The following is a 110,782-nucleotide window of genomic DNA, read 5'->3' as shown; positions in this document are numbered from 1 at the left end:
GATGGGCGTGATCATCGGCGGCCGCCTGGGGTATGTGCTGTTTTACGACCTGAGTGCCTACCTCGCCAACCCGACCTTGATTTTCGAGGTGTGGAAGGGCGGCATGTCGTTCCACGGTGGTTTCATCGGCGTGATGCTGGCGGCCTTGTGGTTCGGCAAAAAGAACGGCAAGTCGTTCTTCCAGCTAATGGACTTCGTCGCCCCGATGGTGCCAATCGGCCTGGGTGCCGGGCGGATCGGCAACTTCATCAACGCCGAGTTGTGGGGCAAGCCGACCGACGTGCCGTGGGCCATGGTCTTCCCGTCGTTCAGCGACCCGGCCCAGCTGGCGCGCCACCCGTCGCAGCTGTACCAGTTCGCCCTCGAAGGCGTGGCGTTGTTCGCCATCCTCTGGCTGTTCTCGCGCAAGCCGCGGCCGACCATGGCGGTCTCCGGGATGTTCGCGCTGTTCTACGGTATCTTCCGCTTTATCGTCGAGTTCTACCGCGTGCCGGACGCCCAGTTGGGCTACCTGGCGTGGAACTGGCTGACCATGGGCCAAGTATTGTGCATCCCGATGATCGTTGGCGGACTGTTCCTGATCTGGCTGGCCTATCACCGCGCACCCAAGGCACCGGCTGTCCCGGCCGCCTGACGCTTTATATTCGAAGCGCAGGGCCGCGAGCCCTGCCTTCAAGGACACAGGTAATACATGAAGCAATATCTCGATCTGGTCGCCCACGTCATCAAGAACGGCACCAAGCAAGCCAACCGCACCGGCGTCAACACCATCAGCTTCCCCGGTGCGATGCTGCGCTATGACCTGAAAGAAGGTTTTCCGGCGATCACCACCCGCAAGATGGCCTTCAAGTCGGCCATCGGCGAGATGTGCGGTTTTCTGCGCGGGGTCAACAACGCCGCCGAGTTCCGCGCCCTGGGCTGTAAGGTCTGGGACCAGAATGCCAACGAAAACGCGCAGTGGCTGGCCAACCCGTTCCGCCAGGGCGCAGACGACCTGGGCGAGATCTACGGTGTGCAATGGCGCAAGTGGCCGGCGTACAAGCAGATCCCCCTGAGCAACCCGGCCGCCATCGAGCAGACCCTGGCCCAGGGTTACCGGCAGATTGCCGAAGGCGAAGAAGACGGCCAGGCCTACGTGGTGCTGTACAAGGCCATCGACCAGGTTCGCCAGTGCGTCGATACCATCATCAAGGACCCGGGCAGCCGGCGTATCCTGTTCCACGGCTGGAACGTCGCCCAGCTCGATGAAATGGCCCTGCCGCCGTGCCACTTGCTGTACCAGTTCCACCCGAATGTCGAGACCAAAGAGATCTCTTTGACCCTCTACATCCGCTCCAACGACCTGGGCCTGGGCACGCCGTTCAACCTAACCGAAGGCGCCGCGTTGCTGAGCCTGATCGGTCGCCTGACCGGTTACACACCGCGCTGGTTCACCTATTTCATCGGCGATGCCCACGTCTACGAAAACCACCTGGACATGCTCAACGAACAGCTCAAGCGCGAGCCGTTCCCGATGCCGCACCTGAAAATCGCCGATCGTGTGCCGGAGTTCGCCAAGACAGGGGTGTACCAGCCGGAGTGGCTGGAACTGATCGAGCCGGGTGATTTCTCGCTGGAAGGTTACGAACACCACGCGCCGATGACCGCGCCAATGGCGGTCTGACAAGCAATACGCAACACCCCTGTGGGAGCGGGCTTGCCCGCGATGGGGCCGGCACAGCCAACATTTTTGGCCCCTGACCCACCGCCATCCCGGGCAAGCACGGTTCCACAGTGTTTTGTGGTGTTCCTAGTGGCCGTGGCTGCGGCCTACGTGGGAATGTTCGACTTCCGTTGCAACCACTCCACCACTCACTTCCAGGCGCTGCAAGATCCCGCACTGTTCGATATCCGGCCCTTCGCTGCAGCGTTGGCGCAGGTCGATGAGTTGCGCCTGCAGGGCGAGCAGGCCATCGATCCGAGCCTTGACGTGGTGGATGTGTTCGTCGATCAGCGCATTCACGCTTTCGCACTGATCCTGCGGACTGTCGCGCAGGCCCAGCAGGCTGCGGATTTCTTCGAGGGTCATGTCCAGGGTGCGGCAGTTGCGGATGAAGGTCAGGCGCTCGGCATGGGCCTGGGTGTAGACGCGGTAGTTGCCGTCGCTGCGGGCCGGTTCTGGCAGCAGGCCTTCACGCTCGTAGTAGCGGATGGTTTCGACGGCGCAATCGGTCAGTTTCGCCAGTTCTCCGATCTTCATCGCGACAATCTCCAAATGGGTGCTTGACCCTATAGTGGCTACAGGGTCTTTACTTGGCAACAGGCACCTACATGGACGCGACCTGATGAGCGATTCCCAGCACACCCACAAACCCGGTACTGCGCATGAGCACAATCATGGGGCAACACTTCAGCCGGTAAAAAAACACGACCACGCCAGCCACGCCGGCTCCTGCTGCTCCAGCGCCGCAGCGCCGGCACTGGTGCGGATCAGCGAGGCGCCCACCGACGGTGCGCGCCTGAGCCGTTTCCGCATCGAGGCCATGGACTGCCCGACGGAACAGACGCTGATCCAGAACAAGCTCGGTAAGCTGGCCGGCGTGCAGCAACTGGAGTTCAACCTGATCAACCGGGTGCTGGGCGTGACCCACGACCTGCCAAGCACGGCGCCAATCATCGAGGCGATCAAATCCATCGGCATGTTGGCCGAGCCGATCGAAGACGGCGCGCAGGCGGATGACAGTCGCGCGGCGCCGGTGAAAAAGCCCTGGTGGCCGCTGGCGCTCTCCGGCGTCACGGCACTGGCCGCCGAAGTGATCCACTTCACCAGCGCTGCGCCGACCTGGGTGGTGGCGCTGGTCGCGCTGGTGTCGATCCTCAGCGGCGGTCTGGGCACCTACAAAAAGGGCTGGATTGCCCTGAAGAACCTCAACCTGAACATCAACGCCCTGATGAGCATCGCAGTGACTGGCGCCGTGCTGATCGGCCAGTGGCCGGAAGCGGCGATGGTGATGTTCCTGTTTACCGTGGCCGAGTTGATCGAAGCCAAATCCCTCGACCGCGCGCGCAACGCCATCAGCGGCCTGATGCAGATGACCCCGGAACAGGTCACCGTGCAGCAGCCTGATGGTTCGTGGGTCGAACGAGAGGCTAAAAGTGTCGAACTGGGTGCGTTGGTGCGGGTCCGCCCGGGTGAGCGCATTGGTCTGGACGGCGAAGTAGTTGCCGGCAACTCGACCATTGACCAGGCGCCGATTACCGGGGAAAGCCTGCCAGTCGAGAAGACGCTGGGCGATAAGGTGTTTGCCGGCACCATCAACCAGGCCGGCGCGCTGGAGTACCGGGTGACCGCGGCCGCCAACAACTCGACCCTGGCGCGAATCATCCACGCCGTGGAAGAAGCCCAGGGCGCGCGTGCGCCGACCCAGCGTTTTGTCGACAGCTTCTCGAAAATCTATACCCCGGTGGTATTCGTCTTTGCCCTGGGCGTGGCGCTGATTCCACCGTTGTTCATGGGCGCGGCCTGGTTCGACTGGATTTACCGCGCGCTGGTGCTGCTGGTGGTGGCGTGCCCTTGTGCGCTGGTGATCTCCACGCCGGTAACCATCGTCAGCGGCCTGGCGGCGGCTGCGCGCAAAGGCATCCTGATCAAGGGTGGCGTGTACCTGGAGGGCGGCTACAAGCTCGACTTCCTGGCCCTGGACAAGACCGGCACCATCACCCATGGCAAGCCGGTGCAAACCGACTACCTGGCACTGGACCCCGCGGTCGAGAGCCGTGCTCAGGTGCTTGCCGCCAGCCTCGCCGGACGCTCCGACCACCCGGTATCGCTGGCCATCGCCAAGGCAGCTGTGGATAAACACTTGAGCCTGCTCGCTGTGGATAACTTCGCAGCCCTGGCCGGTCGCGGGGTGCGCGGCGAGATCGACGGCCAGGTCTACCACCTGGGTAATCATCGCCTGGTGGAAGAGCTGGGCTTGTGCTCGCCAGCGCTGGAAGAGCGACTCTTTGCCCTGGAAGAACAAGGCAAGACCGTGGTCCTGTTGCTGGATGCCTCGGGCCCGCTCGCCCTGTTTGCCGTCGCGGACACGGTCAAGGAGTCCAGCCGCGAGGCCATTGAGCAGTTGCACGCACTGGGGGTGAAAACCCTGATGCTGACCGGCGACAACCCGCATACGGCACGGGCGATTGCCGCCCAAGTGGGCATCGACCAGGCCCAGGGTGACTTGCTGCCGACCGACAAGCTCAAGGCGATCGAGGCCTTGTATGCCCAGGGGCACCGAGTCGGCATGGTCGGCGACGGGATCAACGACGCGCCCGCGCTGGCCCGGGCGGAGATCGGTTTTGCCATGGCGGCGGCCGGTACCGATACCGCCATCGAGACCGCTGATGTCGCCTTGATGGACGACGATCTGCGCAAGATTCCTGCGTTTATCCGCCTGTCTCGCCAGACTTCCCATATCCTCACGCAAAATATCGCCCTGGCCCTGGTCATCAAGGCGATCTTTCTTGGGGTAACCTTCTTCGGGCTGGCCACCATGTGGATGGCAGTGTTTGCCGACATGGGCGTGGCCCTGCTGGTGGTGTTCAACGGTCTGCGCCTGCTGCGCAAATAAATCAAGAGAGGCGGATGTGCTGAGTGCCGAGCTGAAGGCTTTTTACATGGTCGCGCGTTTGGGCAGTATTACCCTGGCGGCGAAAAAGCTCGGCCTGAGCCAACCTACGGTGACCACCCAGATTCGCCACCTGGAGAGCCAGTATTCGGTCGAGCTGTTCTACCGCGGCGGGCGCCGCCTGACCGTCAGCGAGGAGGGCGCGCGCCTGTTGCCCATGGTCAAGACGCTGCTGCAGCAGGAAGCCGACATCGAGTTTTTCCTGCGCAACAGTGGTCAGGTCCAGGGTGCATTGCGCATCGCGGCGACTGCGCCGTACTACATCCTCGACTTGGTGAAAACCTTCCGCGAGCGGCTGCCCCAGGTGGACGTTTCGGTGGAAATCGGCAACTCCCAGCAGGTTCTCGAAGCGTTGGAGGAGTACCGGGTGGACCTGGCCGCGTCCTCGCAACTGGTGGAAGACGCCCGCCTGATCCGCCGGGTGTTGGGCACCGACCCATTGGTGCTGGCCGTGCACCGCAACCATCCGCTGGCGGTGCACGATCACGTGCCGCTGAGCGCCTTGGCCGGGCATACCTTGTTAATGCGCGAGAGCGGCTCGACCACCCGCCGCCTGACCGAAGAATTGCTCGCCAGTGCCGGGGTGAGTTTTGGCCCCCTGCTGGAAATCGGCAGCCGCGAATCGATTCGTGAGGCGGTGCTGCGTAATATCGGCATCAGCATCATCGCCCGCCAGGAAGTGCCCCATGACCCGCAACTACGGGTGTTGAGCATCGAGAACGCGCCGCAGATCGCGGAATACCTGTATTGCCTCAAGGAGCGCAAGAACGCGCGGTTGCCGGCGGCGTTTCTTGGCTTGGCGCAGGAGATGGCCCCGGCCTGAGTTCTCCTGTGCCAGGGCTGCCTCATCGCGAGCGAGCGCTCCGACTTGGTTTGGTTTTGTGGGTGTATCCGTTGCTGCGGTAACGGCGGCTATTGGTTCCGCCCTTACGGCGGGTCACTTGGAAAAGCCCCAAGTAACCAAGGGCTCTTGCCCCTGACGTACGGCCCCTCGCTAAGGCTCGGGGTACCTTCGCTACGGTGCCCATCAGGGGGCATCGCCTCCGGTTTGCTTCGCTGCACCTCCTCTCGATGTATGCGGCTTCGCCGCACGGCGCTACGCGCCTCCCCCCAGATGGACACCTTCGCTCAGCCTGCCGATGGGGCGGGTGGATGAAGAGCAAAAGCACGGCGACCTGCCGGTCGGCCTGAGTGGTAAGGGCGGGCGAGGCGGCCTACCGGCCGGCCTGCTTTTTTCTGGTGTTCACTACCCTGTGGGAGCGAGCTTGCTCGCGATGGCGATTTGCGCCACACCACAAATCTCGGCGTGTACAACTCTCCTCTGTGGGAGCGAGCCGGGCGGCGCTCCGTTTGATCGCGATGGCTGCCTCACTTGAACCAAAATCCCCCAATACCACTATCAGTGGTTTTTGCCTCACTGCCACACGAACTACGCATTCGCTCCCTAGGATGGCCGACATCTGCTTGATGAGGTCCGTCCATGAACCACTCGAATGCAACTGCCCAGGTATTTCCCGGCACCCCGATGAAGGTGCGCGGTATCGAGAAGCGCTTCGGCGCATTCACCGCGCTGGATAATGTGTCGCTGGACGTGCAGGCCGGTGAGCTGGTGTGCCTGCTCGGCCCCTCGGGCTGCGGCAAGACCACCTTGTTGCGCTGCATTGCCGGCCTGGAGCGCCAGGATCGCGGCGAGTTGTACCTGGGTGATCGTGACGTATCCCTACTGGCCCCACAGGCGCGGGACTACGGGATTCTGTTTCAGTCCTACGCGCTGTTCCCCAACCTCAGCGTCGAAGCCAACATTGCCTACGGCCTGGCCGGCAGTGGCCGCGAGCAAGTGCGTCAGCGGGTGGCGCAGATGCTTGAGCTGGTGGGCCTGACCGGCAGCGAAAAGAAATACCCCGGCCAGTTGTCTGGCGGCCAGCAACAGCGCGTGGCGCTGGCTCGGGCCCTGGCGCCGGCACCTTCACTGTTGCTGCTGGACGAGCCGATGTCGGCCCTCGATGCCCGGGTTCGCGAGCATCTGTGCACTGAGTTGCGCCAGCTGCAGCGCAGCCTGGGCATCACCACCCTGATGGTGACCCACAACCAGGACGAGGCCATGCTGATGGCCGACCGCATTGCCGTGATGAACAACGGCAAGGTCGAGCAGTACGCCACCCCGCAGGAAATCTATAACCGCCCGGCTACCCCATTCGTTGCCGAGTTCGTCGGCCAGGGCAACTGGTTGCCGTTCCAGCGCAGCAGTGACAGCCACGCCCAGGTCGGCGGGATGCCCGTGCGCCTGGCCGATAACAGCGGCAAGGCCGCGTCCGGCCTGCTGTTCTGTCGCCCGGAAGCCGTCAGCGTCAACCCGCTGGTGCATGAGGAAAACCTGTTCCCGGCCAAGGTGCGCGAGATCACCTTCCTGGGCAATCGCTGCCGCATGAGCTTTGAGCTCAACCACCTGCCGGGCCATGCGTTGCTCGCCGAACTGGCGCCCGAAGCCATGCCGCGCCTCGGTGCCCAGGACATCATGGTCGCCTTGCCTCCGCGCAGCCTGCAGGTGTTTGCCTGATGAGCACGCAGATGGCCCTGCCGATTCCGCACAAGCAGGTTCGGCAGACTTCCCGAGCCCAGATCGGCGATCGGATTTTTGTGCTCGGCGGCAAGGTCCTGCTCCTGTGCCTGCTCAGCGTCGCGGTGTTGATGCCGTTGCTGGCGATCTTCTGGCGCGGCTTCAGCAACGATGCCGGGCAGGGCGGTGGCCTGGTCGCCGCCCGCGAGCTGCTGACCAGCGCCAACTTTCACTGGTTGCTCGGCAACAGCTTGAAAGTGTCCCTCAGCGTCGCGGCCATCGTGGTCCCGCTGGCCTACCTGTTTGCCTACGCCCTGCAACGCACGTTGATTCCCGGCAAGCCTATCTGGCGCGGCCTGTCGCTGCTGCCGCTGATGGCGCCGTCGATGCTGCCGGGTATTGCGCTGGTCTACCTGTTCGGTAACCAGGGCCTGTTGCGTGGGCTGCTGTCGGACAATATCTACGGTTTTTGGGGCATCGTGCTGGGCGAGGTGATCTACACCTTTCCCCATGCCTTGATGATCCTGCTGTCGGCGCTGTCCCTGGCGGATGCGCGGCTGTTCGACGCTGCTTCGAGCATGGGTGCCAGTCCGTCCAGGGCCTTTCGCAGCATCACCTGGCCGGCGACCCGCCAGGCCGTGTTCGCCGCGTTCTGCCTGGTGTTCACCCTGACCATCACCGACTTCGGCGTACCGGTGGTGGTCGGTGGCGACTATCAGGTGTTGGCGCTGGAAGCCTACAAGGCGGTGGTCGGTCAGCAGCAATTCGGTCGCGGTGCGCTGATCGGTATGGTCCTGTTGGTGCCGGCACTGCTCAGCTTTGCGGTCGATGCCTGGTTGCGTCGCCGCCATGGCGACTCCATGAGCGGCCGGGCGCAAGTCTTCCAACCGGCGCCTTCGCGGCTGCGTGATGGCTGTTACCTGGGCATCGTGCTGGTGATCTGCGCTGTGCTGTTGCTGGTGTTCGGCATGGCGGTGTACTCCTCGCTGGTGAAATTCTGGCCGTACAACCTGTCGTTGTCGCTCAAGCACTATCAGTTTGGCGACACCGCCGGTGGTGGCTGGCTGGCCTACGGCAATAGCGTGAAGATGGCCCTGTGCACGGCGTTGATCGGCAGCGGGCTGATTTTCACCGGCGCCTACCTGATGGAAAAAACCCGTGGCCAGCGTGGCCTGAACCTGGCGCTGCGCATGCTCAGCTTCGTGCCGATGGCGGTGCCGGGGCTGGTCCTGGGCCTGGGCTACGTATTCTTCTTCAACCTCAACGGCAACCCGCTGCATGTGTTCTACGGCACCATGACCTTGCTGGTGGTGTGCACCATTGCGCACTACCTGACGACCGCCCAAATGACCGCCACCACCGCGCTGCGCCAGCTCGACGCGGAGTTCGAAGCCGCCGCGCTGTCGCTCAAGGCGCCGCTGTACCGCCACTACCTGCGCGTCACCGTGCCGATCTGCCTGCCGGCGTTGCTGGACATCGTGCGCTACCTGTTCGTCTCGGCCATGACCACCGTCTCGGCGGCAATCTTCCTTTACAGCCCCGACACCATCCTTGCGGCGGTGGCGGTACTGAACATGGATGACGCCGGCAACGTCGGCGGCGCGGCCGCCATGTCGACCCTGATCCTGTTCACCTCGGCGGGCGTGTCCTTGCTCCTGGCCTGGGCTTCGCGCGGTTTGCTGCGGCGCTCCCAGGCCTGGCGCCAGACCGCGCCCGGCAACTGAATCGACCCAACCCACAACCCTCTGATCCGCACCTGAAAGGAACCGCACCATGTTCAAGCCCTTGGCTCTAGCCGCTGCTGTCCTCACTGCTTTCAGCATGAACGCCTTCGCGGCGAAAACCGAACTGACTGTCTACACCGCACTGGAAGCCGAACAGCTGAAAACCTACAAGCAGGCGTTCGAAGCGGCCAACCCGGATGTCGAGATCAAGTGGGTACGTGACTCCACCGGCATCATCACCGCCAAGCTGCTGGCGGAAAAAGCCCGTCCGCAGGCGGATGCAGTCTGGGGCCTGGCGGCGTCGAGCCTGGCGATCCTCGATCAGCAAGGCATGCTGCAAAGCTACGCGCCGAAGGAGCTGGGCAAGATCGGCGGCAACTACCGCGATGCCGCCAACCCGCCAGCCTGGGTGGGCATGGACGTGTGGGCCGCGACCATCTGCTTCAACACCGTGGAAGCCGAGAAGCAGGGCCTGAGCAAGCCGGTGAGCTGGCAGGACCTGACCAAGCCTGAATACAAAGGCAAGATCGTCATGCCCAACCCGGCGTCCTCGGGTACCGGTTTCCTTGACGTCAGCGCCTGGCTGCAGACCTTTGGCGAGAAGCAGGGCTGGCAGTACATGGACGACCTGCACCAGAACATCGGCCAGTACGTTCACTCCGGTTCCAAGCCCTGCAAGCTGGCGGCGGCCGGGGAATTCCCGATCGGCATTTCCTTCGAATACCCGGCCGTGCAGTTGAAGCGCCAGGGCGCACCGCTGGACATCGTCCTGCCGAAAGAGGGCCTGGGCTGGGAAATCGAAGCCACCGCGGTCATCAAGGGCACGCCCCATGGAGAGGCTGCGAAGAAACTCGCCGACTTCTCTGCAAGCACCGCGGCAATGGAGCTGTACAAGGAAAACTTCGCCGTGCTCGCCCAGCCTGGCATCGCCAAGCCGCAGACCGAACTGCCGGCCGACTACGAGCAGCGCCTGATCAAGAACGACTTCGCCTGGGCCTCGAAAAACCGCGATGAGATCCTGACCGAGTGGCGCAAGCGGTATGACGGCAAGTCCGAGAAAGTGGCAGCCAAGTAAGCTCTCTATTGGCTGAGGGGCCCTATCGCAGGCAAGCGGAGCGCCGCCCGGCCCGCTCCCACATTGGAAGGCGTCCTCTGTAGGAGCGGGCCGGGCGGCGCTCCGCTTGCCTGCGAAGGCGGCTTTGAATTCAGGACATCTTTTAATGACACAACACAACGACCTGCTGATCGTCGGCGCCGGCATTCTCGGTTTGTCTCACGCCTATGCTGCCGCCAAACGTGGCCTCAAGGTCAGGGTCTTCGAGCGCAGCGCCACGCCTTTGGGCGCCTCGGTGCGCAACTTTGGCCAGGCGTTGGTCACCGGCCAGCCGCCCGGCCAAATGCTCGAGCTGGCCAAGGCCAGTCGCGAGATCTGGGGCCAATGGGCGCAGCTTGCCGGTTTGCAGCTCAAGCGCAACGGCTCCTATTTGTTTGCCCGCACCGAAGCTGAAGAGCAGCTGTTATCAGCCTTCTGCGAAGGCCGCGCGATCGAGCACGGTTACCGCGTCGAACTGCTGCGCGGCGCGGCATTGCGTGACCTGTATGGCGGCCAGTTCAGCCATCACCGCGCGGCGTTGCATGGCCTGGACGATCAGCAACTGTATTCCCGCGAGGCCATCCCGGCCTTGATCGACTACCTGCGTCGGGAGTTGGCGGTCGAGTTCCACTTCTCGACCCTGGTGCGCGACGTCGAACCCGGGCGGGTGCACAGCACTGCAGGCAGCTTCAGTGGCGAGCAGATCATTGTCTGCTCCGGTCACGACTATCAAACCCTGCTGGCCGAGTCCATTGCCGCGCTCAAGCCACAGGTCTGTCGCTTGCAAATGCTCCGCGCCCGGCCGCTGATCGACCTCAACCTGCAACACGCCTTGCTCACCGGATTGAGCTGCGTGCACTACGGCGCTTTCGCCGACTTGCCGCAAGCGCAGGCCGTGCAGGCGCAGATCCTGAGTGAGACCCCGCACCTGCATGAACAGGGCATTCACCTGTTGATCAGCCCGACACCCCATGGCGAACTGATCATCGGCGACTCCCACCATTACGGCAGCGATCCGTCGCCGTTCAATGCCGAGCAGGTGGATGACTGGATGCTCGAACTGGCCGAGCAGACCCTGGGTTGCAAGGTGCAGGTGGTCGAGCGCTGGCAGGGCGTCTATGGTGCTCAAGGGCCTACGCCCTTTTCGTTTCTGCAGGCCGCACCCGGCGTGCATGCGGCGTTGATGCACACCGGTGTGGGCATGAGTGTCGGGCCGGCGATGGCCGAACGTAATCTCAAGGCGATATTGGGGGAGCACTGATGGATCGCAATGAGCAGGTGATTGCCGAGGTGTTCGGCTTGTACGAGCGCTTCGGTGCCAGTGACTACATCGGCGAGCCGGTGTCGCAGATCGAGCACATGTCCCAGGCTGCCGAACTGGCCATGGCCGAGGGCTTCGACGATGAAGTAGTGTTGGCGGCGTTCTTCCACGATATCGGGCACATCTGCACCGAAAATGCCGAGAACATGGGCGGCTTCGGGGTGGTCAGCCACGAACGCCTCGGCGCCGACTACCTGCGTCGCCTGGGTTTTGGTGAGCGCATGGCGCGGTTGGTGGAGTATCACGTGCAAGCCAAGCGTTACCTGACGCTGACCGAGCCTGGGTACTACGAGCGCCTGAGCGAAGCCAGCCGTCGCACGCTGGAATATCAGGGCGGGGTGATGACACCCGCCGAAGCCGAAGCGTTCAAGCAGGACCCATTGTGCGCTGTCAGTTTGCGCATGCGCCAGTGGGATGAGCAGGCGAAGGAGATGCGGGTGCCGGTAGTCGACCTGGACGTTTTAAAGGGGAAGGCGTTGCAGTTACTGGCAGCTGCTACAGGTTTTGGCCAATGCGCAGAGGTTATTCCCCGATCACCTTCTGCGCCAAAAGCTCCACCTGCTCCTGGCGCTCGGCCTGGCTCAACTTGCCATGGGGATTGAGCGACGACCATTGTGGATGCGCCCGGGCTTTGTTCAAGGCTTCGGGCAGCTTACCTTCGCGCCAGCCTTTATCCTGCGGCGTATCCACCTTGATGCTGTCCATCGCGGCATGCCCGCGCTGGTCGAGGGCCAGCACCAGTTGGCGCTGGCGCAGTGCCAATAGGCGCAACACGCTGTCATCGACTGTCAATTCGCGTTGTCCCTTGATCTTGCCCAGCAAACGACTGCCATAACTGCGTGCGGTTTGCAGGGCGCCGCCGGCAATCGCGCCAGCCAATGCTGCTGCGCCGAGGGTCAGGCCGCCCACCAGCAGGTCGACGCCTGCCCCGGCCGCCGCTCCTGCGGCGATCCCGCTACCGACTCGCACTCCCAGTTGCTTGAGGGTTTCGGGGTTGAACAAATCATCGCCCCAGCGTCCGTCCAGCAGCGGCAAATCGCTGGCCGCCGCGTCCTGCGGGCGGAAGGCGTAGAGCTTGAGCAGCGCTTCGACGCAGCGCTGTTCGCGCTGGCGTACGGCTTTGCGCAGGTCACTGATGGCCTGCTGTTCCTGCCCGGCGTCACTGGCCACGCTGCGGCGGCAGGCGGCGCAGTCGATCAGCAGTTCAGCGATCAAGCGGGCGGCACTTTGCTGGCGCGCCAGGCGTTGCGCCTGCTGGTCGGCGATCAGGCGCTCCAGTTGCCCGCGCGAGTTCTCCAGCATCAGCGCCAGGCTTTCATACAGCCGGCGTTCGCCGTCTTCCGGCGGCGCGACACTGTCAAAGCGCACCAGCGCATGCAGCCCCAGGCGCGCCAGGGCTTCACGCCAATCCGGTTCGCGATGGTCGGCGCTGCTGACGAAATTCAGCACCGGCAGCAGCGGCTTGCCGCAGCTGGCCAGCACCTGCAGTTCGTCGCGGTACTTGGCCAGTACCGGTTCGCGGGCATCGATCACATACAGCCCGGCGTCGGATGCCAGCAGTTGGCGCAGCACCTTGGCTTCCTGCTCAAAGCGCTGGCGCGCCTCGCTGCCGTCGAGGAAACGCGCCAGGCGCTCAGGGCCGTCGAGGCGTTCGCCGGGGCGCTCCAGGTGTTCGAGGTAGTCGAGCAGGGCGATCGCGTCTTCCAGGCCGGGCGTGTCGTAGAGCTCCAGCAGGGCCTGGCCATCGACCGACAAACGCGCGCCTTCGACATGCCGGGTGGTGCTGGGGCGATGGGACACTTCGCCAAAGCCGACATCCCGGGTCAGGGTGCGCAACAAGGAGGTTTTGCCGACGTTGGTGTGGCCGACTACGGCGAGCTTCAGCGGTTTTGGTTGAGCATCAGTCATGACCCGACTCCAGCCAGTTCATCGGTGCGCAATCGGCGAAGGGCAAGCCCAATTGCTGCAGGGCGGCATGCCAGTCCCCCAGGCGGTCGGCGTCCAACGCCTGGCCGGGCGGTGCCTGCAGCAGCCAGACACGGGTGGCGCTGGCGCTCTGGGCCAGTTCGGCGATCAGCGCCAGGCTGCCGCGATCCGGAGAGCGCCGGGGGTCGCACGCGATCAGCAGGCGGGCTGGCGGGAAGCGGGTCAGTTGTTCGAGAAGCTTTTGCCGCGACTCGCGGCTGTCGAGGATCCCGGCATCCTTGACGTTCTTCGCCAGGGCCGGCGGCCACGGGCGCTGGTCGTCCAGCTCGATGGCCACCAGCAGCGCGCCGTCACTGTGCAGGGCGCTGCTCGCGCTTTCGACCTGATGCAGGCGCTCTGGCGCGGCATCGCTGACACCAAGGCGCTCGCTGCTGGGCATCAGGCGTTCACGCAATTGGGCGTAGCCGGGCAATTTCAGGTCCAGTTGCAAGCCCGCGCGGCCACGGTTCCAGCGCCACAGGCACAGCAGGGTCAGCAGCAGGCGCGGTAATGCACCGTACACCAGCACCACGCCGACCAGCCAGCCGGCCCAGGCTTGGCGGGCGCTTTCAAGGTTCAGGGCGGCGTCACCGCTGGCGCGGATCATTTCTTCGGTAGGCACGCTGAACCCCAGCAGCGCAGGCAGAGCACCGAGGGCCTGGGTCAGGGCGACGAAGGTTTCACCGCTGAGGATGGTGGTCTCCCAGACAAACCCATAGCGCCGGGTCGCCATCAGCGTCAGGACCATGACCAGCGCACTGAGCATCACCACCAGCCACAGGCCATTGACCAGCAGGCCCAGCAACCAGCGATTGAGTTTGTGCCGTTGTAGCAACAGCAGCAGGGCCGGCGCCAGGTGGGCGGCCTTGGCATCGCGGGCGAGTTTTTCACTGAGCCACAGCCACAGGCGCCCGAGGGTGGCGCCGTAGTCGGCGGCGAGGATCAGCCCCGAGGCCCAACTGAGCAGCAGAATCAGGTTCAGCCCGAGCAGGCTGCCCAGGGCCCAGAACACATTGACCGGAGCCTGGCCATCGCCCAGGGCGGCAAATGCCAGGCCGGCGCCACTGAGGATCGCCAGCACGGCCAGGACCAGCAGTGCCAGGCGCGCGCCTTGTAGCCAATGGCGCAGGGCCGCGGTCAGGCCATCGCGTTCGGCCAGCCAGTGTGCACGGGCCTGGATGCGGCTGGGCAGGTCGCCACCGGCATTGCGGGCCAGGCGGTTGGCTTGCGAATCCTCCAGGGCGCCGGCGTGTTCCTCGCGCAGACGGATGGTTTCGGTCAGCCAGAGTGTGTGCAGATCAGTCACGCGTCATCCCGTCGCTTAAGTGAGTGCTGAGCATAACCGCTGTGGCGCTTATCGGGGAAAGCGAGGCTCTGGTATCCTCCTCGCCATGAAAAAAACACTCCCCCTCAGCCTGATCGCAGCCCTCGGTGAAAACCGCGTGATCGGCGTCGACAACAGCATGCCCTGGCACTTGCCGGGGGATTTCAAATACTTCAAGGCCACTACCCTGGGCAAGCCGATCATCATGGGTCGCAAGACCTGGGATTCTCTCGGTCGCCCGCTGCCGGGGCGGTTGAACATCGTGGTCAGTCGCCAGGCCGACTTGCAGCTGGAGGGCGCCGAGGTCTATCCGTCGCTGGAGGCCGCCGTCGAGCGAGCGCAGGAGTGGGCGCTGGAACAAGGTGTCGATGAGCTGATGCTGATTGGCGGTGCGCAACTGTATGCGCAAGGATTGGCCCAGGCCGATCGGCTGTACCTGACCCGCGTGGCGCTGAGCCCCGAGGGTGATGCGTGGTTTCCGCAGTTTGAGTTGAACCAGTGGAAGCTGGTGTCGAATGTGCCGAATCCGGCCGAAGGCGACAAGCCGGCGTACAGCTTCGAAATCTGGGAAAAAGCCTAAAAGCATCGCGGGCAAGCCCGCTCCCACATGGGTCTTGGTCGAACACAAATATGTGTTCACCGCAGATCCCTGTGGGAGCGGGCTTGCCCGCGATGAGGCCCGCTCAGCCGCTCAAAGACTCAAGCGTGCGCCAACTCCTCATGCTCATCAGCCAGCAGCACGTCTTTATCCGTCTGCTGCATGATCTGGCTGGTAATCGCCCCGGCTGTCATCGAACCACTGACGTTCAACGCCGTGCGGCCCATGTCGATCAGCGGCTCGACGGAAATCAGCAACGCCACCAAAGACACCGGCAAACCCATGGCCGGCAACACGATCAGCGCGGCGAAGGTTGCGCCACCGCCGACCCCGGCCACCCCGGCCGAACTCAAGGTCACAATCGCCACCAACGTCGCGATCCACAGCGGGTCGAGCGGGTTGATGCCCACGGTCGGGGCGACCATCACCGCCAACATCGCCGGATAGAGACCAGCGCAGCCGTTCTGGCCAATGGTGGCGCCAAACGAAGCGGCGAAGCTGGCGATCGACTGCGGAATCCCCAGGCGGCGGGTTTGCGCTTCGATGCTCAGCGGGATGCTCGCGGCGCTGGAGCGGCTGGTGAAGGCGAAGGTCAGTACCGGCCAGACCTTGCGGAAAAAGCGCAGCGGGTTGATCCCGGCCAGCGCCACCAGCAGGCCGTGGACTACAAACATCAGGCCCAGGCCCAGGTACGACACCACCACAAAACTGCCGAGCTTGATGATGTCCTGCAGGTTGGAACCGGCGACCACTTTGGTCATCAGCGCCAGCACACCGTAGGGGGTCAACTTCATCACCAGGCGTACCAGGCGCATCACCCAGGCTTGCAGGGTGTCGATGGCGTTGATCACTTTCTGACCTTTTTCCACGTCATCCTTGAGCAGTTGCAGGGCTGCAATACCGAGGAAGGCGGCAAAAATCACCACGCTGATGATCGACGTCGGCTTGGCCCGGGCCAGGTCGGCGAACGGGTTCTGCGGGATGAACGACAGCAGCAACTGCGGCACATTCAGGTCGGCAACCTTGCCCGCGTAGTCGCTCTGGATCGTTTGCAGGCGCGCCATTTCCTGGGTGCCGGCCACCAGGCCTTCGGCGGTCAGGCCGAACAGGTTGGTCAGGCCGATGCCGATCAGCGCCGCGATAGCGGTGGTGAACAGCAGGGTGCCGATCGTCAGGAAGCTGATCTTGCCCAGGGAGGACGCGTTGTGCAGCCTGGCAACAGCACTGAGGATCGAAGCAAATACCAGGGGGATCACGATCATTTGCAGCAATTGCACGTAACCGTTACCCACCAGGTCGAACCAGCTGATGGAGGCTTTGAGCACTGGATTGCCTGCACCGTAAATCGTGTGCAAGGCCACGCCAAACGCCACGCCCATGGCCAGTGCCAGCAGCACTTTCTTGGCCAGGCTCCAGGTGGTGTGGCGGGTTTGTGCCAGGCCAAACAGCAAGGCCAGGAACACCAGCAGATTGAGGATCAGCGGCAGATTCATCGAGACTCCAAAAAAGACTTGTGCCAATCGCCTCGCGGGGCAATTGCGAACCGGCAAGCCTAACAGCTTGAAATCTATTGAATTAATATCAAAAACGCATGGTGACTGTCGTTTTTGGAATAAGGAGCTGACGCTGTCGGTTATGCCGGTGACGGAATCAGCACGCAAGCGGTCGTGCTCAGACGAGGGCGGCGATGCAGATTTGTTAGCGTCGATGGCTTTCATTCAGGGAGAAATGCACATGAAAGTCGCTACGCAAGTGTTAGCCGTCGCCATGTGCCTGGGCCTTGCCGGCCAGGTGTTCGCCACCGATCTCAAACATTGGCCCCAGGCACAGGCCAAGCAGCTGGACGCGATGATCGCGGCCAACGCCAACAAGGGTAACTACGCGGTGTTCGACATGGACAACACCAGCTACCGCTACGACCTGGAAGAGTCGCTGTTGCCGTTCATGGAAAACAAAGGCCTGATCACCCGCGAGAAGCTGGACCCCTCCCTGAAACTGATTCCGTTCAAGGACACCGCCGAGCACCAGGAAAGCCTGTTCAGTTACTACTACCGGCTGTGCGAGCTCGATGACATGGTCTGCTACCCATGGGTCGCCCAGGTCTTTTCCGGTTTCACCCTCAAGGAACTCAAGGGCTACGTCGACGAGTTGATGGCCTCCGGCAAGCCGGTGCCTAGCACCTATTACGAAGGCGACGTGGTCAAGACCATCGAGGTCAACCCGCCGAAGATCTTCACCGGGCAAGCCGAGCTGTACAACAAGCTGATGGAAAACGGCATCGAGGTCTACGTGATGACCGCCGCCTCGGAAGAGCTGGTGCGCATGGTCGCCTCCGATCCCAAGTATGGCTACAACGTCAAACCGCAAAACGTTATCGGCGTGACGATGCTGCTCAAGGACCGCAAAAGCGGCGAACTGACCACCGCGCGCAAGCAGATCACCGCCGGCAAGTATGACGAGAAGGCCAACCTGGGCCTGGAGCTGACCCCATACCTGTGGACCCCAGCGACCTGGATGGCTGGCAAGCAGGCCGCCATCCTGACCTACATCGACGAGTGGAAAAAACCAGTGCTGGTGGGCGGCGACACTCCGACCAGCGACGGCTACATGCTGTTTCACAGTGTCGACGTGGCCAAGGGCGGCATCCACCTCTGGGTCAACCGCAAGGACAAATACATGGCCCAGATCAACGGCATGATGGCCAAGCACGCTGCGGCCCAGGCCAAAGAAGGGCTGCCGGTGACGGCGGACAAGAACTGGGTGATCGTCAAGCCGGAGGAGATTCAGTAACACGCAGGCGCCTGGCTCGTTGCATCGCAGCGAGCTGGGCACCTCTGGGCAAAAACATATCAATTGCGAATCACTCGCATCTTCTGCTAGCGTGCGCGCTCCTGAACGACCCTTTCGATCAAGGTAGTGCTGTGTCCTCCTGGAATACGCAGATCGCGCGCCTGTTCGCTGAACAGAAGAAAGCCCTGGAAGCGTTCGTCACCCGGCGCACCGGTAGTGCGCAGGTGGCGGCCGACTTGACCCAGGAATCTTTCCTGCGCCTGGCGCGGCTCGAGTCCGGTGAGAAGATCGACAATCTCCCGGCCTTTCTCTTCACCATTGCCAGCAACCTGGTGCGCGATCATCAGCGCCAGGCGATTCGTCGTGAGCGGGTGGAAGCGGGTGAGCCTAGCGACGAACTGCCTTGCAGCACGCCATCGGCGGTGGACCAGCTATCGGCGCTGCAGGAGCAAAGGCTGATGCATGATGCAATTGCGGCGCTCCCCGAAGCGACTCGAAACATCTTCCTGCTTTATCATGTCGACGAATGCTCCTACCGCGAGATTGGCGAGCGTCTGGCAATCAGTCCGCGCAGTGTCGAGTACCAATTGCGGCGTGCGCTGATCGATTGCCGGGCCTTTATCCAGGCGCGACTGGCCAACGACAAGCGAGGCGCGCGCCCATGACTGACGCGCCTGTGGCTGTGGAAACCCTGATGACCGAACCCGCTGCACCGGACCGCGATGACCTGTTCGCCGAGGCGTCTGGCTGGTATTTCCGCCTCCAGGCCGAAGACGTGACCACGGCCGAGCGCGACCGCTTTGCCTGCTGGCTGGCTCAGGGCGCTGCGCAGTACGAGGCCTGGCAGGAGGTGCAGTTGCTGCTGGGCAGTCTGCGCGAGCCCGCCCGGCAGATGCGCGAGGCCGAGCAGGCGCGCTGGAAAAAACCTGCTGGCCAGCGTTGGCTGCCCAAGGCCTGCGCGGCGGCGGTGGTGCTGATGACGATCGGTCTGCTGGCGGCGCAGACCCCCTGGCTGGATCGCTGGCGCGCGGACTATGCCACCGGTACCGGGGAAACTCGGCGGATCGAACTGGCCGATGGCTCGCGGCTGCAACTCAATACCGACAGTGCCGTGCAGATCCACCTGAGTGCCGGTCAGCGCCAGGTTCGCCTGTTGCGCGGCGAAGCCTGGTTCGAGGTCACCAAGGACCCGGCCCGGCCTTTTGTCGTCGAGTCCGGCACGGGAACGGTGACGGTTGTCGGCACCCAGTTCAGCGTTGCCCAGCGCAACGCTCGCACTCAGGTGCAGGTGGCCCAGGGCAAGGTTGCAGTCAGCGCTGGCGATGGGGCGCCGGTGTACCTGGAGCCGGGCAGGGCGGTCGAGTATCAGGATCGCCGGTTGAGCGAGGTCCACGGCTTCGACCCGGCCGCCGGGTTTGCCTGGCGGCAGCGGCAACTGGTGTTTCGCCAGCAGTCGCTGGCCGACGTGGTGGCGGAGTTGAACCGCTACTGGCCCGGTCGCACCCTGGTGCTCGGTGATGAGCTGCGCGAGCGGCGGGTATCGGGGGTATTCGATATCGATAAACCAGACGCCGTGCTCAAGGCATTGGTCCACACCCTCAACCTGCAGGCCGAGCATTACACGCCGTATCTGTTGGTGCTGCGCGCGGGTTGAAAGCGATTCGCTGTCTTTTGTAAATAATTCTCAAAAACTTTCAGGGTTTCTCCGGGCGTGGTCGTCCTTGATCAGAGACGCGCAAATAATAAGCACTCTCAAGTAGTGCGGCGCTGAATCACCGACTTCGATCTTTGGGGAAACACTCATGGGACATCTGACCGCCACGCGTCGCCTGCCTGGCCTGCCGACTTTGCTGACGCTGGCTATCGGCCTGGCCTCGGGCGCAGCGCCGTTGTACCTGCAGGCGGCGACCGCCGAGCAGACGCAGGTCTATCGCTTCGAGATTGCCGGGCAGTCGCTGGATGGCGCATTGACGGCGTTTTCCTCGGTGACGCGCCTGCAAGTGCTGGTGTCCGCCGACGTCACCCAAGGCGTGTTGTCCCCTGGGGTCAAGGGCAGTTTCTCCGGTGCCGAGGCGCTCTCGCACTTGCTCGCCGGCACCGGCCTGGTGGCTAGCTTCATAGACGATGACAGCGTCACCCTGCACCAGCCGCAGAGCAGCGGTTCGGCCCTGGAACTGGGGGCGACCAAGATTGGTGCCCAGCGTCTGGGGACGACCACCGAAGGCAGTGGTTCCTACACCACCGGTGCCGTGACCATCGGCAAGGGTACCCAGAAGCTCAAGGACATCCCGCAGTCGGTCAGCGTCCTGACCCGCAAGGCCATGGATGACCAGAACATCACCACCCTGACCCAGGCCATCGAAGCGGTGCCGGGGTTGGCGTCGGTCAAGTCCCCGGGGCCGGGGATGTTCATGTTCTCCCGCGGTTTCGACATCGAGGCGCTGCAATATGACGGCGTCCCGGTGCCCCGCAACGTCTATGCGCTGGGCAGCTACATCACCGAGAACATGGTGATCTACGACCGCATGGAAGTGCTGCGCGGCTCTGCCGCTCTGTTGCAAGGCGCCAACAGCCCGGGCGGCGCGATCAATCTGGTGCGCAAGCGCCCACAGGCGGCACCGACCGTGACCCTGAGCGCCAAGGCCGGCAGTTGGGACCGCTATGCCTCGCAGGCGGATGTCGGCGGACCGTTGAATGAAGCCGGCACCGTGCGCGGCCGCGCAGTGGTCAACTACGAGAAGGGCCACTCGTTTTCCGACTATACGTGGAGCTGGGAACAGACTGTGTATGGCGCGCTGGATTTCGACCTGAGTGAAGACACCGTGCTCGGCGTCGGTTTCAGCAACAAGAAAAGTCATGGCCGACCGTACTACATCGCCTTGCCGCGCTACACCGATGGCAGCGCGGTCGACCTGTCGCGCTCCACCTACACCGGCGCCACCTGGAACCGCTCGGAGAACGACCAGACGGCGGTGTATATGGATCTTGAGCACCACTTCAACGACAGCTGGAAGCTCAAGGCGTCGGCGACGGCGATGAACGAGTCCAATGAGGCGACCTATCAATTCACCACTGGCGCGATCACCCCTGGCACTTCGAGCGGTTCGCGGTTCGCTGACTATTCCACCGACTTCTATGGCAAGAACCGTGGCCTGGACATCTACATCAATGGCGATTTCGAGGCGCTGTCGTTCAAGCAGAGCGTGGTGCTGGGCGGCAACTACTCCAAGTACACCACTGATGACAGCTACGCTCGCGCATTTGCCCCGGGCGTCGATATCTTCAACATTGACCACCATCGGCCCTTCCAGAGCTTCGACAGTATCGCCGACAAGGCCAACCTGGCCGTCAGCACCTACGATGTCCGGCAGAAAGGCCTCTATGGTTCGTGGAATATCCACCTGACCGATCCGCTGACCCTGGTGCTGGGCGCGCGCAGCAGTTGGTACGACTTCGATTTTGCCCAGGACAACTATTTCGCCCGCGAGCAATTGGAAGGCGGCGAGAAGAATTCGGTCAAGGCCAGCGGCAAGGTCACGCCTTACGCGGGCCTGATCTATGCGCTCAACGATCAATGGTCGGTCTATGGCAGTTACGCCGAGGTGTTCATCCCTCAGGTCCAGATAACCCAGCAGAAAACCGGCCTGCCACCGGTCGAGGGCAAGAACTATGAAGTGGGCATCAAGGGCGAGCTGATGGACGGCCAGCTCAACGCCTCGCTGGCAATGTTCCGCTATATCCACGAAAACCGCGCAGTGACTGACTTCACTACCGACATTGAAGGCCCCAATGCGTGCGGCGGCTGGTACTGCTCGACGGCGTCGGGCAAGGTGCGCAGCCAGGGCATCGAGGCCGAGTTGAGCGGCGAAGTGCTGCCGAACCTGCAACTGACCAGCAGCTACACCTACAACACCACCAAATTCCTCAAGGACACGGAGCTCGAAGGCAAGATCTTCAGCACCGCGACCCCGATGCACATGCTGCGGGTGTGGAGTGATTACCGCTTGCCGGGTGAGTTGGACCGGGTTCGTGTCGGTGCGGGGGTCAATGCCCAGAGCAGCACCTTGAGTTTCGAGCGCGCTTTCGAACAGGCCGGCTTTGCCATCTGGAACTCACGCGTGGCCTATGACGCCAGCGACGAAGTGACCCTGGCGGTGAACCTGAACAACATGTTCGACAAGAAATACTTCATCCCCTCGTACGCGCAACTCGCCGGCAACAACTACTACGGCGACCCGCGCAACATGATGTTCAGTGTGACCTACAAGCCGCAGTTCTGAATGCCCTGAGACTTGCGCTCTCAAACCAGCGCCTACAAGGGCTGCACAAATGCGCAGTACTTTGTAGGAGCGAGCTTGCTCGCGATGGACCCCAACGATGACGCGTATTACCTGAATAAACGCGTTGTTTTTGAGTTCTTCGCGAGCAAGCCGCAAGCGGGCGCTCGCTCCTACAGTGGATCGGCACAAACAAAAATGCCCCGCACTTGGCGGGGCATTTTCAGTTCAACGGCTAACGATCACAGCCCGTCGAGCATCGCCTTGTTGCGCACGGCACCCTTGTCGGCGCTGGTGGCCAGCAGGGCGTAGGCTTTCAGTGCGGTGGTCACTTTACGTGGGCGCACTTCAACCGGCTTCCAGCCTTTTTTGTCCTGCTCGATGCGGCGTGCCGCCAGTTCTTCATCGCTGACCAACAGGTTGATCGAGCGGTTGGGAATGTCGATCAACACTTTGTCGCCATCCTGCACCAGGCCAATCGCACCGCCGGCAGCGGCTTCTGGCGAAGCGTGGCCGATGGACAGGCCCGAGGTGCCGCCGGAGAAGCGACCGTCGGTGAGCAGGGCGCAGGCTTTGCCCAGGCCCTTGGACTTGAGGTAGGAGGTCGGATAGAGCATTTCCTGCATGCCCGGGCCGCCTTTCGGGCCTTCGTAACGGATGATCACGATGTCGCCTTCTTTGACTTCGTCGGCGAGGATGCCGCGCACCGAGCTGTCCTGGCTTTCGTAGATTTTGGCGCGACCTTCGAACACGTGGATCGACTCGTCGACACCGGCGGTTTTCACCACGCAGCCGTCCAGGGCGATGTTGCCGTACAGCACGGCCAGGCCGCCTTCTTGCGAGTAGGCATGCTCGACACTGCGAATACAGCCGTTTTCACGGTCGTCGTCCAGGGTTTCCCAACGGGTCGACTGGCTGAATGCGGTCTGGGTCGGGATGCCCGCCGGGCCGGCCTTGAAGAAGTGGTGCACGGCTTCGTCGGTGGTCTGGGTGATGTCCCACTTGGCGATGCCTTCGGCCATGGTCTTGCTGTGCACGGTCGGCAGCTCGGTGTGCAGCAGGCCGCCACGGGCCAGCGAGCCTAAGATCGAGAAGATCCCGCCGGCGCGGTGCACGTCTTCCATGTGGTACTTCTGGATGTTCGGCGCGACCTTGCACAGTTGCGGTACGTGGCGCGACAGGCGGTCGATGTCCTTCAGGTCGAAGTCGATCTCGGCTTCCTGGGCTGCGGCCAGCAAGTGCAGGATGGTGTTGGTGGAACCGCCCATGGCGATGTCCAGCGTCATGGCGTTTTCGAACGCCTTGAAGTTGGCGATATTGCGCGGCAGTACCGAGTCGTCGTTGTCACCGTAGTAGCGTTTGCACAGTTCGACGATGGTGCGCCCGGCTTGCAGGAACAGCTGTTCGCGGTCGCTGTGGGTGGCCAGGGTCGAGCCGTTGCCCGGCAGCGCGAGGCCGAGGGCTTCAACCAGGCAGTTCATCGAGTTGGCGGTGAACATGCCGGAGCACGAGCCGCACGTCGGGCAGGCGCTGCGCTCGTACTCAGCGACTTTCTCGTCAGAAGCGCTGGAGTCGGCGGCGATCACCATGGCGTCAACCAGGTCCAGGCCGTGGGAGGCGAGCTTGGTCTTGCCGGCTTCCATCGGACCGCCGGAAACGAAGATCACCGGGATGTTCAGGCGCAAGGCGGCCATCAGCATGCCGGGGGTGATCTTGTCGCAGTTGGAGATGCAGACGATCGCGTCGGCGCAGTGGGCGTTGACCATGTACTCGACGGAGTCGGCGATGATCTCGCGGCTCGGCAGCGAATAGAGCATGCCGTCGTGACCCATGGCGATGCCGTCATCGACTGCAATGGTGTTGAATTCCTTGGCCACACCGCCAGCGCGTTCGATCTCGCGGGCAACCAGTTGACCCAGGTCCTTGAGGTGCACGTGGCCCGGGACGAATTGGGTAAAGGAGTTGGCAATGGCGATGATCGGCTTTTTGAAGTCGTCATCTTTCATCCCCGTGGCGCGCCACAGAGCGCGAGCACCGGCCATGTTGCGACCGTGGGTGGATGTTTTCGAGCGGTAATCTGGCATGAAGCACTCCGGGCGGCTAATCAGGTATCAAAAGGGAAGTGAGCTTCTATTGACGTCTGGAACACTCAGAAATAGCCGGGTGTCCGGAAGTTGCCGAGAACTTTGCGGGATCGCCGCGCGCTTCAGCTTGAGCTCATAAACCCGCCGGGGGATGACTGGCGATGAATAGGGCCGATTCTACACCGCTGGCGTCAGGAGGGAATGGCTGCAAGCATTCACAATACGTTCGGCGACCACCCCCGTAGGAGCGAGCTCGCTCGCGATGAACCCGAGAACGCCGCGGGGTGTCAGGTTCCCCGCGTTATCGTTGACCACCATCGCGAGCGAGCTCGCTCCTACAGTATTAAATCCACATGGCATCCCACAGCGGATAGTCTCCAACTCGAGTCACAAGCCCGGCGCGCAAAGGGTTGGCGATGATGTATCGGGCGATGGCTTTCAGATCTTCCTCGCGACGCAAGGCCCGATCGAAGTAACCCTTTTGCCATAGCGTTTCGTGGCGACCTCTTTGCTGGTTGATGGCGCGAGCACTTCTGGATTTGGCCGCCTGCATCAGTCTCGGCAAATCACCGTTGTGCAATTCAACCAGCCAATGAAAGTGATCCGGCATGACGACCCAGGCTATTGAGGTGGCATTGCCGGCTTCATGAGCTCTTCTGAATTCACTCACTACCAAGCGTCCAACGTACAAATCATTGAAGATCGGTTGTCGTTCATGGGTGACAGCGGTCAGGTGATAGATACGACCGGATTGCGAGTGCCGACCTGTGCGTAATCGATGGGCTTTTGGCGTGTTGGACATTCCGTTGTCCTCTTCGGTGATGGGAAGAGAAAACGGTAGGCGTGGGGTGGGAGGTTGTCGCTTCGGCAGTGGATCAGAATGTGTCCTGCACCTGGAGCGAGCCCGCTCGCGATGAGTTCAATGACACCGCGGAGTATCAGGTTCCCCGCGTTATCGTTAACCTCCATCGCGAGCAAGCCGCAAGCGAGCAAGCCGCAAGCGGGCGCCGCAAGCGGGCGCTCGCTCCTACATAGGTTTTGCGTTATCAGCTGTTGGGCAACAGCCGGCAGGTGATGCTCTTGATGTAGCGGGTTTCAGCAATGGCCGGGTGTACCGGGTGGTCCGGGCCCTGGCCGCCGCGTTCCAGCAGCTGGATGTTGCGGTCCAGGTGGCGGGCGCTGGTCAGCAGAATGTTCTGCAGGTCATCTTCGGGCAGGTGCATCGAGCACGAGGCGCTGACCAGGATGCCGTCCTTGTTGAGCAGGCGCATGGCTTGCTCGTTCAGGCGACGGTAGGCGCCTTCGCCGTTCTTCATGTCTTTCTTGCGTTTGATGAACGCCGGCGGGTCGGCCACGATCACGTCGAAACGTTCTTCGCTGGCTTTCAACTCTTTCAGGGCTTCGAATACGTCGCCCTCGATGCAGGTCATTTTGTCGGCAAAGCCGTTCAGCGCAGCGTTGCGCTCAACGCCGTCGAGGGCGAAGGCCGAGGCGTCGACGCAGAACACTTCGCTGGCGCCGAATGCGGCAGCCTGCACGCCCCAGCCACCGATGTAGCTGTACAGGTCCAGTACACGCTTGCCTTTGGCGTACGGGGCCAGGCGGGCGCGGTTCATGCGGTGGTCGTAGAACCAGCCGGTTTTCTGGCCCTGAATGACCGGCGCTTCGAATTTCACCCCGTTCTCTTCCAGGGCGACCCACTCCGGCACCAGGCCGAACACGGTGTCGACGTAGCGCTCGAGGCCTTCGGCGTCGCGCGCGGCGGAGTCATTCTTGAACAGAATGCCGCTCGGCTTGAGCACTTGGGTCAACGCGGCGATCACGTCGTCTTTATGGGTTTCCATGGTCGCCGAGGCGATCTGCACCACCAGGATGTCGCCGAAACGGTCGACTACCAAGCCCGGCAGCAGGTCGGAATCGCCGTAGACCAGACGGTAGAACGGCTTGTCGAACAGACGCTCGCGCAGCGACAGGGCGACGTTCAGGCGGTGCACCAGCAGCGACTTGTCCAGTGGCAGCTTGATGTCGCGCGACAGCAGGCGGGCGCAGATCAGGTTGTTCGGGCTCATGGCGACGATGCCCAGCGGCTTGCCACCGGCGGCTTCCAGGATCGCCTGGTCGCCGGCCTTGAAGCCGTGCAGCGGGGTGGCGGCTACGTCGATTTCGTTACTGTAGACCCACAGGTGACCGGCGCGCAGGCGACGGTCGGCATTGGCTTTGAGGCGCAAGCTTGGCAGGGACATGACGTCGCTCCAGAAAAAAGAGCGGGAGTATACCCTGTTGCGCAGCCGTTGGCGGGCTCACCGGATGGACTGCGGGAGCGGTTTGAGGTGTCGGCAACCTGCGCTTAAGGGGTAGAATCGCCGCCTGCCCAGAGTGAGTACTTATGTCCCAAGAGCTATCTTCCGAACAGATTCAGCAGGCCCTGCAAGGCATCAGCGTTCCGCCTCAACCGCAAATCATGGTGGATTTGCAGATGGAACAGTACATGCCGGACCCGGACCTTGAAGTGATCGCGAAGCTGATCTCCCAGGACCCGGGTCTCTCCGGCGCGTTGTTGAAAATCGTCAACTCGCCGTATTTCGGCCTGAGCAACAAGATTGCCTCGATCCAGCGGGCGGTGAACCTGTTGGGCAGCCGCTCGGTGATCAACATGATCAACGCGCAGTCGATCAAGGGTGAGATGAATGACGACACCATCGTCACCCTCAACCGTTTCTGGGACACCGCGCAGGACGTGGCGATGACCAGCCTCAGCCTGGCCAAGCGCATCGGCTCGCAAGCGGTGGACGAAGCCTATGCCCTGGGGCTGTTCCACGACTGTGGCGTGCCGCTGATGCTCAAGCGCTTCCCCAACTATATGGCAGTGCTGGAACAGGCCTATGCCAACGCCGGCGTCGATTGCCGGGTGGTGGACACGGAAAACCATGCGTTCAACACCAACCATGCGGTGGTCGGCTACTACACGGCAAAGTCCTGGCGCCTGCCGGAACATGTCAGCCACGCTATCGCCAATCATCACAATGCCCTGGCGATCTTCAGCGATGAGTCCTCGCGCAACAGTCAGTTGAAGAACCTGCTGGCGATCCTCAAGATGGCGGAACACATCTGTGCCTCGTACCGGGTCCTGGGCAACCAGACCGAAGACCACGAGTGGGACAGCATCGGTCACCTGGTGCTCGACTATGTCGGCCTCTCGGACTACGACTTCGAGAACCTCAAACAGACGATCCGTGAACTCGGCGCGCACCATTGAGCGCCGGACCTTTCCTGAGCCGAGTACGCCATGCCTGAATTGCCGGAAGTCGAAACCACCCGCCGCGGGATTGCGCCCTACCTGGAAGGCCAGCGCGTCAGCCGGGTGGTGGTGCGTGAGCGGCGCCTGCGCTGGCCGATCCCCGAGGACCTCGATGTGCGCCTTTCCGGGCAGCGCATTGTGCTGGTGGAGCGGCGTGCCAAGTATTTGCTGATCAACGCCGAGGTCGGCACCTTGATCAGTCACCTGGGCATGTCGGGGAATCTACGCCTGGTGGAAATCGGCCTGCCGGCGGCCAAGCATGAGCATGTGGACATCGAGCTGGAGTCCGGCCTGGCCCTGCGCTACACCGACCCGCGCCGTTTCGGGGCGATGCTCTGGAGCCTTGACCCGCTCAACCACGAACTGCTGCTGCGCCTGGGGCCGGAGCCGCTGACGGACCTGTTCGACGGCGATCGCCTGTTTCAACTGTCACGTGGGCGTTCGATGGCGGTCAAGCCGTTCATCATGGACAACGCGGTGGTGGTGGGGGTCGGCAATATTTACGCGACCGAAGCGCTGTTCGCCGCCGGGATCGACCCGCGCCGCGAGGCCAAGGGCATCTCCCGGGCGCGTTACCTGAAGCTGGCGATCGAGATCAAGCGCATCCTGGCCGCCGCCATCGAGCGCGGCGGCACCACTTTGCGCGACTTTGTCGGCGGCGACGGTCAGCCGGGCTATTTCCAGCAGGAACTGTTCGTCTATGGCCGCGGCGGCGAGGGCTGCAAGGTCTGCGGGACAGAACTTCGCGAGGTGAAGCTGGGGCAGCGGGCGAGTGTGTTTTGCCCCAGGTGCCAGCGCTGATCCAGATGTGGCGGTGAGGTTGCTTATGGCCTCATCGCGAGCAGGCTCGCGATGGGGTCCTTACGCCTTGCCGGTAATGATCCGGTACTTTTCCATCAACTGCTCTTCAGTTTCCGGATGGGCTTCGTCCAGCGGAATGCAATCGACCGGGCAGACCTGCTGGCATTGCGGCTCGTCATAGTGGCCGACGCACTGGGTGCACAGGTTCGGGTCGATCACGTAGATCTCTTCGCCCTGGGAGATGGCGGCGTTCGGGCACTCGGGTTCGCAGACGTCGCAGTTAATGCAATCGTCGGTGATGATCAGGGACATTGGGGACTCCAGCCAGGGTCGTCGGCCCGGGCATCTGAAAACTAATGCGCACAATTGTGCCGCATTGACGCTGTAGGAGCGAGCTTGCTCGCGAAAAACGTCAGGGCGCTGTGTACTTTCTGATAGCACTGCGTAATCGTTGACGTTTTTCGCTGGCAAGCCAGCTCCTACAGTCGGGGTCTATTTCTTGAACCGGAGTGTAAGAGCATCGGCCACGGCCGGGTGGACGAATTTAGTGATATCGCCGCCCAGGGCTGCAATTTCACGGACCAACGTCGAAGAAATAAACGAATAGCGCTCGGACGGCGTCAGGAACAGGCTTTCCACGTCCGGGGCCAACTGGCGGTTCATGTTGGCCAGCTGGAATTCGTACTCGAAATCCGACACCGCACGCAAACCACGCAGGAATACATTGGCATTCTGCTCTTTGGCGAAGTGCGCCAACAGCGTCGAAAAGCCGACGACTTCGACGTTCGGCAGATGTTTGGTGACCTCGCGGGCCAGCTCCACACGCTGTTCCAGTGGGAATAGCGGGTTTTTCTTGGGGCTGGCGGCGACAGCAATGATCACATGATCGAACAGGCGCGCGGCGCGTTCGACCAGATCGCCATGGCCCTTGGTAATAGGGTCGAAGGTACCTGGGTACAACACTCGGTTCATCGCGTCGTCCTGGCGGGAATCCGTTGGGGAGTCGGATGGTATCGCAGCCTTCCCGGTCGGCCAAGTCGCCATTGGGCTAAGAACGCACTATAGACCAGGCGAATATGCAGTTTTTTCATGGATTTCGCAGGCGTTCGGCCAGTGCGCTGGCCAATTGCGCGGTCAGCCCGTAGACCGATAGTTGCGGGTTGGCGCCAATGCTGGTGGGGAACAGCGAGCCGTCATGCACCGACAGATTGCGCAGTTGATGATGCCGTCCGAGGCTGTCGGTCACGGCGTGGGTCGGGTCTTCGCCCATGGCGCAACCGCCCATGACGTGGGCGCTGCCCAGGCGGGTGCGATACAGCTCCAGGCTCAGGCCGTCGATCAACGTGCGGGCTTCGGTGAGACTGTTCACGTAGCGCGCATCGGCGTGCATCGGCATGACGGCCTTGGCGCCACCGGCGAACTGGATCTCGGCCATGCTGTGAAAGGCCCGGCGTAGGCCGTCCCAGGCGTAGTCGGAAACCTGATAGTCGAGCACCGGCGTGCCGTCGCCGCGCAACTCGACGCTGCCGCCGCTGCTGTCCGGGTGGAAACCGTCACGCAGCAGGGCGAGCATGGCGTGGGTATGGGGCAGTTGCTGCATGTGCGCCGCGTTCTCGGCGCCGAAGCCGCCGAGCAGGGTCGCCGCCAGCGCCGGGTGCAGCGGCGGCACTTCGAGCTTGTAGGACATTTTGCCGGTGGCGCCGTCCTGCCATTGAAAGTGGTCGGAGTAAATCGACTGCGGCGCGCCGTAGAACGGGTTGATGACTTCATCGAACAGCCCGGCAGACATGTTCACCAGGTGCAGGAAGGTGCGTTTGCCGAGGCGCTCGTGAGGGTCGGGTGCCTTGGAACGCAGCAACAGCGCCGGGCTGTTGATCCCGCCACCGGCCAGCACGTAGTGCCGTGCCTTGACGGTAATGGTGCGACCAGTGGGCGCCACGCAGCGTTCATCCATGGCCACGCACAGCAGGCCGGTGACCTGGTCGTCCTTGATCAACAGCTGTTCGGCGCGAGCCAGGTACAGCAGCTCGCCGCCTTTTTCCAGGGTCGCGGGAATGGTGGTGACCATCATCGACTGTTTGGCGTTGGTCGGGCAGCCCATGCCGCAATAACCGAGGTTCCAGCACCCGCGCACGTTGCGCGGAATCACGTGCCAGCTGTAGCCGAGTTGCTCGCAGCCTTTCTTGATCACTTCGTTGTTGGCATTGGGTGGCACCAGCCAGGGTGCGACGCCGAGGCGTTGTTCCATTTTTTCGAACCAGGGCGCCATGTCCGCCGGGCTATGGCCCTTGACGGCATGCTCCCTGGCCCAGTGTTCGAGGGTCGGCTCGGGGGTGCGAAAGCTCGAGGTCCAGTTGATCAGCGTCGTGCCGCCCACCGCGCGGCCCTGCAGGATGGTGATCGCACCGTCCTTGCTCATGCGGCCGATGCCCTCCTGGTAGAGGTTGGCGTAGGCCTGGTCTTCGAGCATCTTGAAGTCGCTGCTGGTCTTGAGCTGGCCTTCTTCGATCAGCAGCACCTTGTAGCCGGCCGCACTGAGGATCTCGGCCGTGGTGCCACCGCCCGCGCCGCTGCCAATGATGGCGATGTCGGCTTCCAGGGTCAGGTCATTGGCCAGTTGTGAGCCGTTGTAGGTTTTCCAGCCGCGGGCCATGCCTTCGCGGAACGGATCGGGTACGGGCATCAGGGGCTCTCTTATATTTATCAGGTGGTGAAGGTGCCTGGATCTCAGACTTTCGGTGGCCCGGGATAGCCGCAATGGGCCCACGATTCGGCGCGGCTGTACCAGGCCATCATCACCAGTTGCAGGATCGAACTGTGGCCCATGCGCAGCAGGCTTAACGAGCTGTTCTGCCAGCGTTGCAGGAAGTGGCGGATGGCTTCGCTGCTGGCATTTTCCCAACTGCCCCAGATTCCGGTCAGTGGCCCGCGGGTGACCGCCATGCCCAGCACGTCGAACAGTTGCTGGGTCAGCTTGAGCATTTCTGGCGACAAGTGATCGAGGCCGTGGTCCAGGCTGCGCAGGGTTTGTTCGGTGGCGGCGGGGAGTTTTTCGGCCGCCACGGCGCCCTCGAGCATCACCGGCAACAGCGCCCGCAAAAAACCCAGGTCAGTGTCGCGGATAATCGCAAACCCGTTGGCCGGGCTGCTGGCCGAGCAACCGCTGAGGCTGGCGCCCAGGCCTGCGGTGGCGAGGAAGGCGCTGGCGCCGAGACTGAATTTGAGCAGGCCGCGCCGTGACAGCGCGGGGGCATCGCAAAAGCGTGGGTTCATTATTGTTTTTACCCGGCAGTGAAGGGTCAGCGGATGAACAGTTTCTGGATCAGCTTCTGGATCGACTTGCCATAGGGTGGGTAGATCAACTTGGCCGCGTTGAAGCGCTGCTTGATCAGCACGCCCTTGGCTTTGCTGAATGTCAGGAAACCTTCCCTGCCGTGGTAATGGCCCATGCCGGAAGCGCCGATACCGCCAAACGGCATGTCGTCCTGGGCAACGTGCAGCAGGGTGTCGTTGAGGCAGACCCCGCCGGAATGGGTTTCCTGGAGTACGCGATTCTGTTCGGCCTTGTTGTAGCCGAAGTAGTAAAGCGCCAGTGGACGTGGTCGTTGATTGATGTAGGCAAATGCCTGGTCCAGGGTCGTGTAGGGCACCACCGGCAGCAGCGGGCCGAAGATTTCGTCCTGCATCACGATCATCTCGTCGCTGACATTCAGCAACACGCTGTGGCCCATGCGCCGGTCCTGGTCTTGCTCGAACAGCGGGATCAACTGTGCGCCCTTGGCGCTCGCGTCACTCAGGTAGCTGTGCAGTCGCACCAGTTGGCGTGGGTTGATGATGGCGGTGTAGTCGGGGTTGTCCGCCAAGGTCGGGTAGAAGCCACGCACCGCCTGGCGATAGGCCTCGACGAAGGATTCGACCCGGTCCTGCGGCACCAGCACATAGTCCGGAGCGACACAGGTTTGCCCGGCGTTCAGGGTTTTGCCGAAGGCGATGCGTTCGGCGGCATCCTTGAGCGGCACGTCGTGGGAGACGATGGCCGGGGATTTTCCACCCAGTTCCAGGGTTACCGGTGTCAGGTTCTCGGCCGCCGCGCGCATCACGTGCTTGCCGATGCTGGTGGCGCCAGTGAACAGCAGGTGGTCGAACGGTAGTTGGGAAAACGCCACGCCCACATCGGCCTCGCCCAGCACCACGGTCACCAGGTCCTGGGGGAAGATCTTGGCCAGCAGGAATTTAAGCAGCTCGCCGGTGGCCGGCGTGGATTCGCTGAGCTTGAGCATCACTCGGTTGCCCGCAGACAGGGCGCCGACCAGCGGGCCGATGGCCAGGTAGAGCGGGTAGTTCCACGGCACGATGACCCCGACGACCCCCAGCGGTTGGTAGACCACCTTGGCCTTGGCCGGCTGGAACGCCACGCCTACTTTGCGTGGCGAGGCTTTCATCCAGCCCTTGAGGTGTTTGCTGGCGTAATGAATGCAGTGCAGGCTCGGCATCAGTTCGGCGAGCAGGGTTTCATCGGCGCTGCGGTTGCTGAAGTCTGCGCTGATCGCTTCGATCAAGGCCTGGCGCTGGTCACTCAGGACGTCGCTCAAGACCTTGAGCCACTGCTGGCGCTGGGCCGCAGGCGGCATAGGGTTGGCCGCATACGCCTGGCGCTGGGCGGTAAACAGGTCGTGAAGCTCACTCAATGGCTGCTGGGAGTCTTGCAGGTAGGCAATTTCGGCGGGCATGGTAGCTCCAGGTTTTTTTATAATGGAGAAGTTTTTAGAGTCTATGCTCTAAAAAGTCAAATGACTTCCTCGGGATGTGATGATTTATCCGCCGACGGATAGGTCGTAAGATGCCCGCAACGCACAGCAGAATTAAAGCTCAAGCCATGGCCCCACGAATAAAAACCAGCGAGCGCATCGTGCAGAACAGCCTGGAGCTGTTCAACCAGCAGGGTGAACGCAGCATCAGCACCAACCATATCGCCGCGCACATGGAGATATCCCCGGGCAACCTGTACTACCACTTCCCCAACAAGCAGGCGATCATCGCCGTGTTGTTCAGTGAGTACGAGGCCCTGGTGGAAAGCTTCCTGCGCCCGCCGCAAGGGCGTGCTGCCACGGTTGAAGACAAGCGTTACTACCTGCAGGAACTGCTGGACGCGATGTGGCGCTACCGGTTTTTGCATCGCGACCTGGAGCACCTGCTGGACAATGATCCGGAGCTGGCGGCCCGTTATCGACGGTTTTCCCAGCGCTGCCTGATCCAGGGCACGGCGATCTACGCCGGTTTTGTCGCCGCCGGCATCCTCGCCATGGACAAGGTGCAGATTGAATCCCTGACGCTCAACGCCTGGATCATCCTGACCTCCTGGGTGCGCTTTTTGTGCACCACCCGAGAAAACTCCAGCCACCTCAGTGAGCAGGCCATTAAACGCGGCGTGTACCAGGTGCTGGTGCTGGAAGCCGGGTTTGTCACCGAACAATCGCGCGAGGAAATCGACGCCTTGTTCGAGGAGTATTACGTGCCGCTGGGCCAGGCCCTCGAAGAAGTGCAGTAGGATCGCGCCAAGACTTACCTCACAGGAGCCCGCTATGCCCATCGCGCAACTGATCAGCCCCCTAGCCCTGGACCAGAAAAAGGAGCAGGCCGCCCTGGTGATCCTGGATTGTCGCTTTGCCCTCGAAGATCCGGATTATGGCCAGCGCAGCTATGCCGAAGGGCATATTGCCGGCGCCTCGTTTGCCGATCTGGAGCGTGACCTCAGCGGGCCGGTGATCAAGGGTGTCACCGGCCGGCACCCACTGCCGGACCCGCAGGCCCTGATCGAGCGCCTGCAAGCCTGGGGCATCGATAATGACAGCCAGGTGGTGCTGTATGACGACGGTCCAGGGGCGTATGCAGCCCGGGCCTGGTGGTTGCTGGCGTGGCTGGGCAAGCGTGACGGGGTGTTTATCCTCGACGGTGGCCTCAAGGCCTGGCACGCCGCCGGCCTGCCGCTGAGCCTGGATGCGCCGGGCAATACCCGTGGCACGTTCAGCGGTACCTCGGACGCGGCCATGGTCTTGAGCGCCGACCAATTGCAGCAACGCCTCGCCCGGCCGGAGCTGACCCTGCTCGATGCCCGTGGGCTGCCGCGGTTTCGCGGCGAGGTCGAACCGATCGATCCGGTGGCCGGGCATATCCCCGGCGCGTCATGTGCGGCCTTCACCGATAACCTGGGGTCGGACGGACGCTTTCTGCCGGCTGCGCAACTCCAGCAGCGGTTTGCCGAGAAGCTGGCGCAGCGCTCGCCGAGTGAACTGGTGGCGTACTGCGGTTCGGGCGTGACAGCCTGCCACAACCTGTTTGCCCTGTGCCTCGCTGGCTACCCGTTGGGGGCGCTGTACGCCGGCTCGTGGAGCGAATGGATCACCGATCCGCAGCGGGCGATTGCCACCGGCGACTGAGCCTTAAAGCGCTAGCTGCCCTAGCAGCCAGCGCAAGCCAAAAAACACCAGCATACCGCCACCGATGGTCGCCAACAGGTGGCGGGTGGTGGCTGCGATGGCGATGGCTGCCAACCCAGCCAGCAGGTAGGCATTGTTCATGGTCAGCGCCCAGTGCTGGCCATCGGGCAACAACATGCCTGGCACCACGATGGCTGTCAGTACCGCCGTCGGTACGTAGTGCAGCCCCTGGCGTACCAGTGGCGGGAACTTCAGGTTGGGCCAGGCGAACAGGCTGTAGCGCAGGGCAAACGTGATCGCCATCATTCCCAGAATCAGCCAGCCGTAACTCATGAGCGCAGCTCCCTGGCGTGGTGTTGCTGCAGTTGGCGGCGCTCCAGCAGCACGCCCACGGCGATCCCGCTGAACGCCGCGGCCATCAGGCCCAGTTTGTAGGGCCAGTGCAGGGTGGCCAGGGCTACTGCGCCGGCGGCCAGGGCCGCGGCAATTTGCGGCTGGCTGCGCAGCAGCGGCACGACAATCCCGATAAAGGTCGCCAGCATCGCGAACTCCAGGCCCCAGCTCGCCAGGTCCGGCACTGCCTGGCCAAACAGCACGCCGGCCAGCGAACTGCCCACCCAGCAGGCATACAGCGAGCTGGCGACGCCCAGCCAGTACCACTGCGCCAGGGGCTTGTCGCCGTGCAGCAGGTAAAACCGCTGGACCACGGCAAAGGTTTCATCGGTCAGCCAGAAGGCCAGGAGTAGCCGCCAGTGCTGCGGCAGACGGCCGACATGGGGCTGCAGGGTGGCGCTGTAGAGCACATGACGCAGGTTGACGATGAAGGTGGTCAACAGGATCACCAGCACACTGGCGCCGGTGCCCAACAGGCTGAGGGCGATCAGTTGTGCGGAGCCGGCATACACCAGCAGTGACATGCCGACCGCCTGCCACAGCGTCAGGCCCGCCGCGCCGGCCAGGGTGCCGAAGATCAGGCCGAACGGCAGGATGCCCACCGCCATGGCGAAACTGTCGCGGATACCACGGGAAAAAAGTTGCTGACGGGTCATGGAGACTCTCCTTGTGCCGGCATCTTGCGCGACGGGGCAAAGAGTTGTCTTGAACGATCTTGCAGATTTCCTACGGGGTCATTCTGGCGGTGCGGTAGGCGCCGGGGCCGACGCCGTAGACCTTCTTGAATTGCCGGCTTAAATGGCTCTGGTCGGCAAACCCCAGTTGTGTGGCAACCGCCAGCGGCAGACAGCCTTCGCGCAGTAACGCCCGGGCCTGGGCGATGCGCTGTTGCATCAGCCAGGTGTGCGGTGGCATGCCGGTGGCATGGCGAAACACTCGGGCGAAGTGGAAGGGCGACAGGTTGACCGCCGCCGCAAGCGCTTCCAGGGACGGCGGTGCGGCCAGTTGCGCATGCAGCAATTCCTTGGCCCTGGCGATCGCGCGGTGCTCTCGGCCCGGCTGCCCAGGCGTGGCCACGGCGGCATGGCGTTGCAGCAGCGAGAGCATCGTTTCCCGCCACAGGGTTTGTTGTTGCAGGGCGCTGGCCGGGCTTTCCAGCAAACGGTGCAACTGACAGAAACCACTGACCAGGTCCGGGTCGCGATACAGCGTGGCGCCGAAAGCCGGCAAGCTGCGGGAGGGCAATTCGAGTTCGGCCAGCAGCCCGAGGATCTGCCCGTTGTCCGGGTAGAACGCGCGGTACAGCCAGCCATCCTCGGTGCCCTTGTGCCCGGTGTGCAGTTCGTCCGGATTGATCACCACCAGGGTGCCGCTGCCGGCCAGGTGCTCGGCACCGCGATAACGGTAGCGCTGGGCGCCCGCCATGATCATGCCGATCACAAAGCCGTCGTGCACATGGGGCACGAAGCGTTGCTCGATGTAGCGCGCCGACAGCAGTTCGACCCCGGCCAAGGGGTCGGTGTGCCAGAAACGGATCGACTCGCCCGATTGACTGTCCATGGTCCTAGTCGCGACCCGGTTGGGCCAGCCACTGGGGGATGCGCCGTTCCAGGTAATAACCCGGGGTGCGCAAGGTGCCGTCGACAAAACCGACGTGCCCACCCTTGGCCTGCAGCTCGAAGCGGGTGCAGGTCGACAGCTCGCCGGCTTCAGGCAGGCTGTGGGGGTAGACGAAGGGGTCGTCGGCGGCCTGGATGATCAGGGTCGGGGTGCGGATTTTACCGAGGAAGTAGCGGCTGGAAGCGCGTCGGTAGTAGTCCTGGGCATCGGCGTAGCCATGCAGCGGCGCGGTGACCCGACCGTCGAAGTCCCAGAAGGTACGCATCTTGTCCAGCGAGCCGAGGCTGGCCAGGGTCGCCAGGCCTTCGTGGCGTCCGTCCTGGAGAAACTGGCGCTGCTTGTTCTTGATGTACGCGAGCATTTCGCGCATGAAGTGCGCCTGGTAGACCTTGGAAAAGCCCTGGCCGATGCGGTCGGCGCACTGATCCAGGCGAAAGGGCACCGAAACCGCCACCGCGCCTTGTAGCTGGCTGGCGCTGCCGGTTTCGCCCAGGTGTTTGAGCAGGATGTTGCCCCCCAGGGAATAACCGACCGCATACAGCGGGGCCAGGGGGCGCGTTGCCCGCAGGTGGTTGATCGCCGCGGCGAGGTCCTCGCTGGCGCCGGAGTGGTAACTGCGTGGCAGCAGATTTGGTTCGCCCGAGCAGCCGCGCCAGTTCAACGCGGCGCTGGCCCAGCCTTGTGCGGCGAGGGCACGTTGCAGGCCAGCGACATAGGGCGAATTGGAGGAGCCGGTCAGCCCGTGCAGCACCAGGACCAGAGGCGCGTCGACGCTGTGCGGGCCGTGCCAGTCGAGATCGAGGAAGTCGCCGTCGTCGAGCCACAGGCGTTCGCGCTGCCGCTCCAGGTGGGTGGTCTTGCGCCACAGCGGCCCCCACAGGGTTTGCAGGTGCGGGTTGCCGAGGCCAAATGCCGGGGTGAAGGGGCTTGCCGGTGCTGGGGAGGGTTGGGGCACGACGATCTCGTTGCTGCGGATGGACAAGGTGGCAGAACGAAGTGCTCGTTCTGCCGGTGCAACTGGAAAACTAACTTGCCACAATCTGCTCCTCAGCGCGACACATGCCCAGGCCGGCTCGATCGACGGGTTCTGGCAGGGCTTGCTGGGTCGTGGTCGGCCCCAGCGTGACCACGCTCCAGTGATCAGCGTTGTAGTGCCGGTTGAGTGCCGCCTTGATTTGCTCGACCGTCAACGATTGGGCTTGATGCTCGGAAAAATCCAGGTCGAAGGGCAAATCATGACGGCTGATCTCCGACAGTCCGGAGAGTATCTGTGCATTGCTGGCGCTGGCCAGTGCGGTACTGCCGAGGATCAGGCGCTTGGCGTCGTCCAGTTCCCGCGGGGTCGGCCCGGTGTGCAGGTAATCGCGGAACAGGCTTTTGATCAGGGTTAGCGTGCCTTCGCTGAATTGCGGTTGGGTTTGCACATGGATCCCCGTGGGATTGGCCCATTGCTTGTCGGCAGTTTCCATGGACACGCTGTAAGTCAGGCCGCGTTTCTCGCGCAGTTCTTGCATCAGCCGCGATCCGGAGCTGCCACCGGCGAATATCAGGTTGGCCACCTTCAGTGCCACATAGTCGGGGTGCTTACGGCTGACACCGAGTTGCGCCAGTATCAGGTGGGTCTGGTTCTGGGCTTGCTCAATATGCCGCGAGGCTACGGGGGGCGGCGTGACCGGGAGATCCGGCACGGTCGACGTAGTAGGTTTGACGGGCAAACTGTTACTGATTTGCAGACTAAGGTCCTGCGCTTGTTTCAGGGTCAGGTCCCCGACCAGAGTGATCTGGGTGTTGCCTGTGTGGTAATTGGCTTTGTGGAAGGCCTGGACCTGTTCACGGCTGAGAGTTGCCAGGTCCTGCGCTGTTCCGTAGATCGACTGGGCATAGGGGTGGCCGTTGAACAATAGTCCGCCCATGCCCCGGAACACCTTGGTCAGCGGGTCTTGCTGCTGGCTCTCAATAATCTGCAGCAGCTCGCTCTTGACTCGCAGCAAAGCGTCATCGGCCAGCAGCGGCTGGCCAAGCATCTGCGCGAACAATTGCAGGGCCGGTTCACGCTTTTGCGGCGCACTGAGGCTGCGCAACGAGAACCAGGTGCGGTCATGGTTGATGCCCATGCCCCAGCGGGCCCCAAGACCGTCGAAGATTTCATTGGTCTGCGCCAGGCTCTTGCCCTGGATGCCTTCGTTCAACAGGCTGAACGTGGCGGCGGCCAGGGCCGGATGTTGTGGATCTCGTGCACTGCCTGCGGCGAAGCTGACGAGCACGTCGAACATCGGCAGTTCCGACGTCTGGATAAACAGCACCTTGGTTCCTGTCACGGTTTTCCAGGCCTGGATCTTCAGCGCGCGTGGGACGGATGGCGTCGCCGGCGACTGGGCCAGTGATTGCAGTTTCGACCCGGCGGGGGGCAATGGGGAGGGTGGCTGGGCCTGGGCTGACAGGCAGCAGCAAAAAATCAGGCTGATCAGCGGTTGCACATAACGTGAAGGTGCGGACTTATTCATGGCTGTTCTCCGGCATTAGGTGCGCCACGCTCATGCGTTGTCGAGTCAGATAGGTTACGGCCGCCTGCTGGATATCCTTGGCACTCACCTGGTTCAGTGTCTCGATGTCTTCTTCCATGAGGCGCCATGACAGGCCAATGCTTTCCAGCGTGCCCATTCGCGTGGCTTGCTCAGTGATCGAGTCTTGCTGGTACACCTGGCTGGCAATCAGCAAGGTGCGCGCGCGCTCCAGTTCTTCGGGGTCGGGGGGCGTGGTTTTCAGTTGTTCTATCACCTGCCAGATACGCGCCTGAGCCTGGTCCAGGCTGATCCGCTGATGGCTGTTGAGTTGAGCGCTGAGTAACAGCAGGCTGTCGCCACGGTTGAACGGGTCGTACCCGGAAGATATCTGGGAGAACAGGTCCTCATTAAATTGCAGGTGCTTTTTCAAGCGAGCACTGTTGGACCCGGCTAGCAGTATGTCTAGCAACCGCAAGGCCTGCACCGTACGCCGGTCGGGCGCAGTGGTCAGGCTGGGCAGGTTGAAACTCATGAGCAATTGCGGCGCATGAATGGCTTGGCTCAAGGCGATTTTGCGCTCGCCGGGCTCGGCCAGTTCCAGAGGTGCGTACACCTGGGGCAGGGTCTTGCGGGGAATGTCGCCGAAATAGCGTTCGACCAAGGGTTTTATCTGGCCCAGGCTGACATCACCGACGATGACCAGGGTCGCGTTGTTGGGGGCGTACCAGCGTTGGTACCACTCGCGTAGCTGGGTCGCGCTCATCCTTTGCAGGTCGTGCATCCAGCCGATGGTCGGTGTGGCATGGGCGCTGGAGGGGAAGGCAATGGCCTGCAGCCGCTCCATGGCCAGGCCTTGGGGCGCGTCATCGGTGCGTTCGCGGCGCTCTTGCTTGATCACTTCGATTTCAGTGGCAAACGATTCGGTGCGCAGGTGCGCGGTGGTCATCAGGTCGGCCATCAGTTCAAACGCCACGCCCAGGTGATCGGGTGCCAGGGTTTGGTAGTAGGCAGTGTAGTCGTTGCTGGTGACGGCGTTTTCCTCGGCGCCGAGCCGCTCCAGGATGGCCGAGGCTTCACCGGCGCAGGTTTTGCTGCTGCCCTGGTAAAGCATGTGTTCGAGTGCATGGGACAGCCCGGACTGGCCCGGCGGTTCCTGGCTGGAACCGACTTTGATCCACAACTGGGAGGTGGCCACGGGCGCGCGGTGGTCCTCGCGAACTACGACTTTCAGGCCGTTGTCCAGGCTGAACTCATGGGTGGTTGACGCGCTGGCCGTGAACGCCATCATGGGCATCAGCCCACTCAGGAGCAGCAGGGCGCTGCAGTAGATGTTCATTGGATGTGCATCCTCATTGATTGATGTGAAAAACGCTCAATCAATGTCGGCGATGCGTAGAGGGGGCTGGTATTAACTATGTATCTTGAGTGAAGCCAGTGCCTGGGCAGTCAGGTTTGGCTGCCCAGGCATGGTATCAAGCGGATTGTTCCACGAGGCGATGCCACAGCGCGTAGTACACCCGACCGGATTTCTGCTCCCGGTGCAGGCGCCAGGCGCCCGGCAGGCCGAGGGTCGATGGTGCGTTCTCGCTTTCGGTGTAGATCCAGGCGTCGTCGGCCAGCCACTGGCGTTCTTCCAGTAGCGAGCACACCGCAGGCAGCAGGTTCTGGTTGAACGGCGGGTCAAGGAAGACCAGGTCGTAGGCGCTCGCTGGCTGGGTTTCCAGGTAGCGCAGGGCATCGGCGGTCTGCACCTGGCCGACGGTGCAGCGCAGGGTGCCCAGGTGTTCCTTCAGGCTCGACACCGCGAGGCTGCTGGCATCCAGCGCCTGGCCCATGGCGGCGCCACGGGACAGCGCCTCGAGGAACAGCGCGCCGCTGCCGGCGAACGGGTCGAGTACCTTGGCCCCGGCGACATAGGGCGCGAGCCAGTTGAACAGGGTCTCACGCACGCGGTCCGGCGTCGGGCGCAAGCCCGGGGCGTCGGGGAAGCTCAGGCGACGGCTGCGCCATTCACCACCGATGATGCGTAGTTGGTTCACACCGTTGTGGACGTTGTGCACGGGTTTTTTAGGGCGAGTGGCCATTAATGCTCCGGAACCCCGAGCGGCTGCTCGGAAGGTTTGTCAGTAGGGGCCGGTAACGGCTTTTGCGGCACGGTAGGACCGACGGTAACGATCACCATTTTATCCATGCTCAAGTGTTTGTTCATGGCCGCGGTAACTTGCTCGACAGTCAGGTTCTGCGACTGCTGCATGAAGTCTTCGAGGTAGCTCAGCGGCAAGTTGTAGAAACCCATGGCGCCCAGTTGGCCGACGATGTCGGCATTGCTCGCCGTCGACAACGGGAAGCTGCCCGCCAGTTCGCGCTTGGCGTCGTCGAGTTCTTTCTGGGTCGGCCCGGTTTTAAGGTAGTCGGCCATGACGTCCTGCACCAGCTTGAGCGTGCCTTCGCTCATTTCGGCACGGGTTTGCAGGTTGATCAGGAACGGGCCGCGGGCCTGCATCGGCGAAAAGCCCGAGTACACACCATAGGTCAGGCCACGTTTCTCCCGCACTTCGCTCATCAACCGGGTACCGAAACCGCCGCCACCAAGAATCTGGTTGCCCATGGAGACGGCGGCGTAGTCCGGATCGTCACGGTCGATGCCCAATTGCGCGAGCATCAGGTTGGTCTGCTTGGCCGGGAACTCGACGCGGCTGGTGCCAGGCTTGGGTTCCTCAGGCTGGGCGATTTTCGCCAGCGCCGGGCCCTTGGGCAGGGCGGCGGACACCTGGGCAGCAATCGCCTCGGCGTCACTGCGCGACAGGTCGCCGACCAGTGCGATCACCACATTGCCCGCTGTGTAGGCCTTGGCGTGGAAGGCCTTGAGTTGCGCCAGGGTGATGTCCGGGATGCTCAGCGCGTTACCGTCGCTGGCGTGGGCGTAGGGGTGTTGGCCATACAGGCGACGCATCAGCTCCAGGCTGGCCACCTTGGCCGAGTTCTGCTTCTGGTATTCAAAGCCGGCGAGCATCTGGTTCTTGATCCGGGCCAGGGAATCGGCCGGGAAGGTCGGTTTGCCCACCACTTCGGCGAACAGCTTGAGGGCCGGCTCGCGTTTGTCCACGGCACTCAGGCTGCGCAGCGAGGCAATGGCCATGTCCTTGTAGGCGCCATTGCCGAAGTCGGCCCCCAATCCTTCGAAGCCCTGGGCGATCTGGCTGACGTCCTGGCCGGCCACGCCTTCGTTGAGCATGGCGTTGGTCAGCATCGCCAGGCCCGGTCTGGCGCCATCCTGGCTGCTGCCGGCGGCGAAAATCAGGCGCAGGTCGAACATCGGCAACTCAGGCGCGGCGACGAACAGCACCTTGGCCCCTTCGGCGGTGTTCCAGGTCTGCACGTCGAGGGTGCGTCGGCTCGGCGCCTTGCCGTCGAGCTCGGCCAGCGATTGCAGCTTCTGGCTCGATTTGGCCTTGTCGAGGGCTTCGCTGGCGTTGATCTCGCCTGGGCGGATCACGTAGAACACCGCCGAAGCGGCAAGCGCGACGACGGCCAGGGCGACCAGGGCCACCCGTGACTTGTTGATCTCACTCATGCGCGTTCTCCTGGGGCAGTGGCAGTACATGCGCAACGCTCAGACGTTCGCGGGTGAAATAGGTGCGGGCAGCGTTCTGGATGTCTTGCGGGGTCACGCTTTCCAGCTCGGCCAGTTCGGTGTCCATCAGTTTCCAGGACAGGCCGACGGTTTCCAGCTGGCCGATGGCGGTGGCCTGGCTGGTGATCGAGTCACGCTCGTAGACCAGGCCGGCAATCACTTGTGCTCGCACACGTTCCAGTTCTTCGGCGGAAGGTGCGGTGGTTTTAAGCTGTTCAAGCAGTTTCCACAGGCCGGCTTGCGCCTGGGCCATGGTTTTCTGCTTCTGGGTGTTGGGGGTTGCCGACAGGGTGAACAGGCTGTCGCCACGGGTGTAGGCGTCGTAACTCGACGAACCGCCGGAGACCAGCTCTTCACCGCGCTCCAACTGGGTCGGGATGCGCCCACTGTAGCCGCCATCGAGCAAGGCGGAAATCAGGCGCAAGGCGTTGACCGAGCGTTTGTCCTGGGTGGTGGCAATGCTCGGAACGTTAAAGGCCAGCATCAGGGCCGGCAGTTGGGTCTGCACGTGCAGGGTGATCTGCCGCTCGCCGGGCTCGGACAGCTCCAGGGGGATTTTCGTCGGTGGCACGGCGCGCTTGGCGATTGGACCGAAGTAGCGTTGGGCCAGGGTTTTGACTTCTTCCGGGGTCACGTCGCCGACCACTACCAGGGTCGCGTTGTTCGGTGCGTACCAGGATTCGTACCAGTGGCGCAGTTCCTCGACCTTCATGCGATCGAGATCGGCCATCCAGCCGATGGTCGGCGTGTGGTAGCCGCTGGCCGGGTAGGCCATGGCCTTGAAGCGCTCATAGGCCTTGGACATTGGTTTGTCGTCGGTGCGCAGGCGGCGCTCTTCCTTGATTACCTCGATCTCGCGGCTGAACTCGTCGGCCGGCAGGCGCAGGGTGGCCATGCGGTCGGCTTCAAGTTCGAAGGCCACGGCCAGGCGATCACGGGCCAGCACCTGGTAGTAGGCGGTGAAGTCGTCGCTGGTGAAAGCGTTCTCCTCGGCGCCAAGGTCGCGCAGGATCAGCGACGCTTCGCCAGGGCCGACTTTCTCGCTGCCCTTGAACATCATGTGCTCCAGGGCGTGGGACAAACCGGTCTGGCCTGGGGTTTCGTAGCTGGAGCCAACCTTGTACCAGACCTGGGAAACCACTACGGGCGCACGGTGATCTTCACGCACGATGACCTTCAGGCCATTGTCGAGGGTGAATTCGTGGGTCGGTTGAGGGTCGGCAGCCAGGGCTGCGAGGGGCAGACAAACTGTGCTGAGCAGCAGGCCAGCAGCGCGGCGGGCTAGAGCATTCATTCGTTTTTTAACCTGTTGGGCTGCCCGCTTGGTCTTAGCGTCGGCGGGCGAGGAGGTGCTAGGATACTGATCCGTTTTACTGGCGGCCACGCCTATGAGGCCATTGATCGGTCAGTAGGCTGTATAGGTTTGCGCAAGAAGCTTTGGGTTTATCAGCTAAACTCTGCGTTTTCGCCGAAGATACCGTTTTAGTCCTTGGTGTTAGTCGAGCTTTGAGGTGCCATTGAGCACCTCGACAAAATGTTGCGCGTGAACAAGCTGAGTGAAACACAGTCTGTTCTGCATCGAATATTCAATTGCCGAGGCGCCATTGGCGCGTCGCTACCGTGAGATAGCCGTCCTCCATGTTTGGTTCCAACGACGACAAGAAGAACCCAGCTGCGGCTGGCGAGAAAAAAAGCCTGTTCGGGTGGCTGCGCAAAAAACCGCAGGAACCCGTCGTCGAACAGCCACAGCCACTGCCTGAGGTGGCGCCAGAGCCGGTAATAGAAGCCGCTCCGGTGGTCGAAACCGTAGCCCCTGTCGTATTGCCATTGGCCGAGCCGGTGTTGCAGCCGGTGGTCGAGCTCGCGTCTGCGCCAGCCCCTACACCAGAACCTGTTCCTGAGCCGGTGCACACGCCGTGGCTGACCCTGCCGGTCCCTGAAGAGCCGGTGGCCTTGGTTGCAGACGAACAGGCGCCGCACATTACCCCGCCGATTCCCGCGCCTACCGTGGTTCAGCAAGCAGTCGAACTGTTGGTGGTCGACACCAAGCCGTTGGTCGAGCCGCTGGTCATTGACGAGCCGGACCTGCCGCAACCGGTCATCGCCGCGTTCGTCGCACCTGAGCCAGTGCTGCAGCCGACTCTAGAGCCGGTCCCGGTCCCGGCACCGGTGGCCGCTCCCGTTGTGGTCGCGCCCGCTCCCGTTGCCCCGGTTGTTCCAGAGCCGGTGGCCGCAGAGCCTGCGCGCAGCGAAGAAACCAAGACCGGCTTTTTCGCCCGCCTCAAGCAAGGCCTGTCGAAAACCAGCGCCAGCATCGGCGAGGGCATGGCCAGCCTGTTCCTGGGCAAGAAGATCATTGATGACGAACTGCTCGAAGACATCGAAACCCGCCTGCTGACTGCCGATGTTGGCGTCGAGGCCACGTCGGTAATCATCCAGCGCCTGACCCAGAAGGTGGCGCGCAAGGAATTGGCTGACGCCGATGCCCTGTACAAATCCCTGCAGGCGGAACTGGCGGCGATGCTCAAGCCTGTCGAGCAACCGCTGAAAATCACCTCGCAGAACAAGCCATTCGTGATCCTGGTGGTGGGCGTCAACGGCGCCGGCAAGACCACCACCATCGGCAAGCTGGCCAAGAAGCTGCAACTCGAAGGCAAGAAAGTCATGCTGGCGGCGGGTGACACCTTCCGCGCGGCCGCAGTCGAGCAGTTGCAGGTCTGGGGTGAGCGCAACAACATTGCGGTGATCGCCCAGCACACCGGTGCCGACTCTGCGTCGGTGATCTTCGATGCGGTGCAGGCAGCCAAGGCGCGCAATATCGATGTGTTGATTGCCGATACCGCTGGTCGCCTGCACACCAAAGACAACCTGATGGAAGAGTTGAAGAAGGTTCGCCGGGTCATCGGCAAGCTCGACGCCGAGGCTCCGCACGAGGTGCTGCTGGTGCTCGACGCCGGCACCGGGCAGAACGCCATCAACCAGGCCAAGCAATTCAACCAGACGGTCGCCCTGACCGGCCTGGCCCTGACCAAGCTCGATGGTACGGCCAAGGGCGGGGTGATCTTCGCCCTGGCCAAGCAGTTTGGTTTGCCAATTCGCTACATCGGTGTCGGTGAAGGCATCGATGACTTGCGTACCTTTGAAGCAGAACCCTTTGTCCAGGCACTGTTTGCCGAGCGGGAGCGTTCATGATTCGTTTCGAACAGGTCGGTAAGCGCTATCCGAACGGTCACGTCGGCTTGCATGAGCTGAGCTTTCGAGTCCGTCGGGGCGAGTTCTTGTTTGTCACCGGGCACTCGGGTGCCGGTAAAAGTACCCTGCTGCGCTTATTGCTGGCGATGGAGCGTCCCACCACCGGCAAGTTGCTGCTGGCCGGTCAGGACCTGGCGACCATCAGCAATGCACAGATCCCGTTCCTGCGCCGACAGATCGGCGTGGTGTTCCAGAACCACCAGTTGCTGTTCGATCGCACGGTGTTCAACAACGTCGCGCTGCCACTGCAGATTCTTGGCCTGTCCAAGGCCGAGATCGTCAAGCGCGTGGATTCGGCCCTGGAACGCGTGGCGCTCTCGGACAAGACCGACCTGTACCCGGGCGACCTGTCTACCGGCCAGCAACAGCGCGTCGGCATTGCCCGCGCCATCGTCCATCGCCCGGCCTTGCTGCTGGCGGACGAACCGACCGGTAACCTCGACCCGCGCCTGGCGGCCGAAATCATGGGCGTGTTCGAAGACATCAACCGCCTGGGCACCAGCGTGCTGATCGCCAGTCACGACCTGGCGCTGATCGCCCGCATGCGTCATCGCATGCTGACCCTGCAACGTGGCCGATTGATCGGCGACGGGGAGGCCGGGGTATGAGTGCGACGCGCAGCCCTAAGGTTTCCGAGCGCGTGGCCCCCAAGGCCGCCGATCCGCAACCGCAGAAGAAAAAACGCGATGAAGACGATGGCCCGGATTTCCGCACCCTGTTGCGCGCCTGGATCGAAAGCCATCGCGCCAGCCTGCTCGACAGCCTGCGTCGCCTGGGCAAGCAGCCGATCGGCAGCTTCTTTACCTGCCTGGTAATGGCCGTTGCCCTGAGTTTGCCGATGGGGCTGTCACTTTTGCTGAGTAACGTCGAGCGCCTGGGCGGCTCCTGGCAGCGTGCGGCGCAGATTTCCCTGTATCTGCAACTGGATGCGAGTGCCAGCGAAGGCGAGCAGCTGCGTGAGCAGATCAAGGCCATGCCGGGCGTCGCCGAGGCCGAGTACATCAGCCGTGAGCAGGCGCTGCAGGAGTTCCAGCAGCAGTCCGGCCTGGGCGAAGCGCTCAAGGAGTTGCCGGAAAACCCGCTGCCGGGCGTAGTGCTGGTGACCCCCAAGGAAGTCGACAAGGCGACCCTGGAAGGTTTGCGTCAGCGCCTGGCCGAGTTGCCGAAGGTGCAGCAGGCGCAACTTGACCTGGTCTGGGTCGAGCGCCTGGCAGCCATTCTCAAGCTGGGCGAGCGGTTTGTCTTCGGTCTGACGGTGTTGCTGGTTTCTGCATTACTTTTGGTGATAGGCAATACCATTCGTCTTCATATTGAAAACCGCCGCACCGAGATAGAAGTGATTAAACTGGTCGGCGGCACTGATAGCTATGTGCGTAGACCTTTTCTCTATATGGGTGCGCTTTATGGCTTTGGCGCCGGGGTTCTTTCCTGGGGTGTCCTGGCGTTTGGCCTGAACTGGCTGAATGATGCGGTCACCGGGCTAGCCGGTCTGTATGGCAGTAATTTTGCCTTGGCAGGTGTGCCAGTAGCCGATGGTCTGTCGCTCTTGCTTGGTGCGGTGTTGTTGGGTTATATCGGTGCGTGGATTGCGGTAGCACGCCATTTGAGAGAGCTTGCACCGAAATAGTGTCTTTTTGCTTGTATATCCTTTCAGCGTGTAGGGGAACTTGTCCTTCGGTTTCCGGTCAATTTTCGCAGTGCTGAACTGCACGAGTTATGTGAGTCGGAGGTTTTTTCGTATGACCACTTCTTTGCAACCTGCTTATGCTCTAGTCCCAGGCGCAAACCTGGAGGCCTATGTGCACACGGTCAACAGCATTCCATTGCTGACGCCAGAGCAGGAGCGTGAACTGGCCGAGAGTCTCTACTATGAGCAGGATTTGGGGGCGGCTCGGCAGATGGTGCTCGCCCACCTGCGTTTTGTTGTACATATCGCCCGTAGCTATAGCGGCTACGGCCTGGCCCAGGCTGACCTGATCCAGGAAGGCAACGTTGGCCTGATGAAAGCGGTCAAGCGCTTCAACCCGGAAATGGGTGTACGCCTGGTGTCCTTTGCCGTGCACTGGATCAAGGCGGAAATCCACGAGTTCATCCTGCGCAACTGGCGCATCGTCAAAGTGGCGACCACCAAGGCCCAGCGCAAGCTGTTCTTCAACCTGCGCAGCCAGAAAAAACGCCTGGCGTGGCTGAACAATGAAGAAGTCCATCGTGTGGCTGAAAGCCTCGGTGTAGAGCCGCGCGAAGTGCGCGAGATGGAAAGCCGCCTGACCGGCCATGACATGGCTTTCGACCCGGCCGCTGAAGCGGACGACGACAGCGCCTTCCAGTCGCCAGCCAACTACCTGGAAGACCACCGGTACGACCCGGCCCGTCAACTGGAGGATGCGGACTGGAGCGACAACTCCACCAACAACCTGCACGAGGCGTTGGATGTACTGGACGACCGCAGCCGTGACATTCTCTACCAGCGCTGGCTGGCAGAAGAAAAAGCCACGCTGCACGACCTGGCACAGAAGTACAACGTGTCGGCCGAGCGGATCCGTCAGCTCGAGAAGAGCGCGATGAACAAGCTCAAGTTGTCGATCGCCGCCTAACCTGCGGCACAAACAAAAACGCCCCGATCATTGATCGGGGCGTTTTTGTTTGTGCCCATTTTCCTGATTCATCTTGGCCCTTGTGGGGGCAGTGTCTGGAAGAATGTGTTCGGCTACTGCGCCCAAGGCGCCCGGCGTGAATCGTTGAGGCCGATCAGGTAGCTGTCGCCGCCCAACTGGCTCATCTGCTGGCGAATCCAGCCTGCACGCCGGGCCACGTAGGCGCTCGGATGGCTGGCGCTATACACCCGCGGATTCGGCAGCACGGCCGCCAGCAGGCTGGCCTGCTGACGGCTCAATGAGCGGGCGCTGACGCCGAAGTGATGGCGCGCTGCAGCCTCGGCGCCAAACACACCGGCATCCCATTCCACGCTATTGAGGTACACCTCGAGAATCCGCTGCTTGGGCCAGAACACCTCGATCAGCGCGGTAAACCAGGCTTCCAGGCCTTTGCGCAGCCAGCTGCGGCCGGACCAGAGAAACAGGTTTTTCGCCACCTGCTGGCTCAGGGTGCTGGCGCCACGGATCGAGCCGCCGCGTTCGTTGTGGGCCAGCGCGGCCTGAATCGCGCCGAAGTCAAAACCCCAGTGCTCGGGGAATTTCTGGTCTTCACCGGCCATCACCGCGACTTTCAGGTCGTCGCTGATGTTGTCCCAGGACTGCCAGTCACGCTGCAGGTCGATGGGTTCGCCATCGAACCAGGATTCGATCTTGCGCTCGACCATCAGCGCGGTCCCCGGTGGCGGAATAAAACGCAACAGCAGGACCAGCACTACGCTGCCACCGGCAAACCAGAGCAGGGCTTTTATGAAGCGGCGCACAAATATTGGCAGCATAGAGATGGCTTGGCCGAACCCGTCGAGCGGGCCATTATACAGACCCTGCCCAATGATTCTGACTGGAGTTCCCCATGCTGCGTGGCTTTTTGATGCTGGCCGCTTTTTTCGGTTTTACCGGTGTCGCCCTGGGTGCATTTGCCGCCCATGGCCTCAAGGGCCGCTTGAGCAGCGAATACCTGGCGATTTTTCATACCGGCGTCACTTATCAACTGGTGCATACCCTGGCGTTGCTGGGTGTCGCGCTGCTGGCCACGCAGGTTCCTGGGCGCCTGGTGACCTGGGCAGGGGTTAGTTTTGCCGTGGGCATCCTGCTGTTTTCCGGCAGCCTGTACCTGCTGACGCTGACGGGCATCAGCAAGCTGGGGATCGTCACCCCGTTTGGCGGCCTGGCATTCCTCGTGGGCTGGCTGCTGCTGGGGATTACCGCCTGGCGCTTGCAGATAACCGCCTGACACTTGTAGCTGACCTTTAGGTCATGATCGGGCTAGAATGCTGGCCCCTAAAAATGATGGCGGCATCCGGCATGCGCATTCAGTTGAACGGCGAATCCCTTGAACTGCCCGACGGTGAAACCGTTGCGGCCCTGCTGACCCGTCTGGACCTGACCGGTCGCCGGGTGGCGGTCGAGCTCAACCTGGATATCGTCCCGCGCAGCCAGCACGCTGACACCACCCTCACCGAGGGCGACTCGGTGGAAGTGGTGCACGCCATCGGTGGCGGCTAGTCGCCCGCAGCGACAACCGCGCCCACCCGCATTGTGCAAGACCCTCACCCCACCAGAGGATTTCCGATGAGCAACGTTCGCAGCGATAAGCCTTTCGTCCTGGCCGGTCGTACTTACCAGTCGCGTTTGCTGGTAGGTACCGGCAAGTACCGTGACATGGAAGAAACCCGCTTGGCCATCGAGGCCTCGGGCGCTGAGATCGTCACCTTCGCCGTACGCCGCACCAACCTGGGCCAGAACGAGGGCGAGCCGAACCTGCTCGATGTGCTGTCGCCAGAGCGCTATACCTTCCTGCCGAATACTGCCGGGTGCTACGACGCGATCGAGGCTGTGCGCACCTGTCGCCTGGCCCGTGAGCTGCTCGGTGGGCACAACCTGGTGAAGCTGGAAGTCCTGGCCGACCAGAAAACCCTGTTTCCCAATGTGATCGAAACCCTCAAGGCCGCCGAAACGCTGGTCAAGGAAGGTTTCGACGTGATGGTCTACACCAGTGATGACCCGATCATCGCCCGGCAACTGGCGGAGATCGGCTGCATCGCGATCATGCCGCTGGCTGGCTTGATCGGTTCGGGCCTGGGGATCTGCAACCCGTACAACCTGCAGATCATCCTCGAAGAAACCAAAGTGCCCGTGCTGGTGGATGCCGGTGTCGGTACCGCGTCCGACGCCACCATCGCCATGGAGCTGGGCTGCGAGGCGGTGCTGATGAACTCGGCCATTGCCCATGCCCAGCAACCGATCCTGATGGCCGAAGCCATGAAACACGCGATTGTCGCAGGTCGCCTGGCGTACCTCGCTGGCCGCATGCCGAAAAAACTCTATGCCAGCGCCTCCTCGCCGCTGGATGGTCTGATCAAGTAAGAGCCATTGATGACTGAATCGAACGACACGCCTATCCAGACGGAAGAAGGCGAAGAGCGCCAACACCGCCGCATCAAGAGTTTTGTGATGCGCGCCGGGCGCATGACCGAAGGCCAGCAAAAGGGCCTGGAGCAGGGCACGCCGCTGTTCGTCCTGCCATTGGCCGACGCGCCGGTGGACTTCGACCAGGTGTTCGGTCGCTCGGCCCCGCGCTCGCTGGAAATCGGCTTCGGCATGGGCCACTCGCTGCTGGAAATGGCCGCGGCGGCGCCGGACCAGGATTTCATCGGGGTTGAAGTGCACCGTCCAGGTGTGGGCGCGCTGCTCAATGGCGTGCTGACCCAGGGCCTGACTAACCTGCGGGTCTACGATTGTGATGCGATCGAAGTGCTCAACCGCTGCGTGGCGGACAACAGCCTGGATCGCCTGATGCTGTTTTTCCCGGACCCGTGGCACAAGAGCCGTCACCACAAGCGCCGGATCGTCCAGGCGTCCTTCGCTGAGCTGGTACGCAGCAAGTTGAAGGTCGGCGGTGTGTTGCACATGGCTACCGACTGGGAACCGTACGCCGAATACATGCTGGAAGTGATGAACGTCGCGCCGGGTTACCGCAACCTGGCCGAAGACGGCAAGTGCGTACCGCGCCCGGCCGAGCGCCCGATCACCAAGTTCGAACGCCGCGGCGAACGTCTTGGGCATGGTGTGTGGGACTTGAAGTTCGAGAAGCAGGCGTAAAACCTGTAGGAGCCGAGCTTGCTCGCGATGAGGCCCTAACATTCAACATCCAAGTTGACTGTCAGGCCGCCATCGCGAGCAAGCTCGCTCCTACAGTGGATTTGTATAGGGCGCAGGGCTAGCGGCGATCAGCCACGACCCCAATCAACACCAGCACCACCAGCAACACCGGCGCCAGGCTGTAGTTGTTGAACTGGCTCAGGCCCTTGACGATCCAGGGTGTGGCGTAGATCAGCGACGCACCGCTGCCGATCACGCACAGCAGGGCCATCATCGGCACGCGCAAGGCTCCGGCGATGTTGCCCAGGCGTTGCTCGACCCAGCCTTTGAAGTCCGCGCCAAACAACACCAGCAAGCAGCCCACTAATGCCAGGGCGATTTCCGAGAGGTTACTGCGGCTCCAGCGAGAGACGGTGGCGAGCAGGTCGAGTACCAAATCCATTCGTTTTCCCTTAGTTCTGAAAATCAGCTCAGAAAATTCTGCAGCAAGTCATTGAGAAACAGCTGTCCACGCAGCGTCGCCGCAAGGCGTGACGGTTCGACCTGCAACAAACCACTTTGTTCGGCCTCGCGTCGGCCTTCGGCAAGACTTTCCAGGGGCAGCCCGGTACGTTGCGGGTACAACCGCGCCTCGACACCCTCGGTCAGGCGCAAGGCATTCATCAGGAACTCGAACGGCAGCTCGTCATTGCTCAGGGCTTTCTCGCCCGCCTTGAAGCTTTTTGCCGGGTTGAGGTAGTCCTTGGGCAGGCGGGTCTTCCAGGTGCGCACGATGCGCCCGTCCGGATGGCTTAGCTTGCCGTGGGCTCCGGCGCCAATGCCGATGAAGTCGCCAAAGCTCCAGTAGTTGAGGTTATGCCGCGCCGCACGGCCGTCCTGGGCGTAAGCCGAGACTTCGTACTGGGCGTAGCCGTGCTCGGCCAACAATGCCTGGCCGGCCTCCTGGATGTCCCACAGGGTGTCGTCTTCCGGCAGTGTTGGCGGCTGGTTCCAGAACACCGTATTGGGTTCCAGCGTCAGCTGATACCAGGACAGGTGGGTGGGCTTGAGGGCGATGGCCTGGCGCAGGTCGTCCAGGGCGTCGTCCAGGGACTGATCGGGCAAGCCGTGCATCAGGTCCAGGTTGAAGTTGTCGAACCCGGCCTGGCGCGCCATGCCAGCGGCACGAATCGCTTCGTCACCGTTGTGGATGCGGCCCAGGGCCTGGAGTTTTTCCTGCTGGAAGCTCTGGATACCGATCGATAGGCGATTGATGCCCAACGCCCGGTAGGCGACGAACTTCTCCTGCTCGAAGGTGCCCGGGTTGGCCTCCAGGGTGATTTCGATGTCACTGGCGAACGGGATGCGTTGCTCCACACCCTTGAGCAAGCGGCCCAGGGCCACGGCACTGAACAGGCTCGGGGTGCCGCCGCCAAAGAAGATCGAACTCAGCTCTCGGCCGTAGACTGCGTGCAGGTCCTGATCGAGGTCCGCCAGCAGGGCGTCGACGTACTCTTCTTCCGGCAACACCGGGCTGGCGGTGTGCGAGTTGAAATCGCAATAGGGGCATTTGCGTACACACCACGGGATGTGGATGTACAGCGCCAGGGGCGGCAGCGTAGGCAGGGCGGCCCGTGGCGATGGCGCGGCGCCGCCGAAAATCAGCGGCGACGCAGAGGGCTCGTGGGTCATTTCAGGCCCAGACGCTGGCGCAGCAGATCCATTGCGCGGGCGCGGTGGCTGATGAGGTTCTTGTCGGCCGGGCTCAGTTCGGCGCTCGAGCAGTCACGCTCCGGCACCCAGAACAGCGGGTCGTAGCCAAAGCCGTGTTCGCCGCTGGCCTGGGTCAGGATGCGCCCGTGCCACAGCCCTTCGCAGAGAATCGGCAGCGGGTCATCGGCGTGGCGCACCAGGGCCAGGACGCAGACGAACTGGGCGCCACGCTCGGCGGCCGGGACGTCCTTGAGCACGTCGAGCAGCTTGGCGTTGTTCGCCGCATCACCCTGGCCGTTGGCGTAGCGCGCCGAGTAAATGCCCGGCGCACCGCCGAGAAAGTCCACCGCCAGCCCCGAGTCGTCGGCCAGCGCCGGCAAGCCGGAGATGCGGGCGGCATTACGGGCCTTCAGAATGGCGTTTTCGACGAATGACAGACCGGTTTCTTCAGGCTCCACGCTGCTGAACTCGCCAATCGAGCGCAGTTGCACCGATTCGCCGAGCATGGCCTGGAGTTCCTTGAGTTTGCCGGCGTTATGGCTGGCCAGTACGAGTTGGGTGAAAGTGATCATTCGCCGGGGAAGAGCTCTTGGTTGAAGTTGATGGTGTTGATCTTGTCGCCGGCCTGGACCTTGATCTCAAAAGTGCGGACTTCTTGCTGGTCCACCGGGTATTGGGCGAGGTAGTAGATCGCCCCTTGTTCGGTGATTTGCTTGAAGTTCAGCGGCACGGTCTTGCTGGTCAGGTCTTTCACGCTGCCGGTGACGCTGGCAACCATGGGCTGGCCGGCCTTGATCACCGAGACGTTGATCACGCCCTGGTTCTTGCTGCGGATCAGTTCGGCGGCCTTGGCGATGTCCGGCTGAATGAAGGTCGAGTTGAAGGTGTTGTAGTGCACCGTCACATCGCCGAAGGTTTCCTGGCGCTCGCCCTTGATGACGTCGGCCGCCATGGCGCTGACGCACAGGCAGGCGGTTAAGGCAAACAGAGCTAGACGACTCATGATCGTACTCCTTTGAAAAACGGGTTAGACCGCTACCTGGTGATCCTGCAGGCCAGGACTGCTGACACGGTAGATGCCAATCTCACCTAATAGATTAGGCCATAGCTTACTGGCCCACCCATGCCGATGCTGTTGATCCACGGCAAGCCGATCAATGACCTTGGCTTCACGTGCACTGCACAAGGCTTCGAAGTCTTCGAAGGTGCAGAAGTGAATGTTCGGCGTGTTGTACCAGGTGTACGGCAAGAACTCCGAAACCGGCATCCGGCCCTTGCTCGCCAAGTACCAGCGGCAGCGCCAGTGCCCGAAGTTGGGGAAGGTGATGATGCACTGGCGACCGACCCGCAGCATTTCGTCGAGGATCTTGTCGGGGTAATGCACGGCCTGCAGGGCCTGGGTCATGACCACGATGTCGAAGCTGTTGCTGGCAAAGTTGCCCAGGCCCTTGTCCAGGTCCTGCTCGATGACGTTGATGCCCTTGGCCACGCACTCGGCAATATTGTCCGGGTCGTTTTCCAGGCCATAGCCGGTGACTTGCTTGTTGTCGCGGAGCCAGGTCAGCAGCTCGCCATCACCGCAGCCCAGGTCGAGCACGCGGCTGCCGGCGGGGATCCATTCCTGGATGATTTCCAGATCAGCTCTCATGGCTTGTTCACACCGTAATTCGCTTCATGTAATTGCTGAACGCCTGCAGGTAGCGCGGGATCGGAATCAGGAAGGCGTCGTGGCCTTGCGGAGCGTCGATCTCCAGGTAGCAAACGTCTTTCTTGGCGGCCATCAGGGCATCTACCAGCTCGCGGGAGCGGGCCGGGGAGAAGCGCCAGTCGGTGGTGAACGACATCACGCAGAACTTGGCCTTGGCGCCGGCGAAGGTTTTCGCCAGGTTATCGTCGAAGTTCGCCGCCGGATCGAAGTAGTCCAGCGCCTTGGTCATCAGTAGGTAGGTGTTGGCGTCGAACCGTCCGGAGAACTCTTCACCCTGATAACGCAGGTAGCTCTCGACCTGGAACTCGACGCTGTGGAAGTCGTAGTTGAGCTTTTCGCTCTTGAGGCCGCGGCCGAATTTCTCACCCATCGAGTCGTCCGACAGGTAAGTGATGTGCCCGACCATGCGCGCCAGCATCAGACCGCGCTTGGGGATCACCCCGGCTTCCTGGAACGAACCGCCATGAAACTCCGGATCGGTGAGGATCGCCTGGCGCGCGACTTCGTTGAAGGCAATGTTCTGTGCCGAGAGTTTGGGCGCCGAGGCAATGGCCAGGCAGTGGCGGATGCGGTCGGGGTAGGTGATGCTCCATTGCATCGCCTGCATGCCACCCAGGCTGCCACCGATCACGGCAGCCCACTGCGTGATGCCGATGCGGTCGGCCAGGCGCGCTTGGCTATGGACCCAGTCTTCGACGGTCAGCACCGGGAACTCGGCGCCGAATGGCTTGCCGGTCTCAGGGTTGGTGCTGCTGGGGCCGGTGGAGCCGTTGCAACCGCCGAGGTTGTTCAGGCTGACGACGAAAAACTTGTCGGTGTCGATCGGCTTGCCGGGGCCGATGCAGCTGTCCCACCAACCGGGCTTGCGGTCGTCGGGGCTGTGGAAGCCGGCCGCGTGATGGTGCCCGGACAAGGCATGGCAGATCAGCACGGCGTTGCTCGCCGTGGCGTTCAGCGTGCCGTAGGTTTCGTAGATCAGGTCATAGGCTGACAAGGAGCGGCCGCAGGCAAGGGCCAGGGGCTCGTTGAAGTGCGCCACTTGGGGCGTCACCAGACCAACAGAATCGGCGGGAAAGGCAGTTGGCATCGACCCTGCTCTCGTTGAAATGAGGCGTAAGTCTAAAGACCGCTGTGGTCAGCGGCAAGCAAAGGGCGGGGATGATTTTTCCTGTCAGACCGAGGCGCGGCCATCGCGGGCAAGCCACGCTCCCACAAGGGGGCGCATTCCCATGTGGGAGCGTGGCTTGCCCGCGATGAACGATGACGCGGTCACCCCGGCTGTCGCACCAGATCCGGCAAGTCCGGGAGCTTCTGTGGTGAGCAGATCCGTACCCGCTTCTGCCTGCTCAGCTCGCCGCTGAGCAGGCTCACCTGGCTCTTGGAGACGCCAAAGGCCTTGGCCAGGAAGGCCATCAGGTAGGCATTGGCCTTGCCTTCGACGGGCGGGGCGGTCAGGCGGATCTTCAGGCGATCACCGTGCAGGCCCGCGAAATCATCGCTGCGGGCCGCCGGTTGCAGGTGACATTCGAGGATCAGGTCCGCGCCGTCCCAGCGGTAATAGCTCATCAGATCAGCAGGCGCAGGATTTCCGGCATCTGCGTCATGGCGGCGAGGTTGTTGATCACCAGCATGTCGATCAGCTTGAGCGCCATGAACGCCAGGATCGGCGAAATATCCAGGCCGCCCAGGTTCGGCAGGATCTTGCGGAATGGCGCCAGGGCCGGCTCGCAGATCTGATTGACCAGTTCGGCACCCGGGTTATGGCTGCCAGGCGCGACCCACGAGAGGATCACGCTGATGATCAGGGCATAGAAGAAGATGTTGAGGAACAGCGCGGTGACCCCGATGAGCGACCAGATCAGCAGTTGCAGCGGGTTGCCGGTGGTGCCGTAAGTCAGCAGCAGGGTCAGGGCCATCAGCGCCAGTTGCACCAAGATCGCCAGGACCAGCGACGACATGTCGAGGCCGAACACGCTCGGAATGATCCGGCGCAGTGGCTTGAGCAGGGGTTGAGTGGCCTTCACGGCGAACTGGCACAGTGGGTTGTAGAAGTTGGCGCGTACCAATTGCAGTACAAAACGCAGGAGTACGATCAGCAGGTACAGGCTGCCGAGGGTTTGCAGCACGTACACCGCTGCAGTGTTCAATCCAATCATGTATGGCTCCTTATTGACCCAGTTGCTCAGCCATCTCGGCTGAACGGTGTGCTGCGGCACCCAGTGCGTGTTCCACCAGGGCTTCGAATCCGCCGGCCTGGAAGGCCTTGATCGCAGCTTCGGTGGTGCCGGCAGGTGAAGTGACGCGGCGGCGCAGTTCGGCGGCGTCGACGTCACTGGCAACTGCCATGTGCGCGGCGCCAAGGGCGGTTTGCAGGGTCAGTTGGGCGGCGGTTTCCCGTGGCAGGCCGAGCTTCTCGCCAGCGGCGGTCATGGCTTCGATCAGCAGGAAGAAATATGCCGGGCCACTGCCAGACACGGCGGTGACCGCATCCAGTTGCTGTTCTTCGTCCAGCCACAGGGCGATGCCCACGGCCGACAACAGGTCTTGCGCTTGCTGGCGTTGCTCGGCTGTGACCTGGGTGGTCGCGAACAGGCCGCTCACGCCCTGGCGCAGCAGGGCTGGGGTGTTGGGCATGCAGCGCACGATCGGCTGGGCACCTAGCCAGTTGTTCATGCTGGCGCAGGTGATGCCAGCGGCAATCGAGACCACCAGTTGCTGCGGTTGCAGGCTCGGGCGCAGTGCTTCGCAGACTACTTTCATTGCCTGCGGCTTGACTGCCAGAACCACCACATCGGCGCCGGCGATGGCGTCTGCGTTGTCGGCGAATACTTCGATGCCGTGCTCTGCGGCCACCCGCGCACGGGTCTCGGCGCCCGGATCGCTGGCGCGGATCTGCGCGGCGTCCAGGCCCTTGGCACGCAGGCCGCCGATCAGGCTGGCGGCCATGTTTCCGGCACCGATAAAGGCAATACGCGTCTTGCTCATGTCAGGTCCTTTTAAAGTGGGGTGCCAGCCAGGGTTCATGGCTGGTGATGTTTTTACTGATAGTCGCGCGCACCAAACAGGGCTGTACCGATGCGGACCCAGGTGGCGCCTTGGGCAATGGCCGACTCGAGGTCGTGGCTCATGCCCATGGACAGTGTGTCGAGCGGCAGGTTGAGGCTGTCTTGCAGGCTGGTGTTCAGCTCGCGTACGGCGGCAAAGGCAGCGTCCTGCTCGGCGCGATTGTCGGTGGGCTCGGGAATCGCCATCAATCCGCGCAAGGTCAGGCGCGGCAGGGCCTTGATCGCCGCGGCCAAGGCCGGCAGGTCGGCTGGAGTGCAGCCGGACTTGCTGGCTTCACCGCTGACGTTGACCTGGATGCAGATGTTCAGGGCTGGCAATTCAGCGGGGCGCTGTTCGGACAGGCGTTGTGCGATTTTCAAGCGATCCACGGAGTGCACCCAAGCGAAGTTTTGCGCGATATCTCGCGTCTTGTTCGATTGAATGGGGCCGATGAAGTGCCAACACAAGGGCAGGTCGGTCAATTCCCGTTGTTTGCCCAACGCTTCCTGCAGGTAGTTTTCACCAAAGTCGCGGACCCCGGCAGCGTACGCTTCGCGGACTGCGGCGGCGGGTTTGGTCTTGCTCACGGCCAGCAGCTGGACGCTGTTTGCGGCACGTTGCGCGGCCTGTTCAGCACTGCGGATGCGTGCCGCTACCTGGGAGATGTTGTCTGCTATCGTGGACATTCAAGGGACGCCGGCAGCTGAGGTTCGCGGCATTCTACTGGAATTGAGGAGTGCTATGGATATCACTGAGCTGCTGGCCTTCAGCGTCAAACAGGGCGCCTGCGACTTGCACTTGTCCACCGGCCTGCCACCGATGATCCGGGTGGATGGCGATGTGCGGCGGATCAACCTGCCGCCACAGGATGCCCGCCAGGTGACGGCGCTGATCCATGGGCTCATGAGCGAACCACAGCAGGTCGAGTTCGCGCAGGCACTGGAGCTCGACTTCTGCTACTCGGCGCCGGGTGTGGCGCGTTTTCGGGTCAATGTCTTCCATCAGCACCGGGGGCCGGGCGCGGTATTACGGATCATCCCGTCGAAGGTGCCGAGCCTGGACGAGCTGGGACTGGGGGATGTGTTTCGTCGTATTGCCGAGCTTCCCCGGGGCCTGGTGCTGGTCACCGGGCCCACGGGCTCCGGCAAGTCGACCACCCTGGCGGCAATGATCGATCACCTCAACAGCCACCGGCATCAACACATCCTGACCATTGAAGACCCGATCGAGTTTGTCCACGAGCCGCGCAAGTGCCTGATCAACCAGCGTGAAGTGCACCGCGATAGCCACAGCTTCGCGGCTGCGCTGCGTTCGGCCCTGCGCGAGGACCCGGACGTGATCCTGGTAGGGGAGATGCGGGACCTGGAAACCATTCGCCTGGCCCTCACCGCCGCCGAGACCGGGCACTTGGTGTTCGGCACGTTGCACACCAGTTCGGCGGCGAAAACCGTCGACCGGGTGGTGGACGTGTTTCCCGGTGAAGAGAAAGCCATGGTCCGCTCGATGCTCTCGGAGTCCCTGCAGGCGGTGGTGTCCCAGGCGCTGTTGAAAAAGGTCGGAGGCGGTCGGGTGGCGGCCCACGAGATCATGCTGGGTACCCCGGCAATCCGTAACCTGATCCGTGAGAACAAGGTGGCGCAGATGTATTCGGCGATCCAGACGGGTGGCGCGCTGGGCATGCAGACCCTGGACATGAGCCTGAGGTCGCTGCTGGGCAGGGGGTTGATCAGCCGTGAGCATGCGCGAGAGCGGGCGCGCTCGGCCGAAGGCCTGTAAATACAAAAAATCGCAGCCGGCGGGAATGCCACCGGCTGCGATCTGTTGATCTTGCTTTGACTCAGCTCAACTCAGCGCTGAACAATCCGCATGGTGTTCGGCTCTTTCGGCAGGACCCGCTTGGCAACCACGTAGTGGTTATCCCAGTACGGCTTCTTCAGGGTGTCGATGGAGACCGACTTGCCACGGCGTGGTGCGTGGATGAAGCGGTCGTTGCCCAGGTAGATGGCAACATGATTGACCCTGCGGCTCTTGAGCTTGAAGAAAATCAGGTCGCCGGGTTTCAGGTCCTTGCGATCGACTTTCAGCCCGTGGCCGGAGGCCATGGCATTGGAGGTGCGCGGCAGGTCTACGGCGGCTACGTCATTGAAGGCGTATTTCACCAGGCCGCTGCAATCAAAGCCTTTACTTGGGCTGCTGCCACCCCAACGATAGGGAGTGCCGAGCACATTGACTGCGCGACTCAAGACATCGCTGCTCTGCTTGGTGGCCATTGGCGGCACCAGCGAGCTGTTGGCCTTGCTCAGTTGTGGCGCTTTTACACTGTGTTTGTTTTTGCTGGTAGCAGCAGAAACATGGGATTTAGGGGTGTAACCATTAACGTTTGGAAGACGTTGCTCACGATTGGTGGCGTGGGCGGCCAGTGGCAATAATAGGCAAATGGTTAGCCATGTCTTGAAAAATGGACGCATTAGGCAAGGCTCTATATAAGGAACGCGCAACTTTATAACAGCTTTTTTGTCCTTTTCGGGGCCGTTGGTCGATTCAAACCGGGGCTCAAAACCGTCGAAGCCGCGGCAAATTGGCTCGATTGTCGGACACAAGTCAGGTGGTACAAGGCTTTGCGCGAAGTGCTTGGCTGGCAAACCACTTGTCGGCACGACATAAAAAAGTCACACAAGTCACAAAATTATTTTTCTATCGCGGCATATGAGGGACTACATGAACACCTATCGTCAGGATGTTTCACCCCAGGACACCCACAGCAAGGTGATCGGTTATCTGTTGTGGATTCTCGGCTTTACCGGGGCGCACCGCTTTTATTACGGCAAGCCGGTGACTGGCACGATCTGGTTTTTCACCTTCGGTTTGCTGGGCATCGGCTGGTTGATCGACCTGTTCCTGATCCCGGCCATGGACCGTGAGGCGGATCTGCGTTTTACCGCAGGGCCGATCGAATACAACGTGGCCTGGATTCTGCTGACGTTCCTCGGCGTGTTCGGTGTACACCGCATGTATCAGGGGAAGTGGATCAGCGGTTTGCTGTACCTGGTGACGGGCGGGTTGTTCTTTCTGGGGGTGTTGTATGACTTCTGGACCCTGAACGACCAGGTTTCGGTGCGCAACGCGCAGAATCGCGGCGCCTTCCAGTAAAAGCATCGCGGGCGGCGCTCCGCCTGCCCGCGATTGGAGCGACACGGTTCAGGCCTGGTGGCTGATCCGTCCATCCACCAGGGTGTAGCGCACCACGCCCGGTAGGCTGTGGCCGAGGAACGGGCAGTTTTCGCCCTTCGACAGCCAGGTCTCGCCGGCGACGGTCGAGGCGGCCGGGTCGAACACCACCAGGTCAGCCGCAGCGCCCACCGCCAGCTTGCCCGCCGGCAGGCGCAGGGCCTCGGCCGGACCGGCGCTGAGGCGTGCCAGCAGGGTCGGCAGATCGAGCAGGCCGTCTTCGACCAGGGTCATGGCCAACGGCAGCAGCAGTTCAACGCTGCTGATCCCGGGTTCGGTGGCGCCGAACGGCGCCAGCTTGGCGTCGCGCTCGTGGGGCTGGTGATGGCTGGAGATGGCTTGCACCACCCCGGACTTCACTGCCTCGCGCAGGCCATCGCGGTCGGCGCGGGTGCGCAGCGGCGGTTGCACGTGGTACAGGCTGTTGAAGTCGATCAACGCCTCATCGGTGAGGATCAACTGATACAGCGCCACGTCGGCCGTGACCTTCAAGCCCCGGGCCTGGGCCTGGGCGATCAAGGCTACGCCGCGGGCACTGGTGAGCTGGCTGAAGTGCGCACGCACCCCGGTTTGCTCCACCAGCAGCAGGTCACGGGCCAGGGCCACGGTTTCCGCTGTCTCGGGAATCCCCGGCAGGCCGAGGAAGCTGGCGGTCGGGCCTTCGTGGGCCAGGCCACCTTCGGCCAGGTCATGGTCCTGGGAGTGAAAGATCACCGTCAGGTCGAAGGTCGCCGCGTATTCCAGGGCCCGGCACAGGGTGCGGGTGTTGCGAAAGCTGTCCAGGCCGTTGCCGAAGGCCACGCAACCGGTGTCGCGCAGGGCAATCAGTTCGGCCAGTTGCTCGCCTTCCAGACCCTTGCTCAGGGCACCGATCGGGAACACCTTGGCATTGCCGGCTTCACGGGCGCGGTCGAGGATCAGTTCGGCGACGGCCGAGGTGTCCAGCACCGGCTTGGTGCGGGGCGGGCAGCACAGGCTGGTGACACCACCGGCCGCGGCGGCGCGGGTTTCGCTGGCAATCGTGCCTTTGCGGCTGTAACCCGGTTCGCGCAGCGCGACGTTGAGGTCGACCAGCCCGGGCGCGACCACCAGGCCCTGGGCCTCGATGGTTTGCACGGCGACGAAGCCGGCGGGTGCGGCGCCCAGGGCGACGATCTTGCAGGCTTCGATGTGGATATCGGTGACTTGATCCAGGCCACTGCTCGGATCGATGACGCGGGCGCCGAGAATGCTGAGCTTCACTGGGCGTTCTCCTGCTCGAATTGGCGCTGGGCAGTCTGCCCGCTCATGGCCATGGACAACACGGCCATACGAATGGCGATCCCGTAGGTCACCTGATTGAGGATCACCGAGTGCGGACCGTCGGCCACCGCCGACTCGATCTCCACCCCACGGTTGATCGGCCCCGGGTGCATGACGATGCAGTCCGGCTTGGCGCCGGCCAGGCGTGCGGTGGTCAGGCCGAACAGGCGGTAGAACTCGCCTTCGCTCGGCAGCAGGCCGCCGGTCATGCGTTCACGCTGCAGGCGCAGCATGATCACCACGTCGACGTCCTTAAGGCCTTCGGTCATGTCGGTGTAGACCTTCACCCCGTATTGCTCGATGCCGATCGGCAGCAGGGTCTTGGGGGCGATCACGCGGATATCCGGGCAGCCGAGGGTTTTCAGCGCCAGCATGTTCGAGCGTGCGACCCGCGAGTGCAGGATGTCGCCGACGATGGCCACAGAGAGGTTCTCGAAGCTGCCCTTGTGCCGACGAATGGTGAGCATGTCGAGCATGCCCTGGGTCGGGTGGGCGTGCCGGCCGTCACCGCCATTGATGATCGCCACTTGTGGGCAGACGTGTTCGGCAATGAAGTGCGCGGCGCCGGAGTCACCATGGCGCACGACGAACATGTCGGCCGCCATGGCCTCGAGGTTGCGCAGGGTGTCGAGCAGGGTTTCGCCCTTGCTCGCCGACGACGTCGACACGTTGAGGGTGATCACGTCCGCCGACAACCGCTGGGCGGCCAGTTCGAAGGTGGTGCGGGTGCGGGTGGAGTTCTCGAAGAACACGTTGCACACGGTCTTGCCGCGCAGCAACGGGACTTTTTTCACCGCCCGGGCGCCGACTTCGAGGAACGAGTCGGCGGTGTCGAGGATTTCCGTCAACAGCTCGCGGCGCAGGCCGTCGAGGGAGAGGAAGTGGCGCAGCTGGCCCTGATCATTGAGCTGCAGCGGGCGCTTGGTATCTAGAGGCGTCATCGCGAGGGGGACTCTCAATAGGGCGGATTAAAGGGCGAGGTCTTGCAGTTCGAGCGCAAGTTCCGGACCGGACAGCTTGACCCGTTCGTGGGCGGCCAGGGACAGGGTCGCGCCGACCACGTTCGGGCGGATCGGCAGCTCGCCGGCGTCCAGGTCCAGCAGGCAGACCAGGGTCACGCTGGCTGGGCGGCCATAGTCGAAGAGTTCGTTCATGGCGGCGCGGATGGTCCGCCCGCTCATCAGCACGTCGTCGATCAGCACCAGGTGCTGGCCTTCGATCTCGAAGGGCAGGGCCGATGGGCGCACTTGCGGGTGCAGGCCATTCTGGCTGAAGTCGTCGCGGTAGAAGGAAACGTCCAGGGTACCCAGTGGCGCGTCGCTGCCCAGTGCTTCGAGCAGGGCCTGAGCGACCCACACGCCGCCGGTGCGAATGCCGATGTAGCGCGGCTCGCTGATTCCGCGTTTGGCCAGGTAGGCGTCAAGCTGGGTCGCCATCTGGCTGATCAGTTCGACGGGATTGGGCAGGCTCATGGTTGCTCCTTCTTGGGCCCGAGCCGGGACTTGCAGGGAGAGGCTCGGGTTGTAGCTAAGAGAGTCGCTTGCTGCGGCTCTTCAGGATTCGAACAGTGCGCTGTTTTCGTCGAGCCAGCCTTGCAGCAGCAGGGCGGCAGCGATGGCGTCGACCGGGTTGTCGCGGTAGCTGCCTTTCTGCCCGCCACGGACCAGGCGTTCGCCTTTGGCCTCGAAAGTGGTCAGGCGTTCATCGTGGGTATAAAAGGGCAGGTTGTAGCGGCCATTGAGGCGCCGGGCGAATTTTTCCGCGCGCAGGCACATGTCGCTGGGCGTGCCGTCCATGTTCAGCGGCAAGCCGACCACCACCGCGTCAGGCTTCCACTCCTTGATCAGGGCTTCGACCTGGTTCCAGTCGGGAATGCCGTTTTGCGCCTTGAGGGTGCACAGCTCGCGGGCCTGGCCGGTAATTACCTGGCCAACGGCCACGCCGATCTGTTTGGTGCCGTAGTCAAAACCGAGGATCAGACGCAGGGCCATCAGGCGTGCCCCGCCTGGCTGGTGAGCAGGCTGAGGTTGACGCCCAGGTGCTTGGCCGCCGCGTCCAGGCGCAGTTCGCTGCTGGTGTTGAACAGGATGTCGGTGTCGAACGGGCAGGTCAGCCAGGCGTTGTCGGCCAGTTCGGCCTCCAGTTGCCCGGCTTCCCAGCCGGCATAGCCGAGGGCGATCAGGCTCTTGGCCGGACCGACGCCGTCGGCAATCGCAAACAGCACGTCCTGGGAGGTGGACAAGGACAGCTCGCCCTCCAGATCAACGGTCGCCTGGAACGTCATGCCCGAGGGGTGCAGCACAAAACCACGGTCGGTCTGCACCGGGCCACCGATGAAAATCGGTACATGCTGGCACAACACCGGTGGTTCGACGTCAGGGCGCAACTGCTCAAGGATATCCGCCAGGCTCAGGTCCTGCGGGCGGTTGATCACCAGCCCCATGGCACCATTGGCCGTGTGCTCGACGATGTAGGTCAAGGTGTGCGCAAAGTTCGGGTCGGCCATGTGGGGCATGGCGATCAGGAAGTGATGCTTGAGGTAGCTGGGAATGACGTTTTTCATGTGCGCTAGTGTGGCGTTGGAGGGGCAAACTGACAAGCTGGGGATGTGCAGGAAATGCCCAGAATATCCGCGAATAACTCAGGCCCCTGTGGGAGCGGGCTTGCCCGCGATGACGGCGGCACATTGATAATTGCCGTGTCAGACCCACCGCTATCGCGGGCAAGCCCGCTCCCACAGGGTTTCCTGCTGTTCAATTGCTGGAAAGCCTGTCCCCGCGGGCAAACCTCCAGGTGCGGATGATCTCCAATCGGTCAATGTCCGACAGGTCGCCGGTAAACGGCGCAAAGGGTGCTGCCAGACGCACGATACGCTGGGCCGCCTGGTCCAGCAGTGGCTGGCCGGAAGACTCCAGGACCAGCACTTCATACAGCGAGCCGTCGCGGTTGATCGAGACCATCAGGCGCAAATTGCCGTAGATCTGTTTGCGCCGCGCTTCGTCGGGATAGTTCAGGTTGCCGATGCGCTCGACCTTCTTGCGCCATTCATCCTTGTACCAGGCACCCTTGTCGCGCATGGTCGAGGCCGCACTCAGGCGGTGGATGCGCGGGCGCTTGGCATACAGCTGTTGTTCGTTGGCCAGTTCCGCCTCGAGGCTGGCGATGTCGCTGGACAGTTGGGCGCTGTCGAAGGTCGGCGTCACCGGCTTGGGCGTCGGTGCCGACTTCACTTCTTCCTTCTTGGTCGCGGCTTTTTTCGGGGCTGGCGCCACTGTGGTCACGGCGGCCTTGGGAGCGGCGACCGGTACTTGGGGTTTGACCGCGGGCGGTGGCGTGACCTTTTGCACCTTGTTGTCCTGGAACGGCGCGATCTCGGTGGTCTTGGGGATCGCCTTTTTATCCAGGGTGCCGCTGCCTTGCTGATTTTCCTGGGCCAGGAAGTCGGCTTTTTTCGGCTTGGTTTCGCTTTTGAAGGTGGCGAGGGTGATTTCCAGGGTTTTACTGATCTGCTTGGGTTCGGCAAAGGTAAACCCCAGGCCGAGGATCAGTGCCAGGTGGATCAGCGCCGCCAGGAACAGGGTAAATCCGAGGCGATCGGCCGGGCGCACGCCGCGGTGGGCGAGTTCAGGGGGCAGATCGGACGGCAGGGTCATGACAAGGAAACCAACATCGCGTTTTGCACAGGCCGCGCATGATAACGCAATGTTGGTCTGCCCTTGGGGGTTCTATATCAACGAGCCTTGAGCTTCTGATCGATGGCTGCCATCAGCATTTCGCCGATGTTCGTGCCAAATGCATTGTCGATCTCGCGAATACAGGTCGGGCTGGTGACGTTGATTTCGGTCAGGTGCTCACCAATCACGTCGAGGCCGACAAACAGCAGGCCTTTTTCCCGCAGGGTCGGGCCGACCTGGGCAGCGATCCAGCGGTCCTTGTCGGTCAATGGACGGGCTTCGCCACGGCCGCCGGCGGCCAGGTTGCCACGGGTTTCGCCCTGGGCCGGGATGCGCGCCAGGCAGTAGTCCACCGGTTCGCCGTCGATCATCAGGATGCGCTTGTCACCGTCCTTGATTGCCGGCAGGTAAGCCTGGCCCATGATCTGCTGGGTGCCCAGGGCGGTCAGGGTTTCAAGAATCACCGACAGGTTCGGATCGCCCGCGCGGTGACGGAAGATCGAGGTGCCGCCCATGCCGTCCAGTGGCTTGAGGATTACATCGCCGTGTTTGGCGGCGAACTCACGCAGCACGTCGGCGCGGCGGCTGACCACGGTCGGCGGGGTGCACTGGGGGAACAGGGTGGCGAACAGCTTTTCATTGCAGTCGCGCAGGCTTTGCGGCTTGTTGACCACCAGGACACCGGCGCGTTCGGCTTGCTCGAGCAGGTAGGTGGAGTAGACGAACTCCATGTCGAAGGGCGGATCCTTGCGCATCAGGATCACATCCAGGTCGCTCAGCAGCGCGTCGGTCTCGGCTTCGAGCTCGAACCATTTCTGCGGGTCGGCGAAGACTTTCAACGGTCGCATGCGGGCCCGCGCCTCGCCTTCGCCCTGGTACAGGTCGCTCTGTTCCATATAGAACAGTTCCCAACCGCGTGCCTGGGCGGCCAGCAGCATGGCCAGCGAGCTATCCTTTTTATAGGAAATGCTGGCGATAGGGTCCATGACAATCCCGACGCGAACGCTCATGGGTGTTTCCTCGAGTTTGAAGGGCTGGGTGTGTCTTGTGCAGGAGCGAGCTCGCTCCTGCAAAAAAACCAGCCGAAGGCCAGAAAAAGTGGCGTCAGAGTGGCGCCCGGTGGGTTCCCGGTCAAGGAAAAACCGCCTCGCGGGTCGGCCGATAGATTGGACATGGAGACTGTGCTAAAAAGGCTGGCATGTCGCGCTGGCCCTTGATCATCAAGGGTTTCGAGCCAACGGGCAGCCGCAAACGGACAAACTGATTCGCCCAGGCGATGGTAGAGCAGATATGGAACAGCATTCCAACGCCTTGAAGGTCATGGTGATCGACGATTCGAAGACCATTCGCCGTACCGCTGAAACCTTGTTACGCAATGCGGGCTGCGAGGTGATCACCGCCATCGATGGTTTTGATGCGCTGGCCAAGATCACCGACAACCATCCGGGGATCATTTTTGTCGACATCATGATGCCGCGTCTGGATGGTTATCAGACCTGCGCTTTAATCAAGAACAACAGTGCGTTCAAGGCCACGCCAGTGATCATGCTGTCGTCCAAGGACGGCTTGTTCGACAAGGCCAAGGGGCGGATTGTCGGTTCCGATCAGTTTTTGACCAAGCCATTCAGCAAGGAAGAACTGTTGAACGCGATTCGCGCTCATGTACCGGGCTTCGCAGCCGATGCGCCGCTGTAAGACACGCACAGTGATGCCCGGCCAACCGGCCTGGCGTCTACAAGAATGGGGAAGACCATGGCACGTATTCTGATCGTCGATGACTCGCCGACCGAAATGTACAAACTCACCGGCATGCTGGAAAAGCACGGCCATGAAGTGTTGAAGGCACAAAACGGTGCCGATGGCGTGGCGCTGGCCCGTCAGGAAAAGCCCGACGCGGTCTTGATGGACATCGTCATGCCCGGCCTCAACGGCTTCCAGGCGACCCGTCAACTGACCAAGGACCCGGAGACCGGCCATATTCCGGTAATCATCATCACCACCAAGGACCAGGATACCGACAAGGTCTGGGGCACTCGCCAGGGCGCCAAGGACTACCTGACCAAGCCGGTGGACGAAGACACCCTGATCAAGACCCTGAACGCTGTGCTGGCAGGCTGACGGCCGCGCCATGGCCGAGTCGCTGAGCGCCTTTGAACTGTTGCTGCAGATCGACCAGCGTTGCCGCTTGCTGGCGGCTGACTTGCCGTCCCAGCCAACCCGCAATCACGGCTGGAGCGGCATTGGCTTTCGCCTGGGCGAACACTGGTACGTGGCGCCCATGGGCGAGGTCAGCGAAGTCCTGCATGAGCCGCGCCTGACCCAGTTGCCCGGGGTCAAGCCGTGGGTTCGGGGGGTGGCCAACCTGCGTGGCCGCTTGCTGCCGGTGATGGACCTGTGCGGCTTCCTGGGCGCCGAGTTGTCGGCTCAGCGCAAGCAGCGCCGGGTCCTGGTGGTCGAGTACAAGGAAACGTTCGTCGGCCTGATGGTCGATGAGGTGCTGGGCATGCAGCACTTCGATCAGGCCCGGTTCGAGCCGGGAGCGGCAGGCAGCCAGGACGACCCGGCGGCGGCTTTCATCAAGGGTCGGTTCGAGCGTGAGCAACGCTGGCAGGTGTTCAGTCCGTTTGCCGTGGCGCAGTCGCCACGCTTCATGGATGTGGCGGTGTAGGCGGGTACCTGTAGCCGCTGCCGAAGGCTGCGTTCGAGTGCGCAGCACGCGCAAGGACGCCGGACAGGTTTCACAATGTGGGTCAACAGGCGAAGATCGATGATTAAAGTCAACACGGGCACCTCAAGCGATGGATCGCGCAGTCGTTCGCAGATCATTGCGCTGTTCATCGCGCTGATCGTGTTCATCGTGCTGTTGTTCGCCAACTTTGCCTACCTCAATACTCAAGCTTCCTACGACAAGCAGTACATCGGCCATGCTGGTGAGTTGCGCGTGCTGTCCCAGCGTATTGCCAAGAACGCCACCGAAGCGGCTGCCGGCAAAGCCGCGGCGTTCAAGTTGCTCAGCGACGCGCGCAATGACTTTGCACAGCGTTGGGGCTACCTGAAGAAAGGCGACCCGGCCACGGGCCTGCCGCCAGCACCGGCGGTGGTGCGTCCGCAAATGCGCGCCGTGCAGTTGGATTGGGAGCGGTTGCTGAAAAACACCGACGCGATCCTCTCCAGCGAGCAGACCGTGCTGTCGCTGCACCAAGTGGCCGCGACGTTGGCCGAGACCGTGCCGCAGTTGCAGGTCGAGTACGAAAAAGTCGTCGAAATCCTGCTGCAGCGCGGCGCGCCAGCTACCCAGGTAGCCATGGCCCAGCGCCAGTCGCTGCTTGCCGAGCGCATCCTTGGCGCCGTCAACACGGTGCTGGCCGGCGATGAAAACGCCCAGCAGGCCGCCGATGTGTTTGGCCGGGACGCGGCGCGCTTCGGCCAGGTGCTCAACGGCATGCTGCAGGGCAATCCCGCGCTCAAGGTCAGCCAGGTCGAGGACCGCGATGCCCGTGCTCGTCTGACCGAAATCGCCGAGCTGTTCCAGTTTGTCTCCGGTTCGGTGGATGAAATCCTCGAGACCTCGCCCCAGCTGTTCAAGGTCCGTGAGTCGGCGGGCAATATCTTCAACCTCTCGCAGACCCTGCTGGAGGAAGCCTCGCACCTGGCCAACGGCTTCGAGAACCTGGTGGGCGGACGCTCCACCGACACCATAGGCGGTTACGTGCTGGGCCTGCTGGCGCTGACCTCGATCATCCTGATTGGCCTGGTGATGGTGCGTGAAACCAACCGCCAGTTGCGCGAGACCGCCGAGAAGAACGAGCGCAACCAGAACGCGATCATGCGCCTGCTCGACGAAATCGAGGACCTGGCAGATGGCGACCTGACGGTCACGGCGTCGGTGACTGAAGACTTCACCGGGACCATTGCCGACTCCATCAACTACTCGGTCGATCAACTGCGCGACCTGGTGGCTACCATCAACCTCACGGCCGGCCAGGTCGCCGCCGCTGTGCAGGAAACCCAGGCCACGGCGATGCACCTGGCCCAGGCCTCGGAGCATCAGGCCCAGCAGATCAGCGAAGCGTCGGCTTCGATCAACGACATGGCCCAGTCCATCGACCAGGTGTCGGCGAACGCCGCCGAATCATCGGCTGTGGCCGAGCGTTCGGTGGAGATCGCCAACAAGGGCAACGAGGTGGTGCACAACACCATTCACGGCATGGACAACATTCGTGAGCAGATCCAGGACACCGCCAAGCGCATCAAGCGCCTGGGCGAGTCGTCCCAGGAAATCGGCGATATCGTCAGCCTGATCGACGACATCGCCGACCAGACCAATATCCTGGCCCTCAACGCGGCGATCCAGGCGTCCATGGCCGGCGACGCCGGGCGCGGGTTTGCCGTGGTGGCCGACGAGGTGCAGCGCCTGGCTGAACGTTCTTCCGCCGCCACCCGGCAGATTGAAACCCTGGTGCGGGCGATCCAGACCGACACCAATGAGGCGGTGATCTCCATGGAGCAGACCACCACCGAGGTGGTGCGCGGCGCGCGGCTGGCGCAGGATGCCGGAGTAGCCCTGGAAGAAATCGAAGGCGTTTCGAAAACCCTTGCGGCGCTGATCCAGAGCATTTCCAATGCGGCGCAGCAACAGACGTCGTCGGCGGGACAGATTTCCTTGACCATGAACGTGATCCAGCAGATCACCACGCAAACCTCGTCGGGCTCCACGGCCACCGCAGAGAGCATTGGCAACCTGGCGAAAATGGCCAGTCAGTTGCGGCGCTCGGTGTCCGGCTTCACCTTGCCGGCGGTACCGGAGCGCGGAACCGACAAGACCTGAACCCTGCACGCTGGGAACGAATTTTGACTGGAGTGGTTATGGGTGATCGGCACGACTATGTGGCCCTTGAATGGGTCAAGGGCGAAATTGCCGAAACGCTGAAGCAGGCCTACCTTGCCCTCGATCAACTGGTCGAGGACCCGCAGGCGCTGCACGCGCTCGAGCAATGCCTGGCAGGTATCCATCAGGTCCATGGCAGTCTGCAGATGGTTGAGTTCTACGGTGCGGCCCTGCTCGCCGAAGAGATGGAGCAACTGGCAGCAGCCTTGCAGCGTGGCATGGTGGCCCATCGCGACGAAGCCATCCGCCTGCTGCAACAGGCCCTCGGCCAATTGCCGATTTACCTCGACCGCGTGCTCAGCGCCCGGCGCGACTTGCCCCTGGTGGTGCTGCCGCTGATCAATGACTTGCGCAGCGCCCGTGGCGAAGGCCTGCTCGCGGAAACCAGCCTGTTCAGTCCACAACTGCAAGAACTGCCGGCCCTGACGGAGGCGCAACTGGCGCTGCTGGAGCCGGCAGACTTGCCCAATGTGTTGCGCAAACTGCGACAGATGCTGCAGATGGGCCTGGTCGGCCTGCTGCGCGAACAGGACGACAGCACAAACCTGGGGTACCTGGCCAAGGTCTTTGCACGCCTTGAGGCGCTGTGTGCCGATGCGCCATTGAGCCCGCTGTGGCAGGTGGCTTCAGCGCTGGTCGAAGGCATGCTCAGTGGCCGTATCGATAACAGTCCGGCACTGCGCAGCTTGTTCAAGGACACCGACAAGGAACTCAAGCGCCTGCTGGAACACGGCATGCCGGCCATCAACCAGGCAGCGCCGCCCGAATTGCTGAAAAGCCTGCTGTTTTATATCGCCAAGGCGCAATCCCCCAGTGCCCGGATGTTAATCATGAAAGATCGCTACGGGCTGGATGACGCCTTGCCTGACAACGCCTTGCTCGATGCAGAGCGTGCGCGCCTGGCTGGGCCTGACCGCGACGCCATGCGCTCGGTGCTGGCTGCCTTGTGCGAGGAACTGGTGCGGGTCAAGGAACGCCTGGACCTGTTCGTGCGCAGCGACCGCCAGCATGCCTCGGACCTCGACAGCCTGCTGGCGCCGCTGCGGCAGATTGCCGACACCCTGGCGGTGCTCGGTTTTGGCCAGCCGCGCAAGGTCATCATCGACCAGTTAGGCGTGGTGCTGAGCCTGGCCCAGGGGCAGCGCGAGCCCAACGATGCGATCCTGATGGACGTCGCCGGTGCCTTGCTCTACGTCGAGGCGACCCTGGCGGGCATGGTCGGTATCGTCGAGGAAAACCGTGAAGAAAGCCGGCTGCCGACCACCGACCTGACGCAGATCCACCAGATCGTCATCAAGGAAGCCCGCCTCTGCCTGCAACAGGCCAAGGACATGATCGTCGAATACATCGATGCCCACTGGGATCGCCAGCCGTTGCAGTTACTGCCGGACTTGCTGACCCAGGTTCGTGGTGCGCTGGCGATGATTCCCCTGCACCGTGCGGCGAGCCTGCTGGAAGCCTGCAACAGTTACATTCGTGAACACCTGCTGGCGGACCGCACGCCGCCGGATTGGCAGCACCTGGACAACCTGGCCGATGCCATCACCAGCATCGAGTATTACCTGGAGCGCTTGAGCGAGGACCCGCAAACCCTCGGCGAGCAGGTGCTGGATGTGGCCGAACAGAGTCTGGCGACACTCGGCTATCAGCCCAGCGCGGTTCATCTGCCACCGTTCAATCCGTCGCCGAGTGCCGATGGCGGTCGGTTCGCCGAAGCTGACCCGGCCGCCCAGCAGTCGCTGGCAGATGCCCTGGCCAGCCCGGTGTCGGCCGTCAACCCGCCGGCCGTGAGTACCCCCGACAGCCTGCAACCACCGCCGGCCGATGAAGAACCGGTGGATGACGAGTTGCGCGAGGTGTTCCTCGAGGAGACCGCCGAAGTCCTGGATATCCTGCGCGAGTACCTGCCGCGCTGGTCGGCCAACCCAGGCAGTGCTGCGCTCCTGGGCGAACTGCGGCGGGCCTTTCATACCTTGAAGGGCAGTGGACGGATGGTCCGCGCGCTGGTGCTCGGCGAACTCGCCTGGGCCGTGGAAAACCTGCTCAACCGAATACTCGAACACAGTGTCGAGCCTGGGCCGCAGGTCGATGAGCTGTTGCGCGACACGCTGCACCTGCTGCCAGAGCTGGTGGCGGAATTCGCCGCCAGCCACCAGCGCCAACGCGATGACGTGGACCACCTGGCAGCCCGTGCCCACGCGTTGGCCCGGGGCGCGGCCCTGCCCGAGCAAGCGAGCGGAGCGCACGCTGGCGCCGCCGATCCGCAGTTGCTGGAGATCTTCCGCAACGAAGCCGACAGCCACCTCAACAGCCTCCAGCGCTTTCTCGAGCAGGCCGCCGAACATCTGCCGTTGCAGGCCACTGACGAGTTGCAGCGTGCGCTGCACACCCTCAAGGGCAGCGCGTCGGTGGCCGGTGTGGTACCGATCGCCGAGCTGGCGGCACCCTTCGACCAACTGGCCCGCGAATACAAGGCGCACCTGTTGGCCCTGGACCTGGATGAAGTCGAACTGCTGCTGGAGGCCGAAGGCTTGCTGCGCCGCGGCTTGGCGCAATTGCAGGGCAACCCGCTGGTGGAAATCCGCGGCGCGCCTGATCTGATCCTGCGCACCCAGGCCCTGCTCGCCGAGCGCCTGGAAGCCTTGCACAGCTCGCCCGACAGCGGTGTGCGGATCAAGCGTGACCCGCAGTTGATCAACAACTTCCTGGCCCAGGGCATGGACATCCTGCTGGACGCCGAAAGCCTGTTGCAACGCTGGCAGCAACACCCCGGCGAGCGCCAGGAACTGACGGCCTTGCTGGATGAGCTGACGACCCTGGGTGAGGGCGCACACCTGGCCGACCTGCACCCGATGGATGAGTTGTGCGAGGCCTTGCTCGACCTGTATGGCGCCGTGGAGGAAAGCAGCCTGGCGGTCAGCGAGCGGTTCTTTCACGAGGCCCAAAGTGCCCATGAAGCCTTGATCAACATGCTCGACGAACTGGCGGCAGGCCAGGAAGTCAGTCACCAATCGGCTCGTGTGCACGCCCTGCGCGATCTGCTTGATGAAGGCCTGGATCCGTCCGCGATGGGCCTGATCCGCAGCGACGGCAGTCGCACCCTGAGTATTACCGAACTTGGCAGCGTCACCGCCGAACTCGGGCAGTCCTCGCCGACGCCATTGGCGGCGGACGATGAAATGGAGGCGATTTTTCTCGAAGAGGCCGTGGACATTCTGGAGAGCGCCGGGCAGGCCTTGCAGCGTTGGCTCACGGAACCGCAGAACCCTGCGCCGTTGTTGTCGCTGCAGCGCGACTTGCACACCCTCAAGGGTGGGGCGCGGATGGCCGAGATCGGACCGGTGGGTGACCTGGCCCACGAGCTGGAAAGCCTTTACGAGGGGTTGGTGGACCGGCGCTTGAGCTATAGCACCGAGCTTGGCCAGTTGTTGCAGCAGAGCCACGACCGCCTCGCGCAACTGCTGGAGCAATTGCAGCGCCAACAGCCGCTGGGCGATTGCACGGCATTGATCGAGGCCATCGCGCAGTGGCGCCAAGGCAGCGCCAGCCCTGCCGACGCCGCTGCACAGGCGTCCGCCGAGGATGCGCCGGGCAATGACCCGGAGTTGCTGGAGATCTTCCTCGAGGAAGGCTTCGACATCATCGACAGTTCGGGCGCAGCCTTGCTGCGCTGGCAGGCCGACCCGCAAAGCCGCCAGGAAATGGAAACCCTGCTGCGCGATCTGCACACCCTCAAAGGTGGCGCGCGAATGGTCGAGATTGCGCCGATTGGCGACCTGGCCCATGAACTGGAATTTCTCTACGAAGGCCTGTCGACCGGCTTGCTGCAGGCCACACCGGCGCTGTTCGGGCTGTTGCAACGCAGCCATGACCGGCTGGCGCAGATGCTCGACGCTACCCGTGCCGGTCAACCGGTAGCGCCGGCCGAGCGCCTGCTCGAGGCCATCCAGGCCTTCAGTCACCCCTCGGCGGTCGAGCGTGCTGCGCCATCGGTGGCGCTCGACAGCCTGGCGCAGAACAAGCCGGAGCCGTCCGCGCCGCCCGCTGAAGCGGGCGCCGATATGGTCAAGGTGTCCGCCGAACTGCTCGACGACCTGGTCAACCTGGCCGCCGAGACTTCGATTTTTCGTGGGCGTGTCGAGCAACAGGTCAACGATGCCCGGGTGACCTTGAGCGAGATGGAAACCACCATCGAGCGCATGCGCGATCAACTGCGCCGCCTCGACACCGAAACCCAGGGACGCATCCTCAGTCGCCAGCACGTCGACGCCGAGCGCCTGGGCTACGAAGAATTCGACCCGCTGGAAATGGATCGCCATTCGCAACTGCAGCAGTTGTCGCGGGCGATGTTCGAGTCTGCTTCCGATCTGCTCGACCTCAAGGAAACCCTCGATCGGCGCAATCTCGACGCCGAGAACCTGTTGCAGCAACAGGGGCGGATTAACAGTGAGCTGCAAGAAGGCCTGATGCGCACGCGCATGGTGCCGTTCGAACGGATGCTGCCGCGCCTCAAACGCATCGTCCGCCAGGTCTCCAGCGAGCTGGGCAAAGACGTTGAGTTTATCGTCGGCAACGCCGAAGGCGAGATGGACCGTAATGTCCTTGAGCGCATGGCCGCCCCGCTGGAGCACATGTTGCGCAACGCCATCGACCATGGCCTGGAGTCTGCGCAAGTACGCCGCGCTGCCGGCAAGCCCGAGCAGGGGCGGATCAGCCTGGACCTGTCCCGCGAGGGCGGCGATATCATTTTCGACATCCGTGACGACGGTGCCGGCGTGCCCCTCGATGCCGTACGGCGCAAGGCGATCAAGCGCGGGCTGCTGGCCCCCGAAAGCAGCCTGAGTGACCGCGATGTGCTGCAGTTCATCCTGCAGCCCGGCTTCTCTACTGCCGAGAAAATCACCCAGATCTCCGGGCGAGGGGTGGGCATGGACGTGGTGCATGAAGAAGTGCGCCAGCTCGGCGGCCTGATGAGCATTGACTCGGTCCCGGGCAAGGGCGTGCATTTTCGCATTCGCCTGCCGTTCACGGTGTCGGTCAACCGTGCGTTGATGGTGCAGTGTGGCGAGGATCTGTACGCGATCCCGCTGAACACCATCGAGGGTATGGTGCGAGTCCTGCCCAGCGAACTGGAAGCCCGCTACCAACTGGATCCGCCCCGGTACGAGTACGCCGGACAACGTTATGAGCTGTGCTACCTGGGCGAGTTGCTCAAGACCAGTATTCGCCCGCGCTTGCTGGGGCAGAACCTGCCGCTGCCGGTGCTGCTGGTGCAGTGCAACGAGCGGCATATCGCGGTGCAGGTCGACGCCATGGCCGGCACCCGGGAAATCGTGGTCAAGAGCCTCGGCCCGCAGTTTGCCGCGGTCCAGGGCCTGTCCGGCGCGACGATTCTCGGTGATGGCCGGGTGGTGCTGATTCTCGACCTGCTGGCGCCGTTGCGGGCGATGCAGGTACGTTTGCCGGCGCCGGCCGCGACCAGCCCGGAAGGCGAGCCGCAGCGCTCGATGCTGGTGCTGGTGGTGGACGATTCGGTCACCGTGCGCAAAGTCACCAGCCGGCTGCTGGAGCGCCACGGCATGAGCGTGCTCACGGCCAAGGACGGGGTGGACGCGATGCAGTTGCTGGAAGAGCACATGCCCGACCTGATGCTGCTGGACATCGAAATGCCGCGCATGGACGGCTTCGAAGTGGCCACCCAGGTGCGCAACGATCCCCGCCTGCAGCACCTGCCGATCATCATGATTACCTCGCGCACCGGGCAAAAACACCGTGATCGGGCAATGGCCATCGGCGTCAACGACTACCTCGGCAAGCCGTACCAGGAATCGGTGCTGCTCGACAGTATCGCCCTGTGGAGCAAGGCCCATGCTTGAGCACCGTACCAGCCACCTCACCGGGCTGCTGCTGCCCCTGGCCGACCGCACCCTGATCCTGCCCAACGTCGCCGTTGCCGAGCTGATCGACTATCAGCCCGGAACCTTCGACCTCGACTCACCGCCCTGGTACCTGGGTCAGGTCAACTGGCGCGACCGCCAGATCCCGCTGCTGAGTTTCGAGTCGGCCTGCGGCAGCAAAACGGTGATCGGCGAACGCGCCCGCATCGTCATCCTCAACACCCTGGGCGGGCGAGCCAACCTCAGGTTCATCGCCCTGTTGGTCCAGGGCATCCCACGCTCCTGCAAGCTCGACAGCCAGTTGAGCTACGTCGACGTGCCGCTGTGTGCACTGGAACAGGCAGCGGTACAAGTCGTCGATCACGTAGCAAAAATCCCCGATTTGCTGGCGTTGGAGGCGTTGTTGGTGGGGGCGGGGTTGGTTGTTGAATGAGTGTTCCCATATAGACGTATGAAAGCGTTCATATGTCGTTGTCTGGTTTTTGCATTGGGAGGCTCATGTACCACGGAGAAAGATTCAACGCCTGGAGCCATTTGTTCGGGGCAGTTGCGGCGTTTGTCGGGGCGGTCTGGTTGTTGGTGGTGGCCAGTCTCGATGGCAGTCCATGGAAGATCGTCAGCGTGGCGATCTACGGGGTCACACTGCTGGTGCTGTACAGCGTGTCGACGGTCTATCACAGCGTGCGCGGACGGGCGAAGGTGATCATGCAGAAGGTCGATCATTTGTCGATCTATCTGCTGATTGCCGGCAGCTACACGCCTTTTTGCCTGGTGACCCTGCGCGGGCCCTGGGGCTGGTCGCTGTTTGCGATTGTCTGGGCGCTGGCGGTGATCGGCATGCTGCAAGAGATCAAGCCGCGCTCCGAGGCGCGGATCCTGTCGCTGGTGATCTACGCGGTGATGGGCTGGATTGTGCTGGTGGCGGTCAAGCCGCTGATTGCCGCGCTGGGCACCACGGGGTTCGCCTGGCTGGCGGCCGGCGGAGTGTTTTACACCGTCGGTATCATATTTTTCGCCCTCGACAGCCGGCTGCGCCATGCCCACGGGATCTGGCACCTGTTTGTGATCACCGGCAGCCTGCTGCACTTCGTGGCGATTCTGTTTTATGTGATCTGATCGCCGGGGGCTGCGCTTTGGCGGCGTAACTACGCCCGCCCGACCAACCTGTCCAGTTGCTCCTGTGCGCGGCTGCTGAAGATGCTCAGTAGCTCGTTCAGGGTGTGCGGTGGCGGCTCGGTGGCGCGGGTCACCGCGTACAGGGTGATCGGCAGCGCCGGCGCCAGGGGACGGATGGCGGTGGTCCCGGGTGAGGCGCCCAGGGCGGTGAAGGGGTCGATCACGGTCAGGCCGGCCCCGGATTCGACCATCGCCCTGGCCAGTGAGTACGTCTGCACCGCGATGCTGACCCGGGGCGGCGGCTCGACCGCCTTGAGGTAACTGTCGAGCCGGGCCGACAGTGGATCGGCACTGGATAGCCCGATCAACGGCGCATCGGCCAGGGCCTGCAGCGGCAGCGGTTGGCCTTCTTCTTCCAGGGGCCAGTAACCGGCCGGCGCCAGCGCCACCAACACCCCGCTGGCCAGCGCCTGGGCCTTGAGTCCCGGGTGATCGGGCAGTTGCAGGGTCAGGGCGACATCGATTTCACGCATCAGCAGGTTCTGCACCAGCTCGCGACTGTGGGCGCTGGACAGCTCGCAGGCGATCTCCGGATAGCGTTGCGTCCACTCATGGATGGCCGGGGGCAGCAACGACAGGGCCAGGGCCGGGGTCGCGCCGATCCGCAGGCTATGGCCCGGCTCGCGGCGCAGGCTCTGGGCCAGGCGTCGCACTCCTTGCAGGCTTTCGGTGACCTTGTCGACCTCACGCTCCAGTTCCAGCGCCTCCGGGGTGGCCTGGAGTTTGCCGCGCACCCGCAGAAACAGCGGGAAGCCCAGGTGCTGCTCGGCGTGTTGCAGCACTTTGGTCACGGCGGGTTGGGAGACGTGCAGCAATTGCGCGGCAGCGCTGACCGAACCGGTCTGGCGGATGGCCTGGAAAATCTCGATGTGGCGAAGGCGCATGGCGAGTCCATAACTTTTGTTTATGGGATGACCATCTTTATTCATTGTTCGGCGCCTGTCACCTGGCTCTAACCTCGGGCTCGTCTCAACCACGATTAAGGACTGACATGGCTCAGCGTGTATGCATCATCGGCGGCGGCGTCATCGGCCTGGCAACGGCCTACGCACTGGTGCGCGATGGCGTTGAGGTGACCCTGGTCGAGGCGCGGGATTCGCTGGGCAGCGAAACCAGCTTTGCCAATGGCGGCCAGTTGTCCTATCGCTACGTGGCGCCCCTGGCCGATGCCGGTGTGCCGTTGCAGGCCATTGGCTGGATGTTGCGTGGTGACTCACCGCTGAAGCTGCGTCCACGCTTCGACCCTGCGCAGTGGCGCTGGATGGCGTCCTTCCTGGGGGCCTGCCGTTCTTCGGTCAACCGCGCCAACGCAGCCCATCTGTTGCGCCTGGCGCTGTTCAGCCAGTCCACCCTGCAGACCTGGCGCGAAGCCGATGCCCTGGAGGGTTTCCACTGGCGGCGCAACGGCAAGCTGGTGACCTTTCGCAGCACCGCCAGCTTCGAGCATGCCCGCCAAAAACTGGCCGACCGCCAGCAACAACAGGTGCTGTCGCCCGCCGAGTGCGCCCGCCTGGACCCGGCACTGGCCGATGCACCCTTTGTGGGTGCGATTTACACCCCGGATGAGGAAGTCGGTGACTGCCACGGCTTTTGCCAGCAACTGGCGGCGCGTTTGCGGGCTTCAGGCCGTTGCGAGTTCCGCCTGGGCCAGGCCGTGACCGGCATTCGCCAGGCCAATGGTGTGGTGAGCGCAATCGAACTGGGGGATGAAGTGCTGCCAGTGGAACATCTGGTGATTGCCGCCGGTCATCGCAGCCCACTGCTGGCGTTGCCAGGGGTGCACCTGCCACTGTACCCGCTCAAGGGTTATAGCCTGACTGTGCCGATCGGCGCCCAACACCGGGCCCCGGACCTGAGCATCACCGACTATGACCGCAAGATCGTCTACGCCCGCATTGGCGAGCAACTGCGGGTGGCGGCCATGGTCGACATCGTCGGTTTTGACCCGGCGCTGGACCCCAAGCGGCTGGCCCTGATCAAGCGCCAGGCACGCGACACCTTTGCCAATGCCGGCGACTACGAGCAGGCCATCGAGTGGGCCGGCATGCGCCCGGCGACCCCTAGCGGCGTGCCGCTGCTGGGCGCAACGGCGTATTGCAACCTGTGGCTTAACCTCGGCCATGGCGCCCTGGGTTTCACCCTGGCTTGCGGCAGCGCGCAGTTGCTCAGTGAGCTGATCGGCCAGCGCCGCCCCTCCATTGACCTGCAGGGCTTTACGCCCCGTGCGGCCTGAAACCATTACCCAAGAGAAGGACTATCCGATGACCATCAGCCGTATCCAGACCAATCCACGCTTGTCCGCTGCCGTGACCTTTGGCGACCTGGTGTTTCTCTCCGGCCAAGTACCGGGTGATGCCACCGACGCCACTGGCCAGACTCGCCAGGTGCTGGAAAAAATCGACGCGCTGCTGGCCGAGGCGGGCAGCGACAAGGATCATCTGCTCAGCGCGACCATTTACCTGAAGGATATTGGTGAGGATTTCGCGGCGATGAATGACGTCTGGTCGGCCTGGTTGTCGCCTGGCCAGGCACCGAGTCGCACGACCTTGCAGGCCGAGTTGGCCCGCCCGCAGGTGCGAGTCGAAATCAGCGTTATCGCGGCCCGCCGCTAAGTAATCCATCACCCACAACGGAGAATAACAATGCAAAAAATCACGTTGCTCGGCTGCACCCTGGGCGTGTTGCTCGGCACTCAAGTGCAGGCTGAAGAAGCCCCGCTGGGCCCGACCCTGAGCAAGATTGCCAGCACTAACAGCATTACCCTGGGTTATCGCGATGCGTCGGTGCCCTTCTCCTACGTGGGTGATCACTCGGGTCAACCGATGGGTTACTCGGTGGACCTGGCGAGCAAGATAGTCGAGCGTGTGCAGCAGAAGCTCGCAGCGCCCCAGCTCAAGGTCAAATACAACCTGGTGACCTCGCAAACCCGTATTCCGCTGGTGCAGAACGGCACGGTCGACCTGGAATGTGGTTCGACCGGCGTGACCGCTGAGCGGCAAAAGCAGGTGGCGTTTTCCTACGGCTTTATCTATGTCAAAGGCCAGTTGCTGACCGCCAACGACAGTGGGGTCAAGAGCTTCGCCGACCTGCGTGGCAAGAACGTGGTGACCACCGCCGGCACCACCAACGAGCGCTATCTGAAGAGCTACAACGTCGATAACAAGATCGACATGTTCGTGATCAGCGCCAAGGACCACGGCGAAGCCTTCCAGATGTTGCAGTCCGGTCGGGCAGCGGCGTTCTACATGGACGATGCATTGCTCTACGGCGAGCGCGCCAAGGCTCGCGACCCGCACAAGTGGGTGGTGGTCGGGGAAGAGCAGTCGCGGGAGATCTACAGCTGCATGGTGCGCAAGGACGATCCGCAGTTCCTGGCGCTGGTGAACTCGACGTTGGGCGAGCTGTACAGCTCAGGGGAAATCAACGGGATCTACCAGCGCTGGTTTGAACAGCCGATCCCGCCAAAAGGCTTGAACCTCGAGTTCCCGATGACCAGCGAACTCAAGGCGATCATTGCCAAGCCGACCAGTGATCCGGTGCAGTGATTTTCAGCTCAAGAGCTCGCAGGCTAAGGGCTTAGAAATCGCCCCATAGCTGTTGTGCTACCGCCAGCGCCACTACCGGCGCGGTTTCGGTGCGCAATACGCGAGGGCCGAGGCGTGCGGCGTGAAAACCGCCCGCCTTGGCCTGCTCTACTTCAGTGTCCGACAAGCCACCTTCGGGGCCGATCAGAAATGCCAGGGTCGCGGGCTTGGCGTGGCTGGCCCATGGCTCTGCCACCGGGTGCAGCACCAGTTTCAGCTCGGCCGGGACCTGCTTGATCCAGTCTGCCAGCAGCATCGGCGGATGGATCACAGGCACCCGCGAGCGCCCACATTGCTCGCAGGCGCTGATCGCGACCTGGCGCCAGTGCTGCAGGCGTTTGTCGGCGCGTTCGTCCTTGAGTCGCACTTCGCAGCGGTCACTGAAGATCGGCGTGATTTCACTCACCCCCAACTCCGTGGCTTTCTGAATCGCCCAATCCATGCGCTCACCCCGGGACAGGCCCTGGCCCAGGTGAATCTGCAGCGGCGACTCGAGTTGCCCGGCGAAACTTTCGCTCAACGCCACGCGCACGCGTTTCTTGCCGACTTCCACCAGTGTGCCGAGGTATTCCAGGCCTGAGCCATCGAACACCTGCAGCGCATCGCCCTCGGCCATGCGCAGCACGCGGCTGATGTAATGGGCCTGGGCCTCCGGCAACTCATGCTCGCCAAGGCTCAAGGGGGCATCGATAAAAAAGCGCGACAGTCTCATGCGGGGTCTCTGTAAAAGGGGTCGTTCATCTGAGTTGGATTTGCCTGCTTAGGCACAGCCCTTGTAGGAGCTCGTGGCTGCTAGCCCGGATCACGGAACCCTGGGTGGAAGTCCTTCGGCACGGCGACACTGACCGAGTCGCGGGTGGCGATGTCGATGCCTTCGCTGGCCACTTCGGCGAGGAAGTCGATCTGCTCGGGGGTGATCACGTAGGGCGGCAGGAAGTACACCACGCTGCCCAGCGGGCGCAACAGCGCGCCGCGCTCCAGGGCGTGCTGGAATACTTTCAGGCCCCGACGTTCTTGCCAGGGATAGGCTTCTTTGCTGGCCTTGTCCTTGACCATCTCGATGGCCAGCACCATGCCGGTCTGACGCACCTCCGACACGTTCGGGTGATCGGCCAGGTGTGCGGTCGAAGTCGCCATACGCTGGGCCAGGGCCTTGTTGTTCTCGATGACGTTGTCCTGCTCGAAGATATCCAGGGTCGCCAACGCGGCGGCACAGGCCAGCGGGTTGCCGGTGTAGCTGTGGGAATGGAGGAACGCGCGCAGGGTCGGGTAGTCGTCGTAGAAGGCGCTGTAGACCTCGTCGGTGGTGACGCAGGCCGCCAGCGGCAGGTAGCCGCCGGTCAGGGCCTTGGACAGGCACAGGAAGTCCGGGCGGATACCGGCCTGCTCACAGGCAAACATGGTCCCGGTGCGGCCGAAACCGACGGCGATTTCGTCGTGGATCAGGTGCACGCCGTAGCGGTCACAGGCTTCGCGCAGCAGTTTCAGGTACACCGGGTGGTACATGCGCATGCCGCCCGCGCCCTGGATCAACGGCTCGACTATCACTGCTGCAACGCTGTCGTGATGCTCGGCCAGGGTGTGCTCCATCGCCGCGAACATGTTCCGCGAGTGTTCCTCCCAGCTCATGCCGTCGGGGCGCAGGTAGCAATCGGGGCTCGGCACCTTGATGGTGTCCAGCAGCAGGGCCTTGTAAGTCTCGGTGAACAGGGGCACGTCGCCGACCGACATGGCGGCCATGGTCTCGCCGTGGTAGCTGTTGGTCAGGGTGACGAAGCGCTTCTTGTTCGGCTGGCCGCGGTTGAGCCAGTAGTGAAAGCTCATTTTCAACGCGACTTCGATGCACGATGAGCCGTTATCGGCGTAGAAACACCGGGTCAGCCCTTCGGGCGTCATTTTCACCAGGCGCTCCGAGAGCTCGATCACCGGCTGGTGGCTGAAGCCGGCGAGGATCACGTGCTCGAGTTGATCGACCTGATCCTTGATCCGCTGGTTGATCCGCGGATTGGCGTGGCCGAACACGTTGACCCACCAGGAGCTGACGGCGTCGAGGTAACGCTTGCCTTCGAAGTCCTCCAGCCACACCCCTTCACCGCGTTTGATCGGGATCAACGGCAGTTGTTCGTGATCTTTCATCTGGGTGCAGGGATGCCACAACACCGCGAGATCGCGCTGCATCCACTGATTATTCAAGCCCATGTAAATTCTCCTCGAGACGGCGCGCTGGTTTCGCGGGCAAACAATCGCGCAAGCCTATGCAATGCTGGGCATGCGGACAACCTATTGTGGTTTTTTCAGTTACCTGGGCTGACGAGAAACCCGCGTTGGAGGGCGCGCTTGTGGTGCTAGGAGGACAAGTGTCGGACGTGGTTAATCTTTCCTTAACCATCCGACACCAGACTCCAGATCGTATTTCTCGATATTTCAAAGCGAATTTTTCCGCTTTAATTCGATAGATAACTCGATAGTCTTGAGCGCAGTTCTTACAGGATTTGGGCAATGCAGCTACGTAACTCTTCCTCCCGCTACGGCTGGGTCAGTATTTTCATGCACTGGGGTGTAGCCCTGGTAGTGGTGGGTCTGTTCGCCCTGGGCTTGTGGATGGTCGGGCTGGATTACTACAGCACCTGGCGCAAGGACGCCCCGGACCTGCATAAAAGCATCGGTCTGGTGCTCTTCGCGGTCATGCTGCTGCGGGTGCTCTGGCGTTTGATCAGCCCGCCACCACCGACCCTGGCCAGCTACGATCGCCTGACTCGCGTCGGCGCCAAGCTCGGTCATGGGTTTCTGTATCTCAGCCTGTTTGCGGTAATGATTGCCGGTTACCTGATTTCCACCGCTGACGGTGTCGGGATACCGGTGTTTGGCCTGTTTGAAGTCCCTGCCCTGATTTCCGGACTACCGGACCAGGCAGACCTGGCCGGTGTGATTCATTTCTACCTGGCATGGGCGCTGGTGATTGTCTCCGGCCTCCATGCGTTGGCAGCATTGAAACACCACTTTATCGATCGTGATGTGACCCTGGCACGTATGCTGGGTCGCAAAGCCTGATGTTCAACCTCGACTCCAAGGAATAGAAAGCATGTTGAAAAAGTCTCTCGCCGCTCTGGCAATCGGTACTGCTCTGCTGTCGGCTAACGTGATGGCAGCCGATTACGTTGTCGACAAGGAAGGCCAGCACGCCTTCGTTGACTTCAAGATCAGCCACCTGGGCTACAGCTTCATCACCGGTACTTTCAAGGATATCGACGGCAAGTTCAGCTTTGACGCTGCCAAGCCTGAAGCCAGCAAGATCGAATTCAACGTCAACACCTCCAGCGTATTCACCAACCACGCCGAGCGCGACAAGCACATCGCCAGCGCTGACTTCCTGAATGCGAGCAAATTCGCCAAGGCGACGTTTGTTTCCACCAGCGTCAAATCCACTGGCAAGAATGCCGATGGCAAGGAAACCGCTGATGTCGCAGGCGACCTGACCATCCTGGGTGTGACCAAGCCAGTTGTGGTCAAGGCCACTTTCCTGGGTGAAGGCAAGGATCCATGGGGCGGCTACCGTGCTGGCTTCGAAGGTACTACCCAGATCAAGCGTAGCGATTTCGGCAAGCAGAAGGACCTGGGCCCTGCTTCCGACGCAGTCGAGCTGTACGTTACGTTTGAAGGTGTGAAAGCGAAGTAATATTCGCCGCTACAAAAAACGCCCCGGCTCACAAGAGCCGGGGCGTTTTTTTTTACGCAGGAAAAATCAGCGGTTGCGGGTCAGCAGCGCTGGTTTTTCGCCACGTGGACGGCTTGGCAGTTGATCGAGTTGCTCAGGTGTCGGGAACCGGTCGGTCTTCGACTCCTTGTGAATGATCTTCGGTGCCGGACCACCGCGCGGGTTTTGTACCGCAGGTTCCTGGCGTGGCTGATCATCACGGGCTGGGCGACGGTTGCGGGACTCCTCGCGACGGGCCTGGCCGTCACGGGGGGCGCCACTGCGTGGGCCGCTGCGCTTGGCAGGCGGGGTGCCAGTGCTGGCGCCGCTGCTGTTGCGTGGACCGTTCTGCCGGCCCTGTGGCTGGCCAGTGCGTGGAGCACCGGCGCCTGCGCCTTGTGCCGGGGCACCTGGGCGGCGACCACGGCCCTGGGCCGGTTTCTGTTGTGGCACGTAGTCGACGCGGTTACCGAAGTTATCCACATCGTCGTCGAGGAACTCGTCCGGTGCCCGATCAGCGGTCGCACGTGGGGCAGGGCGCTGCTGTTCGCGGGCAGGCGTGCCTTCACGCGGCTTTTGCGCCGGGCGTTCGCCACGGTTGGCTGCCGGCTTTTCCTTGCCGCCCTTGTCCTTGCCTTTGTCCTTGCGACCGCCGCCACCACCACCGCCGTTCGGACCGTCGCCGCGTGGGCCACGTGGGTTGCGCGGGTTACGCACATCCGGACGCTCGCGCACTTCTGGCTTCTCGGCCTCGACGCTGCTGGCATCAAACCCCATCAGATCGCCATCGGCGATCTTCTGCTTGGTCATGCGCTCGATGCTTTTCAGCAGTTTTTCTTCGTCCGGGGCGACCAGCGAGATCGCCTCGCCCGAACGACCGGCACGGCCAGTACGGCCAATGCGGTGCACGTAGTCTTCGTCGACGTTCGGCAGTTCGAAGTTGACCACGTGTGGCAGTTGGTCGATGTCCAGGCCGCGTGCCGCGATGTCGGTGGCAACCAGGATCCGCACTTCACCGGCCTTGAAGTCGGCCAGGGCTTTGGTGCGGGCGTTCTGGCTCTTGTTACCGTGGATGGCTACGGCGCTCAGGCCGTGTTTGTCCAGGTACTCGGCCAGGCGGTTGGCGCCGTGCTTGGTACGGGTGAAGACCAGTACCTGTTCCCAGGCGCCAGCGGTGATCAGGTGCGCCAGCAGCGAACGCTTGTGGCTTGCCGGTAGGCGGAACACACGTTGCTCGATCCGCTCGACCGTGGTGTTCGGTGGCGTGACTTCGATGCGCTCGGGGTTGTGCAGCAACTTGCCGGCGAGGTCGGTGATGTCCTTGGAGAACGTCGCCGAGAACAACAGGTTCTGGCGTTTGGCCGGCAGACGGGCCAGGACCTTCTTCACGTCATGGACAAAACCCATGTCGAGCATGCGGTCGGCTTCGTCGAGCACGAGGATTTCCACGTGGGACAGGTCGACGCTGCCTTGACCGGCCAGGTCGAGCAAGCGACCCGGGCAGGCTACCAGCACGTCAACACCGCGGGCCATGGCCTGAACCTGAGGGTTCATGCCAACGCCGCCGAAGATGCAGGCACTGACGAACTTGAGGTCGCGGGCATAGAGCTTGAAGCTCTCGTGCACCTGGGCGGCCAGTTCGCGGGTCGGGGTCAGGACCAATACGCGCGGTTGGCGCGGGCCGTGACGCTGGGACTTGTCCGGGTGACCGTTGGGGAACAGGCGTTCCAGAATCGGCAGGGCAAAGCCGCCGGTTTTGCCAGTGCCTGTCTGTGCCGCAACCATCAAGTCGCGACCTTGCAACACGGCGGGAATGGCCCGCTGTTGCACCGGAGTAGGCTGGGTGTAGCCGGCGGCTTCGATGGCGCCGACTAAAGCCTCGGAGAGACCGAGGGAAGCAAAGGACATGAGTAATCCTGTTTTAGTTAGGGCTTGGCCCAATGGGATAGTCTTGCCTGGCGCGAGTGGCGTTTGAGAGAAGCGCAATCGCGTCCGGTCCTGCTGGGCCCTGATGGCTCATCTGCGAGTGCTCGCGCGGGCTGAAAAGCTGCGCTGTAGCGATGTCGAGAGGCCTGAAACAGTGCCGAGCGTCCGGGCGTAAGCCTGGCGGGAAGGCCGGAGTATAACAGAGCAATCACTGTGCGCTGCTTTCCTGCTGCTCAACGGTTTTTTCTTCATGGGCTTGCGGGGTCACAAGCGTCAGGTCCTTGGCCGGTGCGGCGCCATAACGTGCGCTGAGTTGGGCGTACGCCGGTTCACGCTTGAAGCGCTTTAGTTCGGCGCCGAAACGCTGCACCAGCAGGTCCATGCCGGCATTGCGGCGCACGGCCAGGAACTGGCTCTCGCGGCTGATGACGGTCGGGTTTTCGCTGATCTGGTCTCGCAGGTCCAGGCTGTCGAGCAGGGTTTGCCCAACCCGGCGGTCGGTAATCAACAGGTCGATGCGCCCGCGTGCCAGCTTGCCGAAGTTGGCTTCATGGGTCGGCGCCGGCTCTCGGGTAAACAGCGTGGATTCACGAAAGTCCTGGCTGTACAGGTAGCCGGGGGAGGTGCCGATGGTCAGGCCGCGCAGGTCTTCCAGGGTGTTGAGCGGGTGCGGACGGGCGTTGGCATAGAACATCACGAACTCGACTTGCGACAGCGGTTCGCTGGGGTAGAGCAGGGTGGCGTCGCGTTCGTTGCTATGGAAGATGTCCAGTGCGCCGTCGGCCAGCCCTTGATCAAGCATGGCCAGGCAGCGCTTCCAGGGCAGGAACTGCCATTGCACTTCGATTCCCAGGCGCTGGAAGACAATGGCCGTGGTTTCGTAGTCCAGCCCCCGGGGTTGGCCATTTTCCTCGTACACGTAAGGTGCCCAGGGCTCGGTGACGATGCGCAACTTTTCCGCCCGAGCAGCAAAGCTCAGGCAAACGAGAAGCGCGGCTGTCAGCAATTGGGCAATGACGGGCATCGCTGGAGATTACGACGAGAGGCGGGGAAATAGCTAGAGGCGGTCTAGCCCGAGGCTTAGTCGCCTTTTGCCTGCATCAGATGTAGGTAGATGGCTTCGCGTCGCCGGCCCAGCACCAGGCGGTTGATCGGGTGGTTGAACCAGCGTTCCAATTGATCGTTTTCCAGTGGTCGTTTCAGGCGTTTTTCCACATTGGCATGAGCCTTTTCCCACCAGACCGGCGTACAGGCCTGATCAAACGGATTGGCATGGCGGTAGCAGCCGTAGAGGATTTCACGCATGAACTGGCGCTGCTGGCGGGGCAGGGCCAGGGTCACGATTTTATAGGCCAGGCGCTGCAGGGCCGGTGGCCGCGGCAGAGTCGCCGTCACCAGGGACGTTTCGTCCAGGGCCAGGGTGCTGGTGGGGTTGGCGCGGTGTTTTTCCAGCCAGGCATTGGTCTTGGCGCGAAACAGCTCCTTGCGGCTCCAGTAGTGATGGATCAGGTCCGGGCATTCGCGCACCTGACGCTGGCGGTAGGTGGCCACCGACAGGCAGAACTCTTCAAGGGTGTAGGCACCCTGGGCCAGGGGATACAACTCGTCCATCAGCGCCAGGGAGTGGGCGAGGATGTCGGCATCTTCGCGGTACAGGCCGATGACCCCGGAGTTCAGCAGGGGCATCTGGTCGTCCGCCAGTTGCCGCTGTTGCAGCACCTCGGCCAGGGTCTGGTAGAGACGTGTCTGCTTGTTGCTGCCGTAGGACATGCCGAGGGTGTTGCACAGCAGGGTGCCGGGCTGGATGCGCCGGAACAATTCCAGGGGCGAGCAGTGGAAGAAGGTGTCGGTGTCGATCAACAGGGCCAGCTCCGACTCGGCCATCACCTGTTGCATGACCGCGTGTTTGGCGCGGAAGTGGTAGCCGTGGGGGGCGATCCAGCCCTGACGGGTGGCTTCGTCGAACTGGCGAATCCGTACTGGCAGGTCGCGGTAAGGCGCCGGGTCGTCGGTGAAAACCTGGATGTCGAGCGCTTCCCCCGGCGTCTTGCGCATGCCCGCCAAAGCGCTGGCAATACTGAAGAGTGCTTCCTGATGGTAAGTGCAGGCACCGTAGACCAGGTAGATCAGTTGTGGGGTCGGAGTTGGGCTAGGAATCGACATCTACTACGGTTTTCCCGGTTGAGTGACAGATAAAAAAAAGGCCCTGGGGTTCGCCAGGGCCATTTTTCTGAATGCACTGCCGTGATCAGCGCGGCAGTTTCAGATTGTTCCAGACAGCGAGGCTAGGATCAGCCTGGTTCAGGGTATAGAAATGCAGCCCTGGTGCGCCGCCCTGCAACAAACGTTCACACATCTGCGTGATCACCTGCTCGCCGAAACCCTGAATGCTCTGGGTATCGTCGCCGTAGGCTTCCAGCTGCTTGCGGATCCAGCGTGGGATTTCCGCACCGCAGGCATCGGAGAAGCGCGCCAGCTTGCTGTAGTTGGTGATCGGCATGATGCCCGGCACGATCGGGATGTTCACGCCCATCGCCCGTACACGCTCGACGAAGTAGAAGTAGCTGTCGGCGTTGAAGAAGTACTGGGTGATCGCGCTGTCGGCGCCAGCGTTGGCCTTGCGCGCGAAGTTGGCGAGATCGTCTTCGAAATTGCGCGCTTGCGGGTGCATTTCCGGGTAGGCGGCAACTTCGATGTGGAAATGATCGCCGGTTTCTTCACGAATGAATTGCACCAGGTCATTGGCGTGGCGCAGTTCGCCGCTGGCCATGCCCATGCCCGAAGGCAGGTCACCGCGCAAGGCAACGATGCGGGTGATACCCGCCGCCTTGTACTGAGTCAGCAGGCCGCGCAGGTCAGCCTTGCTGTCGCCGACGCAGGACAGGTGCGGGGCGGCAGGGACTTTGACTTCGCTTTCCAGCTGCAACACGGTGTTGATCGTGCGATCACGGGTCGAACCACCAGCGCCATAGGTGCAGGAGAAGAAATCGGGGTTGTAGGTGGCCAGCTGACGAGCAGTGGCGAGCAGCTTTTCATGCCCAGCATCGGTCTTGGTCGGGAAGAACTCGAAGCTGTAGCGACGATCTTGTGACATGGTCGTATCCTTGGAAACACGTAGTGCGGAGGCTGGCCCCCTGTAGGAGCGAGCTTGCTCGCGAAAAACGTAAGAGCAACGCGTTCATCCAGACAGCACGCGTTATCGTTTACGACCATCGCGAGCAGGCTCGCTCCTACAGGAGAGCAGGCGATGCTGTGCGCAGGACACACCGCAATCGCCAGCAAACCTGCGGCCTATCAGTAACGGTAAGCGTGCGGCTTGAACGGACCTTCGACGGTCACGCCGATGTAATCGGCCTGGGTCTTGGTCAGTTGAGTCACGACGCCGCCGAAACCGCGGACCATTTCCAGGGCCACTTCTTCGTCGAGTTTCTTTGGCAGTACTTCAACGGTCAGGCGCTCGGCTTTCTGGGCTGGCGACAGGTCGGCGTACTTCTGGCCGAACAGGAAGATCTGCGCCAGGACCTGGTTGGCGAACGAACCGTCCATGATGCGGCTTGGGTGACCGGTAGCGTTACCCAGGTTCACCAGGCGACCTTCGGCCAGCAGGATCAGGTAGTCGTCGTTCTGTGCGTCGAAATCACCAGGGCCGGTGCGGTGGATCTTGTGCACCTGTGGCTTCACTTCTTCCCATGCCCAGTTCTTGCGCATGAAAGCGGTGTCGATTTCGTTGTCGAAGTGGCCGATGTTGCAGACTACTGCACGCTTCTTCAGGGCCTTGAGCATGTTCGAGTCGCAAACGTTGACGTTACCGGTGGTGGTCACGATCAGGTCGATCTTGCCCAGCAGCGCCTTGTCGATGCTTGCCTCGGTGCCGGTGTTGATACCGTCGATGAATGGCGATACCAGTTCAAAACCGTCCATGCAGGCTTGCATGGCGCAGATCGGGTCAACTTCGGAAACCTTGACGATCATGCCTTCCTGACGCAGGGATTGAGCGGAACCCTTGCCCACGTCGCCGTAGCCGATGACCAGCGCTTGCTTGCCGGACAGCAGGTGGTCGGTACCACGCTTGATCGCGTCGTTGAGGCTGTGACGGCAGCCGTATTTGTTGTCGTTCTTGCTCTTGGTCACCGAGTCGTTGACGTTGATGGCCGGGATTTTCAGCTCGCCCTTGGCCAGCATGTCCAGCAGGCGGTGCACGCCAGTGGTGGTTTCTTCGGTCACGCCGTGAACGCGATCCAGTACCGCCGGGTATTTGTTGTGCAGCAGCTCGGTCAGGTCGCCGCCGTCGTCGAGGATCATGTTGGCATCCCATGGAGCGCCATCTTTGAGGATGGTTTGCTCCAGGCACCACTCGTACTCAGCTTCGGTTTCACCTTTCCAGGCGAATACCGGGATGCCGGCAGCGGCGATGGACGCGGCAGCCTGGTCCTGAGTCGAGAAAATGTTGCAGGACGACCAACGCACTTCGGCACCCAGGGCAACCAGGGTTTCGATCAGCACGGCAGTCTGGATGGTCATGTGGATGCAGCCGAGGATCTTCGCACCCTTGAGCGGTTGCTCTTCGGCGTACTTGCGACGCAGACCCATCAGGGCCGGCATTTCCGATTCGGCGATGATGGTTTCGCGACGGCCCCAGGCAGCCAGGGACATGTCGGCGACTTTGTAGTCGGTGAAATCTGCAGGCGTGTTGACAGCGCTCATGAAGAGCCTCCATTCGTAATGTATGCGAATGGGCGCCGTTGTGCGTTTAGTGTCCGGCCATTCAAGGCCAGGCAACGCCCCATCCGAGCCTGACAGGTCTAGCCTGCTGCAGCGCCCCTCGGACAGGTGGCGGGAAAACGGTAGCAATTGAAGATGACCGTTTTGAAACGGGGGCGATTATAGCGGGCTGGGCGGATCTTCCAAAGGGTTTCTGTCGGCTGGTTGATAATCTTGATCGAGACCATAGTCGATGCTGCGTAGAGCTCTGCGTCGGGCTCTGCCATGATGGGCGGCATCAATCGGCAAGACGGTCAGGAGTGAGCATGAATTTCCACACCCGCAAATGGGTAAAACCCGAAGACCTCAACCCCAACGGCACGCTGTTCGGCGGTAGCCTGTTGCGCTGGATCGACGAAGAAGCGGCGATCTATGCCATCGTCCAGCTGGGCAACCAGCGCGTGGTCACCAAGTACATTTCCGAAATCAACTTTGTCAGCGCCTCGCGCCAGGGCGACATCATCGAACTGGGCATCACCGCCACCGAGTTCGGTCGTACCTCGATCACCCTGACGTGCGAGGTGCGCAACAAGATCACCCGCAAGAGCATCCTCACGGTGGAGAAGATGGTCTTTGTGAACCTCGGCGAGGACGGTCTGCCGGCCGCGCACGGGCGGACCGAGATCAAGTACGTCAAGGACCAGTTCCAGGATGGCGCCGGCGTCGAGTGATGCAAGGCCTGTAGAACGGAATCTGCGCTGTGCAGGTCATAGCTAGATATCCCGCCACCGGTTGCGTATCCCATGAGCTCGGCACACGACGGCAAGACCCCGAACCTTTCGGCGCAGGAACAGCACGACGTCGACAAGAACCAGCCACCGCGCGCGGCAGTGTTGCACGAGATCATTCGTACCCAGGGTGACCAGGAGCTGGAGCGCAGTGTCGCTGCGCTCTGGTGGTCTGCCTTGGCCGCCGGTTTGACCATGGGCCTGTCGCTGATGGCCATGGGGCTGCTCAATTCGCGGCTGCCGGACGGCGAGGCTTTCAAGGTGATCGCCAGTTTTGGCTACTGTGCCGGGTTCCTGGCGGTGATCCTCGCCCGCCAGCAGCTGTTCACGGAAAACACCCTGACCGCCGTGCTGCCGGTCATGACCAAACCCACGTTGAACAATTTCGGCCGGCTGTTGCGCCTGTGGACGGTGGTCTTGTTTGGCAATTTGTGTGGGACCCTGCTGGTGGCCTACGTGATGTTGCACCTGCCGATTTTCGACACCAAGACCGACCTGGCCTTCCTCGATATCGGGCGCAAGGTCATGGAAAACGACGCCAGCAAGATGTTCGCCAAGGGCATCGTCTCGGGCTGGATGATCGCCACCATGGTCTGGATGATTCCGTCCATGGAGAGCGCCAAGATGTGGATCATTATCCTCATCACTTACCTGATGGCGCTGGGGGACTTCACCCACATCGTGGTCGGTTCGGCCGAAGTCTCCTACCTGGTGTTCGCGGGCCAATTGTCATGGGCGGACTTCTGGCTGGTGTTTGCAGGTCCTACGCTGGCGGGGAACATCATTGGTGGCAGCTTTATCTTTGCCTTGCTGAGCCATGCGCAAATTCGCAGCGAGAGCGGGCCGCCGAAGAAGGCTGAAGCGCCTGTGGCTGATTCGCGCACATTGCACAAGTGAGGCCAGTTTCACCCTGCATGCGCGGGTAAGAGCCTGAATTTGCACAATATTTAAGGGTGTCTAAATGATAGCGCAGCGTTTGCTGTATATTGCGAACGCTTCCTATTCATAAAAAGACGGATCTTTATGCAGTTCTCAGGCTTCTCCCCTGCGCGCCTTCTGAGTGCGCTGCTGGTGTCTGTCCTGGCTTTGGGCACCGCCCAGGCCAAGGACGATGGCACTGACCTTTCGATAACCATCGAGAAAGAAATCCAGACCAATGTGGTCAATGCCGACGGCAGTTTTGTCGCTACTTGGGAAACGGCGTACCTGATCAACGAAGAGCGGGCGATCAAGGCCTGGGCGCAACGTTCGATGAGTTACAACCGGACCCTGGAAACCCTGGAGGTGGTCCAGGCGTATACGCAAAAGCCTGACGGACGCAAGGTGCAGGTTCAGGCCGACCAGATCAAGGAGCAGCAGGAGCAAGCGTCTGCGGGTGCACCGATGTTCCAGGACACGCTGCTCAAGGTGGTGATCTTCCCTGAGGTTGCCGTGGGTGACCGGCTGGTGGTTCAGTTCAGGAAAAAACGCAGCACGGCGCTGTTTCCTGGCCATTTTGAAGACCTTTCCTACCCGGCGTTTTTCCCTACCCGGCAATTCACCCTGATCTATGACCTGCCGGCCGACATGCCGCTGCACGCCGATGCCAAGGGCTTTACCGCGAGCACGCCCGCCGCCGGGCCGGGACGCAAAATCTATCGCTGGGACTATGTGCCTGCGCAAAAGGCGCGCATCGAGCAGGGGGCGGTGTCTTACCTGGACTACGGCCAATACTTGGCCGTGTCGACGTTCAGCGATTTCGCCACGTTCGCCAAGGCCTACGATGCACGGGCCCACAGCACCCTGACGCCGCAGATCCAGGACCTTGCCAACGGCCTCACGGCCGGGCTCGACACGCCCCGGGCCAAGGCTATTGCACTGAGCGACTGGGTCCGCAAGAACATTCGTTATGTTGCGGTCTACGTCGGCCCGGGCGGTGTCGTGCCGCATCCGGTGGATACGATCCTGGCCAACCGCTATGGCGACTGCAAGGACCACGTTGCGCTGCTGGAAGCCATGCTGGCGGCGGTGGGGATCGAGAGTTCGCCGGCCCTGGTCAACCTGGGCAATGCCTATGTGTTGCCCAAGGTGCCGACGCTGGGGCTGCTCAACCACGCCATCACCTATGTGCCGAGCCTGAACCTGTATCTCGACTCCACCGCCGAAGGCATTGCCGCCGGTTACCTGCCGGTGCCAGTGCTGGACAAACCGGTGGTCTTGAGCAAGTCCGGTAGTGTTGGGCACACGCCGGCCCTCCAAGAAGGCTTGGTGGAAAACAGCATGCTATTCAAGGTCTCGTCAAAAGGCGCGGCCGACTTCAGCCATACCTCCAATGTGATTGGCTGGGCCGCCGAAGTGAACCGCTACGGGGTCAAGTCGATGAAGCCCGCCGACCGCGACCTGATGATCCAGCAGATCCTCGCGTCCTACGGGCTCAATGGCAGTGGCACTTTTGATGCCGGGAAGTTCGAGGAGAGCGGCCAGGACTATGCAATGAACATGGCCGGGCGCGTGGAAAACCTGGCCAATCTACCTGGACCGATTGGCGTTCTGACTATGAGCAGCCTTGCCGGCGGCATTGCACAAAGTGTCTTTGGCCTGCTCATGGAGCCGGAGCGGACTCAGGCGTTCACCTGTATTTCCGGGGTGACCGAAGAGCAGGCGCGTTTTGAGTTCCCACAGGATGTCAGCATTCTCGCGGCACCAAAGAACGTGACGCTGCGCCATGAGCGGTTCGACTACAGTTCGACCTATGTCCGCGAAGGCAACACGGTGGTGGTCAAGCGCCGTTTCGACTTCAAGCAACCGGGTGCGGTGTGCACCCCGGATGACTTCAAGTCGATGAAAACCATGGCCGAGGCAGCGGCCAATGACCTGAAAAGTCAGATCATTGTGCAGTCGCTTTAAGCGTCGTGGCGCTCGCGCACCGTTGCCGGTAGATGAAGTACAGCGCGGTCAGCACGGTCAAGCCGCTGACCAGCGCGCCGGTCCAGGGCAAGTCCGCCAGGTCCGCGCCGCTGGCAACAACCAGTCCGCCGATCCAGGCGCCGGCAGCGTTGCCCAGATTGAAGGCGCTCTGGTTCAGGGTCGAGCCGAGGTTGGGTGCTTCATGGGCCTGGTCGATGATCAGCAGTTGCAGGATCGGGCACAGGGCAAAGGCAAATATGCCCCAGAGTACCAGGGTAATGGCCGCCGGGATCACCGAATGGCTGGTCTGGCTGAACGCTGCCAACACCACCATGACGGCCAGTGCCATGCCCACCAGTGATGGCAGCAAGCGGCTGTCGGCCAGCTTTCCGCCAAGCATGCTGCCTGCCGTCAGGCCGACACCGAACAACAGCAGCATGAGGGTCACGCCGTGGGGGCTGACGCCGGTGATGTCCTGCAGGATCGGTGCGATGTAGGTAAATACGCTGAACAGGCTGGTGGACGCCAGCACGCTCATGCCCAGTGCCAGCAGGACACTGGGCTTGCCCAGCACCTTGAACTCACTGGCCAGATTGGCCTTGTCCATGGCGATGTCCTTGGGCAGCCACAGCCATTGGGCGAGGGCCGCAATCACCCCGATTACCGACACTGCCCAGAATGTCGAGCGCCAGCCGGCGTATTGGCCCAAGGCCGTGCCCAGAGGCACGCCCAGCACATTGGCCAGGGTCAGGCCGGTGAACATCAGCGCAATCGCCTGGGCCCGCTTGTTCGGTGCCACCAGGCCGGCGGCGACCACCGAGCCGATGCCAAAGAAGGCCCCATGGCACAGTGCGGTGATCACCCGGGCCGCCATCAACGTGGCGTAGTTTGGCGCCAGGGCGCAGAGGATGTTGCCGAGGATGAACATCAGCGTCATGCCCAGCAATGTGGCCTTGCGGGGCATGTTGGCAGTACCGATCGCGAGGATCGGGGCGCCGAACACCACGCCCAGGGCGTAGCCGGTAATCAGCAGGCCGGCGTCGGGGATGCTCACCGCGAGGTCGCGGGCAACATCGGGCAGCAGGCCCATGATGACAAATTCGGTGGTGCCGATGCCAAAAGCGGCAACGGCCAAAGCAAGCAAGGCCAGTGGCATGCGCAAGGTCTCTATGGGTAGTCTTGACGCTTTGATCAGGCGAACGCCTGCCGGCTCCCGAATCGTTGAAGAGTCAGGCAGTAGCAGAAATTTATTGGAATAAGTATGTGCGCAAGTGAGTGCGGCGTGGTCGCTTGCAGTATAAACAGCTACTGACATATGGCGAATCAATTCTCTTGGGCAAGGAGGCTACGTGCTCGCGACAGTTCTGGTTTTGGTGGCGGCGCTGTTGCACGCGGCCTGGAATACCCTGATCAAGTTTAGCGCTGAACGTTTGCTGGTGGTGGCCTGCATGGACAGCGTGGCGCTGTTGTTCGTGGCGGTGGCGCTGCCGTTCGTGAGTTTGCCGCCGCTGGACATCTGGCCGTGGATCCTCGCTTCGGCGGCCTTTGAATTGCTTTATCGCTACCTGCTGATCCAGGCCTATCGGGTGGGTGACCTGGGCTTGGTCTATCCGTTGATGCGCGGGTTGTCGCCGTTGGTGGTGTTGGCGTTGACCCTGATTTTCGCCGGCGAAGTGCTGAGCACCCAGCAGATCCTCGGCATCCTACTGATCCCGTTCGGCATGCTTTGCCTGCTGTGGCAGGGCGGTGGTGGCGAGCGCTTGCCGTGGACGATGCTGCCGGTGGTGGCGTTGATCGGCCTGTGCATCGGCTGCTACACCTTCATTGATGGCCAGGCTATTCGTCGCTGGTCGCATCCCCTGGATTACCTGGTCTGGGTCACGCTGCTCAGTGCCTGGCCGTTCCCGTTGCTGGCCATGGTGAGCAAGCGGCCAGCATTCATGCAGTTCTGGCGAGAGCAGTGGCGGCTGGGACTGGCGGTCGGATTCTGCGTGTTGTTCAGCTACGCTCTGGTGCTCTGGGCCATGCAGTTGGGGTCGATTGCCGAAGCGGCTGCGTTGCGCGAGATCAGCGTGATCCTGGTGGTGCTCTTTGGTATGCGTTACCTCAAAGAACCTTTCGGCAGACCACGACTCTTAGCCTGTGGGCTGGTGCTGATTGGCATGCTCGTGATGAAGTTCTGAGCCCTGGCTCATAAAACCCCAACAAGAAGGAATCGGTAATGACTGTGGCTCTGTGGTGCATCTTGATCGCGATTTTCCTGCCGTACCTGTGCACAGCCGTCGCCAAGGTCGGCGGCGGCTACCGGCTGCGGGACAACCATGACCCGCGCTCGTTTGCGTTGACCCTGGACGGCTTCGCCAAGCGCGCGTATGCCGCCCAGCTCAACAGTTTCGAGATCACCCCGGCATTCGCCGCGGCGGTCATCGTCGCGCATTTGGCCGGCAACGCGGAGCTGGTGACGATCAACGTATTGTCGGTGTTGTTCATCACCAGCCGCCTGCTGTACATCATCTGCTACCTGGCCGACTGGGCCATCCTGCGTTCGCTGGTGTGGTTTGTCGGGGTCGGGCTGATCGTCAGCTTCTTTTTCGTCTCGATCTGAACCGGCCGGTTACTTGCTGTCAGGCACCTGTGGCAGTTGGGGCAGCGGCGCACCTTTTGGCCATAACATCCAGATCTGTCCCTGCTGCTTCATGTCGCCGGCCAAGTGCCCGGCGGCATCGCCGGTTCCCCAGAACAGGTCGGCGCGCACTTCGCCAGTGATCGCGCCGCCGGTGTCCTGCGCGGCCACCGGGCGGACCAACGGGGTGCCATCGGGACGCGTGGTCGATAGCCACAGCAGGCTGCCCAGCGGAATCACCTTGCGATCTACCGCCACGCTGTAACCCGAAGTCAGCGGCACGTTCAGTGAACCGCGGGGGCCTTCGTTGCTGTCGGGGTTGCGGGTGAAGAACACATAGCTCGGGTTGCTGGCCAGCAGCTCGGGAATGCGTGTCGGGTTGGCCTTGGCCCAGGTGCTGATGGCACCCATGGTCACGTCTTCTTTCTTCAGTTCACCCTGTTCCACCAACCAGCGACCAATGGGCCGGTACGGGTGGCCGTTCTGGTCGGCGTAGGCGATGCGCAGTTGTCGGCCATCGGCCAGTTGGACCCGGCCCGAGCCCTGGATCTGCAGGAATTGCAGGTCCATCGGGTCGGTCAGCCAGGCCACTATCGGCGCCTTGACCCCTTGGGTCCCGATGGTGGCGGCGTCATCGTAAGGCTTGAGTACTCGCCCTTCGAGGCGGCCGCGCAGGCGCTTGCCCTTGAGCTCGGGGTAAATGCTCTCGAGGGAGACGATGATCATGTCTTCCGGCACACCGTAGATCGGCACGTTGGCTGCCGGGGTCTGCGTCAAGCTGCCGGGGTACACCGGTTCGTAATAACCGGTGATCAAGCCGTTGGCGTTCCCGCCGGAGGAGCGCAGGCCGTAGACCTGAAGTTGTTCCTTGAGGAAGGCGCGGATTGCCGTGGCGTCTTGTGGCACGTTGGCTGCGGCGGCGCAGGGCGCGCCCCAGACCGGATCGGCCTTGAGGCGGGTGCAGGCGCTGCGCCATGAACCGAACCCGGCGAGCAGGTCGTTATCGGACACCGCCGGTAAGGCGTCCCAGGTCGCGCTGGAGTAGGTGGCCAGCGCATGGGTTTGCGGCTTGGTGTTATCGCCACCGTTGCAACCGGCGAGGAGGGCGATCATCGGAAAGGTCCAGCCCAGGTGCTTGCGCCAGGCCTTGAAACGACTGTTCATGCGGTACTTCCTATGACCGGCTGCCGGAGTCCTTCAGGTACTCAGGCAACCCTTATTGTTAATAGGGCTATTGGTCTTTGCGGATCAGGCGAGGATACTGGCCGCCGATTTCCGTGACCTTGAGCCACCATGACTCTTAAAAGAATTTCTGTTGTATTGCTGGCCTGCCTGACGCTGTCTGCCTGTGGCGGTGTCGATCCGAACTCGCCGCTGGGTCAGCGCAAGGCGATCTTCAAGCAAATGCTCAAGACCGGTGAAGACCTGGGCGGCATGTTGCGCGGACGCATACCGTTCGACGGTCCGCGTTTTGCCGAAGGTGCCGTCAAGCTGGATACCTTGTCCCGGGAACCGTGGAAGCATTTCCCCCAGGTTCGCGAGGAGGATCACAGCAGCGCCAAGGATGAGGTCTGGCAGAAACAGGCGCGCTTCCAGGAAATGGCCCGCACGCTGGAAGCGGCTACCGCTCAATTGGTGGTCGCCAGCCAGGTCCAGCCCTACAAGGCAAGCAACCTCGGCCCTGCGGTGCAGAAAGTCGAAGACGCGTGCAGTGCCTGTCATAAAGAGTTTCGCGACCACTGAGTGCGCTGACTTGTGCAGGAGCTGGCAAGCCGCAAGCAGGTGCTGCAAGCGGGTACCGCCAGCTCCTGCACAACCAGGATTAGGCGTTGTGCTTACTTATCCAGCTCGTCCAGCGCTTCCTGCAATTCCTTGCGGGACTCGGCGAGTTTGTCTTTGCGTTTGTTGATCTTCTCCGGATCGCCCTTTTTCATCGCCTTGTCGAGGTCGGCCTGACGCTTGCTGACCTCGTGCTTGGCATCGAGCACCTTGCTTTCGCGTTCTTTTTTCAGGGAAGCATCGGTGCAGTGGGCGGTGACTTCGCTCAGGGCCTTTTCCAGGCCAGCCTGTTGCTCGGCATTACCGTGGGCCTTGGCCTGCTCGATCTGGGTGCTGATGGACTGGCGCTTGGCGGCGCAGCCGGTGAGTTCCGGGGCTTGTTCGGCCGCCATCAGGGGGGCAGCCAGGACGCTGCACAGGGTCAACAGGGCGAGCGGTGAAAGACGTTTCATGAAAGCTCCGTTTAACAGGTAATCAAGTCGACGAGCAGATGGCCTGTTTGAGCGCATCGATACTCGTTGGGTTCAATGCTGCAGGTATCCCGGTCACTCAAACCCGTCGATACCGGCAGCCCGTAATTGTTCGCTCAAGGCCTGCACATGCGGGTCGCGAAAAAAGGCGCTTAACTGCGCCGCGCGGCCCGGGCCGATTGCACCTTCGGCTAACCATTGAGCGGTGTCTCGCTGTGCCAGCAACTGCCATGGACCTGCCAGATTGGCCGCGCCCGTGGGCGGAACCCCCAAGGCCTTGAGCCAGCGGGTGAATGGTTGCTGACGGGCACGTTGCAGGCTCTCCAGCAGGCGTGCGCTGTTGCGCTCGCCGAAACCGTCAATGGTAGCAAGCTCTTGGGCATCGAGGGTCAACCAATCCAGTAACCCTTTGATACGGCCGGCCTGGACCAGCTTCTCCCAAGTACCGGGGCCTACCTGCGCCAAGGCCAGGCCCTGCTTGCCACTGAGCCAGGTCAGGCGCGCCAGGAACTGGTTTTCACAACCGGGCGTCGGTTGCCAGCAACTCAGTGGATGAAAGTCTTCAGCGCGCGGCACCAGGACCTGGGCGCGTTCGGTGCTGCGCAGTACCACGCTGTCGAGTCGCGGGATGGTCAGGCCAGCCAGACTGATCGCGACATGATCGCCAGGGCGGATATCCAGGCGTTGCCATCGTTGCAGTGAACTGACGCTCACTCGTTTGATCTGCCGGTCATCGAGCGTAAAGGGCACAAGCTCCAGCACCGGGGTGATGCGTCCGGTGCGCCCGGTCTTGAAGTGCACCTTGCGGACCTCGGCCAGGGCCTGGGCGAAGGGGTATTTCCAGGCGATGGCCCAATAGGGCGACCTGGCTTGCCAGCGTTCGGCGGACGGTCGTTGTTGCTGGCGCAGGACGATGCCGTCTGTGGCGAACGGTAGCGGCGTGCGATACCACTGCTCACGCCAGCGCTCGGCATCGGCAAAGGTCTGGATCGGTTGGCTGAAGGGCTGCGTGTCGTTGAATCCCAGGGCAGTCAGGGCTGCGGCACGGACCGGTAGCTCGACGGGGCCCCGGGGCCAGTCCCAGACAAACAGACCGATCCCGTCGGCCTCCTGGGGCTGCAGGGTCTTGCGGGCCATCAGCCCGGCCACGTTGCTGCGGGCATTGAGGCTGCCTGCCGTGGCCTGCACGTGATCGGTCAGGCGCCAATAGAGCTCGCCCTGCACCAGCAGGTCGATGGCTTTCGGCAATTGCTGGGGGACAGCGCTGAGTTTGCGGGCCTGGGCGGTCCAGTCCTGCCCCAGGATGCCGTCGCCCCGACTGATCGCCTGGGTCAGTCGGCCCTGCTGGTAAACCAGGGTCACGGCCACCCCGTCGACCTTGGGCTGCACCCAGACCTGCTGGCGTGAGGCTAGCCAGTCTTTGACGGCCTGGCCGTCGCTGAGTTTGTCCAGGCCGGTATGGGGCGTGGGGTGGGCCAGGGTGCCGCGAGCGGTCAGTAACGGATTGTCGGTTTCCGCGTGGGTATTGAAGCAGCTACGCCAGGCGCTGAGCCGGGCGCGGGACTGGTCATAGAGTTCATCCGCCACCGGTGACTGGCCCTGGCGGTGATAGCGCTCGTCCCAGCGCTGGAGCTGTTGCTGCAAGGCCTCGATTTCAGCCCCGGCACGCTCGGCCGGCCAATCGGGGCAGGGGCTGGCATTGGCCAGCAGGCAGACGCTGCCCAGGCATAGGCCGAGCAACAGGGGGGAGCGAACCGGCATCGTGAGCGTCCTTGCTCGAGGGGGAGAAACTCAAGGCTAGATCAGGACCGAAGCGGGCGTTGCCAAGTGCTTTGCAGGGTGTGTCGCCGCCCCGAAAAAGCACAAGCCCCGCGCGGCGAACCGGGCGGGGCTTGTGTTGTAGCCCGTAGGGCTTACAGGCCGGCAGCAGCGCGCAAGGCGTCGGCGCGGTCGGTTTTTTCCCAGGTGAACGTGGTGAAGGTGTCTTCGCCCACGGTCTTGGTTTGCGGCGTGCGGCCGAAGTGGCCGTAGGCTGCGGTTTCCTGGTACATCGGGTGCAGCAGGTCGAGCATTTTGGTGATGGCGTATGGACGCAGGTCGAACACTTCGCGCACCAGCTTGACGATCTTGTCGTCGCTGATCTTGCCGGTGCCGAAGGTGTTCAGCGAGATCGAGGTAGGCTGAGCGACGCCGATGGCGTAGGACACCTGAATCTCGCAACGCTCGGCCAGGCCGGCGGCCACGATGTTCTTGGCTACGTAGCGACCGGCGTAGGCAGCCGAACGGTCAACCTTCGATGGATCCTTGCCGGAGAACGCGCCGCCGCCGTGACGGGCCATGCCGCCGTAGCTGTCGACGATGATCTTGCGACCGGTCAGGCCGCAGTCGCCAACCGGGCCACCAATGATGAACTGGCCAGTCGGGTTGATGTGGAACTGGGTGTCCTTGCTCAGCAGTTCGGCCGGCAGTACGTGCTTGACGATCAGCTCCATCACGCCTTCGCGCAGGTCTTTGTACGACACGTCCGGGTTGTGCTGGGTCGACAGGACGACGGCGTCGATGCCGACTACCTTGCCGCCTTCATAGCGGCAGGTAACCTGGGACTTGGCATCCGGGCGCAGCCACGGCAACAGCCCGGATTTACGGGCTTCGGCTTGCCTTTGTACAAGCTGGTGCGAGAAGGTGATCGGCGCCGGCATCAGCACTTCGGTTTCGTTGCTGGCGTAGCCGAACATCAGGCCCTGGTCGCCGGCGCCCTGGTCTTCTGGCTTGGCGCGGTCGACACCCTGGTTGATGTCGGGGGACTGCTTGCCGATGATGTTCATCACGCCGCAGGTTGCGCCGTCGAAACCGACGTCGGAGCTGGTGTAGCCGATGTCGGTGATGACGTCACGAACGATCTGCTCCAGGTCAACCCAGGCCGAGGTAGTGACTTCGCCGGCGATGATCGCCACGCCCGTTTTCACCAGAGTCTCGCACGCCACACGGGCGAACTTGTCTTCAGCAATGATTGCGTCCAGCACCGCATCAGAAATCTGGTCGGCGATTTTGTCCGGATGCCCTTCAGACACGGACTCGGAGGTGAAAAGGGAGTATTCGCTCATCTCGATGTTTTCCTGAAATTTACCGATGGTGAGTGTCGCCAGCCGGTCGCTGAAAATGGCGGACCTGGATCTGGAAACCATTACGTAAGCCTACATAGAGACTTTCCCCGGGAACGAGTCCCGCAGCGGTGGCCCAACGGGCCAGATCGTCCTGTTCAAACCCCAACCAAAGATCACCGCAGGCCTCCCTGGCCCAACTTTGGTTGTGACTGCATAAATCTGTCACGAGCAGGCTGCCGCCTGGTTGTAGCAAGCCAGCCATGTGCTTGAGCGCATCAGCCGGGGCGGCGAAATGGTGCAGGACCATATTCAGTACCACACAGTCGGCTGCCAGGCTCACGCCATTCAAGGCATCGGCCAGTTGCAGGCTGACGTTAGTCAACCTTTCCCGCTCACACACCTGGCGCGCCAGTTCGAGCATCGCCGGGCTGTTGTCGAGCGCCGTGACCTGACTGAAGCGCCGGGCCAGTTCCGGGAGAAAACTGCCATCCCCGGGGCCGACTTCAATCGCCGTGGCCATGTCACTGAAGCTGAGTTTGTCGAGCAGCGCCAGCACACTTTCGCGGTACTGCGGCAGGCCGGCAATCAAGTCTTGTTGGGCGCGAAACTTCTCCGCAACCCGTGAGAAAAAATCCTGGCTTGCGGCAGCCCTTTGCCCGTGAACTTGTGCGATGCGTGATTGCACGTCACTGGGCAGGGTCAGGTTGTCGACTTCTTCAAGCAGGGCCGCATGCAGCTTGCCGCCTGGCAATTCGGTGTGGGGCAGGGCGCGTCGATAAAAAATCGCATTGCCTTCACGGCGAGTCGCCACCAGGTCGGCCTGGGCCAGCACTTTGAGGTGGTGGCTCATGCCCGATTGGCCGGTGGCAAAGATCTGCGCCAGTTCCAGCACGCCAAACGAGTCATTGGCCAGGGCGCGCAATACATTCAGGCGCAACGGATCGCCGCCGGCCTTGCACAGGGCCGCCAGCTCATCACAATCGTCGGGGCGAATGGAAGGCGCGCGTAGGTTCATAAGGCCGGCAGTCTAGTCACGCCTCGAAATCATCGCAAGTTCAATATCAAAAAGTTTTGATATTGCTCGATGGATGGCACTTCTTCCGCCGAACCTTACTCTACAAACCAGATGCGGAAAGGTTTCACCCAGGCAATGAGCAGTTATCCACAGGAATAATGTGCCTGATCGACTATCTGTCATTGCCCCCGGGCTATCCGCTGAGGGAAAATGCTCGCCTTTTTTCCGTGCCGTTTTATTCACTCTCGATTCAAAATCCTCAGGAGAACAGCGATGCCCAGCCGTCGTGAGCGTGCCAACGCCATTCGTGCCCTCAGCATGGATGCCGTGCAAAAAGCCAACAGCGGCCATCCCGGTGCCCCTATGGGTATGGCGGATATCGCCGAAGTACTTTGGCGTGACTACCTCAAGCACAACCCGAGCAATCCATCGTTCGCCGACCGTGACCGCTTCGTGCTGTCCAACGGTCATGGCTCGATGTTGATCTACTCGCTGCTGCATCTGACTGGCTACGACCTGTCGATCGATGACCTGAAAAACTTCCGTCAACTGCACAGCCGTACCCCGGGCCACCCGGAGTTCGGTTACACCCCGGGCGTTGAAACCACCACTGGCCCGCTGGGTCAGGGCCTGGCCAACGCTGTGGGCTTCGCCCTGGCGGAAAAAGTCCTGGCGGCGCAGTTCAACCGTCCTGGGCACAACATTGTCGACCACCACACCTATGTGTTCCTGGGTGATGGCTGCATGATGGAAGGCATTTCCCACGAAGTCGCTTCCCTGGCCGGTACCCTGGGCCTGGGCAAGCTGATCGCCTTCTACGATGACAACGGCATCTCCATCGACGGCGAAGTCGAAGGCTGGTTCACCGACGACACACCCAAGCGTTTCGAAGCCTACAACTGGCAGGTGATCCGCAACGTTGACGGTCACGACCCGGAAGAGATCAAGACCGCGATCGAGACTGCCCGCAAAAGCGAGCAGCCGACCCTGATCTGCTGCAAGACCACCATCGGCTTCGGTTCGCCGAACAAGCAAGGCAAGGAAGACTGCCACGGCGCCCCACTGGGTGACGCGGAAATCGCCCTGACCCGTGCGGCGCTGAAGTGGAACCACGGCCCGTTTGAAATCCCGGCCGATATCTATGCCGAATGGGATGCCAAGGAAAGCGGCCGTACCGTCGAATCCGAGTGGGATCAGCGTTTTGCTGCCTATTCTGCCGCGTTCCCGAGCGAAGCCAACGAACTGATCCGTCGCCTGAGCGGTGAGCTGCCGGCTGACTTCTCGGAAAAAGCCTCGGCCTACATCGCCGAAGTCGCTGCCAAGGGCGAAACCATCGCCAGCCGTAAAGCCAGCCAGAACGCCCTGAACGCGTTCGGCCCGCTGTTGCCGGAAGTGCTCGGCGGTTCGGCTGACCTGGCCGGTTCCAACCTGACCCTGTGGAAAGGTTGCAAAGGTGTTTCGGCTGAAGACGCCAGCGGCAACTACATGTACTACGGCGTGCGCGAGTTCGGCATGAGCGCCATCATGAACGGTGTTGCCCTGCACGGCGGCCTGGTGCCTTACGGCGCAACCTTCCTGATGTTCATGGAATACGCCCGCAATGCGGTACGCATGGCGGCGCTGATGAAAAAGCGTGTGATCCATGTCTACACCCACGACTCCATTGGCCTGGGCGAAGACGGTCCGACCCACCAGCCGGTCGAGCAACTGACCAGCCTGCGGACCACGCCAAACCTGGACACCTGGCGCCCATCCGACGCGGTCGAATCGGCCGTGGCCTGGAAGCATGCAATTGAGCGCAAGGACGGTCCTTCGGCGTTGGTCTTCTCGCGTCAGAACCTGCAACACCAGGTTCGTACCGACGCGCAGATCGCCGACATCAGCCGTGGCGGCTATGTGCTCAAGGACTGTGCCGGCGAGCCGGAACTGATCCTGATCTCCACCGGTTCCGAAGTGGGCCTGACCGTTCAGGCGTACGACAAACTGACCGAGCAGGGTCGCAAAGTGCGTGTGGTTTCCATGCCGTGCACCAGCGTCTTCGAAGCCCAGGACGCCGGCTACAAGCAATCGGTCCTGCCGTTGCAAGTCAGCGCCCGTATCGCCATCGAGGCGGCTCACGCCGACTACTGGTACAAGTACGTGGGCCTGGAAGGCCGCGTCATCGGCATGACCACCTACGGCGAGTCGGCGCCTGCGCCAGCCTTGTTCGAAGAGTTCGGCTTTACCCTGGAGAACATCCTGGGCCAGGCTGAAGAGCTGCTGGAAGACTGATCCAGAAAAGGTGTTGCCTGAGCCGACGCCATCGCGGGCAAGCCCGCTCCCACAGGGATATACACCGTCCATGTGGGAGCGGGCTTGCCCGCGATAGCGGTCGGTCAGACGACGCTGCATTAACGGATTCACCACGGTAATCGAGAACCCCATGCCTCAACCGCGTCCTTACAAAGTTGCACTCAACGGCTACGGCCGCATTGGTCGTTGCGTCTTGCGGGCGTTGTTCGAGCGAGGCTCGGCGGCTGGGTTTGAAATTGTCGCGATCAACGATCTGGCTGACATGGCCAGTATTGAATACCTGACACGCTTCGACTCCACCCACGGCCGGTTTCCCGGCGAAGTGAAGGTCGATGGCGATTGTCTGCATATTAATGGCGACTGCGTGAAGGTCCTGCGCAGTGCCACTCCCGAAGGCATCGATTGGGCGTCCCTGGGCGTCGATCTGGTGCTCGAATGTTCCGGTGCCTACAACACCCGCGCCGACGGCCAGCGGTTCCTCGACGCCGGCGCACCACGGGTGTTGTTCTCCCAGCCGATGGCCAGCGAGGCCGATGTCGACGCCACCATCGTCTTTGGTGTCAACCAGGACTGCCTGACCGGCGCTGAGCTGCTGGTGTCCAACGCGTCCTGCACCACCAACTGTGGTGTGCCGTTGCTGCGCCTGCTGGACCAGGCATTTGGCCTGGACTACGTGTCGATCACCACCATCCACTCGGCGATGAACGACCAGCCGGTGATCGATGCCTATCACCACGAGGACCTGCGTCGCACCCGCTCGGCGTTCCAGTCGGTGATCCCGGTGTCCACTGGTCTGGCGCGTGGCATCGAACGCCTGTTGCCGGAACTTGCCGGGCGAATTCAGGCCAAAGCGGTACGGGTGCCGACGGTGAATGTCTCTTGCCTGGATATCACCATGCAGACGGTGACCGACACCGACGCCACCGAGGTCAACCGGCTCCTGCGCGAGGCCGCCACCAGCGGCCCGCTCAAGGGCTTGCTGGCGTACACCGAACTGCCTCACGCCAGTTGTGATTTTAACCATGACCCACATTCGGCGATTGTCGATGCCAGTCAGACCCGCGTCTCCGGCCCCCGGCTGGTGAACGTCCTGGCCTGGTTCGACAACGAATGGGGTTTTGCCAACCGAATGCTGGATGTTGCAGAACACTATCTGCAAACAGCTATCAAGAAACCTGCTCTCTAACCTGAGCTAACAGGAAGTGCGACCCATGACCGTGTTGAAGATGTCCGACCTCGATCTGCAAGGTAAGCGCGTATTGATCCGCGAAGACCTCAACGTCCCAGTCAAGGACGGTGTAGTCACCAGCGATGCGCGTATCCTGGCTTCGCTGCCGACCATCAAGCTGGCCCTGGAAAAAGGCGCGGCCGTGATGGTCTGCTCGCACCTGGGTCGTCCGACCGAAGGTGAATTCTCGGCCGAGAACAGCCTGGCACCGGTTGCGGCGTACCTGAGCAAGGCGCTGGGTCGTGACGTGCCGCTGGTGGCCGACTACCTGGGCGGCGTCGACGTCAAGGCCGGCGACATCGTGCTGTTTGAAAACGTGCGCTTCAACAAGGGCGAGAAAAAGAACGCCGACGAACTGGCCCAGCAGTACGCCGCCCTGTGCGACGTGTTCGTGATGGACGCCTTCGGCACCGCGCACCGTGCCGAGGGTTCGACCCACGGCGTGGCCAAGTTCGCCAAGGTGGCCGCAGCGGGTCCCCTGCTGGCTGCCGAGCTGGATGCACTGGGCAAGGCCCTGGGTGCCCCGGCCCAGCCAATGGCCGCCATCGTGGCCGGCTCCAAGGTCTCGACCAAGCTGGACGTGCTCAACAGCCTGAGCCAGATCTGCAACCAGTTGATCGTCGGCGGCGGCATCGCCAACACCTTCCTCGCAGCGGCGGGGCACCCGGTCGGCAAGTCCCTGTACGAGCCTGACCTGCTGGACACCGCGCGCGCTATCGCCGGCAAAGTCAGCGTGCCATTGCCGGTCGACGTGGTGGTTGCCAAGGAATTCGCCGAGAGCGCCACGGCCACCGTCAAGCTGATCGCTGATGTGGCTGAAGACGACATGATCCTGGACATCGGCCCACAGACTGCAGCGCATTTCGCTGAGCTGCTGAAGTCGTCGAAGACTATTCTGTGGAACGGTCCAGTGGGCGTGTTTGAATTCGATCAGTTCGGCAACGGTACCAAAGTGCTGGCCCAGGCCATCGCAGACAGCTCGGCGTTCTCCATCGCGGGCGGCGGCGATACCCTGGCGGCCATCGATAAATATGGCGTTGCCGAGCAAATCTCCTACATTTCTACCGGTGGCGGCGCATTCCTCGAATTCGTCGAAGGCAAGGTGCTGCCGGCCGTAGAAGTCCTGGAAAGCCGGGCCAAGGCCTGAGGCCGCCCGTTGACCAGGCAAAGGAGTGTTCACATGGTCAAGACGTTAGCGACGTTGATCGCCGCGGCAGTGCTGGCCGGCTGTGGGAGTAATCCCAAGGCCGCCAAGGACCCGGACACCGGCGCGCCCGACAAAGGCTGTTACCAGGCCGACTGGCAGGCGGAAACCAACCCGGTGCTCAACAAGCGTTCCGGGCCCGAGGGCCTGGATAAGTACGAGACGCACACTCCGGCCAAGGAACAGGGTTGTCCCTGACCGGTCTGATTCACTAACGCCCAGTGCGGTTGGCGTGTGCCGACCGCCGAGGAAGATGGATGAAAGGCTTGATCGCCGTGGTGTCCCTGGCAGTACTTGCCGGTTGCGCCAGTTTGAACCCGTTTGCATCAGCGCCGGCAGCGTCCGGCACGTGGACCGACTGGGTCTGTGACAGCCAGGCCCAGGTGCACTGGCGCTTCACCGATGCCACGCAGGACACCGTGGAGGTGCGGCTGGGGGATGATCAGGTGCATCGCTTGAAGCTTGAGCCGGCCGGCAGTGGCACGTTGTACAGCGACGACCAACTGGCCTTTCACCTCAAAGGTGAGGAAGGCCTGGTGTACTGGGTTGCCACCAACGATTTGATCGGCCGTGGCTGCAAGGCCAAGTAACACACAACGAATACACGCAGGTCGGCCTTACCCCCGATCAGCAATAACTTGAATAGCAGCCGCCGCTACGGCAGGCTTGCACGATTAACGACCCTAAACCGGGAGAGAGACACACAATGGCACTTATCAGCATGCGCCAGATGCTGGACCACGCCGCCGAATTCGGCTACGGCGTTCCAGCTTTCAACGTAAACAACCTTGAGCAGATGCG

Annotated in this window: 105 protein-coding genes, 1 pseudogene and 1 riboswitch (2 of these 107 running past the window's edge); of the genes and pseudogenes, 52 read left to right on the top strand and 54 right to left on the bottom strand. The window is 62.4% G+C overall.

Annotation, left to right across the window (positions count from 1 at the left end; all coding sequences use genetic code 11):
* Both lgt and CKW24_RS01025 read left to right on the top strand, forming a co-directional pair.
* Positions 1–634, top strand: the 3' portion of a protein-coding gene (gene lgt / locus CKW24_RS01030) for a prolipoprotein diacylglyceryl transferase (protein WP_095164640.1). It extends 182 nt beyond the left edge of the window; 634 of the gene's 816 nt are visible here — the last part of the coding sequence; the start codon falls outside the window, past its left edge; its stop codon occupies positions 632–634.
* A gap of 57 nt (positions 635–691) precedes the next feature.
* On the top strand, positions 692–1,663 hold the full coding sequence (locus CKW24_RS01025; protein ID WP_095164639.1) for a thymidylate synthase: 972 nt from the start codon (positions 692–694) through the stop codon (positions 1,661–1,663).
* 126 nt (positions 1,664–1,789) lie between these two features.
* On the opposite strand, the gene cadR is transcribed toward CKW24_RS01025, so the two are convergent.
* Positions 1,790–2,239 (bottom strand): Cd(II)/Pb(II)-responsive transcriptional regulator, encoded by a 450-nt coding sequence (gene cadR / locus CKW24_RS01020; protein WP_095164637.1) that lies wholly within the window; start codon positions 2,237–2,239, stop codon positions 1,790–1,792.
* Between the two features lie 85 nt (positions 2,240–2,324).
* On the opposite strand from cadR, the gene CKW24_RS01015 reads away from it, so the two are divergent.
* The 7 genes and pseudogenes from CKW24_RS01015 to CKW24_RS00985 form a co-directional block, all read left to right on the top strand.
* Positions 2,325–4,595 carry a heavy metal translocating P-type ATPase gene (locus CKW24_RS01015; protein ID WP_095164635.1) on the top strand — a complete coding sequence of 757 codons (2,271 nt, stop codon included), beginning with the start codon at positions 2,325–2,327 and terminating at the stop codon, positions 4,593–4,595.
* 16 nt (positions 4,596–4,611) lie between these two features.
* The gene (locus CKW24_RS01010) at positions 4,612–5,475 is read left to right on the top strand and encodes a LysR family transcriptional regulator (protein ID WP_095164633.1); all 864 of its coding nucleotides are present in this window, start codon (positions 4,612–4,614) and stop codon (positions 5,473–5,475) included.
* A 657-nt stretch (positions 5,476–6,132) separates the two neighbouring features.
* Entirely contained in the window at positions 6,133–7,209 is a 1,077-nt protein-coding gene (locus CKW24_RS01005; RefSeq protein WP_095164630.1) for a putative 2-aminoethylphosphonate ABC transporter ATP-binding protein, read from the top strand.
* Complete coding sequence (locus CKW24_RS01000; RefSeq protein ID WP_095164628.1) at positions 7,209–8,933, top strand: putative 2-aminoethylphosphonate ABC transporter permease subunit; 1,725 nt, start codon at positions 7,209–7,211, stop codon at positions 8,931–8,933. The genes CKW24_RS01005 and CKW24_RS01000 overlap by 1 nt, the downstream gene beginning before the upstream one ends.
* 49 nt (positions 8,934–8,982) lie before the next feature.
* Positions 8,983–10,008 (top strand): putative 2-aminoethylphosphonate ABC transporter substrate-binding protein, encoded by a 1,026-nt coding sequence (locus CKW24_RS00995; RefSeq protein WP_095164626.1) that lies wholly within the window; start codon positions 8,983–8,985, stop codon positions 10,006–10,008.
* Positions 10,009–10,153: 145 nt separating this feature from the next.
* The gene (locus tag CKW24_RS00990; protein ID WP_095164624.1) at positions 10,154–11,287 is read left to right on the top strand and encodes a TIGR03364 family FAD-dependent oxidoreductase; all 1,134 of its coding nucleotides are present in this window, start codon (positions 10,154–10,156) and stop codon (positions 11,285–11,287) included.
* A pseudogene (locus CKW24_RS00985) lies at positions 11,287–11,841 on the top strand (phosphonate degradation HD-domain oxygenase); the annotation flags it as partial. The gene CKW24_RS00990 and the pseudogene CKW24_RS00985, both read left to right, overlap by 1 nt.
* 28 nt (positions 11,842–11,869) lie before the next feature.
* Here CKW24_RS00985 and CKW24_RS00980 read toward each other — a convergent pair.
* On the bottom strand, positions 11,870–13,255 hold the full coding sequence (locus CKW24_RS00980) for a DUF3482 domain-containing protein (protein ID WP_095164620.1): 1,386 nt from the start codon (positions 13,253–13,255) through the stop codon (positions 11,870–11,872).
* Positions 13,248–14,618 (bottom strand): DUF2868 domain-containing protein, encoded by a 1,371-nt coding sequence (locus CKW24_RS00975; protein ID WP_095164619.1) that lies wholly within the window; start codon positions 14,616–14,618, stop codon positions 13,248–13,250. Before CKW24_RS00975 ends, CKW24_RS00980 begins: the two co-directional genes overlap by 8 nt.
* Positions 14,619–14,703: 85 nt before the next feature.
* Between CKW24_RS00975 and CKW24_RS00970 the strand changes: the two genes are divergently transcribed.
* Positions 14,704–15,216, top strand: a complete 513-nt coding sequence (locus CKW24_RS00970; protein WP_095164617.1) for a dihydrofolate reductase — start codon at positions 14,704–14,706, stop codon at positions 15,214–15,216.
* 119 nt (positions 15,217–15,335) lie between these two features.
* Here CKW24_RS00970 and CKW24_RS00965 read toward each other — a convergent pair whose 3' ends face one another.
* Positions 15,336–16,727, bottom strand: a complete 1,392-nt coding sequence (locus CKW24_RS00965) for an L-cystine transporter (protein ID WP_095164615.1) — start codon at positions 16,725–16,727, stop codon at positions 15,336–15,338.
* Positions 16,728–16,968: 241 nt separating this feature from the next.
* On the opposite strand from CKW24_RS00965, the gene CKW24_RS00960 reads away from it, so the two are divergent.
* From CKW24_RS00960 to CKW24_RS00945, 4 genes are all read left to right on the top strand, one after another.
* A complete protein-coding gene (locus CKW24_RS00960; RefSeq protein ID WP_095164613.1) occupies positions 16,969–18,024 on the top strand; it encodes a phosphorylcholine phosphatase in 1,056 nt (351 codons plus the stop codon).
* A 131-nt stretch (positions 18,025–18,155) separates the two neighbouring features.
* Positions 18,156–18,689, top strand: coding sequence for an RNA polymerase sigma factor (locus CKW24_RS00955; RefSeq protein WP_095164611.1), 534 nt, complete (start codon positions 18,156–18,158; stop codon positions 18,687–18,689).
* Positions 18,686–19,678 (top strand): FecR family protein, encoded by a 993-nt coding sequence (locus CKW24_RS00950; protein WP_256585372.1) that lies wholly within the window; start codon positions 18,686–18,688, stop codon positions 19,676–19,678. The genes CKW24_RS00955 and CKW24_RS00950 overlap by 4 nt, the downstream gene beginning before the upstream one ends.
* Before the next feature lie 148 nt (positions 19,679–19,826).
* Positions 19,827–22,304, top strand: a complete 2,478-nt coding sequence (locus tag CKW24_RS00945; RefSeq protein WP_095164609.1) for a TonB-dependent siderophore receptor — start codon at positions 19,827–19,829, stop codon at positions 22,302–22,304.
* A gap of 239 nt (positions 22,305–22,543) precedes the next feature.
* Here CKW24_RS00945 and ilvD read toward each other — a convergent pair whose 3' ends face one another.
* The 3 genes from ilvD to CKW24_RS00925 form a co-directional block, all read right to left on the bottom strand.
* Positions 22,544–24,385, bottom strand: a complete 1,842-nt coding sequence (ilvD, locus tag CKW24_RS00940; protein ID WP_095164607.1) for a dihydroxy-acid dehydratase — start codon at positions 24,383–24,385, stop codon at positions 22,544–22,546.
* Positions 24,386–24,728: 343 nt separating this feature from the next.
* Complete coding sequence (locus CKW24_RS00930) at positions 24,729–25,187, bottom strand: transposase (protein WP_095164603.1); 459 nt, start codon at positions 25,185–25,187, stop codon at positions 24,729–24,731.
* A gap of 244 nt (positions 25,188–25,431) precedes the next feature.
* Positions 25,432–26,628, bottom strand: a complete 1,197-nt coding sequence (locus CKW24_RS00925; RefSeq protein WP_095164601.1) for a class I SAM-dependent rRNA methyltransferase — start codon at positions 26,626–26,628, stop codon at positions 25,432–25,434.
* A 143-nt stretch (positions 26,629–26,771) separates the two neighbouring features.
* Between CKW24_RS00925 and CKW24_RS00920 the strand changes: the two genes are divergently transcribed.
* Entirely contained in the window at positions 26,772–27,641 is an 870-nt protein-coding gene (locus tag CKW24_RS00920) for an HDOD domain-containing protein (RefSeq protein WP_095164599.1), read from the top strand.
* A gap of 30 nt (positions 27,642–27,671) precedes the next feature.
* On the top strand, positions 27,672–28,484 hold the full coding sequence (gene mutM, locus CKW24_RS00915; protein ID WP_095164595.1) for a bifunctional DNA-formamidopyrimidine glycosylase/DNA-(apurinic or apyrimidinic site) lyase: 813 nt from the start codon (positions 27,672–27,674) through the stop codon (positions 28,482–28,484).
* Positions 28,485–28,544: 60 nt separating this feature from the next.
* On the opposite strand, the gene CKW24_RS00910 is transcribed toward mutM, so the two are convergent.
* The 5 genes from CKW24_RS00910 to CKW24_RS00890 form a co-directional block, all read right to left on the bottom strand.
* Complete coding sequence (locus tag CKW24_RS00910) at positions 28,545–28,796, bottom strand: YfhL family 4Fe-4S dicluster ferredoxin (RefSeq protein ID WP_038358877.1); 252 nt, start codon at positions 28,794–28,796, stop codon at positions 28,545–28,547.
* 180 nt (positions 28,797–28,976) lie between these two features.
* Positions 28,977–29,456 (bottom strand): pantetheine-phosphate adenylyltransferase, encoded by a 480-nt coding sequence (gene coaD / locus CKW24_RS00905; RefSeq protein ID WP_040071510.1) that lies wholly within the window; start codon positions 29,454–29,456, stop codon positions 28,977–28,979.
* A 115-nt stretch (positions 29,457–29,571) separates the two neighbouring features.
* Positions 29,572–31,167, bottom strand: a complete 1,596-nt coding sequence (locus CKW24_RS00900) for a GMC family oxidoreductase (RefSeq protein ID WP_095164593.1) — start codon at positions 31,165–31,167, stop codon at positions 29,572–29,574.
* A gap of 44 nt (positions 31,168–31,211) precedes the next feature.
* Positions 31,212–31,757 (bottom strand): twin-arginine translocation pathway signal protein, encoded by a 546-nt coding sequence (locus CKW24_RS00895; protein WP_095164590.1) that lies wholly within the window; start codon positions 31,755–31,757, stop codon positions 31,212–31,214.
* Between the two features lie 26 nt (positions 31,758–31,783).
* On the bottom strand, positions 31,784–33,214 hold the full coding sequence (locus tag CKW24_RS00890; protein ID WP_095164576.1) for a coniferyl aldehyde dehydrogenase: 1,431 nt from the start codon (positions 33,212–33,214) through the stop codon (positions 31,784–31,786).
* Between the two features lie 146 nt (positions 33,215–33,360).
* Here CKW24_RS00890 and CKW24_RS00885 point away from each other — a divergent pair, with 146 nt between their 5' ends.
* Complete coding sequence (locus CKW24_RS00885) at positions 33,361–34,032, top strand: TetR/AcrR family transcriptional regulator (protein WP_095164574.1); 672 nt, start codon at positions 33,361–33,363, stop codon at positions 34,030–34,032.
* Positions 34,033–34,066: 34 nt separating this feature from the next.
* Positions 34,067–34,921: a sulfurtransferase gene (locus CKW24_RS00880; protein ID WP_095164572.1), complete on the top strand. Its 855-nt coding sequence runs from the start codon at positions 34,067–34,069 to the stop codon at positions 34,919–34,921.
* 3 nt (positions 34,922–34,924) lie between these two features.
* Here CKW24_RS00880 and CKW24_RS00875 read toward each other — a convergent pair whose 3' ends face one another.
* The 9 genes from CKW24_RS00875 to CKW24_RS00835 form a co-directional block, all read right to left on the bottom strand.
* Complete coding sequence (locus CKW24_RS00875; RefSeq protein WP_095164570.1) at positions 34,925–35,254, bottom strand: AzlD domain-containing protein; 330 nt, start codon at positions 35,252–35,254, stop codon at positions 34,925–34,927.
* Positions 35,251–35,970 (bottom strand): AzlC family ABC transporter permease, encoded by a 720-nt coding sequence (locus CKW24_RS00870; protein WP_095164568.1) that lies wholly within the window; start codon positions 35,968–35,970, stop codon positions 35,251–35,253. The genes CKW24_RS00875 and CKW24_RS00870 overlap by 4 nt, the downstream gene beginning before the upstream one ends.
* Before the next feature lie 70 nt (positions 35,971–36,040).
* The gene (locus tag CKW24_RS00865) at positions 36,041–36,874 is read right to left on the bottom strand and encodes an AraC family transcriptional regulator (protein WP_095164566.1); all 834 of its coding nucleotides are present in this window, start codon (positions 36,872–36,874) and stop codon (positions 36,041–36,043) included.
* Between the two features lie 4 nt (positions 36,875–36,878).
* Positions 36,879–37,889, bottom strand: a complete 1,011-nt coding sequence (locus CKW24_RS00860; protein ID WP_095165188.1) for a hydrolase — start codon at positions 37,887–37,889, stop codon at positions 36,879–36,881.
* A 70-nt stretch (positions 37,890–37,959) separates the two neighbouring features.
* Positions 37,960–39,438 carry a pitrilysin family protein gene (locus CKW24_RS00855; protein WP_095164564.1) on the bottom strand — a complete coding sequence of 493 codons (1,479 nt, stop codon included), beginning with the start codon at positions 39,436–39,438 and terminating at the stop codon, positions 37,960–37,962.
* Positions 39,431–40,774: a pitrilysin family protein gene (locus CKW24_RS00850; RefSeq protein ID WP_095164562.1), complete on the bottom strand. Its 1,344-nt coding sequence runs from the start codon at positions 40,772–40,774 to the stop codon at positions 39,431–39,433. Before CKW24_RS00850 ends, CKW24_RS00855 begins: the two co-directional genes overlap by 8 nt.
* Before the next feature lie 136 nt (positions 40,775–40,910).
* Positions 40,911–41,522 (bottom strand): 16S rRNA (guanine(966)-N(2))-methyltransferase RsmD, encoded by a 612-nt coding sequence (gene rsmD, locus CKW24_RS00845; RefSeq protein WP_095164560.1) that lies wholly within the window; start codon positions 41,520–41,522, stop codon positions 40,911–40,913.
* Positions 41,522–43,012 (bottom strand): pitrilysin family protein, encoded by a 1,491-nt coding sequence (locus CKW24_RS00840; protein WP_095164558.1) that lies wholly within the window; start codon positions 43,010–43,012, stop codon positions 41,522–41,524. The genes rsmD and CKW24_RS00840 overlap by 1 nt, the downstream gene beginning before the upstream one ends.
* The gene (locus CKW24_RS00835) at positions 43,005–44,366 is read right to left on the bottom strand and encodes a pitrilysin family protein (protein WP_095164556.1); all 1,362 of its coding nucleotides are present in this window, start codon (positions 44,364–44,366) and stop codon (positions 43,005–43,007) included. The genes CKW24_RS00840 and CKW24_RS00835 overlap by 8 nt, the downstream gene beginning before the upstream one ends.
* 344 nt (positions 44,367–44,710) lie before the next feature.
* Here CKW24_RS00835 and ftsY point away from each other — a divergent pair, with 344 nt between their 5' ends.
* The 4 genes from ftsY (at position 44,711) to rpoH (ending at position 48,918) form a co-directional block, all read left to right on the top strand.
* Positions 44,711–46,264, top strand: coding sequence for a signal recognition particle-docking protein FtsY (gene ftsY / locus CKW24_RS00830; RefSeq protein ID WP_095164554.1), 1,554 nt, complete (start codon positions 44,711–44,713; stop codon positions 46,262–46,264).
* The gene (gene ftsE, locus CKW24_RS00825) at positions 46,261–46,932 is read left to right on the top strand and encodes a cell division ATP-binding protein FtsE (RefSeq protein WP_095164552.1); all 672 of its coding nucleotides are present in this window, start codon (positions 46,261–46,263) and stop codon (positions 46,930–46,932) included. The genes ftsY and ftsE overlap by 4 nt, the downstream gene beginning before the upstream one ends.
* A complete protein-coding gene (gene ftsX / locus CKW24_RS00820) occupies positions 46,929–47,951 on the top strand; it encodes a permease-like cell division protein FtsX (protein WP_095164550.1) in 1,023 nt (340 codons plus the stop codon). Before ftsE ends, ftsX begins: the two co-directional genes overlap by 4 nt.
* A gap of 112 nt (positions 47,952–48,063) precedes the next feature.
* The gene (gene rpoH / locus CKW24_RS00815) at positions 48,064–48,918 is read left to right on the top strand and encodes an RNA polymerase sigma factor RpoH (protein WP_095164548.1); all 855 of its coding nucleotides are present in this window, start codon (positions 48,064–48,066) and stop codon (positions 48,916–48,918) included.
* A 113-nt stretch (positions 48,919–49,031) separates the two neighbouring features.
* Here the strand turns inward: rpoH and mtgA are convergent, their stop codons facing one another.
* Entirely contained in the window at positions 49,032–49,754 is a 723-nt protein-coding gene (gene mtgA / locus CKW24_RS00810) for a monofunctional biosynthetic peptidoglycan transglycosylase (protein ID WP_095164546.1), read from the bottom strand.
* Between the two features lie 74 nt (positions 49,755–49,828).
* On the opposite strand from mtgA, the gene CKW24_RS00805 reads away from it, so the two are divergent.
* The 4 genes from CKW24_RS00805 (at position 49,829) to trmB (ending at position 52,077) form a co-directional block, all read left to right on the top strand.
* Positions 49,829–50,209, top strand: coding sequence for a DUF423 domain-containing protein (locus CKW24_RS00805; protein WP_095164544.1), 381 nt, complete (start codon positions 49,829–49,831; stop codon positions 50,207–50,209).
* Positions 50,210–50,280: 71 nt separating this feature from the next.
* Positions 50,281–50,481 carry a sulfur carrier protein ThiS gene (gene thiS / locus CKW24_RS00800; RefSeq protein ID WP_162530216.1) on the top strand — a complete coding sequence of 67 codons (201 nt, stop codon included), beginning with the start codon at positions 50,281–50,283 and terminating at the stop codon, positions 50,479–50,481.
* A gap of 66 nt (positions 50,482–50,547) precedes the next feature.
* Complete coding sequence (locus CKW24_RS00795; RefSeq protein WP_095164543.1) at positions 50,548–51,342, top strand: thiazole synthase; 795 nt, start codon at positions 50,548–50,550, stop codon at positions 51,340–51,342.
* A 9-nt stretch (positions 51,343–51,351) separates the two neighbouring features.
* Positions 51,352–52,077: a tRNA (guanosine(46)-N7)-methyltransferase TrmB gene (gene trmB, locus CKW24_RS00790; RefSeq protein WP_095164541.1), complete on the top strand. Its 726-nt coding sequence runs from the start codon at positions 51,352–51,354 to the stop codon at positions 52,075–52,077.
* A gap of 118 nt (positions 52,078–52,195) precedes the next feature.
* Here the strand turns inward: trmB and CKW24_RS00785 are convergent, their stop codons facing one another.
* From CKW24_RS00785 to CKW24_RS00740, 10 genes are all read right to left on the bottom strand, one after another.
* Entirely contained in the window at positions 52,196–52,519 is a 324-nt protein-coding gene (locus CKW24_RS00785) for a DUF3392 domain-containing protein (protein WP_095164539.1), read from the bottom strand.
* A gap of 23 nt (positions 52,520–52,542) precedes the next feature.
* A complete protein-coding gene (gene hemW / locus CKW24_RS00780) occupies positions 52,543–53,748 on the bottom strand; it encodes a radical SAM family heme chaperone HemW (RefSeq protein WP_095164537.1) in 1,206 nt (401 codons plus the stop codon).
* A complete protein-coding gene (gene rdgB, locus CKW24_RS00775; RefSeq protein WP_095164536.1) occupies positions 53,745–54,341 on the bottom strand; it encodes an RdgB/HAM1 family non-canonical purine NTP pyrophosphatase in 597 nt (198 codons plus the stop codon). The genes hemW and rdgB overlap by 4 nt, the downstream gene beginning before the upstream one ends.
* The gene (locus CKW24_RS00770) at positions 54,338–54,772 is read right to left on the bottom strand and encodes a DUF4426 domain-containing protein (RefSeq protein WP_095164534.1); all 435 of its coding nucleotides are present in this window, start codon (positions 54,770–54,772) and stop codon (positions 54,338–54,340) included. Before CKW24_RS00770 ends, rdgB begins: the two co-directional genes overlap by 4 nt.
* Positions 54,773–54,796: 24 nt before the next feature.
* Positions 54,797–55,417 carry a methionine biosynthesis protein MetW gene (gene metW / locus CKW24_RS00765; RefSeq protein WP_095164532.1) on the bottom strand — a complete coding sequence of 207 codons (621 nt, stop codon included), beginning with the start codon at positions 55,415–55,417 and terminating at the stop codon, positions 54,797–54,799.
* Positions 55,418–55,424: 7 nt separating this feature from the next.
* Positions 55,425–56,564, bottom strand: a complete 1,140-nt coding sequence (locus tag CKW24_RS00760) for a homoserine O-acetyltransferase (protein ID WP_095164530.1) — start codon at positions 56,562–56,564, stop codon at positions 55,425–55,427.
* A 182-nt stretch (positions 56,565–56,746) separates the two neighbouring features.
* The gene (locus CKW24_RS00755; protein ID WP_095164528.1) at positions 56,747–57,043 is read right to left on the bottom strand and encodes a DUF167 domain-containing protein; all 297 of its coding nucleotides are present in this window, start codon (positions 57,041–57,043) and stop codon (positions 56,747–56,749) included.
* On the bottom strand, positions 57,043–57,633 hold the full coding sequence (locus tag CKW24_RS00750; RefSeq protein ID WP_095164526.1) for a YggT family protein: 591 nt from the start codon (positions 57,631–57,633) through the stop codon (positions 57,043–57,045). The genes CKW24_RS00755 and CKW24_RS00750 overlap by 1 nt, the downstream gene beginning before the upstream one ends.
* A 10-nt stretch (positions 57,634–57,643) precedes the next feature.
* A complete protein-coding gene (proC, locus tag CKW24_RS00745) occupies positions 57,644–58,462 on the bottom strand; it encodes a pyrroline-5-carboxylate reductase (protein WP_095164524.1) in 819 nt (272 codons plus the stop codon).
* Positions 58,463–58,515: 53 nt separating this feature from the next.
* Positions 58,516–59,208, bottom strand: coding sequence for a YggS family pyridoxal phosphate-dependent enzyme (locus CKW24_RS00740; protein WP_095164522.1), 693 nt, complete (start codon positions 59,206–59,208; stop codon positions 58,516–58,518).
* Positions 59,209–59,263: 55 nt separating this feature from the next.
* On the opposite strand from CKW24_RS00740, the gene CKW24_RS00735 reads away from it, so the two are divergent.
* On the top strand, positions 59,264–60,298 hold the full coding sequence (locus CKW24_RS00735; protein ID WP_095164520.1) for a type IV pilus twitching motility protein PilT: 1,035 nt from the start codon (positions 59,264–59,266) through the stop codon (positions 60,296–60,298).
* Positions 60,299–60,369: 71 nt separating this feature from the next.
* On the opposite strand, the gene CKW24_RS00730 is transcribed toward CKW24_RS00735, so the two are convergent.
* A complete protein-coding gene (locus CKW24_RS00730; protein ID WP_095164518.1) occupies positions 60,370–60,990 on the bottom strand; it encodes a C40 family peptidase in 621 nt (206 codons plus the stop codon).
* Between the two features lie 250 nt (positions 60,991–61,240).
* On the opposite strand from CKW24_RS00730, the gene CKW24_RS00725 reads away from it, so the two are divergent.
* On the top strand, positions 61,241–61,672 hold the full coding sequence (locus CKW24_RS00725) for a TM2 domain-containing protein (protein WP_095164516.1): 432 nt from the start codon (positions 61,241–61,243) through the stop codon (positions 61,670–61,672).
* A gap of 48 nt (positions 61,673–61,720) precedes the next feature.
* Here the strand turns inward: CKW24_RS00725 and CKW24_RS00720 are convergent, their stop codons facing one another.
* From CKW24_RS00720 to gshB, 7 genes are all read right to left on the bottom strand, one after another.
* On the bottom strand, positions 61,721–62,992 hold the full coding sequence (locus CKW24_RS00720; protein ID WP_095164514.1) for a dihydroorotase: 1,272 nt from the start codon (positions 62,990–62,992) through the stop codon (positions 61,721–61,723).
* The gene (locus CKW24_RS00715; protein WP_095164512.1) at positions 62,989–63,993 is read right to left on the bottom strand and encodes an aspartate carbamoyltransferase catalytic subunit; all 1,005 of its coding nucleotides are present in this window, start codon (positions 63,991–63,993) and stop codon (positions 62,989–62,991) included. The genes CKW24_RS00720 and CKW24_RS00715 overlap by 4 nt, the downstream gene beginning before the upstream one ends.
* Before the next feature lie 27 nt (positions 63,994–64,020).
* The gene (gene pyrR, locus CKW24_RS00710; RefSeq protein WP_095164510.1) at positions 64,021–64,524 is read right to left on the bottom strand and encodes a bifunctional pyr operon transcriptional regulator/uracil phosphoribosyltransferase PyrR; all 504 of its coding nucleotides are present in this window, start codon (positions 64,522–64,524) and stop codon (positions 64,021–64,023) included.
* An 81-nt stretch (positions 64,525–64,605) separates the two neighbouring features.
* The gene (gene ruvX, locus CKW24_RS00705; protein WP_008007435.1) at positions 64,606–65,043 is read right to left on the bottom strand and encodes a Holliday junction resolvase RuvX; all 438 of its coding nucleotides are present in this window, start codon (positions 65,041–65,043) and stop codon (positions 64,606–64,608) included.
* Complete coding sequence (locus tag CKW24_RS00700; RefSeq protein WP_095164508.1) at positions 65,043–65,615, bottom strand: YqgE/AlgH family protein; 573 nt, start codon at positions 65,613–65,615, stop codon at positions 65,043–65,045. Before CKW24_RS00700 ends, ruvX begins: the two co-directional genes overlap by 1 nt.
* A gap of 190 nt (positions 65,616–65,805) precedes the next feature.
* The gene (locus CKW24_RS00695; RefSeq protein WP_095164506.1) at positions 65,806–66,705 is read right to left on the bottom strand and encodes an energy transducer TonB; all 900 of its coding nucleotides are present in this window, start codon (positions 66,703–66,705) and stop codon (positions 65,806–65,808) included.
* Positions 66,706–66,782: 77 nt separating this feature from the next.
* Entirely contained in the window at positions 66,783–67,736 is a 954-nt protein-coding gene (gshB, locus tag CKW24_RS00690) for a glutathione synthase (RefSeq protein ID WP_095164504.1), read from the bottom strand.
* A 280-nt stretch (positions 67,737–68,016) separates the two neighbouring features.
* On the opposite strand from gshB, the gene pilG reads away from it, so the two are divergent.
* From pilG to CKW24_RS00655, 7 genes are all read left to right on the top strand, one after another.
* Positions 68,017–68,421: a twitching motility response regulator PilG gene (gene pilG, locus CKW24_RS00685; RefSeq protein WP_095164502.1), complete on the top strand. Its 405-nt coding sequence runs from the start codon at positions 68,017–68,019 to the stop codon at positions 68,419–68,421.
* 57 nt (positions 68,422–68,478) lie between these two features.
* Positions 68,479–68,844: a twitching motility response regulator PilH gene (pilH, locus tag CKW24_RS00680; protein ID WP_095165186.1), complete on the top strand. Its 366-nt coding sequence runs from the start codon at positions 68,479–68,481 to the stop codon at positions 68,842–68,844.
* A gap of 10 nt (positions 68,845–68,854) precedes the next feature.
* Positions 68,855–69,394, top strand: coding sequence for a chemotaxis protein CheW (locus tag CKW24_RS00675; protein ID WP_095164500.1), 540 nt, complete (start codon positions 68,855–68,857; stop codon positions 69,392–69,394).
* A gap of 99 nt (positions 69,395–69,493) precedes the next feature.
* On the top strand, positions 69,494–71,554 hold the full coding sequence (locus tag CKW24_RS00670) for a methyl-accepting chemotaxis protein (protein WP_095164498.1): 2,061 nt from the start codon (positions 69,494–69,496) through the stop codon (positions 71,552–71,554).
* 38 nt (positions 71,555–71,592) lie between these two features.
* Entirely contained in the window at positions 71,593–77,490 is a 5,898-nt protein-coding gene (locus CKW24_RS00665; protein WP_095164496.1) for an Hpt domain-containing protein, read from the top strand.
* Positions 77,483–77,944, top strand: coding sequence for a chemotaxis protein CheW (locus CKW24_RS00660; protein WP_095164494.1), 462 nt, complete (start codon positions 77,483–77,485; stop codon positions 77,942–77,944). Before CKW24_RS00665 ends, CKW24_RS00660 begins: the two co-directional genes overlap by 8 nt.
* A 65-nt stretch (positions 77,945–78,009) precedes the next feature.
* Positions 78,010–78,627: a hemolysin III family protein gene (locus CKW24_RS00655; RefSeq protein ID WP_095164492.1), complete on the top strand. Its 618-nt coding sequence runs from the start codon at positions 78,010–78,012 to the stop codon at positions 78,625–78,627.
* Positions 78,628–78,656: 29 nt separating this feature from the next.
* On the opposite strand, the gene CKW24_RS00650 is transcribed toward CKW24_RS00655, so the two are convergent.
* Positions 78,657–79,571, bottom strand: coding sequence for a LysR family transcriptional regulator (locus CKW24_RS00650; RefSeq protein WP_095164490.1), 915 nt, complete (start codon positions 79,569–79,571; stop codon positions 78,657–78,659).
* Positions 79,572–79,678: 107 nt separating this feature from the next.
* Here CKW24_RS00650 and CKW24_RS00645 point away from each other — a divergent pair, with 107 nt between their 5' ends.
* From CKW24_RS00645 to CKW24_RS00635, 3 genes are read left to right on the top strand one after another with little or no spacing between them, the layout of a single operon-like run.
* Positions 79,679–80,920: a D-amino acid dehydrogenase gene (locus CKW24_RS00645; protein ID WP_095164488.1), complete on the top strand. Its 1,242-nt coding sequence runs from the start codon at positions 79,679–79,681 to the stop codon at positions 80,918–80,920.
* 28 nt (positions 80,921–80,948) lie between these two features.
* On the top strand, positions 80,949–81,299 hold the full coding sequence (locus CKW24_RS00640; protein WP_095164487.1) for a RidA family protein: 351 nt from the start codon (positions 80,949–80,951) through the stop codon (positions 81,297–81,299).
* A 30-nt stretch (positions 81,300–81,329) separates the two neighbouring features.
* Positions 81,330–82,232: a transporter substrate-binding domain-containing protein gene (locus CKW24_RS00635; RefSeq protein WP_095164485.1), complete on the top strand. Its 903-nt coding sequence runs from the start codon at positions 81,330–81,332 to the stop codon at positions 82,230–82,232.
* A 31-nt stretch (positions 82,233–82,263) separates the two neighbouring features.
* On the opposite strand, the gene CKW24_RS00630 is transcribed toward CKW24_RS00635, so the two are convergent.
* Entirely contained in the window at positions 82,264–82,983 is a 720-nt protein-coding gene (locus CKW24_RS00630) for a 16S rRNA (uracil(1498)-N(3))-methyltransferase (RefSeq protein WP_095164483.1), read from the bottom strand.
* A gap of 80 nt (positions 82,984–83,063) precedes the next feature.
* The gene (locus tag CKW24_RS00625; protein WP_095164481.1) at positions 83,064–84,470 is read right to left on the bottom strand and encodes an adenosylmethionine--8-amino-7-oxononanoate transaminase; all 1,407 of its coding nucleotides are present in this window, start codon (positions 84,468–84,470) and stop codon (positions 83,064–83,066) included.
* Positions 84,471–84,770: 300 nt separating this feature from the next.
* Between CKW24_RS00625 and CKW24_RS00620 the strand changes: the two genes are divergently transcribed.
* Positions 84,771–85,322, top strand: a complete 552-nt coding sequence (locus CKW24_RS00620) for a cytochrome b (RefSeq protein WP_095164479.1) — start codon at positions 84,771–84,773, stop codon at positions 85,320–85,322.
* 31 nt (positions 85,323–85,353) lie between these two features.
* On the top strand, positions 85,354–85,947 hold the full coding sequence (locus tag CKW24_RS00615; RefSeq protein ID WP_095164477.1) for a YceI family protein: 594 nt from the start codon (positions 85,354–85,356) through the stop codon (positions 85,945–85,947).
* A 66-nt stretch (positions 85,948–86,013) separates the two neighbouring features.
* On the opposite strand, the gene CKW24_RS00610 is transcribed toward CKW24_RS00615, so the two are convergent.
* The 5 genes from CKW24_RS00610 to ahcY form a co-directional block, all read right to left on the bottom strand.
* A complete protein-coding gene (locus tag CKW24_RS00610) occupies positions 86,014–87,873 on the bottom strand; it encodes a DEAD/DEAH box helicase (protein ID WP_095164475.1) in 1,860 nt (619 codons plus the stop codon).
* Between the two features lie 226 nt (positions 87,874–88,099).
* On the bottom strand, positions 88,100–88,915 hold the full coding sequence (locus CKW24_RS00605; RefSeq protein ID WP_095164473.1) for an ABC transporter substrate-binding protein: 816 nt from the start codon (positions 88,913–88,915) through the stop codon (positions 88,100–88,102).
* A gap of 56 nt (positions 88,916–88,971) precedes the next feature.
* Positions 88,972–90,054 carry a hypothetical protein gene (locus CKW24_RS00600; RefSeq protein WP_095164471.1) on the bottom strand — a complete coding sequence of 361 codons (1,083 nt, stop codon included), beginning with the start codon at positions 90,052–90,054 and terminating at the stop codon, positions 88,972–88,974.
* A gap of 85 nt (positions 90,055–90,139) precedes the next feature.
* On the bottom strand, positions 90,140–90,985 hold the full coding sequence (gene metF / locus CKW24_RS00595; protein WP_095164469.1) for a methylenetetrahydrofolate reductase [NAD(P)H]: 846 nt from the start codon (positions 90,983–90,985) through the stop codon (positions 90,140–90,142).
* Positions 90,986–91,185: 200 nt separating this feature from the next.
* The gene (gene ahcY / locus CKW24_RS00590; RefSeq protein ID WP_095164467.1) at positions 91,186–92,595 is read right to left on the bottom strand and encodes an adenosylhomocysteinase; all 1,410 of its coding nucleotides are present in this window, start codon (positions 92,593–92,595) and stop codon (positions 91,186–91,188) included.
* 23 nt (positions 92,596–92,618) lie between these two features.
* Positions 92,619–92,721, bottom strand: a riboswitch (S-adenosyl-L-homocysteine riboswitch).
* Between the two features lie 197 nt (positions 92,722–92,918).
* Between ahcY and CKW24_RS00585 the strand changes: the two genes are divergently transcribed.
* The 3 genes from CKW24_RS00585 to CKW24_RS00575 all read left to right on the top strand — a co-directional run bounded on the left by CKW24_RS00585 (position 92,919) and on the right by CKW24_RS00575 (position 96,266).
* Positions 92,919–93,323, top strand: a complete 405-nt coding sequence (locus tag CKW24_RS00585; RefSeq protein WP_027617039.1) for an acyl-CoA thioesterase — start codon at positions 92,919–92,921, stop codon at positions 93,321–93,323.
* Positions 93,324–93,395: 72 nt separating this feature from the next.
* Entirely contained in the window at positions 93,396–94,277 is an 882-nt protein-coding gene (locus CKW24_RS00580) for a formate/nitrite transporter family protein (protein ID WP_095164465.1), read from the top strand.
* A 126-nt stretch (positions 94,278–94,403) separates the two neighbouring features.
* Positions 94,404–96,266 carry a DUF3857 and transglutaminase domain-containing protein gene (locus tag CKW24_RS00575; protein WP_095164463.1) on the top strand — a complete coding sequence of 621 codons (1,863 nt, stop codon included), beginning with the start codon at positions 94,404–94,406 and terminating at the stop codon, positions 96,264–96,266.
* On the opposite strand, the gene CKW24_RS00570 is transcribed toward CKW24_RS00575, so the two are convergent.
* Positions 96,247–97,422 carry an MFS transporter gene (locus CKW24_RS00570; RefSeq protein ID WP_095164460.1) on the bottom strand — a complete coding sequence of 392 codons (1,176 nt, stop codon included), beginning with the start codon at positions 97,420–97,422 and terminating at the stop codon, positions 96,247–96,249. The genes CKW24_RS00575 and CKW24_RS00570 overlap by 20 nt on opposite strands.
* 193 nt (positions 97,423–97,615) lie before the next feature.
* Between CKW24_RS00570 and CKW24_RS00565 the strand changes: the two genes are divergently transcribed.
* Both CKW24_RS00565 and CKW24_RS00560 read left to right on the top strand, forming a co-directional pair.
* Entirely contained in the window at positions 97,616–98,449 is an 834-nt protein-coding gene (locus CKW24_RS00565) for an EamA family transporter (RefSeq protein ID WP_095164459.1), read from the top strand.
* Between the two features lie 38 nt (positions 98,450–98,487).
* Positions 98,488–98,871, top strand: coding sequence for an MAPEG family protein (locus CKW24_RS00560; RefSeq protein ID WP_095164457.1), 384 nt, complete (start codon positions 98,488–98,490; stop codon positions 98,869–98,871).
* 9 nt (positions 98,872–98,880) lie between these two features.
* Here CKW24_RS00560 and CKW24_RS00555 read toward each other — a convergent pair whose 3' ends face one another.
* On the bottom strand, positions 98,881–100,053 hold the full coding sequence (locus CKW24_RS00555) for a murein transglycosylase A (protein ID WP_095164455.1): 1,173 nt from the start codon (positions 100,051–100,053) through the stop codon (positions 98,881–98,883).
* A 129-nt stretch (positions 100,054–100,182) separates the two neighbouring features.
* Here CKW24_RS00555 and CKW24_RS00550 point away from each other — a divergent pair, with 129 nt between their 5' ends.
* Positions 100,183–100,632: a cytochrome c gene (locus CKW24_RS00550; RefSeq protein WP_095164453.1), complete on the top strand. Its 450-nt coding sequence runs from the start codon at positions 100,183–100,185 to the stop codon at positions 100,630–100,632.
* Positions 100,633–100,724: 92 nt separating this feature from the next.
* Here CKW24_RS00550 and CKW24_RS00545 read toward each other — a convergent pair whose 3' ends face one another.
* The 4 genes from CKW24_RS00545 to CKW24_RS00530 all read right to left on the bottom strand — a co-directional run bounded on the left by CKW24_RS00545 (position 100,725) and on the right by CKW24_RS00530 (position 105,257).
* Positions 100,725–101,120 carry a DUF1090 domain-containing protein gene (locus tag CKW24_RS00545; RefSeq protein WP_095164451.1) on the bottom strand — a complete coding sequence of 132 codons (396 nt, stop codon included), beginning with the start codon at positions 101,118–101,120 and terminating at the stop codon, positions 100,725–100,727.
* A gap of 93 nt (positions 101,121–101,213) precedes the next feature.
* Positions 101,214–102,899 (bottom strand): NAD-dependent DNA ligase LigB, encoded by a 1,686-nt coding sequence (gene ligB / locus CKW24_RS00540; RefSeq protein ID WP_095164450.1) that lies wholly within the window; start codon positions 102,897–102,899, stop codon positions 101,214–101,216.
* A gap of 152 nt (positions 102,900–103,051) precedes the next feature.
* Complete coding sequence (gene metK, locus CKW24_RS00535; RefSeq protein WP_095164448.1) at positions 103,052–104,242, bottom strand: methionine adenosyltransferase; 1,191 nt, start codon at positions 104,240–104,242, stop codon at positions 103,052–103,054.
* 19 nt (positions 104,243–104,261) lie between these two features.
* Positions 104,262–105,257: a metalloregulator ArsR/SmtB family transcription factor gene (locus CKW24_RS00530; RefSeq protein ID WP_095164446.1), complete on the bottom strand. Its 996-nt coding sequence runs from the start codon at positions 105,255–105,257 to the stop codon at positions 104,262–104,264.
* 273 nt (positions 105,258–105,530) lie between these two features.
* Here CKW24_RS00530 and tkt point away from each other — a divergent pair, with 273 nt between their 5' ends.
* The 6 genes from tkt to fba form a co-directional block, all read left to right on the top strand.
* On the top strand, positions 105,531–107,528 hold the full coding sequence (tkt, locus tag CKW24_RS00525) for a transketolase (protein WP_095164444.1): 1,998 nt from the start codon (positions 105,531–105,533) through the stop codon (positions 107,526–107,528).
* Positions 107,529–107,679: 151 nt separating this feature from the next.
* Entirely contained in the window at positions 107,680–108,735 is a 1,056-nt protein-coding gene (epd, locus tag CKW24_RS00520) for an erythrose-4-phosphate dehydrogenase (protein ID WP_095164432.1), read from the top strand.
* Positions 108,736–108,760: 25 nt separating this feature from the next.
* Positions 108,761–109,924, top strand: coding sequence for a phosphoglycerate kinase (locus CKW24_RS00515; RefSeq protein WP_095164430.1), 1,164 nt, complete (start codon positions 108,761–108,763; stop codon positions 109,922–109,924).
* 33 nt (positions 109,925–109,957) lie between these two features.
* Positions 109,958–110,179, top strand: coding sequence for a hypothetical protein (locus CKW24_RS00510; protein WP_095164428.1), 222 nt, complete (start codon positions 109,958–109,960; stop codon positions 110,177–110,179).
* Between the two features lie 59 nt (positions 110,180–110,238).
* Complete coding sequence (locus CKW24_RS00505; protein WP_095164426.1) at positions 110,239–110,571, top strand: MliC family protein; 333 nt, start codon at positions 110,239–110,241, stop codon at positions 110,569–110,571.
* Positions 110,572–110,687: 116 nt separating this feature from the next.
* A protein-coding gene (fba, locus tag CKW24_RS00500; RefSeq protein WP_027617054.1) for a class II fructose-bisphosphate aldolase crosses the window boundary here: on the top strand, positions 110,688–110,782 show its 5' end (the start). 970 nt of this gene lie beyond the right edge of the window; 95 of the gene's 1,065 nt are visible here — the first part of the coding sequence; its start codon is at positions 110,688–110,690; its stop codon lies off the right edge, out of view.

This window comes from Pseudomonas sp. Irchel 3H3 (assembly GCF_900187635.1).
Lineage (GTDB): Bacteria > Pseudomonadota > Gammaproteobacteria > Pseudomonadales > Pseudomonadaceae > Aquipseudomonas.
Note: the sequence above shows the minus strand (reverse complement) of the source record. Positions and strands in the feature narration are given on the sequence as shown.

What these genes read in the sequence shown, in the direction of transcription:
- CKW24_RS00930 (WP_095164603.1), bottom strand. Translation starts at nt 25,187, where the DNA reads ATGTCCAACACGCCAAAAGCCCATCGATTACGCACAGGTCGGCACTCG.
- CKW24_RS01005 (WP_095164630.1), top strand. Translation starts at nt 6,133, where the DNA reads ATGAACCACTCGAATGCAACTGCCCAGGTATTTCCCGGCACCCCGATG.
- CKW24_RS00545 (WP_095164451.1), bottom strand. Translation starts at nt 101,120, where the DNA reads ATGAAACGTCTTTCACCGCTCGCCCTGTTGACCCTGTGCAGCGTCCTG.
- CKW24_RS01000 (WP_095164628.1), top strand. Translation starts at nt 7,209, where the DNA reads ATGAGCACGCAGATGGCCCTGCCGATTCCGCACAAGCAGGTTCGGCAG.
- rsmD (WP_095164560.1), bottom strand. Translation starts at nt 41,522, where the DNA reads ATGGCCACTCGCCCTAAAAAACCCGTGCACAACGTCCACAACGGTGTG.
- CKW24_RS00510 (WP_095164428.1), top strand. Translation starts at nt 109,958, where the DNA reads ATGGTCAAGACGTTAGCGACGTTGATCGCCGCGGCAGTGCTGGCCGGC.
- pilH (WP_095165186.1), top strand. Translation starts at nt 68,479, where the DNA reads ATGGCACGTATTCTGATCGTCGATGACTCGCCGACCGAAATGTACAAA.
- CKW24_RS00840 (WP_095164558.1), bottom strand. Translation starts at nt 43,012, where the DNA reads ATGAGTGAGATCAACAAGTCACGGGTGGCCCTGGTCGCCCTGGCCGTC.
- pilG (WP_095164502.1), top strand. Translation starts at nt 68,017, where the DNA reads ATGGAACAGCATTCCAACGCCTTGAAGGTCATGGTGATCGACGATTCG.
- CKW24_RS00575 (WP_095164463.1), top strand. Translation starts at nt 94,404, where the DNA reads ATGCAGTTCTCAGGCTTCTCCCCTGCGCGCCTTCTGAGTGCGCTGCTG.
- CKW24_RS00585 (WP_027617039.1), top strand. Translation starts at nt 92,919, where the DNA reads ATGAATTTCCACACCCGCAAATGGGTAAAACCCGAAGACCTCAACCCC.
- hemW (WP_095164537.1), bottom strand. Translation starts at nt 53,748, where the DNA reads ATGACCCACGAGCCCTCTGCGTCGCCGCTGATTTTCGGCGGCGCCGCG.
- CKW24_RS00630 (WP_095164483.1), bottom strand. Translation starts at nt 82,983, where the DNA reads ATGAGACTGTCGCGCTTTTTTATCGATGCCCCCTTGAGCCTTGGCGAG.
- CKW24_RS00600 (WP_095164471.1), bottom strand. Translation starts at nt 90,054, where the DNA reads ATGTCGATTCCTAGCCCAACTCCGACCCCACAACTGATCTACCTGGTC.
- CKW24_RS01015 (WP_095164635.1), top strand. Translation starts at nt 2,325, where the DNA reads ATGAGCGATTCCCAGCACACCCACAAACCCGGTACTGCGCATGAGCAC.
- CKW24_RS00970 (WP_095164617.1), top strand. Translation starts at nt 14,704, where the DNA reads ATGAAAAAAACACTCCCCCTCAGCCTGATCGCAGCCCTCGGTGAAAAC.
- CKW24_RS00715 (WP_095164512.1), bottom strand. Translation starts at nt 63,993, where the DNA reads ATGACGCCTCTAGATACCAAGCGCCCGCTGCAGCTCAATGATCAGGGC.
- CKW24_RS00805 (WP_095164544.1), top strand. Translation starts at nt 49,829, where the DNA reads ATGCTGCGTGGCTTTTTGATGCTGGCCGCTTTTTTCGGTTTTACCGGT.
- CKW24_RS00910 (WP_038358877.1), bottom strand. Translation starts at nt 28,796, where the DNA reads ATGTCCCTGATCATCACCGACGATTGCATTAACTGCGACGTCTGCGAA.
- CKW24_RS00655 (WP_095164492.1), top strand. Translation starts at nt 78,010, where the DNA reads ATGTACCACGGAGAAAGATTCAACGCCTGGAGCCATTTGTTCGGGGCA.
- CKW24_RS00990 (WP_095164624.1), top strand. Translation starts at nt 10,154, where the DNA reads ATGACACAACACAACGACCTGCTGATCGTCGGCGCCGGCATTCTCGGT.
- CKW24_RS00880 (WP_095164572.1), top strand. Translation starts at nt 34,067, where the DNA reads ATGCCCATCGCGCAACTGATCAGCCCCCTAGCCCTGGACCAGAAAAAG.
- CKW24_RS00785 (WP_095164539.1), bottom strand. Translation starts at nt 52,519, where the DNA reads ATGGATTTGGTACTCGACCTGCTCGCCACCGTCTCTCGCTGGAGCCGC.
- coaD (WP_040071510.1), bottom strand. Translation starts at nt 29,456, where the DNA reads ATGAACCGAGTGTTGTACCCAGGTACCTTCGACCCTATTACCAAGGGC.
- proC (WP_095164524.1), bottom strand. Translation starts at nt 58,462, where the DNA reads ATGAGCAAGACGCGTATTGCCTTTATCGGTGCCGGAAACATGGCCGCC.
- gshB (WP_095164504.1), bottom strand. Translation starts at nt 67,736, where the DNA reads ATGAGCGTTCGCGTCGGGATTGTCATGGACCCTATCGCCAGCATTTCC.
- rdgB (WP_095164536.1), bottom strand. Translation starts at nt 54,341, where the DNA reads ATGATCACTTTCACCCAACTCGTACTGGCCAGCCATAACGCCGGCAAA.
- CKW24_RS00700 (WP_095164508.1), bottom strand. Translation starts at nt 65,615, where the DNA reads ATGAAAAACGTCATTCCCAGCTACCTCAAGCATCACTTCCTGATCGCC.
- CKW24_RS00530 (WP_095164446.1), bottom strand. Translation starts at nt 105,257, where the DNA reads ATGAACCTACGCGCGCCTTCCATTCGCCCCGACGATTGTGATGAGCTG.
- CKW24_RS00610 (WP_095164475.1), bottom strand. Translation starts at nt 87,873, where the DNA reads ATGTCCTTTGCTTCCCTCGGTCTCTCCGAGGCTTTAGTCGGCGCCATC.
- ruvX (WP_008007435.1), bottom strand. Translation starts at nt 65,043, where the DNA reads ATGGCCCTGCGTCTGATCCTCGGTTTTGACTACGGCACCAAACAGATC.
- CKW24_RS00620 (WP_095164479.1), top strand. Translation starts at nt 84,771, where the DNA reads ATGCAGCTACGTAACTCTTCCTCCCGCTACGGCTGGGTCAGTATTTTC.
- CKW24_RS00740 (WP_095164522.1), bottom strand. Translation starts at nt 59,208, where the DNA reads ATGTCCACGATAGCAGACAACATCTCCCAGGTAGCGGCACGCATCCGC.
- CKW24_RS00855 (WP_095164564.1), bottom strand. Translation starts at nt 39,438, where the DNA reads ATGAATAAGTCCGCACCTTCACGTTATGTGCAACCGCTGATCAGCCTG.
- CKW24_RS00925 (WP_095164601.1), bottom strand. Translation starts at nt 26,628, where the DNA reads ATGTCCCTGCCAAGCTTGCGCCTCAAAGCCAATGCCGACCGTCGCCTG.
- metW (WP_095164532.1), bottom strand. Translation starts at nt 55,417, where the DNA reads ATGAGAGCTGATCTGGAAATCATCCAGGAATGGATCCCCGCCGGCAGC.
- CKW24_RS00660 (WP_095164494.1), top strand. Translation starts at nt 77,483, where the DNA reads ATGCTTGAGCACCGTACCAGCCACCTCACCGGGCTGCTGCTGCCCCTG.
- CKW24_RS00555 (WP_095164455.1), bottom strand. Translation starts at nt 100,053, where the DNA reads ATGAACAGTCGTTTCAAGGCCTGGCGCAAGCACCTGGGCTGGACCTTT.
- CKW24_RS00995 (WP_095164626.1), top strand. Translation starts at nt 8,983, where the DNA reads ATGTTCAAGCCCTTGGCTCTAGCCGCTGCTGTCCTCACTGCTTTCAGC.
- epd (WP_095164432.1), top strand. Translation starts at nt 107,680, where the DNA reads ATGCCTCAACCGCGTCCTTACAAAGTTGCACTCAACGGCTACGGCCGC.
- CKW24_RS00580 (WP_095164465.1), top strand. Translation starts at nt 93,396, where the DNA reads ATGAGCTCGGCACACGACGGCAAGACCCCGAACCTTTCGGCGCAGGAA.
- CKW24_RS00760 (WP_095164530.1), bottom strand. Translation starts at nt 56,564, where the DNA reads ATGCCAACTGCCTTTCCCGCCGATTCTGTTGGTCTGGTGACGCCCCAA.
- thiS (WP_162530216.1), top strand. Translation starts at nt 50,281, where the DNA reads ATGCGCATTCAGTTGAACGGCGAATCCCTTGAACTGCCCGACGGTGAA.
- CKW24_RS00890 (WP_095164576.1), bottom strand. Translation starts at nt 33,214, where the DNA reads ATGCCCGCCGAAATTGCCTACCTGCAAGACTCCCAGCAGCCATTGAGT.
- CKW24_RS00675 (WP_095164500.1), top strand. Translation starts at nt 68,855, where the DNA reads ATGGCCGAGTCGCTGAGCGCCTTTGAACTGTTGCTGCAGATCGACCAG.
- CKW24_RS00640 (WP_095164487.1), top strand. Translation starts at nt 80,949, where the DNA reads ATGACCATCAGCCGTATCCAGACCAATCCACGCTTGTCCGCTGCCGTG.
- CKW24_RS00750 (WP_095164526.1), bottom strand. Translation starts at nt 57,633, where the DNA reads ATGATTGGATTGAACACTGCAGCGGTGTACGTGCTGCAAACCCTCGGC.
- CKW24_RS00865 (WP_095164566.1), bottom strand. Translation starts at nt 36,874, where the DNA reads ATGGACAGTCAATCGGGCGAGTCGATCCGTTTCTGGCACACCGACCCC.
- ftsY (WP_095164554.1), top strand. Translation starts at nt 44,711, where the DNA reads ATGTTTGGTTCCAACGACGACAAGAAGAACCCAGCTGCGGCTGGCGAG.
- CKW24_RS00875 (WP_095164570.1), bottom strand. Translation starts at nt 35,254, where the DNA reads ATGAGTTACGGCTGGCTGATTCTGGGAATGATGGCGATCACGTTTGCC.
- CKW24_RS00755 (WP_095164528.1), bottom strand. Translation starts at nt 57,043, where the DNA reads ATGAGCTATTACCGCTGGGACGGCGCGGACCTGATCCTCGAATGTCAC.
- CKW24_RS00850 (WP_095164562.1), bottom strand. Translation starts at nt 40,774, where the DNA reads ATGAACATCTACTGCAGCGCCCTGCTGCTCCTGAGTGGGCTGATGCCC.
- CKW24_RS00950 (WP_256585372.1), top strand. Translation starts at nt 18,686, where the DNA reads ATGACTGACGCGCCTGTGGCTGTGGAAACCCTGATGACCGAACCCGCT.
- CKW24_RS00770 (WP_095164534.1), bottom strand. Translation starts at nt 54,772, where the DNA reads ATGAGTCGTCTAGCTCTGTTTGCCTTAACCGCCTGCCTGTGCGTCAGC.
- metK (WP_095164448.1), bottom strand. Translation starts at nt 104,242, where the DNA reads ATGAGCGAATACTCCCTTTTCACCTCCGAGTCCGTGTCTGAAGGGCAT.
- CKW24_RS00725 (WP_095164516.1), top strand. Translation starts at nt 61,241, where the DNA reads ATGAACACCTATCGTCAGGATGTTTCACCCCAGGACACCCACAGCAAG.
- CKW24_RS00515 (WP_095164430.1), top strand. Translation starts at nt 108,761, where the DNA reads ATGACCGTGTTGAAGATGTCCGACCTCGATCTGCAAGGTAAGCGCGTA.
- CKW24_RS00670 (WP_095164498.1), top strand. Translation starts at nt 69,494, where the DNA reads ATGATTAAAGTCAACACGGGCACCTCAAGCGATGGATCGCGCAGTCGT.
- CKW24_RS00965 (WP_095164615.1), bottom strand. Translation starts at nt 16,727, where the DNA reads ATGAATCTGCCGCTGATCCTCAATCTGCTGGTGTTCCTGGCCTTGCTG.
- CKW24_RS00665 (WP_095164496.1), top strand. Translation starts at nt 71,593, where the DNA reads ATGGGTGATCGGCACGACTATGTGGCCCTTGAATGGGTCAAGGGCGAA.
- CKW24_RS00625 (WP_095164481.1), bottom strand. Translation starts at nt 84,470, where the DNA reads ATGGGCTTGAATAATCAGTGGATGCAGCGCGATCTCGCGGTGTTGTGG.
- CKW24_RS00505 (WP_095164426.1), top strand. Translation starts at nt 110,239, where the DNA reads ATGAAAGGCTTGATCGCCGTGGTGTCCCTGGCAGTACTTGCCGGTTGC.
- CKW24_RS00885 (WP_095164574.1), top strand. Translation starts at nt 33,361, where the DNA reads ATGGCCCCACGAATAAAAACCAGCGAGCGCATCGTGCAGAACAGCCTG.
- ligB (WP_095164450.1), bottom strand. Translation starts at nt 102,899, where the DNA reads ATGCCGGTTCGCTCCCCCCTGTTGCTCGGCCTATGCCTGGGCAGCGTC.
- trmB (WP_095164541.1), top strand. Translation starts at nt 51,352, where the DNA reads ATGACTGAATCGAACGACACGCCTATCCAGACGGAAGAAGGCGAAGAG.
- CKW24_RS00960 (WP_095164613.1), top strand. Translation starts at nt 16,969, where the DNA reads ATGAAAGTCGCTACGCAAGTGTTAGCCGTCGCCATGTGCCTGGGCCTT.
- CKW24_RS00795 (WP_095164543.1), top strand. Translation starts at nt 50,548, where the DNA reads ATGAGCAACGTTCGCAGCGATAAGCCTTTCGTCCTGGCCGGTCGTACT.
- ilvD (WP_095164607.1), bottom strand. Translation starts at nt 24,385, where the DNA reads ATGCCAGATTACCGCTCGAAAACATCCACCCACGGTCGCAACATGGCC.
- CKW24_RS00730 (WP_095164518.1), bottom strand. Translation starts at nt 60,990, where the DNA reads ATGCGTCCATTTTTCAAGACATGGCTAACCATTTGCCTATTATTGCCA.
- CKW24_RS00560 (WP_095164457.1), top strand. Translation starts at nt 98,488, where the DNA reads ATGACTGTGGCTCTGTGGTGCATCTTGATCGCGATTTTCCTGCCGTAC.
- CKW24_RS00895 (WP_095164590.1), bottom strand. Translation starts at nt 31,757, where the DNA reads ATGAACCCACGCTTTTGCGATGCCCCCGCGCTGTCACGGCGCGGCCTG.
- CKW24_RS00980 (WP_095164620.1), bottom strand. Translation starts at nt 13,255, where the DNA reads ATGACTGATGCTCAACCAAAACCGCTGAAGCTCGCCGTAGTCGGCCAC.
- CKW24_RS00650 (WP_095164490.1), bottom strand. Translation starts at nt 79,571, where the DNA reads ATGCGCCTTCGCCACATCGAGATTTTCCAGGCCATCCGCCAGACCGGT.
- CKW24_RS00695 (WP_095164506.1), bottom strand. Translation starts at nt 66,705, where the DNA reads ATGACCCTGCCGTCCGATCTGCCCCCTGAACTCGCCCACCGCGGCGTG.
- ftsX (WP_095164550.1), top strand. Translation starts at nt 46,929, where the DNA reads ATGAGTGCGACGCGCAGCCCTAAGGTTTCCGAGCGCGTGGCCCCCAAG.
- tkt (WP_095164444.1), top strand. Translation starts at nt 105,531, where the DNA reads ATGCCCAGCCGTCGTGAGCGTGCCAACGCCATTCGTGCCCTCAGCATG.
- CKW24_RS00645 (WP_095164488.1), top strand. Translation starts at nt 79,679, where the DNA reads ATGGCTCAGCGTGTATGCATCATCGGCGGCGGCGTCATCGGCCTGGCA.
- cadR (WP_095164637.1), bottom strand. Translation starts at nt 2,239, where the DNA reads ATGAAGATCGGAGAACTGGCGAAACTGACCGATTGCGCCGTCGAAACC.
- CKW24_RS00615 (WP_095164477.1), top strand. Translation starts at nt 85,354, where the DNA reads ATGTTGAAAAAGTCTCTCGCCGCTCTGGCAATCGGTACTGCTCTGCTG.
- mtgA (WP_095164546.1), bottom strand. Translation starts at nt 49,754, where the DNA reads ATGCTGCCAATATTTGTGCGCCGCTTCATAAAAGCCCTGCTCTGGTTT.
- CKW24_RS00900 (WP_095164593.1), bottom strand. Translation starts at nt 31,167, where the DNA reads ATGCCCGTACCCGATCCGTTCCGCGAAGGCATGGCCCGCGGCTGGAAA.
- ftsE (WP_095164552.1), top strand. Translation starts at nt 46,261, where the DNA reads ATGATTCGTTTCGAACAGGTCGGTAAGCGCTATCCGAACGGTCACGTC.
- CKW24_RS00870 (WP_095164568.1), bottom strand. Translation starts at nt 35,970, where the DNA reads ATGACCCGTCAGCAACTTTTTTCCCGTGGTATCCGCGACAGTTTCGCC.
- CKW24_RS00945 (WP_095164609.1), top strand. Translation starts at nt 19,827, where the DNA reads ATGGGACATCTGACCGCCACGCGTCGCCTGCCTGGCCTGCCGACTTTG.
- CKW24_RS00550 (WP_095164453.1), top strand. Translation starts at nt 100,183, where the DNA reads ATGACTCTTAAAAGAATTTCTGTTGTATTGCTGGCCTGCCTGACGCTG.
- CKW24_RS01025 (WP_095164639.1), top strand. Translation starts at nt 692, where the DNA reads ATGAAGCAATATCTCGATCTGGTCGCCCACGTCATCAAGAACGGCACC.
- CKW24_RS00920 (WP_095164599.1), top strand. Translation starts at nt 26,772, where the DNA reads ATGTCCCAAGAGCTATCTTCCGAACAGATTCAGCAGGCCCTGCAAGGC.
- pyrR (WP_095164510.1), bottom strand. Translation starts at nt 64,524, where the DNA reads ATGAGCCTGCCCAATCCCGTCGAACTGATCAGCCAGATGGCGACCCAG.
- CKW24_RS00835 (WP_095164556.1), bottom strand. Translation starts at nt 44,366, where the DNA reads ATGAATGCTCTAGCCCGCCGCGCTGCTGGCCTGCTGCTCAGCACAGTT.
- CKW24_RS00635 (WP_095164485.1), top strand. Translation starts at nt 81,330, where the DNA reads ATGCAAAAAATCACGTTGCTCGGCTGCACCCTGGGCGTGTTGCTCGGC.
- ahcY (WP_095164467.1), bottom strand. Translation starts at nt 92,595, where the DNA reads ATGAGCGCTGTCAACACGCCTGCAGATTTCACCGACTACAAAGTCGCC.
- CKW24_RS00735 (WP_095164520.1), top strand. Translation starts at nt 59,264, where the DNA reads ATGGATATCACTGAGCTGCTGGCCTTCAGCGTCAAACAGGGCGCCTGC.
- CKW24_RS00570 (WP_095164460.1), bottom strand. Translation starts at nt 97,422, where the DNA reads ATGCCACTGGCCTTGCTTGCTTTGGCCGTTGCCGCTTTTGGCATCGGC.
- CKW24_RS00605 (WP_095164473.1), bottom strand. Translation starts at nt 88,915, where the DNA reads ATGCCCGTCATTGCCCAATTGCTGACAGCCGCGCTTCTCGTTTGCCTG.
- rpoH (WP_095164548.1), top strand. Translation starts at nt 48,064, where the DNA reads ATGACCACTTCTTTGCAACCTGCTTATGCTCTAGTCCCAGGCGCAAAC.
- mutM (WP_095164595.1), top strand. Translation starts at nt 27,672, where the DNA reads ATGCCTGAATTGCCGGAAGTCGAAACCACCCGCCGCGGGATTGCGCCC.
- metF (WP_095164469.1), bottom strand. Translation starts at nt 90,985, where the DNA reads ATGTCACAAGATCGTCGCTACAGCTTCGAGTTCTTCCCGACCAAGACC.